Here is a 115,343-nt window from a genome sequence, read left to right as displayed (position 1 = left end):
TAAGTTTAAAATGTACAAGCTATATACATGTAATAAAATCATAAAAAATTTAGAAGAAAACTTGTTATATTATATAACAAAAATAGAGCATAAATTAGTTGTTGTTAATAATTTCAACGTGAAGTTGCTTTAAATTGTTAACCGTCCCTTAATTCTTAATTTACAAAATTTAGAAAAGAAGGTATTATCCAAAGCTTTAGCCCTGGATAATACCGCTTTATAGATATTTATTTTTAGGTATTATATTTAATTCCTTATTAATTACTGTTAAAAGCTCCTTAGGTATATTTAAACGTGAAATCTTAGACATTGAATTTATAGATGTCAGTGCCATCATGGATTTTAGCCATGGATTTTCTTTAGCGTCTCCAAAATATTTAATAAATACCGCTTTTGCTTCTTCATTTTTATAAAGATCTTCCAAGGTATCAAAGGTTGAATAGTAACCTTCCTTAAGTGTTACTTCCTGAACATTCGTTAAATCAAACTTTTCAAACCAGTTTATAACATGCCTTTTCTCTTCACCTTTTACCAATGTATAGCTCTTATCCGCTTCATTGACACGGTTAAGAACCATATAATCCTGATAGGCGTTTCCAGATTTATCATAGCCTTCTGCTTTTATATAGTTCTCTCCTAGAGGCAATCTCACCCCTTTAAAGGTCTTAATAGCTTCTTTGCTATGAGTTTCCCCAATAAGATCGTCGCCGACAAACAGTTTAATATGCTCTAAGTTGGATAATACCGATATATCATTTAATTCTTCATGCCTATTAACGAATTTTTTGCCTGCCAGGTGAATAAAGGGAACCTTTGACCAGTTAGCCTTGTATAAATAAAAGGCGTCCTTTTTAATTTTTCTGTCTATGGTTACCAAGCCCTTAAGATTTTTGCCCTTTTCTCCGCCTTCATCTCTGTTGTTGCTGCCGAAATCAAACATATTCCATTGATAGCCTCCTAAAACAAAAGGTCTTTCATTGATAGTTTTAATTGCATTATCATGGAATAATAATTGATATTCTTCTGTATAGTCCTTTACCGTTGGATTATAGGAATGAAATTTAGGGTTGGTATCCACCCCATATTCTGAGACCAGTACTGGTATATCTGGTCTTGCTTTATGAAATTCGTCAAGTCTCTTTCCTAAATCCTGCATTTCTTTATAGTACCAGCCATAATATAGGTTATACCCTACTAAATCTGTTATCAGATTTAATGGACTTTCATCGCCTACGGAATAAATATTTGCTTGAGCAGTAAATCTGCTTGGATCTAAAGCTTTAGCCATGGATTCAAGTTCCCTTACTTTCTCATATATACTTTCATTTTCCACAGCAATTGTAATCTCATTTTGAATACCCCAGCAGTATATGGAGCTGTGGTTATATGCTTGTTTAATTAATTTTTCCAATTGATCCTTGGCATTTTGATTACTTTCATCAACAGTTGTTGGCACACTTATAAAAGGAATCTCTGCCCATACTAGTAGACCTTCACGGTCACAAAGGGAATAGAAATAGTCATTATGTTGATAGTGCGAAAGTCTTACGCTGTTTGCTCCTATCTCTTTTATAAGAGACATATCCAAATCCATATGCTCTTTTCTTAAGGCATTGCCTACTCCTGCAAAGTCATGATGACGGCTGACTCCATTTATCTTAATAGGTTTACCATTCAAAAATACTCCTTTGTCGGGAGTTATTTTAATATTTCTAAAACCAATTTCAATGTTTCTTAAATCACAAACAACTCCGTTTTGAATAAGTTCTGCCTTCAGTGTATAAAGATAAGGATTTTCTATTCCCTGCCAAAGTACTACATCTGAAATTTTATCTGTTATGGAGAACTGAAACTTTCTGGAAACTTCAATATTAGTAGTTTTACTAAACACTATATTTTTTTCTCTATCAAAAAGGTTAAATTCTATTTTTCCTTCATTTACGCATGAATACTCATTAATAACTGTACCCTTTATATTTAACTCAAAGATGTTTTCGTCAATATATTTTTGAGTTAAGTATATTCCATCCCTTCCATTATCCAATAAATCAAAATGAAGAGCGTTAGCAATAATAAGTTTTACTTCACGGTATAATCCACCATAGAATGTGAAATCCGCCATCAATGGGTACACATCCTCATGTCGACTGTTATCCACCATTATAGATATAAGATTTTTACCTATCTTTAAGAAAGAGTTTAAAGAAACTCTATACATTGCATATCCGCATTTACTGCTGCCGGCTAACTGTCCATTTACATATATCTCTGAAACATTGCCTGCTGCACCAATTTCAAGAAATATAAATTTCTTGAAATCTTCCTCGCTGATATTTAATTTTCTTTGATACCAGCACTTACCTTTAAACATACTATTTTCATGTCCATCTTCTGCATTCCAGGAGTGAGGCAGTGTAACAATCTCTGCCTCACTCATTTCTTCCAGTACATAAGCTGGGTTATTTACCTTTGTAAAGTACCATTTATCATTTAAATCTATTATTTTCAATCTCTTTCACCTATTTCCTATACTTTTTACATATGTTTCTTTAACCAACTAGCTGCTAAGTCAAACCAAACTTGACAACTTGGGTTAACATGTTCATTCTTTGCTGCTGTGGTTTCATCAGCAAGTGATAAACCATGTACTCCTGATTCAAATATATGAAGTTCATAAGGAACTTTATATTTAGTTAACATAGTGGCAAATCTTAAGGAATTGGATACATAGACACTTTCGTCGTTAGCTGTATGCCATATAAATGTTGGAGGAGTTTTATCTGATACGTAATTTGCAGGACTTAATTTCATCAGTTCTTCCTCAGTAGGATTGCTTTTTCCAAATACCACTTTGTTTGAAAATTCTTGAAATGCAACTGCACCTGGGTTATCAGACAGAGCTTCTTTCTTCATCAAAATATAGTCTGTAAGCGGATATCCTAGAATAAGCGCCCTAGGTCTGAATAACTCACTATCCACATTGAACTTAGATGTTAACAGTTCATCCTGCCAATGCACCCCCATACTTGATACCAAATGTCCACCTGCTGAAAAGCCGCATAATATAATCTTACTGGTATCTATAAGCCAGTTTTCTGCTTTTTCTCTTATTGTAAGTATAGCTTGTGCTAAATCATACAAAGGCTGCGGATACGCAGTTTTCTCATTACCAGGAGGTGGCGGGTTTCTGCGATCAATTACTTTATCTCCATAATAAGTATTATATCTAAGAACAAAGGTGTTATAGCCAAGTGTTGCAAATCGTATAGCCACAGGTTCTGCTTCACGGTCTGTGGTTCTAAAGTAAGCTCCACCAGGGCAGATTATAATGGATGGACGCTTTTTGCCTGTGTTAAATTCTTTTGAGTCATGTAGAATATAGGTTTGTAAATAAGCTTCATTGTTATCCTTCCAAAGTTTAATTTTTTCACAAATCATAATGATATACTCCTTTATATATTATTGTTATTCAATAAGGACTTATTCTGAGCTAAGGCAGCCCACTGCTTCATCTCTACCGGATATTTACTAACCTTTAACTGCACCAACGGTAATTCCTTTTACAAAGAACTTCTGAAAAAATGGATACGCAATTAAAACCGGAACTACAGCTATAACTGCAATAGCCATTCTAACGGATGTACTAGGAAGAGGAGTGTTTGAAGCAGAAGTACTACCTAAATCAGTAGCTGCTAAAGCTTGAATATTCGTTATCATTTGATTTAATACAAGTTGTATACTATTTAATTTTGCATCTGTTATATAAATCAGTCCGTTATTCCAATCATTCCAATATGTTAGACCGCTCATTAGACCTACAGTAGCCATTATTGGAAGTGACAAAGGAAGAATAATTTTGAAAAATATACTATATTCTCCTGCACCATCAATTTTAGCTGATTCAATAAGGGCAGAAGGAATATTATTTGTGAAGTAGGATTTCATCAATAATATATTAAATCCATTTAAAAGTAGCCTAGGTATGATAAGTGCCCAAATAGTATTTTTTATATCCAAATATTTAGTGTACAAAAGATAGGTAGGCACAAGCCCTCCATTAAATAACATTGTAAATACAACTAAAAAAGTTAACACCTTTCTTCCTTTAAGATCTGTACGTGACAGAGGGTATGCTATCATAGATGTAATAACTAAACAAGCAGTTGTACCAATTATGGTTACTAAAATAGTAATACCATATGCTCGTCCAATAATCTCCGCCTTTTCAAATAAATATGAGTATGCTGCAAAACTCAATTTTTTCGGGAAGAAAGTATATCCACTTTTTATCAGAATATTTTCATCTGTAAAGGATGAGTTAAATAATAATATGAAGGGAATAAGACATAGGAATGATGCTACAGCAAGAATCGTATGTGCAATTCCTCTAAATAATCTATCTTGTTTTATTTTCAAAGCTGCCAACTCCTTTCTTAAAATAATGCATCCTCTGCGCTTAATTTTCTTACTGCATAGTTAGATAATAGAATACATATAAATCCAACAACTGACTGGTACATTCCTGCTGCTGATGACATACCTATATTCCCTAGTTGAAGTAAACCACGAAAAACATAAGTATCGATAACATCGGTGACAGGATACAATGCGCCACTATTCATGGGCACCTGGTAGAAAAGTCCAAAGTCTGAATAAAAAATTCTTCCTATTGCCAGCATTGTCATAATAATAATAGTTGGTTTTATGAGAGGTATGGTGATAAGTCTTACCTGCTGCCACTTTGTAGCTCCATCTAAACTTGCAGCTTCGTAATACTCATCACTAATGCCAACTACTGATGAAAAATATATTACACTTAAGAAACCAAAACCCTTCCAATTGCTTACAAAAGTAAGAATTACCGGCCAAAATTTAGTTTCTGTATACCAATTAATTTCTTTTAACCCTAACGCTGGCAGGACAGTTTTATTTAAAAAACCAGTATCAGTACTAAGCATTGCATATACGAGATAACTAACTACCACCATAGATATTAGGTGTGGCAGCAAAATTAGACTTTGATAAAGGCTTAATAATAGTTTATTTTTAATCTCATTAAGTAATATAGCAATTGCAACAGCAACCACTGTGTTAATTATAATGAATGAAACATTATAAAGAATAGTATTCCTAGTAATTATTAGAGCATCAGCAGACTTAAATAGAAATTCAAAATTTTTAAACCATATCCAGTCACTGGCAAGTATTCCTTTTGAAAAATTAACATTTTTAAATGCTATTATTAATCCAAACATTGGTATATAATTGTTGATAATTAAGTATATCAATCCCGGTAACATCATTACATAAAGGGCGCTGTTTCTAAATATATTAACTTTTTTTGATTTGGCTGTACTAACATTTTTAGTTTTTATATTTGTTTGCTGCATCACTGTTTCCTTCCTTTCCTTTAAAATAAGGCAACTCAACCAATTTCAAACTGGCTGTGTTGCCTTCCAGGTTTACTTATTAGTTTTGATCCATTCATCAAGTTGCTTTTGTTTTTCAGCAATCACTTTATCTATTCCTGCAGTTTTAAGTTTAGCAATAAACTCAGGTAATACCTTAACAGGATCCAAAGTTCCTGATTCTAATCCAACTTTATATTGATCTGTAACAGAATTTAATGCAGCTAACTCTGTTTGCACTGATGATGCAACAAAGCTAAAACCCATAGCTTTTGACTTTTTAGCTGCTTTATTAAATTCAGCTTCACGCTTATAAGCATCTACGGAACCACCCTTCCAAACATAGCTTATGAACTGATTTCCCAAAAGAAAAGGCATATTCGAATAAGTTTGAGTTTTGGCATTAATTCCTTCAGGATAATCTATTGTACCTTCAGCAGTTTTAACATAGTGTTTACCTTCTATACCATAATCCATAAGATTAACTACTTTAGAATCAGTATACATAAGGTTTAGGAATTGCATGGCTTTGTCCGGTGTTTTGGAATTTAAAGGAATTGCCCACTGAACCTGTTGAGCATTTGAGGATGTGGAAAAAGCATCTATTAATGGAATCTCAACCAATTCTACACCATTAGTTAAGCTCTCAGATGCCGCTGTATTGGCAGTAATTGCTCCAAAGTATGCTACACCTTTTCCAGCTTTTAATAAATTTGATATAGGTTGTGTATTTGTTGCTACATCCTTCATGATGTAACCTGAAGTGTACCAATTTCGTACTGTATTAAGCATTGCTGCATATTGAGGTGTCTCAAACCAATCAACTACCTTTAAATCCGCACCTCCATTTAACAGTACTCCAAATCCATCCCCAAGAAGATCCAGACCAGCTGCTCTGTCTACAATAGTAAGAGTTTTACCCGGCTGCATTAATAGTATAGTTGTATCAGGCTCTTTATCTTTGATAGTTTTAAAAATAGCTGTAAAATCCTCAAGAGAGTTTACCTTATTTGTACTTATATTGTATTTACTTGCGTAGTCCTTCCTAATTTTTAGTCCATATCCTGATGCCATTGATTTTACAGGAGGAACAGCATATTGCTTTCCATTAATTCTACCAGCCTTTAGATAATCTTGACCAACTGCCTCCTTTATACCCTGTCCATATTTATCTAGTAAATCATCTAATGCGATAATTTGTCCTTTTGATACAGAACTACTGAAGTTAGCCCCTTGCACAGGAAGTAAATCAAGCTTTTCTCCACTAGCTAGCATTAGATTTATTTTTTGTGTCCAAGATCCAACAGGAATAACCTGCCAATTGATCTTGGCATTTATTTTTTCTAATGTTATTTTATTTACTTCATCTTGCACTAATTGCAAATCTTTAGGAGTATCACTTAAAGTAAATGATGCAATAGTAAGCTCTGTTGGTGTCTCCTTTTGTGCTTGTACTTCTGAAGTGTTTTTGCTTTTTGTACTACATGCTGAAAATGAAAACATTGTAGCTACCAATAAAGCAATACAGCTAAGCCTTTTTCTAATCATAATATATTCCCCCCTAAACGTATTTTGGAATTGATTACAGTATACAATATACATGGCTACCTTCACCATCTTATAATTTGACTTGTTACTTTTGAAATTTCGACTTACTCTTCGTGGTTTAACTTTCTTTTTTATTTTTTCTATAGTCTGCCGGATTCATCCCAGTCATTCTTTTAAACATGCTTGAGAAATTAGAGGAGTTAGGATATCCGACGCTTATTGCAATTACATTAATTGGAAGATTTGTCTTGATAAGCAGGTCTTGAGCCTTAACTAAACGTTCCTGCATAATAAATCTTGCAACAGATAATCCAGTTTCTCTTTTAAATACCCTGTCAAAATAGTCAGGGTTTAAATAAACATGGCTTGCAATTTCCTCTCTTGTCAATTCCTTCTCTAAATGAAGTTTAATATAGTTTTTAGCTTTAATCACTGGGGATATTGATTTTTCATCAGGCTTTGTAAACCCAATAGTTCTTTCTATAATATATTCTACCCACTCAAGCATCTCTTGTAAGGAACCGGTGGCATTAGCATTCATTTCTATAGTCTTGCTGTCATTAAACAGCTCATGGGCTTGCATCCCTTTCTGAGCTAAGGCAGCAAAAATCATCTGGTTAAAATCCTGCTGAAACCCGTATAACACATTTGTATCCGGTGCTGAAGTTATATATAAGTCTTCTAGATATTTTTTTATTTCAAATATTAGATTATCTTTAGCACCATTCTTAAGCATAACTGACCAAAGGCTTGTATCCGTTGTATTTACAACAGAAGTTTTTATAGGCTTCACATTTATAGGAAATACCTTATTAAATATAGTAACATTATTTCTTTTAAGCTTGATTAGTTCATTTACCATAGATGCTAATTGATGAGCATAAATCATTTCTCCCACATAACAACATAAGTCACAATACATATACTGATTGCAGGTAAATATATATTTTTCACACTGTTCCTCCAATTTATCTCTGCTAAAATCTTCAACATTCCCTAAAAAAAGAATTCCTATGAGTTCAGTACTTTTTAATTGAAAAAACTTAACTGATTGACCTTCATTCGTAAGAATTTCTTCTGCAATGTTTTTCAATCCGTATTCTATAATTTTTTCGTCCTTCATACTCATCTTTCTATGAAAGCGCTGTATCCCTATTAAAACTGGTATGATTTTCATTTGGCTATTGAAAGGTATATCTCTATAATCTGCAGCTATTTTTATATCCTCTGGATTTGAAGGTATGGTTTCATTTATAATATCCATCCAAAACCGTTCAACCAAAATAGACTGATGCTTAAACCAAAACTGTCCAAACCTGCTGTACTCCTCCAGTTCGCTGTCTTTTTCTATCTTATTAATAGCTTTAGTAACGGAGGCTTCTAATTCTTCAGCTGGAACAGGCTTTAAAAGATAGTCCAAACTTCCCAAATGAATTGCTTCCTTTGCGTAGCTAAAATCTGCATGACAAGTTAAAAATATTAATTCTGTCTTTGGAGAATATTTCTTTACCCAGGCCAGCAGCTCTAAACCACTTCCCCTCGGCATTTCAATGTCACAAAGCATAACATTTATTCTATTACTTTCAAAAACTTCCTTTGCCTGCTTCATACTGTTAGCAGTAAAAACCTTTGATATTCCAAGTATGTTCCAGTCAATTTTAGATTTTATTTCTTCTACAATTAATTTTTCATCATCTACAATAAGTAAATTCCACATCCTAATCCTCCTTTTCCAAATTATTTAAAGGTAGAACTATTTCTACCAAAGCTCCTCCAGACTCAGAATTACCTATACAAAGCTTTGCACGCTCCTTATATAAGAGCGATAGTCTGCGTTGAATATTCCATATTCCAATATGCTCTCCATATTCGTCGGTTATTCGATTCCCAGCCTTTAGTTCTCTTATTACGTCTTCTTTGAACCCTTCGCCAGTATCTTTTATTACAATTCTAAAACACGGTTCTCCCTCTTTGCTATCTACAAGTTCAATGTTTACAGACAGCTGAACCTCTTCATCCATAGATACTGCATATTTAATTGAATTCTCTATAAAAGTGTGAATTATAAGTGGCGGCACTTTAGTCTCTAAAAGATAATCAGGAATCTCTATTTTAAAACTCAATAATTCAGAAAATCTTAATTCCTGAATGCGGATGTAGTTTTGAACATGCTGTATTTCATCCTTTAAAGATACAAAAGTAAGATTACTTCTAAACATGTACCTGAAATATTTAATTAAACAAAGTGTCATTTCTTGAATATGGTCATACTTCTTTGTACTTGCCAAAGCATAGATTATATTAAGTGAATTGAGAAAAAAATGAGGTTTGATTTGGAGCTGCAAGTGTTGCAGTTCAGCCTTTTGTGTGTTTATTTTCTCTTCATATACACTTATTTTAAGTTGTTGAATGTGTTCCATCATAGTGTTAAAGGTTTCATTAACAATTCTAAACTCTTCTGATGTAGCATAAGGTTCGATACGAACTTCCAGATTTCCATCTCTTATTTTCTTCATTGCAGACAACATTCTTCTTAAAGGAACAATCAGTATTTTTCTTAAAAAGAGTAGACATATAGGTAATACAAAAATAAATAAAATAGAAATAAAGTTAATTACTCTCTGAAAATATGGCAATTTTTCTAAAATCTTATTATCTGGTATTAATGCAATTAAGCTGAAGTTTCCTTTCAAAGACTTTTCTCCAACCACAAGATATTGATTTCTATCCCCTATAAGATGATATCGTTTAAAGTCTAGATTTAAATTCAAATTATTATCACGGACAACTTGTCCATTCATCATAGGTTCCCCATTATCTGTTGCAAGCAAGGAAGCACCATTTTCTCCAATATCTATCATTTTTAGAGGTATAAACAGATTTTTAACATCGGTCCAGCTTCCTAAATAAATTTCACCCATCTTCAGGATACGAAATAAGTAGTATTTATTTTCAATTTTCTGAACATGCCAGTCTGAAATTTGTGAGTTTCTTGATGACCGCAGCTCCAAACAGCTATTTGTTACATATTCTCTTAAAGCTTCCTGTTCAACAAAACTAGGTCTATTATTATGAATCTCAATAAAGTCCTGTCTTTGCAAAGAGTAGATAAACATAGTGTCAATAAATTTATACATGGTAATATCCTGGGTTATTTTATTTAATAATCTTATCTTTGATAAAAAGTATTCTTCTTCATATGGAGAATATAGCATCATTTGAATATCTGTGTTTGAAACTTGAAGATTGACAAAATATGAGTCTACTGCTTCAAGGTTATTATCTATCTGATTCATATATAAAGACATCATATTTTTATAAGATTCCGCAACCTGGTTATGAACAACCTTGATAGCGTATAAATTATTATATATAAGGAATGAAATTAAAGGCAGCATAAAGGCTATTAACCCAGCTACCAATTTGAATCGTATGGAATTTTTGGGTATATTAAAAGCACGAATTAACATTATTGTTCCTCCATTTTAATAGTGAGAGTTTTACTATAACTTGTTTTTAATTTGGATTATAATTAAGTGTAAAAATATTGTCAACATAAGAAACTAAAAGCTGTTAGATAAAAACAATCTTTGTTTAGTTTAAAATGTACAAGCTATATACATGCAATAAAATCATAAAAAATTTAGAAGAAAACTTGTAATATTATAATGAAAGTAGTATACAATTTATCTTTTATTAATTAGAAATTAAAAAAATCTATAAAATTGTTAACTGACCTTACCTCTTACCTGAGGTTGCTTTTAATTGTTAACCGTCCCTAATTTTACCTACCTAATTTTCTAATTTTAATTTAATTCCTGTAAATTGTTAACCGTCCCTAATTTCTATTTGAAATTCTATGAAAAATTTTAGTTTAGAAAGATTAAAGTAGGTAGAAATACTTAAAGTGTTTTAGTTACCTATAAATGTTAAAATAGACATTTTTCAGATGTTTATATAGTTTGATAATTATATAACAGATGTTATAATTAATAATATCATGTAAAAAGTTATTTATAACTATATTAAATTATAATATATAATATAAAATCTTTAAAACAATAGTTAAATTTAAGAAAATACATAACAAAAATGGATAGTTATGTTATACTGAAATAGGAAGGAGGTATTTTATGGAACAAGTGTATACTATTGTTTTTTGGGTAGGAGTTATATATACTGTAGTAACTTTTTTGTTAGGCGGGTTATTAGGATTATTTCATATGGATGGACATGTAGATACACATGTGGACACTAATTTTCATGCAAGCTTAGATTCACATATTGATACTCATGCTGACAGCGGAATATCGCCGACCTTTGCAGTTTTTCCACTAAAACCTATAACCATTGTTTCTTTTTTAACGGTTTTTGGAGGTATAGGCATAATAGGAACTCACTCTAAAATTAATCCAATCCTTTTATTTATTATAGCATTTATATCAGCACTGATAACAGCATTTATACTATATAGATTTATAGTTATACCTCTTTATAAAGCACAAAATACAAGTGCATTTTCCAAAAACAGCGTTGTAGGAATGAAAGCTAAGGTTATATCTCCAATTCTTGAAGGAAGTTTTGGAACTATATCCTATGTGGTAAATGGGAAAAGATATAATGGACCAGCACAACATGTTGGAAAGAAAGGAATTCCTCAGGGTGAAGAAGTTATTATTTATGAAATTAAAAATAATGTATTTTATGTTGAGCCTTTAAATTATGAAAAATAAATATATATATATAAAAGGAGAGATTTAAAAATGTTATTTAATTTATCAGCTCTAATTATTCCGGGGATTATAGTAGGGGTAATCATACTTTTAATCCTTAGTATTTTCTCAATGTGGAAGAGAGTTCCACAAGATAAAGCTTTAGTTGTTACAGGTCTTAGAAAAAGGGTTATTACCGGTGGTGGTGGTTTTGTAGTGCCGCTTCTTGAAAGAACAGATAAGATTTCTCTGGAAAATATGCAGATTGAAACACGTATTGACGGTGCTTTAACAAGTCAGGGGGTTGGAATTGTAGCAGATGGTGTGGCAGTTGTTAAGGTAAAATCTGATACAGAATCGATTTTGTCAGCTGCAGAACAATTTAATACTTCAAATGGATTGCAGCATACTATTCAAGTAATTGAACATACTACTAAAAATGTGCTTGAAGGTAAGCTTCGTGAAATAGTCTCAAAGATGACAGTAGAAGAAATTTATAAAGACAGAGAAAAATTTGCGTCCCATGTACAGGAAGTTGCAGCTCTTGATTTAGCTCAAATGGGTCTTGAACTTAAGGTTTTAACTATTAAAGATATATCAGACAGAAACGGATACTTAGAAGCTCTTGGTAAGCCAAGAATTGCAGCAGTAAAAAGAGATGCTCAGATAGCAGAAGCAGAAGCTGCTAAGGAAACAAAGATTAAAACGGCAGAAGCTGTAAGACTTGGAGAAGCTGCTAAGATTTTATCAGAAACTCAAATTGCTGAATCTATTAAGGATAAAGAACTAAAGGTTCAAGCTTACAGAAAAGAACAGGAAATTGCTAAGGCTACATCAGACCTTGCTTACGAAATTGAGTCTAATAAGGTAAAAAAAGAAGTTGCCGAAACACAGATGCAGGTTGAAATTACAAAAAAACTAAAGGAAAAAGAACTTGCAGATGCTGCTGTTCAGGTTGAAATTACTAAAAAGGAAAGAGAAATCGAACTTGCTGAAAAAGAAGCACTAAGAAAAGAAAGAGAACTTGAAGCTACAGTTAAAAAGCAGGCTGAAGCGGATAAATATAGACAAGTTCAGGTAGCAGATTCTATAAAATATAAGGAAATTGCTGATGCAGAGGCAAGAGCTAAGGCTATTGAGCTTGAAGGTAAGGCTAAATCAGAGGCTTTAAGACTTCAAGGTATGGCAGAAGTAGAAATTATAAGAGAAAAGGGTAAAGCAGAAGCAGAAGCTATGGCTAAAAAAGCAGAAGCCTTTAAGCTTTATAATGAGGCTGCTATGACCCAGATGATTATTGAAAAGCTTCCTGAAATAGCAAAAGCTGTTGCAGAGCCATTATCTAAAACTGAAAAGATTGTTATTGTTGACAGCGGAAGTGGTGAAGGCAAAGGTGCTGCCAAGGTTACGGGATATGTAACTGATATAATGTCTCAGCTGCCGCAGACAGTTGAAGCACTTACCGGTGTTAATATTATGGACTTGTTAAACAAGAAAATAGAAAATATGGAAAGTAAAAAAGAAGAAAAATAATCCATTATGATAGAAAGATAAATAGCTTAAGTTTTGAAGGATGTCTTATGAGGCATCCTTTTTATTACATTGAATATTTAATTGTCTAAATATATAATGAATTTATAAATTTATGACAAGGAGATTCAAAATATATGAAACTTCGCAAGTATTCTATACCTTGGAATTCGATAAGGTTTAAGCTTATATTAGGGTTGTTTGCCGTTATGATACCGTTAATTTCACTTCTTATATATGATAATTTTTATGCCATAAAGGTTATTCATAATCAGGTTGCTGAATCAAATAAAAATATGATATCTCTTTATATGAGTCAAATTGATAAAGAACTGGAAAATACTGATACTTATTTAAGCAGGCTTGCACTTACAGATGATAACTTTAAGTTAATGTCCTATACTAATAATGAAGACGATTATTATCTGGCTCAGTTCCGTCTTAGTAAAAGGATTTCAGAGGATGTTTTAATGAGTAAAAATACCGATTCAGTGTTTATATACAACGCAAAAAGGGATTCTCTTATAGAAGGATTTAATGAAGGGTCAACTTTTGCAGAAAGAGAGAAAGTAAGAGACTATATAAGAAATACATTAAAAAGTAACAGCGGTGCCCCCACAAAAGGATGGAGTGTAAAAAAAATAGATAAGGAATATTACTTATTCAGAATTTTAAAAGTGGATAATGTTTATGTAGGGGCTTGGATAAGTGCAAAAAAAATATTAATTCCGCTTAAGCTTATTAATTTAGGAGAAAATGGAGCATCCATGCTTATAACTGATTCTGGTGAGCCTATGATTACTTCAAAATTAATAAATGATGAAAAGATTGATTTAAATCATGATTTACAAAATTATTATCTTACAGGAAAAAATAATAATTATCTAACTGTTGGAGAGAAATCAGCCAAAGGAGATTTTAAACTGATTGCATTAATACCAAATGAGGAAATTCTGGAAAAGCTGCCTTTTCTTCAGAGAGTTGCCGCATTTATTGCTGTAGGAGCAGTTCTCTTACTTCCTATATGTCTTATATTTTTAAGAAATGTATTATTAGTACCATTAAAAAGGATTTTAAAAGCTATGAAAAGAATTCATGAGGGAAATTTGGATTTTCGAATTGAACGTTATAATACTTCAGATGAATTTATAATGGTTAATGAAACTTTCAATAAAATGATAGATCAAATTCATGATTTAAGAATAAGTGTTTATGAAGAACAGTTAAGCAAACAGAAAATGGAGCTTCAACATCTGCAGCTGCAGGTAAATCCTCACTTTTTCCTGAATTCTTTAAATATTATATACAGCCTAGCACAAACCAAGAAATATGAGTTAATTCAAGAGATGACACTTAGTTTGGTAAAATACTTCAGATATATGTTCAGAAGCAATATGGAGCTTGTCTTTCTAAAGGAGGAACTTCAGCATGTAAAGAATTATATTCATATACAAAAACTTAGATTCCCTAATTCTTTAACTTATGAAATTGAAGCGGAAGAAAATCTTTTAGAGGTTCAAGTACCGCCCCTTGTAGTACAAAATTTCGTGGAAAACTCAGTTAAATATGGTGTTACACTTGATGAGTCAATACACATCTCTGTAAAGGTTATAAACTATGTATATCAACAAAAGCAATTTATGAAAATAATTATCAGCGATACAGGAAGAGGATTTCCGGATGATATTTTGCAGGAGCTAAGAGCAGGTCATAGGCTTGCCTCAAATGAAGGAAAGCATATTGGGGTATGGAATGTTCAAAGGAGATTAGAATTATTATATGGACAAGAGGCAAGTATTAAATTTTTTAACAATGAAAACAGCAAGGGAGCTTTTGTTGAAATTTTGCTTCCTGTTAAACAAATAGATTAGATTTGGTGGTGAGCTTTTATGTTTAATATTATTGTAGTAGATGATGAAGTTTTTGCTGTTGAAGGTATAAAATCTGCCGTAAATTGGAGTAAACTTGGTATAGATGAGGTTTTTACAGCATTTAATATTAGACAAGCAAAAGAAGTGTTTGAAAATAATAGAGTGGATATTATGCTTTGCGATATAGAAATGCCTCAAGGGAATGGGATTGAGCTTTTATCATGGGTAAGAGCTAATCGTTCTAAAACAGAATGTATTTTTTTAACCTGTCATGCTGATTTTGGATATGCTAAGGAAGCTCTTAAGCTGGGAAGTCTGGATTATATCTTAAAACCGATTCCTTATGATGAGTTAGAGGAAGTAATAAAGAAAGCTATAGATAAAATTAAAAAGGATAGAAAGCTAACTGAAGAAAGTCAGCTTGGACAGTATTGGAATAAAAATCGAGCGATGATAGTGGAGACCTTTTGGAGAGATGTTATAAATCACTCTATAGCTTCTGATATAAAAGCAATAGAAGAAGCGGCTAAGGAAAAAAATATTCAGTTTAATGAGAGGGTGAAGCTGATACCTGTTTTAATTAAAGTTCATCAATGGGGAAAAAACCTTAATTCTCAGGAAGAAAATTTAATGGATTTTGCTCTTAAGAATATTGCTGCAGAAAAGTTTTTCGGGGATAGTGTAAAGGGTCAGTTTGTAAAATTAGAGCAGAAAAGATTTATAGTAATTATAAATTCGGATGTTTCAAAAGTTGTAAAAGAAAAGCTGAAAGAAGTTTGTGAGAAGTTTATAGAAGCCTGCAATCAATATATATCCTGTGATTTATGTTGTTATATTGGAGATGAAGTTTATATTAATGAATTATCATCAAATGTTAATCAGTTAGTCGTAATTGATGAAAATAACGTTGCTTTTAGCAATAAGGTATTCTTGTTAAATAACAGAAAAATACCAGCAAGTACTATAAAAATGCCGGATATGGCTCCATGGTCGGTGTTTCTTAATGAAGGTTCAAAAGATAAGGTTATTGAGGAAATACAAAGTTTTCTGCAAGGTCAGGTTAACAGCATAGGGCTTAATGCTAATATGCTTTATCAATTTCAGCAGGATTTTCTGCAGATGATATATACTTTATTAAAGCAGAAGGGGATACAGGCACATCAGCTTTTAGGCGATGAAAAAACAAAAGAGCTGTACTCTAAAGCTATAAGTTCAATTAAAGCTTTTATGCTGTGGGTTTCTCATGTAGTAGATAAATCTATGAAATATATTTATGATGTTGGAAGATCTCAATCTGTAGTCGATAGAGCTAAGAAATATATATCTGATCACATCTCAGAGGAAATAACCAGAGATGATATTGCAAGTTTTGTGTTTTTAAATCCCGATTATTTGAATCGTATATTTAAAAAAGAAACTAACATGTCAATATCAGAGTATTTGCAGCAGGAGCGGTTTAATATTGCCAGGGAACTTTTAGCAAAGACAGATTTCCCAGTAAGCAGCATTGCTGTTAAGGTAGGCTATACTAATTTTTCTCATTTCGCTAAAATGTTTAAGAAGTATACAGGAATGAATCCAATGGAATACAGGCAGAAAAACGGCAGTGTGTAGGAGGTAGAGATGAAGTATAAAAGAAATTCCTTTATAAATTTAACTATAGTAATTATTTTAATTCTTTTTACAGCATGTTCACGTGAACCTGAGAAAAGTACTGCACCTGAAGCTAACAAGCCTTATGAAGCTGTTATGGCTTATTCCATATTTGAAAACATGCCGAAAGATATACAAATAGTAGAAGATGAGATAAATAAGATTACTATACCTAAGATAAATGTAAAGGTTAAATTAATGCCTATAATTGCAGCAAATTACAGGCAGCAGATAAATCTGATGTTGTCTGAAGACGAAAAGATAGATTTGTTGGCTGTATATAGTGATAACTTTACTGAGTATGTATATAAAGGATATATTCTTCCGCTTAATAATTTAATAAATATTTATGGGAAGGATATAAAAAAAGTGGTTGATAATGATTACTTAAGAGCAGGAACAATAAATGGCAGGCTTTATGGAATAACTACTACAATGGATCCAAGAAGTTCTTTTGGAGTGATGGTTAGAAAGGATTTACTTGATAAATATAAAATAGATATTTCCAAGGTAAAGTCTTTGAATGATTTTGAACGAGTATTGAAATTAATGAAAGCTTATGAGCCTGACTTACCGCTTATAGTACCTGCTGCATCTTGGACATCAATGCTTGCTGGAGCCGCTGGGAATGCAGATGTTCTTGGGGACGGTATAGGTGTGCTTTTAAACTATGAAAAAGATTTAACTGTTACAAATTTTTATGAAACAAAGCAGTATGCTGACTTGCTGCATAAAATGAGACAATGGAATGAAGCAGGGTATATTATGAAGGATGCAGCTATAAACAGAGAGGGTAATACTGATTTATTTAAAGCAAATAAAGCTTTTGCTACAATGACTACTATATATCCAGGACTTTCTGAAACAAATTCAAGAACCGCAGGGATTGATCTTATTACTATAAGCTTTACTGAGTCTATTATTTCAACAAAGGATGTTCAGGAAATACAGTGGGGCATTGCTAAAAGTTCGCAAGATACTGAAAAAGCTATGCAACTTTTAAATTTATTGTACTCAAATCAGGATATCAATAATTTGTTAAGTTGGGGAGTTGAGGGCAAGCATTATGTTAAAACAAGTACAGAGGGTGTAATAGATTATCCAAAAGGAGTAGACATATCAAATACTGGTTATAGTCTTAATATTTATTGGCAGTTTCCAAATCCATATCCGCAATATGTTTGGAAAGGGTGGAATCCCAACTTTTATAATGAGAGAAAAGAAGCCAGCAAGAATGCTGTAAAATCTAAAGCATTAGGTTTTACCTTTAATCCTATACCAGTAAAAACTGAATTAGCCGCTGTAAGTAACATAATAAATCAGTATGTTATTCCGCTGGAGTCAGGCACTGTTAATCCAGACAAGGTGCTTCCTGAGTTTATTTTAAAGCTTAAAGAGGCTGGAATAGACAAGATTATAGCGGAAAAGCAGAGGCAGCTTAATCTATGGGCAAAAGCAAATTATATTAATTAATCTAAAAATCATCCAATGGAATTTTTTAATTCCTGGATGATTTTTTTATTGAAAAGTCGGAAAAGTGTTATAACTAGGTCGTATATGTTGCAGAGGTTATTATGTAAACAATTTATAATTAAAGCATATTAAGAGAGTCTTTATAAGGATTTTTCAATTACAAGGATAATTGAAAAGGAGGAGTTAGTATTGAACCCAGCAAATGAGAATTTAAATGAGCCAATATTTAAAGCAGTACAGATATGCAAGACTTTCGGAAGTACCGTGGCTTTAGATCATGTGGACATTTCCATATACAGAGGACAGATTACAGGTCTTATCGGTGAAAATGGTTCTGGTAAATCAACTATTACATCAATTGCCGCAGGAATGCAGCCTGCAACAAGTGGTGAAATGTATTTTAAAGGACAGAAACATAATCCTTCAAGCATGATTGAAGGTGCTAAGGCAGGAATTGGAATGATTGTTCAGGAAATGGGTACAGTTCCTGGAATTACAATAGCTCAAAATATCTTTCTAGGAAATGAAGAACAATTCAAAACTTTTGGATTTATAAATGCTGGCAAAATGAATAAAGCAGCAAAGGAAGCTTTAGATAATATCGGTTTTACCGGAGTAGATCCATCTAGGTATATTGATGAATTAAACATGCAGGATAGAAAGCTGGTTGAAATTGCAAAAGTAATGTACCAGAATCCAGAAATGCTGGTTGTAGACGAAACCACAACAGCTCTTTCTCAAACAGGCAGAGAGATAATATATGGAATAATGAAGCGTATGAAAGAAGAAAATAAAGCTGTTGTATTTATATCACACGATTTAGAAGAATTGATGGAAATCTGCGATACACTTACTGTGCTTCGTGATGGCAAGCTTATTACTACTATGACAAAGGAGCAGATGGTAGCTTCTGAAATAAAGAAGTACATGGTAGGAAGAAAGATGACAGACAAGTACTACCGTGATGACTATGAAGATGAAACCCGAGACGAAGTTGTACTTGAAATTGATAATATAACAAGCGGAAAAGGAATGCTGATTAACTTCTCAGAAAAGGTGTACAAGGGTGAAATATTAGGAATAGGAGGACTTTCACACTGTGGTATGCACGAGCTTGGTAAATGCATCTTTGGAGATGAAAAAATTCTGGCAGGAAGTGTAAAGCATGTTCCGTCAGGAGAGATAATAAAAAATCCAAAGCAGGCAGTAAGCTTAGGGTTTGGATATGTTTCAAAAGACAGAGATACAGAAGCACTTGTTCTAACTGCAAGTATAAAAGATAATATTGTTTCTGCAGGTTTTGATAAGATAAAAAATAAATTTGGAATGATAACTAATAAAGCAGAAAAGAATTATGTTAATAAGCAGGTAGAAGAATTAACAATCAAATGTGCATCTATAGATCAGAATGTGCAATATTTGTCTGGAGGAAATAAACAGAAGGTTGTATTTGGAAAATGGGTTGGAAGAGACTGCGATATTCTAATACTAGACTGCCCTACCCGTGGTGTTGATATCGGCGTAAAAGCAGCTATGTATCAGCTTATATACAATATGAAAAAGCAGGGCAAAACTATTATTATGATTTCTGAAGAACTACCAGAGCTTATTGGAATGAGCGACCGCTTAATAATATTAAGAGACGGTCAGAAATCTGGTGAATTCAAAAGAAGCAGAGAATTGTCTGAATACATGGTTATTGAGAGTATGATATAGATGTAAATGAATACCTAGTGGGGTGATGTACATGATAAATGTTAGTACGGAGAAAAGAACAAAGGCATCTAATAAAGATATTATAGTAAAAATGGCACCTATAGCCGGGTTACTGTTTATAGTTATAGTATTTACTATTTTAACAGGAGGAGATATTTTAGGAGCACGTAATCTTCAGTCTTTGACAAATCAGATAATGGTTACAGCGCTTGTTTCAATTGGAGCAGTATTTTTATTCGGTTCAGGAGTTTTCGATATGTCACTGGGGGCTTGTGTATGTATTGCAGCAGTGCTTGGTGCTAAGGCTGCTAAAGCAGGGGGAAGTGTAGCAGTTGTATTTCTGGTAATTCTAGGTGTATCTCTAGCACTTGCTTTAGCGAAAGGTATTATGTTTTCTACAATTAAGGTTCCAATTTTTATTATAACAATAGTTGGAGGAAGTGTTATTACAGCATGGGCACTAGCAGTACTAGGAAAAGAAACTACAATACTTCTAAATAATCTTCCTAAGCTGACAAGTACAGAAATGGCAATATTTAATGTAATACTGCTTGGTGCGTTTTTTCTGATTAGTTTATATTTTTTCAATTATACATCTTTAGGAAAAAGCGTTAAGCTGTTAGGAGGAAACCCAAGAGCTGCTGAACTTACAGGAATAAATTCTACAAAAATATTTATGTGGACATCCTTTATAGGCGGAATAGGCGTAGCACTTGCAGCCTTCGTAATCTTACTTAGAACCAATACAGCAAGTGCACTTACAGGCGGTACTATAGGAACAGATGTTATGGTTGCTCTTGTACTTGGAGGCATGCCTCTTTCTGGAGGCCCAAGAAGTAAAATAAGTGCAGCAATAGTTGGTGCATGTACCATATCAATATTAAACAACGGACTTACTATGATGGGATTGACAATTGGAACTATACAAATAGTTCGTGGTGTTATTTTCTTAGCAGTAGTTTTAATGACAAGTTTAAGCTATCGTACAAAACTGCTGCCAAGATAATATAAACAAAAATTTTAAATAAGGGGCATTAAGATTAATAATCTTTATGTGCAAAAAGGAATTGGAGGAGGAAAAGAAATGAAAAAAAGATTAGTTTCACTAGTATTAGCAGGATTAATGACTGTTGGTTTTGCTGGCTGTAAGAATTCTGAAGCAACATCAAATACTAACACTGGAAATGAAACAAAAAAAGTAGAGAAGTATGGGAAGGAAACAATTAAAATAGCAGTTGAAACTTATGACCCGACAGCATCACAGTTTATTACTATGCAGAAGTATTTTAAGTATCTGCAAAATTATCTCAATGTAGAATTTATATATTCTGAAAAGCTTAATTCTGCTGAAGATGAGTTGGCTTTTATTGAAAGTGCTGCATCTGCTGGAGCTAAAGGAGTTATAGGATACTACAATGTATCAGGTAAACAAGCTGTTCAAAAAGCTGTAGACCTTGGAATGTATTATTATGGAGCTGCCGAGAATACTGAAATCTATTCTGCATTTAAAACTAATAAGTATTACCTTGGCGGTGTTAACTTAGGAAAGTCAGACTACGAAGGTGGTTATGCAATGACTAAGGGTCTCATAGATGCAGGATGTAAAAATTTAATATTATCCAGCGGTGGTGCAAATTTTGGTGTTCCGATATTTGTAGAGCGTGTTAAAGGTGCTAAAGCTGCAATAGAAGAAGCAAATAAAGCAGGAAAAGATGTAAAAATAGTAAAAGAAGTACCAGGATTTCCAGATGAAGCTTTCTTTGCTGCACAGGCTGAAGCTTTAGGTGGAGATGTTGATGGTGTTATTGCTACTTTTGGTGGTTCAGATTTCTGGTTCCAGCCAATCGAAACTGCAGGAAAGAAAGACAAAGTTAAAATTGCTACTATTGCATCTATAGATGATGCGTATAAGACAGCTTTTGAAGAAGGCCGTATGGCATCACTTGTATCTGAACTTACTGAAAACTTTGCTATGGCTATACCTATGATTGTAAATGCTGTTGAAGGTAACAGCGATGTAATAAGACAAGCAGATGGATCAGCTGCTAACTTTGCAGGAAAAACAAATGTTATTAATGATAAAGATACATTTAATAAGTTTTATAAGGTTCAAAATGAAGGAATCTGGGCATATGGCGGAGAAGATATGCAAAAGCTTGTAAAAGGATTTAACAAAGATGTAAAATATGAAGATTATCAGAAATTAATATCTGCATCTGATATTAACTCAATCTTTGAAAGAAGAGGAGTTAAGTAAAATAGAAGGAGAAATAAAATGGGAGCAAAAACATTAAAGTTTACTAAAAATCTAATATTTTCACTGATTGCGCCGATAGCTGTATATGTATTGTTTGCCATAATTTGCAGAGCTAATGGGATACAAACCTTTGGTGTGGGATCAGACCTAGAGGTAATCTTTAGAAACACTATTTATTCAGGATTAATTTCCATGGCGGTATCTTATAATTTAACTTCTGGAAGGTTTGATTTTAGTGTAGGTGCTACCCTGATTTTATCAGTAATTCTGGCTGTTGATATAACTCAGCGTATGGGACTTGGACCAGTACCAATGCTAATAATCTGCATGGTAATAGGAGGAATTCTAGGTACTATCTCCGGTATCACATATGTTATGCTGCGCATACCTCCAATGGTAGTTTCATTAGGTATAACAATGATATATGAAGCAATAGCCTTTATTTATAAAAGCCAGGGAGTGAAATTAATTGGGCAAACTAAGATGTTAATTTTTGCTCGCCAGCCATATATTACAATATTAGCTCTTATTATTCTAGCTGTATTTGTATTCTTGCTGAATTTTACAAAGTTTGGCTATGATACAAATTCTTTAAGAAGTGGCCAGCAGATAGCAGTTAATGCTGGAATTAATGAAAAGAAAAATACAGTTATATGTTATTTGCTGTCTGGTATTTTAATGGCAGCAGCTGGGATTATAAATCTTTCAATATTAGGAACAGCTTCTCCTAAGACAGGACTTGGAAGTTCATCCTACATTATGAATGCTTTCCTGCCGTTATTTATTGGCGGTGCGCTAGCAAAGTACTCAGATAGAAATATTGGAATATTTATCGGTTCCTTTATGCAGGCGTGTATGATTTCTATACTGGCTAAATTTAATGTAAGCTCATCTATTCAAACAATAATTAGCGGTATGGTAGTATTTGTATTTTTAATATACACATCTAACAGTTATAAGTTTGCAGAAGCAAAGATGTTTAAAAATAAGCTTGCAAAAGCTAAGTCAATGCAGGTTGAGGCATAGAAATGGCAAATAGGGACGGTTAACAACAAATTTAAATGTTAACCGTCCCTATAACCCTATAACCTAACCTATAACTAAAAAGTCTTTTCAAAGGCTATTCTTTCATTTCCATCCTCTAGATAAATTATTCCACAATACTTAAAACCATTTTTCTGTAGTAGTTTTTGCATTGATAGATTTTCTTTATGGGTATCTATTTTAATGCTATGTACTCCTTTATTTATGCAAAGATCTTCTATGTTTTTAATGATTATAGAGGCTATCCCCTGACCTTTATAATTAGAATCGACAGCTATTCTATGTACAACTGCATATTCTTCATTGGTTATCCATGCACCATTGTAGATGTTTTCATAGGTCTTTTCTCCATCAAAGGAAACTGCAGCAGTACCAATTATTTTATCATTCTCATCAAGTACATAACTATAGCCATTATTAATATCATTTTCTATAGAATTGTAGTTTGGATAGCCATTTTGCCACTGATCAATTCCTTGTTCTTTAAAGTAAGTTTGTGCTGCATTTATAATCTTCATTATACTGATAATATCTTCTTCAACGGTTTTACGAAACTGCATTTTTGTCCTCCTTAGTGTTGGTATTTGCGTTGTATACAATCTTTCCTATATATTTACATAATTAATTTTGTTTCCATTCCACTCTATGAATTTTTCAAAATCCTTGTAAGAGACACTTATGGTTGCTGTGTTCACATTTGGATGAAAGTTTAATTTTTCAGCTCCTACTAACTCCTTATCTATTAGAACTATTACTTCTTTGTTAGAATCATTTATTAATCCAAAAGGAGTAACTGAACCAGGCTTAAGTCCAAGATACTTGAATAATCTTTCTTCTGAAGCAAAGGAAAGACTTGTGCTCCCTATTTGGTGAGATAAAAGTTTTAAATCTGCCTGCTTTTCTTCATGTAATATAACTAAATAATGGGTATCCCCTTTTCTATTTCGGAGAAACAAATTTTTGCATTGCTGCCCAGGAATGTTTATATCCAATTGATTAGCTTCTTCTATAGTGTACACAGCTTTGTGCTCGTATCTAATATACTCGATTTCTAATAAGTCTAATGTATTATATAATCTTTGTTCAATTTCTGTAATCATTATTTCACCTACTTCAAAAGAATTTTAATTATAAAAATTATACCATAATATAGAACAAAATAGGAAATAGGGACGGTTAACAACAAACTGAAAATAGGGACGGTTAACAACAAATTAAAATGTTAACCGTCCTTATAATAACTAATGGACTTACAGTTGTTCAAGACAACAGAATAAGAAAATCTTAAAGAGCAAAGTACTTTGAAGATATTGTAGTATCTGAAGAGGTTGAAGTATTAAAACTAGATCCTAGAATTTTTGAAATAGCTTTAAATAATTTAAAGCACACTGATAAAAGTAAAACACTTGTCGTGGGTGACAGTTTAACCTCTGATATACAAGGTTGAATAAACTTTGGAATAGATACCTGTTGGTATAACCCATTTTAAGCTTCTATTTCCTTTTTCATAAATATTACTATTGCAGAAACAACTGATATTACTGTGAATGCAACTGTTATTACCAATGGTTTAGTAGAAACCTCTGTTGAGAGCTTTGAAGCTTCTGATATTAGAGTAAATGGATTGAAAGAATATTTAAAGGTACTAAGCAGTGTTAATGCTATATTTAACCCCATTGATATCAAGGCTGCTTCCATAGATTTTTTTAATAAACTGCTAAATAGAAATATTATAGATATCATAAAAAGCAGATAAATATAAACATTCACAAAACACATCAAGACAGCTTTCACTTCTGGAAAATCCTGTTCAAATACAATAAAGGAATAATATATATTGGTAATTACAGATAATGCACTTATGAAGAACATTGTAATACCATAAAAACAGAATTTTGCTAGAACTATAGCAGCTTTATTGGCTCCTTTTGTGATAGGTAATATTATACTCCCCTTTGATATCTCATTACTCAAGATTCCACCAAGGGTAAGACATAAAACCAATATACATATTTGAGGAACATTGCTCCCTAGATAGTTTGCTACTGAATGAGTGGCAGAGGTTTTAAAAATACTAGACATATCTGTTCCATACTGCTTTTCTAAAAGTTTTGGAGTGAGTTTTAACATAGGAGGTGTTGCTAAGGCAAAGAAAAAGAACCCCATAAATAGTACTATTAACTTATGTTCTCTACTTGCTTCTGTGAATTCCTTTTTCATATAGGCTTTAAAGGTCATTTGAAGCACCTCCTTTAATAATGGTAAAAAAGATATCTTCTAAAGATATTTCTTTTTTCTCAAAAGACTTTATAGGAGTATTTAATGATAATAAGTAGGTAAATAAATCTCTTTCGTCCTTTAAGGTAGCATCAGTAAATATTAAAGCTATCTCTCCATTTTGGTTAACTTTTTTTATAAAGCTTGGATAGTTATTGATTTTTACATCTCCACCAAACTTAACTTCATAATAGTAAGTAGAATATTCATCTTTAAGTTTACCTATTGTAGTTGAAGTGAGTATCTCTCCCTTATGAATTATAGTTATATAATCACATATATTTTCAACATCGCTTAAAAGATGGGTTGAGAAAAATACTGTCATTCCCTTTTCTTTTAGGTTTTTGATTATATTCATAACTTCTCTTCTACCCTCTGGATCTAATGCAGAAGTTGGCTCGTCCAATATAACAAGCTTAGGATTATTACATATGGCAACAGCGATGCCCAGTCTTTGAAGCATACCTCCTGATAAAGTCCTTATAGTTTTATTGGAAGCATCTTTTAGTCCAACTATAGAAAGTAATTCATCCCTAGAAAAGATTATTCCTTTAGTTGAAGAAAGTGAAATTATAAAATCAACATATTCTTTAACCTTCATATAATTATAAAATTTAGGTTGTTGAGGAAGATAACCGATAGCTTTTCTCTCCTCATCATAATTAAGTTCTTTACCACAAAATATAACTTTACCTGATGAAGGCTTTTTTAAGCCACATATTATATTCATTGTGGTGGTTTTACCAGCTCCATTTTCACCAATAAATCCATAGATAACTCCTTGAGGTATCTTTAAGTTTATATCATTAAGCACTTTAGAATTTCCATAACTCTTATTTAAGCTTATAAGCTCTAAAGTAAGCTCTTCATCCTTTAGATTAACATTCATCACGCTTCATCCTTTCCTAATATCAAAAAGGCAACACACCCAAGGGTGTTTAAACATAATATACCCCACAGCCATTTAGGCATGAGTTTTACAGGGTTTTTAGCAATTATTATAATGCAGTAAATTGAGAAAATAGCTTGTAGAACCACTATAGGTATTAATAATTTATAATCGATATTCATAATATTAACTCCTTTTTTTCTTTTTAAAATATAATGTTTTAAATACTAAATAAATTATGGTTGAGCTTGGAATATTCATTAACCCTATTATTCCCCAAAGCCAAGGATAAGGGATATTTTTTTTCATAGCATCTCTAAAAATTAAAGTTCCTTGAATAATTACTAGTATAAGAGCGATGGCCACAATTAATGTTTTATATTTTATCATTTAACCTCACTCCTTACCTTTTTCTTTAAGAGAACATAATTTAATATAAGTAGTGTTATTAAAACTAAAAACTGTATCGCTACAATTACATATATTGAAACTTTAATATACACATAACCAATTAATGCAGATATTAAAATCGCTAAAATCAAAAATTTAAATGTGGACTTTCTAAGTTTATTATTAAATCTAATCTTTTCGCCTGCCTCTACTATATTACTTATGTCAATATTAATAGGAATATTTTCTTCTATAGCTTCAATAAGGTTCATCTTATCTAAAGCAGATTTTATCTCTAATTCATCAGAGGTAGCTCCATCTAATGAACCTTCGTAATATTTATCTATTTTTTTATCCAGATCATCAAAGGATTTCATGTTATCTACCTCCATTAAATTTTGAAATAATCTCTTTTATTCCATAATGCAGCCTTGAACGTACTGTACCTATTGGACAATTTACTATGGAGCTTATTTCTTCATAGCTGTAACCATAGTAATGCTTTAGTATAAAAATTGTACGTTTATCTTCCGGCATAGCTTTCAAAATCTTTAGAACTTCCTTGAGCTCTTCCTTCATAATTACCTCATCTTCTATATCATAGGAAGATGGAATAACATCTAATAATACATCTGTTTCATTTACTTTTCTTAAATAATCTCTATATTTATTAGTTGCTATTTTAATAAGCCATGTTGAAAACTTTGTTTTAGGAGTAAAGGAATCTATATGAATAACAGCAGACAATAGGGTTTCTTGAACAATATCTTCCGTTAATTCCTTATTACAGGTGAGTTTTAATACATATCCTTTTAATATTGAAAAATTATTGCTTATCAATATATTAAAGGCATATTTGTCACCTTCTTTGGCTCTTTTTATTAAATTTTCTTCATTATGATTTTCCAAAGTCATAAATGTTACCCCTTTTGCTGTTTTCATCTATTTAACGCAGAAATCAAAAAAAAGTTCAATAGAAAATAAAAAAATTTTTAAAATATAGATACCAAATTACAACTATTAATTTATTCATGCCGCTTCTTTGTTAAAGCGTCTAAGAATTCAACATGCATAAGGCAAGGCAAATAGGGACGGTTAACAACAAATTAAATTGTTAATCGTCCCTAAAAATTGATAACCGTCCCTAAAACCCATAAAAATTGATAACCGTCCCTAAAAATAAAACCCATTCCATCTTTTTGCATTATCAACATTTAAGTTCAATTGATCCAGTAGCTTCATGACTTGATGATTTACAATATCATCTATAGTGTCAGGTTTAGTATAGAAAGCGGGCATTGGAGGAACTATTCTAACACCAAGTCTTGAAAGTTTAAGCATATTTTCAAGATGTATAGAATTTAAAGGAGTTTCCCTTGGTGATAATATAAGTTTTCTTCCTTCTTTAATGGTTATATCTGCGGCTCTGGCTATAAGGCTGTCGCAGTAGCCATTTGCAATGGAGCTTAATGTTTTCATGCTGCAAGGCAGAATAATCATGGCATTTGTTAAAAAGGAACCACTTGATATTTTAGCTCCCATATTGGAATTATCATATACTTCATGTGCCAAGGATTTTACATAATCTAAGTTATAATTAGTTTCAGCAACAAGTGTATTTTGAGCCCACTGACTTATTATAAGATGTACATTTATATCAGTAAATTTTTTTAGAGTTTCAAGCAGCCTTACTGAGTAAATAGCACCTGTTGCTCCTGTCATACCAACTACTATTTCCATTTTGAATTCTCCTCACTATAATTTATATGTTGTTTACATGTTTAAGCTCTAGAATCATTTCTTTGCATAGAGAGATAACTTCAGTTATTTCTTCTTTTGAAATATTATCAAAGTGGATTCCACAGCATACTATTACATTTTTATCAAAGGATTCTGTTATAAGTGAGTAAACAAGCTTTGTAATATAATCTTCCTTGTGATGTGGAAAACAGAATGTATGCTCTTTTACTTGATTAGAACCTACAGTAACAGCTCCTAAGTGAGGTTTGTCCCCTCCTGTTAAAATAATACACAGGTCTTCTCCTAAATAAATAACATCAAGCTTTAAATTAATTCTTTCTTTTGTTCGTGTAATCTCTAGCATAAATTTGTCCTTTTATATAAAAATTAATATATTTAATCTTACAATGATTTTACCTGTTATATCAATTCATTGTTTGATATAATATATTCTATTAAGGAATAAATAGAGGTGGCTATGGAAATTCAGCAATTAAAGTATTTTTTAGGTGTTGTAAAGTATAAACATTTCACTACAGCGGCAGAAGAACTTTGTATTTCACAATCTTCCCTGTCAAAAAATATAAAGAGTCTGGAAGATGAACTTAAAGTAAAGCTTTTAGATAGGAGTACACGAAATGTAAAGCTTACTGAAGCAGGTATGGAGTTTTTTAATTATGCCAGGCAGATTGTAGATACTTATAGTCAAATGCAGACAAAAATGAATGAATATAGAGATAAAAATAAAAATTCTATTAAAATAGGAACAATTCCAGTGATGAGCCAGTATGGTATAACTTCTTTATTAGCAAGCTTTATTAAGCAAAATAAAGATATTGATATACATATTATAGAAGGCAGAAGTCCGGAAATATTATCTTTGCTTGATACATCACAAATAGACGCAGCCTTTATTCGTACGATTTCACTACCTGATAATAATTATAAAATCAGTCCTCTTATTGAGGACGAGCTTGTTATGATTGTTTCTAAAGGTCATTCCTTTGCTGAAAGTTCTTGTTTGAATTTATCTCAGGCATCTGAGGAAAATTTTATTTTTCTAGATTCAGGAAGAGGGATTTATGATCTTTGTATGGAAGCCTGCAAAAATTCTGGATTTGAACCTCATGTTTTACATAAGAACAGCAGGATAGAAACCATTATTGGTCTTGTTTCTGAGGGAGTAGGTATATCTTTGCTGATGAAAAGAGTAGTAGAATTTTTTAATAATAAGGATATAGCAATTGTTGAGCTTAGTGAAAGATTTGTTACTACTTTGGCTTTAGTTAGGTCGCCTCATAAAAAGTCATCAGAAGCAGTGAAAAAATTTAGTTTATATACTGAAGAATGGTTTAAGCAAAGCAGATAGTTACAGATTTATGAGAAAGAATATTTTCCAATCAGGAATATATTCTTTCTTTTTTTGAATTGTATTAGATTAAGAGCGTGAATTAAAATGAAATAATAAGCTGATTGTATTAGAAAGAGGTGGAATAAAATGAAGGCAGTTATTGCAGATGATGAAATAAAAGTTTGTAAGCTTATAAAAAAGCTACTTGATTGGGAAAAACTCGGAATTAAGCTTATAGGGGAAGTTGACAATGGCCTTCAGGCACTGGATTTAATAATAAATGAAAAGCCGGAAATTGTAATAACAGATATAAGAATGCCAGGATTGGATGGTTTAGAGTTAATAAAGAGGGTAAGAGAAGCAGGTTTAAAAACAAGCTTTGTTATAATCAGCGGACATAAACAATTTGAATATGCCCAAAGTGCTGTAAAGTATGGAGTTGAGGATTATCTTTTAAAACCCATTAATAGAGAAGAATTGCACAGTATAGTTGTTAAGCTAAGAAATCGTTATATAGAGGATGCTGAAAAAGCTGAGGATGAAATGAAACTTAAAATTCAATTGGCTAATAGTATTGATAAGCTGCGTAAACAGTTTATTGTGAATCTATTAAATAATCAAGATAAGTTTTCAGTAATGTCCTTGGGGCAGATTAACAAAGAATACCATTTTAACTTTGCTGATGGATATTTTCAGATTATAGCACTGAAGCTGGATAAGAAAAACGGAGAAAACATAAATGATAGTTATGAGGAACTAATGATTAATAAATTGTCAGGGCTAACTAAAAAGAGCTTTAAAAATAACTGTAGAGATATAGAGGCTTCAAGGATTGATAATAGGGTGATTTGTTTATTAAATTACAGCCTGGAGGATTTCCCCAAAATAGAAATAAGTTTTAAGAAAGTTTTTGAGCAGCTTAAGGATTATCTTGAAATTAGTGAAAATTTTTATTTAACCATGGGTATAGGTACTGTAGAAAATAATATCATTAGTATTGAAAAGTCAATAAGTTCTGCACTGAATTCTATTAATTGCAGAGTGGTATTGGGAGTAGATAAGATTATAAACTTATCTAAATATAATTTTACAAGTATAAATATTGAGAAAATTATTACACAGGAAAAAGAAAAGGAGCTTATACACTATATTGAAGTTTTTGATAAGGTATCACTGAAACAATGGATGAATAATTTATTCAGTAAAATAAGCGAAAAGCTACAGTTAGACCCTTTTATATTGTTTAAGGCTTGCAGCAAAATTGTAGATATATTTATTGTTTGTATGAAAACGTTAAATATGGAGAACGAAGAATTTACAAAGGATAACATATTAAAAAAGATAGATGAATGTAAAAGACCTATAGAGGTACAGAAATATATGGTTGAATTTATAAGTGAGTATTTAGATGTTTTTATTACTTCAAAAAAGATGCAGGAAAATAAACCCATAAGGATTGCAAAGCAGTATGTAGCAGAAAATTATATGAAATCTATAAGCCTTGAGGATATTGCAAATATCGTTCACTTAAATCCTGTGTATTTCAGTGTGATATTTAAAAAAGAAGTTGGAATTAATTTTATGGATTTTTTAATAAATTATAGACTAGAAATTGCCAAGGAACTACTCAAAGAAGACAAATATAATATATCACAGGTAGCATATATGGTAGGTTATAAGGACGCTAAGCATTTTAGCAAGCTTTTTGCTAAAGTTGTTGGAATAAAGCCTATGGAATTTAGGAAAATTTATTCCTAGCAGTGGAGGAATTAATAATGACCTATTATATGAAGATATTTATTAGCATAACTGTAATTACAGTTATAATATGGATAATTATTTTATTAATGAAGAAAATTTACATTCCTATATTAAAGTTAGAAAAGGCTTTAAAAATGCTCCAAAGCGGCAGTATAGATTTTCAAGATGATATTGATAAAAAAAGCGATATATTTTCACTGTCTCAAAATCTGAATAAAATGATCAATACTATAAAAGAATCTATAGATAGAGAGTATAGAGCAAATATAGCAATAAAACAGGCAGAAATCGATGCCTTGCAAAGTCAGATCAATCCTCATTTTTTATATAATACATTAGAATCAATTCGTGGTCAGGCACTTGTTGAAGGAGTAGATGAAATTGCAGATATGACCGAGGCTTTAGCAAATTTTTTCAGATATACTGTAAGCTTAAAGGGTGCTATCGTTTCTCTAGAACAGGAACTAAATAATATAGATAACTATTTTTTTATACAGCAGTATAGATTTAATAATAGATTTAAAATACAAAAGAAAATAGATGATTCTGACGAAGAAATATTTAGTTATAAAATGCCCAAGCTTATACTTCAGCCTATAATTGAAAATGCTATATATCATGGGTTAGAGCCTAAAATAGGTATGGGAAACATTACAATAAGAGGTTATTGTACTGAGGAACGTCTTGTAATAATAATATCTGACGATGGTGTTGGCATGGACAAAGAAAAGGTAGACAACATAAATTATAAGTTGAATAATGTTTTAATATCTTCTTCTGAAGTGAATTTACGTAAAAAGACTGGTATAGCGTTGATTAATGTAAATCAAAGAATAAAACTTAGTTATGGAGAAAAATATGGAGTAAGGGTAAGCAGTACATTGGGGCTTGGAACAGATGTGGAAGTTGTATTGCCAATTATTAGAAGTGATGCTAAAGAGCAATTAATGAGGTAAAAATATGAAGGCTGAAATTCTGAGGATAGATAATTTAAGGGTAAATTTTGGAAAAGAAAAAGTATATGATACTACTATTAATTTATTTAAAGGTGAAATTTTAGCATTAGTTGGATTAAATGATTCTGGGAGGTCAGCTGTAGTTAAGGTATTGGCAGGAATATATCCAGCAGATAGAGGTATGTTATATATTGAAAATAAAGAAATACCTTTGGATTCTATTAGCAGTTTAAACAAAAGAGAAATTTTTTGTATATTTGAAAAAACTCAACTAATACCTAATTTAACTATATCTGAAAATATGTTTGTAATTAAAAGAAACAGTCTTAGAAAAATTAAAATCAATGAGAAGGCATTAAATCTTCAAACAGTTGAAATGTTAAAACGTATAGGATGCAGTCTTAACCCAGAAACTCTTGCGGAAAACTTAACTAAAGCAGAAGAACATCTGGTGTTAATAGCAAAGGCACTTTCAATAAATGCAAAGATAATTGTAATTGATGGTATTATTGGTTCCTACACTAAGCAGGAAGTTGATACATTAAAAAAAGTACTGCTTAATTTAAGTGAAAAAGGCATATCTATAATTTTTGCCTGCAGCCAGTTTGAGAATATGATGGAGATTTGTCATAGAATGATGTTGTTCAGGGAGGGAACTATAGTTAAAACTTTGTATCAAGGAGAATATTCAAAGAAAAAAATTAGTGCCTATCTGGTAGGATATGCTTTTTTTGATACTTTTCAAAAGACCAAAATTAATAGCTGTGAAGAAATTCTAACTGTCAGGAGTCTCTTTACTGATGATGGTTTAGAGGATATTAACTTTCATCTCAATAAAGGGGAGGTATTAGGTTTTTTAGATTTAGAGGGTACAAACGGTAATGAGTTAATAGAGGCTTTATTTAGTACTCAGCGAAGATTTTTCGGAAGTATTAAATTTAAAGGCAAAGAAATCAATTTTAATAATTATAGAGAGGCATTAAAGTGCGGAATAGGATTAATCCCAGAGAATGGATTAATAGGCAGTGTTTTTTATAATATGAGTATTTCGGAAAATATAATATTTATGAAGTTTAAGAAAATCAGTAAATTTTCTATTATTAATTCTAAACTTGCAAAATTTGTCCTTAAGGAATTTGGTAATCTTTTAAATATGAAGATTAGTTCTTCGAAGGTTAAAATGAAAGATTTAAGCAAATATGATTTACAGAGAATTATTATGTATAGATGGCTGTTAATGAAGCCGGAGATACTAATAATGATTAAACCATCCAGAGATACAGATGTTGTTACAAGAAAAGAAATATATTCTGTAATTGACAATATGAGAAAAAAAGGAGTAGGTATTATCATTGTATCAACGGATGCTTCTGAAATATTAAGTATGAGCGATAGAATATTGGTACTGAGCAGCGGAAGTGTTATACATGAGTTTACCAATGGAGCATCAGCTCATGAAGAATTGAGAAAACTAATAGAATAAAACTTATACGTATAAAATGGTTACAATATATAAATATCACCCTCCAAATCTAAATCTCACCTCATTGTTCATAAAAATGCCGAATGATATACTAATGCCATACAAACGAGAAATCGTTTAATATAAAAATAGGGGGATGAAAAATGTTAAAGTTTAAAAAACTAGCCACTATTTTAGCTGGAATAATGTTGTTTTCAGCTGTAGGGTGCAGTAATCCTGCTGCAACTACATCAAATGACACAAAGACATCTGCAAACACAACATCAAAGAAAAGGATAGTTGGGTATTGTATGCCTGATACTTCAGAAGCATTTCTGGCGAGTCTTTCTAATAGTGTTAAGGAGTTATTTGCTAAAGATGGTGTAGAGGTTCAAATTGCTAATGCTGCAGGAGATGCAAACACACAAGTTAGCCAAATAGAGAACTTTGCTACCATGAAAGCGGACCTCATAATACTTATGCCAGTAGACCCAACTAGTGTTTCCGATGCAATAAAGAGAGCTCAGGCTGCAGGAACTAAGGTATTAGTTGCAGGAGCGGATCCAGGTATTTATGATGCTTTAATGTTTATAAATCAATATGATGATGGGAAAATGATTGCTGAGATGGCTGCAGATTTTATTCAAAAGAAATTTCCAAACGCAGCTCCTGGCAGTATAGAAGTGGCTATTTTTGAATCACGTGATACTCCGGAAGCAACTCAAAGATGTGAAGGTATGGCTGAAATTACAAAGTTCTCTCCAGCTGCTAAAGTTGTTAAAGTTGTTGGCGGAATAAAGAATACAGCTGAAGCTCAAGCTGCTGCAGAAAATCTATTCCAGACAAATCCTAATGTAAAGGTTATACTTACTTATAATTCCAGCGGTGCAATAGGTGTTAATGCCTATGCTATGATGGCTGGTTCCAAGGTTACTGACAAATCAAGTTTTGGAGTTTTCGCTTCAGATTTAAACCCAGAGGTTAAACAGGCATTAATAGATTCTGCAAGTGATAAAAGTGTTATACGTGGAATAATTAAATTTGGCTCAAATGATCTTGCAGGAGATACCTATAAACTTGCAAGCAAGATGATTAATGGAGAAAAGTACGAAGTGAAGAATCCTGATCCGCTAAGTAAAGTAACTCCAGAAAATGCCAGTCAATTTTAAAATATGTTAAATTGATGAATTTGTTTAATATGGAGGGAATAAATCCCTCCATAATACTTAACGGCGAGGTGAGTAATAATTGAGCAGTAATAATGTTATTCTATCACTAAGAAATATAACAAAGGAGTATCCTGGGGTAGTGGCACTTAATGATTTTTCATTGGATTTTTATGAAGGAGAAGTACATGCTCTATTAGGAGAAAATGGAGCAGGAAAATCTACATTAATAAAGATTATTTCAGGAGCTATTACTCCTGAGGCAGGAGAAATAGTGCTTGGAGATAAAGTTTTTACGAAAATGACACCTTATTTATCCAGGGAAAACGGAATTGAAGTAATATATCAGGAATTCAATCTGGTGGATTCTTTATCTGCTGCTGAAAATATTTATTTAGGAAAGAGAAATGGAAGATTTGTTAACTACAGTTTAATGGAAGAAGAAGCCAAAGAACTTTTTAAACAATTTAATATAGATTTAGATCCTTCTCAAGAGGTTGAAAGCATGACTACAGCTAAGCGTCAGATTGTTGAAATAACAAAGGCTGTATCTAAAAATGCCAGAATACTGATTATGGATGAACCAAGTGCTCCTCTTACTGTAGCGGAAGTTGAATGCATGTTTAATATAGTAAGAAAGCTTAAAGCAAAAGGAGTTACAATAATTTATATCTCTCATAGAATGGATGAAATATTTAAAATATCAGATAGAGTAACAGTAATGAGAGATGGATGTTATATAACAACCAAGGATACTAAGAAGACTAATAGAAATGAATTAATAAGTTTAATGGTAGGCAGAGAACTCAAGCAAACATATCCTAAAAAATCTATAATTCCAAAAGATATAGCTCTGGAGGTAAGGAATCTAATAGGAAATGGTAATGAAGATATATCCTTTAGTGTAAAAAAAGGAGAAATATTAGGGGTTTCAGGTCTTATTGGAGCAGGAAGAACGGAAATGGCAAGAGTAATTTTTGGAGTAGAAAAGCTTGAATCAGGAGAAATATTAATAGAGGGTAAACCAGTTATTATAAAATCCCCATCTGATGCTATAAATCATGGCATTGGTCTTATTCCAGAGGATAGAAAGACTCAAGGTTGTTTCTTAGAAATGAATATAAAGTGGAATATTTCCTTTACTAATATAAAGAACATCTCAAAAAATCTCATTGTTGACAGAAAGCTAGAGGATGAAGATGCAGAAAAATATAAAAATTTACTTAATATAAAAACTCCATCAGTATTGCAGATGGTAAAGAACTTAAGCGGGGGAAATCAACAGAAGGTTGTACTAGCAAAAACTCTGGCAGCTAACTCTAAAATAATAATATTTGATGAACCTACCAGAGGTATAGATGTGGGAGCGAAACAGGAAATTTATAACCTAATGTGTGATTTAGCTAATGAAGGCAAAGCAATAATAATGATTTCTTCTGATATGGAGGAACTTTTAGGAATGTCTGACAGGATAATTGTTCTTTCAGAAGGTCGCCTAACAGGAGAACTTCAAAAATCTGAATTCAGCCAGGATCGCATTTTAGACTTAGCATCCGCTAATTAAAGGAGAGAGGGTAAGAAGAATGAACATTAAATCTTTATTAAAAAAATATGCAATAATACTTGTATTAATTGGGTTAATATTATTGTTTGGTGCTATATCTCCGATTTTTCTATCAGTAAATAATTTAATTAATATACTAATTCAACAATCATATGTTATTATCGCTGCAATAGGTTTATCCTTTGTAATGATAAGCGGAGGAATGGATTTATCAGTAGGTTATCAGATGTCTCTTGTAAGCGTAATTACTACTATATCAATGATTTGGTTTAAGTTACCTATGGCAGCTGCAATAATAATAGGTTTACTAACAGGTATTTTGTTAGGACTGATAAACGGAATAGCATCTGTTAAGCTGAAGGTTCATACATTAATTGTAACATTAGGAACAATGACAATATTTCAAGGAGTTTCTTATATAATTTCGAAGTCAAATCCTATATTTGGACTTTCACCAGCCTTTAAATTTATTGGACAAGGATATATACTAGCAATACCGTTTCCTGTAATAATCATGATGATATGTGCATTAATTGCCAGCTTTATACTTAATAAGACTTACTTTGGAAGATATATTTATGCATTAGGTGGAAATGAAGAGGCTGCAAGACTGGCGGGAGTTAATGTAAACCAGATGAAACTTATTATTTTCGCAATGTGTGGATTATTTGTGGCACTTGCATCTATAGTTTTGGTGGCAAGAGCAGGTTCAGCTACATCAGCCACAGGAGTAGGAATAGAATTTACCTGTATGACTGCAGCAGTCCTCGGCGGAATAAGCTTTAAAGGCGGCAGCGGCAAGGTATGGGGAGTTATCACCGGTGTATTAATACTTGGAGTATTATCAAATGGTATGCAGATTGTTGGGCTTGGAACTTATCCTCAATATGTGGCAAAAGGTCTTGTCCTATTAGCAGCAGTTGGTTTTGATACATATCAAAAGTCAAAAAAGGTAGTAAAGAAGAGACGAATAAAAGAAACAAAACAATCTGTAACACAATAAATTGTGAATATATTTAAATAAGCCCTATGTTAAATTGGGCTTCAGACTGTTAAAAATCTTCAATTTTTAAAAATGTGAAAGTCTGAGGATATATTCTAATTAGGAATATATCCTTTCTTATTATGAATTGTTCCAGATGATAATACTAAACTATAATTTAATAAAAGGTTTATTATCAATAACACAGGAGGCAATTAATGAACAAGGAAAATAAAAAAATAAAAGTAATAGACTTACGCTCTGCAATAGAGCTTTTAAAGTCAATACCAGGGCAGCTCATTGAAACGGATGAGCCTGTAGAACCGCTGGCTGAACTGTCAGGAGTATATCGTCATATTGGTGCAGGCGGAACGGTAATGAGACCAACAAGTAAAGGACCTGCTATGATTTTTAATAATGTAAAGGGTCATGAAGATGCAAGAGTTCTTATTGGACTATTAGCAAGCCGTGAAAGAGTAGGGTTACTTCTTGATGAAAAACCAGAGCGCCTTGGATTTTTATTAAATGAGGCTGTTAAAAATCCAATACAGCCTGTTACAGTTTCAAAGGAAAAAGCTTTATGTCAGGAAGTTGTTCACTATGCAGATGAACCAGGTTTTGATGTAAGAAAGTTAGTTCCTGCTCCAACTAATACAGAGGAAGATGCAGGTCCTTACATAACTATGGGTATGTGCTATGCTTCAGATATAGAAACTGGAGAATCGGATGTTACAATTCATCGTCTTTGTCTTCAGGGCAAGGATGAGATTTCAATGTTTTTTACACCAGGTGCAAGGCATCTGGGTGTGTTCCGTGAAAAGGCAGAAAAGTTAGGCAAGCCATTACCGATTTCTATTAGTATAGGTGTTGACCCTGCTATTGAAATTGCATCTTGTTTTGAACCTCCAACAACACCTCTTGGTTTTAACGAATTAAGTATAGCAGGGGCAATTAGAAAGCAGCCTGTTGAGCTTACTCCATGTCTTACAATTAACGAAAAAGCAATTGCCAATGCTGAGTATGTTATAGAAGGGGAACTGCTTCCTGGAGTATATGTTAAAGAAGATAAGAACACAAATACTGGGAAGGCCATGCCTGAGTTTCCAGGCTACACAGGTGAAGCTAATCAAAGGGTACCAGTAATTAAAGTAAAAGCTGTAACTCATCGCAGAAATCCAATAATGCAGACAGTAATAGGTCCTAGTGAGGAACATGTTAGTATGGCTGGAATCCCAACTGAAGCAAGTATTCTTCAGATGGTTGAAAAAGCTATGCCGGGAAGACTTTTAAATGTTTATGCTCACTCATCTGGCGGGGGAAAATATATGGCTGTACTGCAGTTTAAAAAGAGTCAGCCAAGCGATGAAGGACGTCAAAGACAGGCTGCTATTTTAGCATTTGCAGCTTTTCCAGAGCTGAAGCATGTAATACTAGTGGATGAAGACGTGGATATATTTGATAGCGATGATGTGTTGTGGGCACTTAATACACGTTATCAGGGAGATGTTGATACAGTATTTATTCCAGGAGTTCGCTGTCATCCTTTAGATCCTTCACAAAGTCCGGAGTATAGTCCGTCAATTAGAGATAAAGGGATATCCTGTAAGACTATTTTTGACTGTACAGTGCCATATCATCTAAAGGATAAATTTGAAAGGTCCAAGTTTATGGATGTAGACCTAAGCAGGTTTGTTTCAGAATTATTTAATAACAAATAGTTATGGATAAATACGTTGGTTTACTAGAAAAAATAAATTTACTAATAAAGAAAGGAGATTAAACATGAAATTCAGTTTGGAATTTAATCCAAGTAATTATACTGTGCAAACTCTAACAATAGACAGTCAGACTATTACTTATCGAGCCTTTGAAAATAATGTGTATGTGGAGAATCCTGTTGATACTAAGTATCAGATTATGAATATTTACGTTCCAGAGGCTTACTATGAGGGAAAGACTATTGGCAGTTATACTGCCAGCACTGCTCCTATTTTTATGCCAAACACAGTAGGAGGCTATATGCCTGGAGCTCCAGAAAAACCTGGTAAACACCCTTGGCATGGAGGTGTAAATGCTGCTTTTGCGGCACTACTAAAGGGTTATGTGGTTGCAGCACCTGGCGTAAGAGGTCGCGTTACACAGGATGAAAAGGGAGTATATACTGGTAAAGCACCTGCTTGCATTGTAGATTTAAAGGCTGCAGTACGTTATCTTCGATATAACCGTAAGGCTATACCTGGAGACACTGAGAAGATTATATCAAATGGTACCAGTGCAGGAGGAGCGCTTTCCTCATTGCTTGGAGTTACAGGTAATAACGCGGATTATGAGCCTTATTTAAGAGAACTTGGAGCTGCTTATGAGCGAGATGATATTTTTGCTGCCTCCTGCTATTGCCCCATAACTAATTTAGATAATGCTGATATTGCTTATGAGTGGATGTATAACGGTTTAAATGATTATACAAAAGTAGTATTAGAAACTGTAACAGGTGAAAAATTTATCCCAGGTATAACACCGCCTGAGCAAATCAGACGTGTTTTTGTTTCAGATACAATGACAGAAGAACAAATAAAAGTATCGAACAAGCTAAAGGGGTTATTTCCTTCATATCTAAACTCTCTTGGACTTAAGAAGGCTGATGGTACAGAGTTAACATTAGATGCTAATGGTAACGGCAGCTTTAAGGATTATGTAAAGTCCTTTGTTATTGCATCAGCTCAAAAAGCTCTAGATAGCGATGCGGATTTGTATGAATTTGATTGGATAACAATAAAGGATGGAATAGTAAAGGATATTGACTTTGATAAATATGTACAATATGCTACGAGAATGAAGCCTGCAACTGCTTTTGATGGTTTAAATTTAGATACTCCTGAGAATGATTTATTCGGTACGAAAGATATCAAGGCTCAGCATTTTACACAATTTGCAAAGGAACATAGCACAGCTCAGGGTTCTTTAGCAGATGCTTCTATTGTAAAACTTTTAAATCCAATGAATTATATTGGAAGAGAAGGAACTAGCACTGCCCGTTATTGGAGAATCCGTCATGGAGCTATTGACAGAGATACCTCTCTTGCTATTCCGGTTATTTTAGCTGCAAAACTAGCAAATAATGGATTTGATGTTAATTTGGAAATGCCTTGGGGACAAGGACACGGCGGCGACTATGACTTAGAGGAGCTCTTTGCTTGGATAAAAAAAATCTGTATTTCATAAATACAGGCTGCTGAAAATCAAAAATAATTAGACACTTATCTTACAGAAGAGGGTAAATTAATTTATAGCAAATAATAAACAAGGTAACAGGATAGAATTTCATCTTGTTACCTTGTTTTAATATTCTCAAAAAGTCGTATTCACGTTATTCAAAAGTCGCAATAATAGTAGAACATAAATTTGCAGAAACATATAATAAAGTTAAATTGAATGGAGTGTGAGATTTATGAATAAAAAAGTAAGATCAAGAGAGAAATTTAATGATAATTGGTATTTTACAAGAAATGAAATAGGACCAATTCCTAAAAATCATCAAAAGTCTGCACTTATCGGAGGATATACAAATAGTGCAAAAGATGAGAATGGAAAGTTGTTTCTTAAAGGTTCAGCTATTGAACATCTTTTAAAAGTAATGCATAGACCAAAGGAGGAGTCAGAACACAATTATAAGGATTGGTTTGCTATGCCGTCTCCAGAGAGTGGAAAAGAGGGATGGGAGAAGGTTAAGCTTCCTCATGACGCTGTGCTTGACCAGGAATATGTAATGGATTTTAAAAATGCTATGTATGGATTTTTACCTCAGACAATAGGATATTATAGAAAAACTTTTACTATACCAAAGGAGGATGAAGGTAAGAAGATTTTTATTGAGTTTGACGGCGTTGGAAGAATATCTGACTACTGGCTCAATGGCTGTTATCTTGGAGAAAATTTCAGCGGTTATAACAGTTTTCAGTTTGATGTTACTGATGTGCTTAAATATGGAGATGAGGGAGAAAATGTTCTTCTTGTAAAAATTGACACAACCAGCGGTAATGAAGGCTGGTGGTATGAGGGAGGTGGAATCTATCGTAATGTTTGGCTTACAAAGCTTGATAAGCTTCATGTTGACAGATGGGGAACCTTTGTGCAGACCCCAGTAATAGAAAAGGACAAGGCTCTAGTTAAAATTGAAACAGTAGTAAGTAATGAAAACTTTGAAGAAGTGAAATATATTCTTAAGACTTCAATAATAAGTCCTGATGGAAAAATTGTTGCAGAAGATACTGTAGAAAGCTTTAATGAAGGAATGCAGAAAAACAAAATAATTCAGGAGATAACTGTGAGTAGTCCAAAGCTTTGGGATATAGATTCACCAAAGCTTTACAAAGCTTTAACTCAAATAATTTCTGAAAATCAGGTTAAGGATGATTATGAAACTGTATTTGGGATAAGAACTATTGAATATACAACAGAAGGTCTGTTTTTAAATGGAAAGCATACACCTATAAAGGGAATGTCAGTTCATCAGGATTTTGCTGGTGTGGGTGTAGCTCTTCCTGACGGACTGCATGAATACAAAATTCGAAAGCTTAAAGAAGCAGGAGCAAATGCTTATCGCTGTGCTCACAATCCGCCTGCTCCTGAGCTGCTTGATGCCTGCGACAGACTTGGAATGCTTGTTATGAATGAGGGGAGGCTTTTAGAAGCAACAGAGTTAAGAATTAATGAACTTAAAACACAGGTACTTCGTGATAGAAATCACCCAAGCGTATTTATGTGGAGCATAAGTAACGAAGAATTTATTGGTGGAAGCAGTTTATCTATACGTATGCATAAACGTATGAGAGATATAGTTAAATCTCTTGATCCTTCAAGACTTGTTACAAGTGCTGATATATTCGGTTCAAGTTCAGATAAACACAAAGATGTATTGGATGTTGTAGGGGTAAACTATATAGAAAGCGAAATAGCTCAGTCAAATGTGCTGCCTGTTCTTAAAGCTAACCCAGAAAAGCTGTTTATAAGTACTGAAAATGTTATGAAGGCTTCAACTCGCGGCTGTTATGAAGACAATGCTTCAAAGTGTTCTATATCAAATATAAATGCAAAAATTACTCAAATGAGTATTACTCCTGTTGAAACAGCAGGGGGAGCCGGCGGTTCCTGTCCTCCGGAAAAAGCATGGGAGTTCTATCTTGAACATCCTAGAATGGGAGGCATGTTTGTATGGACTGGCTTTGATTATCGCGGCGAACCATTCCCTTTCTTCTGGCCGGCTGTAATGAGTCAGAGCGGAATTTTTGATCTTTGCGGACTTCCAAAAGATAATTTTTATCTTTATCAGGCTATGTGGATTGAACATAAACCAGTAGTTCACCTTCTTCCTCATTGGACTCATCCAGGAAAAGAAGGGGAAAAAATAACAGTTAGAGCAATTACAAACTGCCAGGAGATAGAGCTTTTCTTAAATGGAAAGTTACTGGAAAGAAAAGTAAGAGTTGAGGGATATAACGTAGATTTTGATGTGGAATATGTACCTGGAGAGCTTGCAGCAAAAGCTTATAATAATGGCAATTTTATTGCAGAAGATGTAATAAAAACAGCAGGGTCACCAGCTGGTATAGTGCTATTACCTGATCGCTTTGTGATAGATGCAGACGGTGAGGATATAAGTGTTGTAAAGGCTGCTATTATTGATGAACATGGAATTGTTGTACCTGATGCACAAAATAAAGTAGAGTTTAAGGTTTCAGGAAATGGAAGTCTTATTGGTACAGGAAATGGAAATCCTATGGATCATGATTCTGATAAGAGAAACTTTAGAAATGCCTTTAATGGATACTGCATAGCTATAGTTCAGGCTTCAGAGAAAGAAGGTATCATTACTGTAGAAGCTTTTTCTGAAGGCTTGAAGGCAGCAAAAATTCAGTTAAATACAACTATCAAGTAATATATGGGATGAGCTATGTTAAAAATTAGTAAAAATAATTATAGATTAGAGAGGAATTTCTATGAAAACAAGCGAAATAAATATTAGAGATCCATATATCTTAGTCCATGAAGGAAAATATTATCTTTACGGCACAAGAAGTGCAACAACCTGGGGACTTGCGGATGGTTTTGACTGCTATGTAAGTGAGGATTTGGAGAATTGGGAAGGTCCAATAGAAATATTTCATAAAGATGAAGACTTTTGGGCGGATAGAAATTACTGGGCGCCAGAATGTTATTACTATGAAGGAGCCTTTTATTTAGTAACTACCTTTGGTTCAAAGGATAGAATGGGCATACAAATACTTAGGTCAGATTTTCCAACAGGTCCTTTTAAAGTGCACAGCGAAGGTCTTGTTACTTTAAAGGAATGGAAGTGTCTTGATGGAACTCTTTACTTTGATAAAAAAGGAACCCCCTATATGATTTTCGGGCATTCTTTTCAGGATGTTCCAAATGGAAATATGTGTGTTATTGAGCTTTCGAAGGATTTAAGTGCTGCAATTAGTGAGCCTAAGCTTCTCTTTGAAGCTTCAAAAGCGCCGTGGACTGTGCCTATACCTTTTGCAAAAAAGGCTTTTAATTTAGATGGTAATGTATATTTAGTAGACGGACCATGTATATATAGAACGGAATCAGGAAAACTTTTAATGCTTTGGTCAAGCTGGGGAGAAAAAGGCTATGCAGTAGGAATAGCTTATTCAGACAATGGAGAAATTGATGGGAAGTGGCATCATGTAGAGACACCACTTTATGGAGAAAACGGTGGTCATGGAATGTTGTTTAGAAATAAGGAAAATGAGCTTATGTATGTTCTTCATTACCCAAACGATTTATATAAGGAAAGACCGCAGTTTAAGAAAGTTAAAGAAATAGATGATACATTAATTTTAATATAAGGGAGGAAAAACAATGATTTCAGAAGTAATTAAATTTTATGAAGACCGTGAAGATGTAACTTTAACAACCTATGTGATTTCTGATTCACCAGAATTATTAAATGGGAAGAAAAGACCTGCAATTATTATTTGTCCTGGAGGAGCATACTTAGGCTGTTCTGACAGAGAAGGGGAGGCAGTAGCTTTAAGATTTGCTTCCATGGGATATCATGCCTTTGTGCTTAGGTATTCTACGTATTTTGAAGGAAAGATGGGTTTTCCTGAGCTTGGAGCAGAACTTAAGGTAAATGAAAAATGTGTGCATCCGACACCTATGAGAGAAATAGGAAAAGCTATTCTTATTCTAAGAGAGAATGCAGATAAGTGGCTTATTGATGTTGATAAAATAGCAATTTGTGGATTTTCAGCAGGTGCTCATAATTGTGCAATGTATTCTGTATACTGGGATAAGCCTATAATAAGCGGATATTTTAATGAAAGGCCAGAACTGTTTAGGCCTGCAGCTGCAATTCTTAGTTACACTTTGAGCGATTATGTGTTTATGCGTGATTTTCCAAAGGGGCCTATGGAAAAAGGACTTTTTGCTGCAGCTAACGTAGCCCTTGTAGGATGTGAAGAACCGGATGAAGAAAAGCTTATAGAAATAAGTCCTGCACTACAGGTATCAGAAAATACACCACCGATGTTTTTGTGGGCAACAGCTGAGGATACTTTAGTTCCAGTACAGCATACCTTAAGAATGGCTCATGCTCTTGCAGACAAGAAAATTCCTTTTGAGGTCCATGTTTTTGAAGAAGGGGCTCATGGTTTAAGTCTTTCAACTCAGGCCACGGCTAAAGCAAAGACACAAGTATTGCCAGATGCTTCAAAGTGGGTTTCTATGGCTGAAGCATGGCTTGAAAAGAGATTTGCTCTGCCTCTGGAAGAAATAGCGCCTTGGGAAGCTATGGAGCAGATAAATAAAGAGAAATACTAAAGAAACTTTCTTCAACAGGAGGAAAATTAAATGATTAACTTAAAAGCAAAACCATTTTATTTAAAAGATGAAGATATTAAATGGGTAGAGGAAACTCTTAGCTCAATGGATATAAAAGAAAAGGTAGGTCAATTATTTTGTCCTGTAGGTGTAACAGATAATAAAGAAGAGTTGAAAGGTTTCTTAGAAAACTTTAAGCCAGGCGGAATTATGTATAGACCAGGTGAAGGGAAGAAGATTCAGGAAATTCACAGATTCATTCAGGAAAATTCCAGGATTCCTCTTCTTATTTCAGCAAACCTTGAAGCTGGTGGAAATGGAATTGCAGCTGATGGTACTTACTTTGGAAAACAGATGCAGGTAGCTGCTACAGATGACGAGGAAATGGCTTATAAATTAGGTGTAGTTGCAGGAAGAGAAGGCAGTGCGGTTGGATGTAATTGGGCTTTTGCACCTGTTGTAGATATTGACATGAACTTTAGAAATCCTATAACTAATGTTAGAACCTATGGCTCCGATGCTGAAAGAGTTTTAAGAATGGCTAAGGAATATATGAAAGGAATAAGTGAAAATGGTATAGCAGTATCTATTAAACATTTTCCAGGTGATGGTGTAGATGAGAGAGACCAGCATCTTTTGACTTCTGTTAACACTTTGTCAGTTGAAGAGTGGGACAAAACTTTTGGGAAAGTTTACAAGGAATTAATAGAAAGCGGAGCTCAGACAGTTATGGCAGCACATATTATGCTTCCTGAATATTCAAAAAAACTTGCTCCAGGTATAAAAGATGAAGACATAAAGCCGGCTACTTTAGCACCAGAGCTATTAAATGGACTGTTAAGAGAAAAGCTTGGTTTTAATGGATTAATTGTAACTGATGCAACACCAATGATTGGTTTCACCGTTGCAGAAAAAAGGGAAATAGCAGTACCAAAGGCAATAGCATCAGGCTGCGATATGTTTTTATTTAACAAGAACCCTGAAGAAGATTTTGAATTCATGATGAAGGGTATAGAAAATGGAATACTTACTTTAGAAAGAGTTGATGAGGCAGTTACCCGTATACTTGCTCTTAAAGCTTCTTTAGGTCTTCATAGAAAGAAGGAACAGGGAAACATTGTGCCAGGGGAAGAAGCTTTAGCTGTGTTAAATTGTGAAGAGCACAAGGCGTGGGCAAGAGAGTGTGCAGATAAGTCTGTTACTTTAGTTAAGGATACTCAGAACCTTCTTCCAATTACACCAGAAAAATATAAAAGAATAAGACTGTATGTGCTTGGAGATAGTGAAGGCGGCTTTAAAGAAGGTGTTGCGGTAACTCAAAACATAAAAACTGCATTAGAAAAAGAGGGGTTTGAAGTTTATCTTTATGATGACAAAAATTTAAATTTCAGAGAAGTATTTGCAGGAAGTACTAAAGAGTTAAAGGAGAAATATGATTTAGCATTATATATTGCTAACTTAGAAACTGCAAGTAATCAGACTACTGTAAGAATAAACTGGGTACAGCCCATGGCTGCCAATGCTCCTTGGTTTGTTAAAGAACTTCCTACGGCATTTATTTCCTTTGCAAATCCTTATCACCTTTTGGATGTGCCCATGGTTAAGACCTTTATCAATGCTTACTCTTCAAGTGAATTTGTTGTAGAGGCTGTACTTAACAAGATAACTGGAAGATCAGAGTTTAAAGGTGTAAGTCCAGTTGATCCATTCTGTAATTTGTGGGAAGCTAGGTTATAAAATTATATAAAGTAATATAAAAAATTAAGTGAAAATATAGTATACAAGCTGTTTGTGTACTATATTTTTTTTGATTAATATATATTATATTCATTTATTTCTGCTATAAATAATGCATTAAAAATATGAATGTGATTGCAGGTTTCCAAGCAGAAAAACAAAAGATAATTTATGATATAATATATACAATAATAAAATACAGAAGGGATGTGTTAAGTTTGTGTGTAAATGAAACAAGAGTAATTGTCAGATATGTAGAAACAGACAAAATGGGTATAGTACATCATTCTAATTACTATGTTTATTTTGAAGAAGCAAGAACACAGTTTATTAAAAAGAGCGGCATTAGTTATTCAGAAATGGAGGAAAGCGGTATAATGCTTCCTTTAGTTGAAAGTAATTGCAGATATATACAGGGTGCAAAATATGAAGACGAACTAATAATAAAGACTTGGATTAAAGAATTAACACCAGTTAAAGCGGAATTTAACTATTCAATTATCAGGGAAAAAGATCAGAAGGAAATTGCAAAAGGAAGCACATTACATGCTTTTGTGGACAATAATTTTAAAATAGTTAATATAAAGAAAAAGTATCCTGAGATATTTGAAAAATTACAATCATTAATATAATAAAATAAGAAAAGTTAATACTTGTAAAAGTTATAGAACCGGTAATTGTTTACTGGTTTTATTTTTGCAATTAATTAGTGAAAAACAATAAATAATTATTGGATTTATATAAATTATATTGTATGATGAATATAAGTAAATTATGGAAAATAAGCAATGGAGGTATTTTATGAAGCTATTAATCAATATTAAATCAATGTTCATGGCACTTTACTTAAGCGTAAAAAGATTTCCATTTACAATTATATTTTCAGCTTGTGTTGCTGCAGTATTAATTATTATTTCTGAAAATCCAACAGATAAGGATAACCTAGGAAAAATAGCTATGGTGCTTGCCCTTGGAATACCTGTGTCGCTTTGTATAAGGCTTTTATTTGAAAGACTTAATAAGGAAAAAACTTATACTTTGATTATTAGTTATGCAGGTTCCTTATTACTATTATTTACTTATTACAGCCTTTTACTAAAGGATTTAAGAATGGTAAGTATTTCCAGATATGTAGCTGTAAGTCTTGCTTTATATCTTACCTTTATTTTTATCCCCTATTTTCCTAAAAAAGACCAATTTGAAATGTATGTCGTTAAAATTGCAGGGAATTTTTCTATAACTGTAATTTATTCTGTTGTACTTTTTGCAGGGCTTTCTGCAATACTGTTTACAATAGATAAGCTTTTAGGAATAAGGATAGATGAAAAAGTATACTACTACACTTGGCTTATAGTTGTATTCATATTTGCAGTAACTCACTTTTTAGCTAAAATACCTCTTAAAAATGAAAGTTTGGCTTCAAAGATGTATCCTAAACCTTTAAAAGTATTGCTGCTTTATATTGTAATGCCTCTTATAACAGTATATAACTCAATATTGTACATTTATTTTGCAAAAATAATTATAACTAGGCAGTGGCCCGTTGGATTAGTTGCAAATTTAGTACTCTGGTATTCAGTTGTAACTGTTATAGTATTATTTTTAATATCTCCCATTAAAGAAGAAAAAAAATGGTCTCAAATATTTGTAATATATTTTCCTAAAGTAATACTGCCTGTTTTAGCAATGATGTTTGTTTCAATATTTATAAGGATAAATGCCTATGGTATAACAGAAAACAGATACTATGTAATAGTTCTTGCCGTTTGGGTAACCTTTGTAATGATTTATTATTCAATAAGAAAGAAAGTTGTTAATATAATAATTCCATTAATTTTGACAGTACTTGCAATAGTATCAGTTTTTGGTCCTTTTAGCAGCTTTTCTGTATCAAAATTCAGTCAAAATAAAAGATTGAAAAACCTGCTTTTAAAAAATAATATGTTGTCAGACAGTAAAATACTGGCATCTTCAAATGTATCTAAGGAAGACAGAATTCAAATAAGCAGCATTATTGATTATTTCAATAGAAACCATAGTTTAACAGAAGTAAAGAATCTTCCAGCTGATTTCAAGATTGAAAATATGGATAAAGTGTTTGGTTTTAGTTTTGAAAATCAGTATGTTTTAGAAGGAAGTTATTTTAATTTTGTACTGAATAATTCTGAAGGACCTTTAGATATAAAAGGCTACGATTATATTTTTGATGCCAGAACTTTAAATTCTAAATCAGGAAATTTGCACGCTTTTTATGACTATGACTCTGCTGTAGTTAAAATAAGTTATGAAGGAAAAGAAGTTTATTTAAAAGATTTAAATACTTTTACAGATGAACTTATTAAGAAACATGTAACAAATAGTTCAGAGAAGTTGTTGCCAGTTAAGGAAATGACTTTTACTGATGAAAATGAAAAAATAGCAGTAAAATTTATATTTTTAAATATATCGGGAAATTTAAAAGAAGCTCGTCAGGCTAAAGGGTTTGAATTCTATATGGCAGTTAAGATTAAATAATTTTTATAAAAAATTAGACTGCACTATTTAGGGAACATCTTTTTATGTGTTTACAGTATAAAAATTGCAATTAATAGAAACGTAATTAAAACAACAAACCTCTATTTAGTTGTTAATACATACTAAATAGAGGTTTTCTTTAATTTATTTAATCATATGCAGGGATTTTTGCAAATTACTTTTAAGGTTCTTACATATTACATGGACTTAAAGAGTGGAAGGCTTAACAAAATATTGCGTATATTGCTTACTGCGTTTCTATAATTTCCATTTAGTTTGTTGTAATTACGTTCGTTTCTATAAAACTCATCACCTAGAGACAGCTGTTTTTCGTATAACTCATAATTTTTTAAATAGTCATAGTCTGAACTGAACATATATAAAACACCTCCAATAAAAGTTATAATATGTAAGTTCTATTGCATTTATTTAAAATATTGAAATTTTCCTTTCAATTATATGATAATACATGACGGAAGAAAAAGCAAGAGTTTTCAAAATAAAATTAATATTTTGAAGAAATATTTTATAAATAAATTTTAAGACTGAAAGTAATGTTTGTTTTTTGGTAAAAAAGGAAATAGATTGATAACTTAAGATTAATAATATTATAATAGAATTACATAAGTATCATCAGTATAAGGAATTCAAATATATTTTTGTCGACAGGTTAAATGAGAAGGAGGTTAATCATGGAAATAATGACTTTATCAGAAATTATGGACAAATCTATAGAAATATTAAAAAAATATATGCAGACTATAGTTGTCTTTACTTTAATTTATGGAATTATTATTTTTATAAGTATTTTCATACTCATTATTATAGGTGGAATTTCTATAGGACTTTCAGCAGTTTTTATTAAGAGTCCTGTGCTTATAGGAATGATTATAGCACTTCTTACAATTGTAATAATGACTATTTCTTTTACTCAATATATAGGAATGATTAAAATCTCCAGTCAGGAATATTTTAAGGAGAAAGTTCTTGTAGACGGTGCCCTTAAAGTTTCTTTTAAAAACTTTTTTAAGACAGCAGGAATAGTTATATGTGCCATAATTTTATTTATTCCAGGCATAGCCGCCTTTGGAGGAATAGGATATGTGCTTTTTAAAGCTCTTAATGCTGCCTTTTCTGTAAGTAATAGTATTGATATAAATGTAATTCTGCTTATGATTGCTGGGGCTGCAGTTTTCATTTTTGCAATATTTGTTGTATTTGGCTACATAACCTGGTTTTCCTTTGCCTTTCATGCAGCAGTAATAGAAAAAAAAGGAGTATTTGCTTCAATAAAAAGAAGCTTTTCATTAGTTCACAGTAACTTTTGGAAACTTTTTGGAACAACTCTTTTAATAACTATAACTCTTTATGCTGTAAGAATATCCATTAACAGCTTTTTCGCTCTTTTAGGAAGTGTAGTATTCTTAATATTAAGGCTTTTAAATTTTCAGCAGGATTTTCTTGCTGCAATAGGGGCAGCGGCAACTTATCTTCAATTTCCATTAAGCATAGTATACTGGCTCATAGTTTCGCCTTTAGGATACATTATGTTAACTTTTTTGTATTTTAACCAAAGATTTAAAAAGGAAGGCTTCGATTTAATATTAAAGTTAAAGGAAATACAGAAAAATGATGAAATTAATAGCAGCATCCCAAATAGAATTTAATAACACTATAGATGATATATTGCAAAGACCAGAATATAGGCATCTTAAGAATATATTAAGAGATTTAATAGAAAGAATAAAGGAAAGTCTTAAAAATTGGTTTATTGACTTTTTAAAAAGAACTTTTTCCAATATGAAGAATGTAACTTCTTTAGCGGATAGGCTTTCAACTATATTTATGATTATTGGAATACTTGTTATAGCAGGTATTATTATACTTATAGCATTAAAGATAAACAGAAGCTTAGAGAAAAAGTCCAGAATTAAAGAAATTTTAGGAGAGAAGATAGACAGCAGGACAACACCAGACAGCTTAAGAGAAAAGGCAGCAGAGTTTATAAAATCTGAGGATTACAGGCAAGGCGTAAGATATGAATTTATAGCACTTCTGCTTTTAATGCATGAGAAAAATATAGTTTATTTAGATGAAACTAAAACTAACGAAGAAATTTATAGTTATTTAAAAACACGAAAATTTCCTAATTTAAAAAGTTTTAAATATTTAGTGGATATATTCAATTCTTCCTGGTATGGACAAAAATCTGTTGAAAGTACCGATTACAGCAATTGGAATAGAATCGTAAGCCTTTTATGGAATGAGGTGATGAATTATGAAGAAAAAGCTTAGCAGAGATTTAATTTTATTTATAATTCTCATTCCACTGTTTCTTATTGGAGCATTTTATCTTTCAAGCAGGGTAGAAAATAATCTGCCGAGTTATATTGTGGATAATAAAGGACGGTTTGGTTATAGTATATTTTTTCAAACTTTAAAGGAACTGAAGCATCCCGTAGATAAAACTACAGCTCAGGTTCCTTCTCAGGATATTAACAGCGTTCAGATTGTAGCTGAAACAGGAGGTTTCAACGCAAATAGTGAAGAAGTTGAAGCTTGGATTAAAAATGGTGGTACTTTAGTTTATCTTACTCCTGTGAATATTCAGTTTTTAGCATATGGAGAAGTACCAGAGATTAAAGGCAGCTTAAAAATTTATAATCACGGAAAAGGCAAGATTATTGGTGCTGATATAGACTCTATAACTAATAAAACTTTAGCTTTAAGAAAGGATAAAGCTTACGAGCTTTATAGCGAGATAACAGTTTTAAACAAAAAAATATATTTTAATGAAAGTCATATGTATGTCCAAAAAGTTCAAAACACGCTGTGGGACTTTATACCTGTTCAAATAAAGTTTATTATATATCAATTAATATTTGTGCTTACAGCAGTTATTTACTATAAAAGCAAGCGTTTTGGAAAGCCTATACCCTTTTATGAGGAAACAGAGAGAACTGAAAATGAATATCTGTACTCTGCAGCTGCTCTTTATAAACAGGCTGAATGCTGGGACTTAATGTTTGATATATATTATAAAAGTCTTTTAAAGGAACTAAATTGTTCTAAGGAAGATTTTCTAAAGTATTGGGATAGAGAGAAACTTCCTTCCTTGAAAAAGGCTGAAAAGGTATATGAATTTGCAAAAAAGAACAATTCTAAAAAAAGCTCTAAGGAGTATATGCATATAATCAGTACAATAGAGAGTTTAAGAAAAATTTTAAGTAAGAGGAGAGAGTTATATTGGAATACTTTGAAAAAAATAAAGTAAACGAAATTATAGAAAAGATAAATACAGAATTAAAGAAGGTTATTATAGAACAGGAGGAGCTTATAGAGCAGTCTTTAATAAGTTTAATTGCTGGAGGACATGTGCTGCTTGAAGGAGTGCCGGGGCTTGCTAAGACACTTATGGTTAAGGCTCTTTCAAAAGTAATTTCCTTAGATTTTAAAAGAATTCAGTTTACTCCAGATTTAATGCCGGCAGATATAACAGGAACTAAAATCTTTAATATGCAGACTAGAGAGTTTGAACTTAAAAAAGGACCTATCTTCACTAACTTTATATTAGCAGATGAAATAAACAGAACTCCCCCAAAAACTCAGGCAGGGCTTTTAGAAGCTATGGCAGATGGAACGGTTTCAATTGAGGGGGAAAGTTTTACTCTGCCAGCTCCTTACATGGTGTTTGCTACACAAAATCCTCTTGAATATGAGGGAACTTATCCTCTTCCAGAGGCTCTTGTTGATAGATTTTTGATGAAGATTATCATTGATTATCCTTCAAATAAAGGAGAAATAGAAGTTTTAAAAAGACATCATGAAGGTTTTTCAAGTGTAGATTTAGATAAAGCTAACATTAAGGCGGTTTGCAGCGGTGAGGATATATTAAGATGCAAAGAGGTAGTTCAAAGAGTTAAAGTAGAGGAAGACCTTTTAAAATACATAGTAAATATTATTTCAGAAACCAGAAATAATGAAACTATTGATATAGGAAGCTCTCCAAGAGGTTCTATTGCACTCTTACAATGTGCAAAGGCTTGTGCAGCCTATAATGGACGTGATTACGTTATTCCAGAGGATATAAAGAAAATGGCTATCCCAACTTTAAGACATCGTATAGTTTTAAAGCCGGAGCTGGAGCTTGAAGGAGTTAAGAGTGAGCAGGTGCTTAACGATATACTTTCAAAAGTAAAAGTGCCAAGGTAAATTTCAAAGTAAATCTGCTATTTAAACTTTAGGAAAATTTTAAGAAATATGAGAATTTTCCAGCTTAAATACAGATTTATTAAATGAAATTAACTAAATAGAGAGTGAGTGATAGTTTTGAGTGTTACAAAACGTTTTGTGTATATATTGAGCCTTGGACTTATAATATTGACTCTTTCAGTATTTTTAGGAGTTTACCTTAGCTTTTTCATAATTTACAACCTGATTTGTGCTGTACTTCTTATAATAGATTACTTTATATCTCCTAAGGAAAATTCTATTGAAATTGAAAGGATTGGAGATGAAAAATTATCTATTTATGAAAATGAGGCTGTAAGTTTTAGTGTATATAATAAAAATGATTTTGAAATTTATGTAGAGCTTAAGGATGAAATGCCAGAGTTTCACTTTAAAGCTTCTGAAAAGATAATGAAAGGTAAAGTGCCTCCCCATGAAAAAAGAGAATTTTACTATATAGTGGTGCCAAAGAAAAGAGGTGCCTTTGTCTTTAAAAATGTTCATGTTAGATACGAAGGAAAACTAAAGTTATGCATGAAGATGTTCAAGGTAAAACTTGAAAGAGACTATAAAGTTTATCCTAATATTAAAAATTTGCGTAAGTATAGGCTTACAATAACGAATAACAGAAACCTCAGGGATGGTCAGAGAAATTTGAAAATGCTAGGGAAAGGGACTTCCTTTGAAAGTTTGAGAGAATATGTAACGGGAGATGAATACAGAAAGATTAACTGGAAGGCAACAGCAAGGGGACAAAGACCTATAGTAAATCAGTATGAGCCTGAGAAAAACCAGCATGTATATATATTTGTTGACTCAGGAAGACCTATGAGCTACACAGTAAGAGGAAATAGAAAGCTGGACTTAGCTATTAATACGGCTCTAGTGCTTTCAGAAGTGGTAAATCAAAATGGTGACAAATCTGCACTTTTATTATTTAACACTAAAGTAAACAGTATGATAATGCCTGGAAAGGGAGCAGGACACAGAAATACAATACTAGAGACTCTTTATCACATTGAGTCTACAAATCTAACGTCAAATTATGATGAAGCTTTTTATTATTTTAAGAGAAATGAAAGGCATAGAAGCATAATATTTCTATTTACAGATTTTGAAACAGTAGAAGAGGCAGAAAGTATGCTTAAAGTGCTGCCTATTATTTCTAAAAATAATTTAATTATTATAATAGTTATAAAAAATGAAAGTGTAGAAAGGATAGCATCTGATAAAATAAATAATACTGAAGATTTGTTTAATAAAGGTGTTGCTCTTGAGCTTTTGAATGAAAGAAAAAAAATAATAAGCCTTTTAAATAAAAGAGGAGTGCTTTGTATAGAATGTGAAGCGGAAAAACTTGAGTATACTGCAGTAAATAAATATATACAGGTTAAGAATAAAAGTTATATGTAATAGTGAAAAATAGATTTATAAAATAAAAAAGCCAGCAATACTATGCTGGTATTTTTTTAGATAATTATTTGTTAAGTTATACATAAACAATAGAATTCATAAGTTAATTAAAAATTAGTTTAATTTTTTCACATTGAATTTTGAAAAAATATGTATTAATTATATATGTTATATATATTAAAATATAATCAGATAGTATAGAGAGGAAGATGTAGATGGAATTAAGTCTGATTGATAGCAGACTACTGCAGATACTAGTAGCAGCTAATCAAAAAGAATATAATACCATAGATGATTTTGCTGAACTCCTTGGTGTAAGTACGCGAACAGTAAGAAATTATATTTCACAACTTAATGACTTATTAACTCCAAAAGTTTGTCAATTAGAAAATATAAGAGGATATGGATATAAGCTTGAAATTTATGATAATAAAAGTTTTGAGGAGAATATCTTGCCTTTATTATTAAAGAAAAATGAAAGGCAGTTATTAAATACACCAGAGGAGCGAATCAAATATATCATAAAAAGATTGGTAAATTCCATTGATGCTATTACAATAGATGAACTAGCAGAGGAAATTAATGTTGGCAGAACTACTATTATAAATGATTTAAAAAAGCTGACTAATGTATTAAATATATATGGTGTTGAGGTTAAAGGAAAGCAAAATGGTGGTATTGCTATTAAGGGAAATGAGCTTTGTTTAAGGCTATTTATTTTGCATTGGGCTTGTAAAGGTTTAAATAATGTAGGTGCAGCCGAATATTATTTTGGAAACATAGATAGCAGACTATATAAAAATATTGAAAGTTATATAAGGGAATTATTTGAACATAGTAATGTAAATCTAACTGATGAAACATTAAGAGGAATAATGACATATGTTACTGTAATGATAATAAGAAATAATGCAAATAAGTGTATAGAAAAAATAGAAAATAAATATGAGAAGATTAGTCTGACTGAGGAGTACATTTTAGCACAGAAAATAAAAGAGAAAATTGAAAAAGAATTTAAAATTAAAATTAATCATAATGAAATTATATTTTTAACTCTTCCTATTTTAGCAAGAAAGGCTCCAATTGAACACGATAAAATGGAAGATATTAGAGTAAACCCTTATGTAAAGCACTTAGTAGATAAAATATTGGAAGAGGTTTCTTCTGTTACAGGCATTCAAATTAAATATGATAGAGAGTTGATACTAAGTCTTGAGTATCATTTAAACTTTACTTTAAATAGACTGACTTTTAATATAAGTACTAATAATCCTCTCTTAAAGGAAATTAAAAGTTGTTATCCATTACCCTATGAAATGGCTAAAATAGCCGCAAAAACCATAGAAAGAGAATGTAATGTAAAAGTGAGTGAAGATGAGATAGGATATATAGCATTGCATTTTGGAAGTTATATTGAAAGGAGTAATCAGAAGTTTTCTAATATAGAAAAAGTGGCTTTAGTCTGCGGGACAGGGTTAGGAACAGCCAGGCTTCTCTACATAAAGCTTAGAAAGCTTTTAGGAGAAGGAAAGATTATAAATACTTTTTCAGATATAAATTTAACAAAGGAACTGTTAGACAGCTATGATGTTATATTTACAACAGTTAATATTGGAATAGATACAGAAGCACCAATAATTAAGGTATCTGCTTTATTTAATGAAAATGAACTTATAAAAGAGATAGAAAAGAAATATTACAATAAGAAATATAATTCTGAAATAACTGAACCAGGACTTTCACTAATGCAGATGACTATAAAGGAAAATATGTTCTTTTTACTTAATAAGACAACTTTTATTGACAATCTTTCAGATATGCTTGATAAAATTATTAATCTTGGGAATATAGATAAAAATTTCAAAGAGAGAGTTATCGAAAGAGAATTAAAGTCTCCAACTGCTTTTGGAAACTATGTGGCTATACCTCATGCGGTAAGTGAGCAATCAGATAAAATAACTTTATCTATGGGGATTTTGGATAAGCCTGTTAACTGGGGAGGAAACGAGGTTAAAATAATAATTCTTATGATAATACCTAAGGATAATATAGATCACGACTTGTTAATCAAAACTTATGAAGAATTACTTAAACTATGTCAAAACAAAAAGCTTATTGAAAGCATAAGCAAAGCTAGGACTTATATTGAATATAAAACTATACTTCAAAAGGAGATTATCTCATGAATCCAGTATTAAAATTGATTATTTTTGGAACTGCTATGTGGATACTTAACTTCCTTTTTGGACTTATGCAAATAAAAAATTTCAATAATAATTATATAGAAATGAGAAAGAGAGGCAGAGTTGCTATAGGAAGAAAAAAAGGAAATTTTCAAGCCGGAACAATTATAATGCTGCTTCTTGATGAAGAAGATAGAGTTGTAGAGGGAAGAAAGATGCAGGGTGTAACAGTATTTTCAAAAGTTAAAGAATTTTATGGACTTGAAAGTAAAAAGATAACGGAAATATCTGAAGAGGATATAAAAGGATACAACAAATTTATGAGGTTAGCAATTTTAGACGCTATAAAGAACTTCACTGCTTTTAAGGGAGGTGAATCTGGACAAAAGAGTGAAGCTGTTTAATCAAATTAATTCATATTTTTAAGGAGGTATTATAAAATGGGTGCATTTTTTCAATCACTAGCAAATGGTTCAGACTGGTTTATGAATCTATTTAGAGAGGGAGGAAAAACTTTTGTAAGCTTTGTAAATGGAATAGTTCCTTTATTAGTAGCATTACTTGTTGTGATGAATGCTTTAATCAAGTTTATAGGAACAGAAAGGATTGAAAAGCTTGCTAGAAAATGCGCTGCAAATCCAATTACAAGATACTTAGTGTTGCCAGTAATAGGTACATTCGTGTTTGCTAATCCAATGACATTATCATTAGGTAAGTTTTTACCTGAAAAATATAAGCCAAGCTATTACGCAGCAGGCAGTTTCTCTTGTCATTCTATGAATGGATTATTTCCTCATATAAATCCAGGTGAGTTATTCGTTTTTCTAGGAATAGCTAATGGAATAACTCAATTAGGATTATCTACTTCGGATTTAGCTGTTAGATATTTTTTAGTAGGTATGATTACAAACTTCTTTAGAGGATGGGTAACTGATTTCACTACTACCATGGTTGAAAAACAACAAGGTATTAAACTAAAGACAACAGTTGATATTACACATAGCAATAGTTTTGCAGGTTAATTTATGAAACTTAAAGTTTATGACAGGAAGGTGAATAAATATGAGCTATAAAAGAGTAAAAATTACCAGAGGTTCAGGTGGTTGGGGCGGACCTATAATTATACAACCAAATGAAACAAGAAATAAAATAGTTTATATAACAGGTGGAGCAAAACCAGAAGTAGCAGTAAAGTTAGCAGAATTAACCGGCTGTGAGCTTGTAGATGGATTTAAAAATGGCGTTAAGGATCATGAGATTGCTTGTGCAGTTATAAATTGTGGAGGAACTTTAAGATGTGGAATATATCCACAAAAGAAAATACCAACAGTTAATATAATGGCAACTGGAAAAAGCGGTCCGTTAGCAATGTTTATAAAAGAAGATATTTATGTTTCCGCTGTGAAAGTACAAAATTTAGAAGTATTAGATTAATAAAAATAGGGGGGTATTACAGATGGCTTATGATACAAATAAAAAAATAAGTGAACAGAGCCAAGGTTTAGTAGCAAAAATAGGTATTGGAATTGGTCATATTACGAGCATATTCTTCCAAGCTGGTAGAGATACAATTGATACAGTAATTCATACAATACTTCCATTTATGGCATTTGTTGCTACACTAATAGGAATTATAAATGCTTCAGGAGCAGGAAAGTGGTTTGCAAACCTATTAACTCCATTAGCAGGAAATATATTAGGATTAATCATAATATCATTAATCTGCTCATTCCCATTGCTTTCTCCATTCTTAGGGCCTGGTGCTGTTATAGCTCAAATAGTAGGTGTGCTTATAGGTGTTGAAATTGGTAAAGGAAATATTCCTCCTCACTTAGCACTTCCAGCATTATTTGCTATTAATGCACAAGCTGCTGCAGATTTTATTCCAGTAGGTCTTGGACTAGCTGAAGCAGAACCAGAAACAGTACAAGTTGGAGTGCCATCAGTTTTATATGGAAGATTTTTAACAGGGGCACCGACAGTTATTGTTGCTTGGCTTGCAAGCTTTGGACTATATAGATAAAAAGCATCCGCTTAAGGAAAGGATAATGACAATGGAGCTAATTTATAAGACAGTGGTGACTAACATAGGAAAATGTGCCAGTGAGTTTTTAAACCACAATATGTTCATAATTTTTAAAGAAAATGTTCCACAGGAGCTTCAAGATTATTGCTATATTCATTCTGATAATAATCTTGTGAAAGGTATAGAGGCTGACGATATTTTAATTATTGGAAATGAAAAATATAAGATTACAGCAGTTGGAGAGCTAGTTAATCAAAATTTGTTAGAGCTTGGACATATAACCTTTAAATTTAGCGGTGAAACTAATGCTGCTATTCCTGGAACATTATATTTAGAAAAAAAAGAAATTGTACCACCTGATAGCGGCACAATTTTGCAAATAATAAGAGCTTAATTAAATAACTATTAATTACTATTATATAGGATAATATGCTTTGAAGTCAAAGCATATTATCACGTTAGGGTAATATTCTAGATTACTAAGGGGGAACGGATATGAAGAAAGTTGCACTTGTAGTAGGAGGCGGCAGAAGTCTAGGAGAATATATTTCTAAGCATATGGCAGCAGAAGGATACGATGTAGCTGTTGCAGATATAAATTATGATAATGCAGTAAAGGTATCAAGGGAAATAGAAAATACAACAGAGGCTAGGAGTTTAGCTGTGGGTGTTGATGCTACTAACGAAGAACAAGTCAAATCTATGATTGATAAAGTAGTAGATAAGTTTGGAAGAGTGGACTTGCTAGTTTACAATGCTGGTGTAGCTAAAAGCAGTAAAATTACTGAATTTACATTAGATACTTTTAAGTGGTGTGTAGATATTAATCTAACAGGATATTTCTTATGTGCAAGAGAAGTATCTAAAGTAATGATTGAGAAAAATATAGAAGGATGTATAATTCAAATTAATTCAAAATCGGGTAAGGTTGGAAGCAAATTTAATTCTGGCTACTCTGCAGCAAAATTCGGAGGTGTAGGTTTAACTCAAAGTTTAGCATTAGATTTAGCAGACCATAAAATAAGAGTAATCTCTCTGATGCTAGGTAATCTCTTAGATTCAGATATGTTTGAGAGTTTAATTCCTCAGTATGCTATAAAGCTTGGCATAAAGGAATCTGAGGTTAAGCAATATTACATTGACAAAGTACCTTTAAAGAGAGGGTGTTCCTTTGAAGATGTTGCTAATGTATTAACTTTCTACGCATCAGAGAAAGCTAGTTATTTAACAGGTCAATCGATTAATATAACTGGCGGTCAAGTTATGTTTTAATATAATATTTTAAGCTAAGAGAACGACAAGTTTAATATTTGTCGTTCTTTATTTGTTAGGTTTTATTCCTATTGGTACTTTCGTGATTTTTTTAGTTCAATATTGGATATAATAAATGTTTTTATTTTCAAAATAATCTTCAGCAGCTTCATAACCTTGATTATATAAAAAGGTATAAGTTTCATCACCGGTATTTATATTAAAGTTCACAGGAGAAATTCCCATTGTGTCTATTTCTATAGATCTTTCAATGTCCTGAGCACTATTTCTATACATATCCTGTTGAATTTTTAAATAGCATAGAAAAAGGTTAGATATAAATTCAGGCATGCTGTTTATTGCTTCATAATTTATTTTGTTTTTAAATCTTAAACCTAAGGTTTGAGGATTTGCTTTATCAGTGTCAAAAATATTGATAGGATAGTTTCGCATAATACCGCCGTCAGAAAATACATGAGTTAGAAAATCTTTGTTTATATCATAGTTATTTATTTTGTTTGCTTCGAAAAACAGAGGAATAGACATGGATATTCTTACAGCTTCAGCAACTTCCATATCCGGAGTAGTTTCAAAGGAAAATATCTTAGTAGTTTTATAAGATAGGTCTGTACCAATTATATATAAATCTAGAAATGGGCGATTATTTTTATGGATGGTCGTATCTTTAAAGTCTTTAAAGGTATAGGGTGGAAGTTTTTTAGAGCTGTCAAACTGCAGAGCTATCTGTTCCTGAAGCCAGTTATAAAAGTATTTGGTGGAGTACCAGCCATACTTTTTAACTAGTCGATATACACATTCTAAGTCATCAAATATTTCATCCAGGTTTTTTCTGACAGCTGCCGGCATTCGAGTCAGCTCATTGATTTCCTCTTTTTGAGGTATTTTTTTATATTCTAAAGTATCCGTTATCTTTTTTATTTCATTAAAAGGCAGATTGAAGCTTAAAATGCAGGCTGTTATTGCACCGGCAGAAGTACCTGCTGTCCTTCTCACATCTTTTATAATATTATTTTTATACAAGTATTCTAATGCACCAAGATAAGAAATGCCTAATATTCCGCCGCCCTCAAAAACTAAATTGGTTATTTTTTTTGCCATAGCATCACCTCAATTAAATTTCAATTGCAGTATATGCAGTGAAAAGGATAAAGGTGAATAAAGGCAAATACTTAAAAATAGTTATTTCAAATATAAGGTAAATGAATTACAATAATATTATAACAAGCTTAAAGATAAGCTTTTAGGAAGACATTTTAATCTTTCTTTATAAAATATGGTATAGAAAAATAAGCTGTTAATATTATTGCCGTTATTCCTGCAAAAATAAGCTTTGAAATTTCGGAAATTTTTAGGGGAGTATAAAAGCCTTCAATAATACCTGCAATAATAAGCATAAGTACTATGCCCATAAGCAGTGAGGCTGCCTGTTTAGCTTCTTTTATGAGAGCATGTTTTCTTGTATGTTCTCCAGGAAGAAGCAAGCCTTTAGCTATCATAAGCCCTGCAGCTCCGGAGATAAATATAGCAGTAAGCTCAATAATTCCATGAGGAAGTATTAATGACCAAAAGTTTATCGGGTTTCCATATATATATACAAGAGCAGCTAATGAGCCAAGCATAGCTCCGTTGAAAAAAAGTACATATATAGTTCCAAGTCCTAGAGTTATACCATATACAAAAGCTTTTAAAGACACTATAATATTATTTACCATTATGTAACTGGACATAAGAGGATAGTTCCACTGTCCTTGACTATTTCCAGATGTTCCGCCTTTTATTCCTTCTGCATATTGCTGTGGGAGGAAAATCAGAGCATTATCGCTATTTATAGAAACTATTATAAGGCTTATAGCTGCACCAAGAACAAAAAAGCCAAAGGAGCTTAGTATAAACCATTTATAATCCTTTAAGAGTTTTGGAAAACCGTAGGATATGTATTGTATAAGTTCTTTTATTGAAAATCTTTTTACTCCGTAAACATAGCTTTGGCATTTTGAAAGCAGTGAGTTTAAGTAAGCAATTGTACTGCTTTGCGGGTAATGGGTTCTTGCGTAGGCTAAGTGATGGCTTGTTTGCCTGAATATGTTTAAAAATCTTTTTACTTCGCTTGAAGGCAGAGCTTTTATTCCTTTTTTATTTATAAGTGAAGTTATATTTTCAAGCTCTTTCCAAGTGATTGAGTTTGTTTTAATAAATTGTTCTTCTTTCAAAATTTTTCACCTCATACTTATTTTAGCAGAATAAAAAGATATTGTATATACAGGAGGTTTATATGAAAAAGATTAAAATTACCACCCCTGAGAATATAGAAGTTGAATACAGTCTGGCAGGCTTAGCTTCCAGAACTGCAGCAGCTGCTATTGATAGTTTAGTTCAATTTGCTGTTTTACTGTTATTAGGGATTGCCATAATTTTAATAGTACGATCCGCACCAGAATTCTGGGGGGAGTATTACGGCTGGATAATCGGAATATCACTAATTATTTTTGCTCTTATTAGTTATGGTTATTTTATAGCAATGGAGCTTAGCATGAATGGGCAAACCTTAGGTAAAAAGGTTCTAAAGCTGAGAGTTATAAGAAATAATGGTCAGCCTATTACTTTAAAACATTCTGCAATAAGAAACTTATTTAGAGTATTTATCGATAATTTTGGTGTAGGTATTGTGCTTCTGTTTTTTACAAAGGAAAATAAAAGACTAGGCGATTACGCAGCTTCAACTATTGTGGTGGCAGAACATAATAAAGAAGTGCCTGTAACCTTGGAGGCTCTTATGAGGGCTAATGAAAGGTATGAATATTATTTAACAAAAGAAGAACAGGAGCTTATTAGAGAGTACTACAGAAGAAAAAACCGTATGGATGATTATTCTCAGCTTAGAGAAGAACTTAAAAAGCATTTTACAAGAAAATTCGAAAGCATGCAGGTACTTAATGAGTTTGAAAATTTTATAAATGAATTATAAATTATAAACCTATTAGATAGTCAGTTTTCTAATAGGTTTAATTTTTTGCTTAGAAAAAATATTTATGGAAAGTATTGACATTGGTTTTTAAAAGTTATATAGTTAATTATATAAGTAATGAACTATACAACTAATTAATCATACTATATATTATAAATATTAAAAGTTTAAAAAAGTGAAGGTGGTGAGAAATATGCTTGATTTAAACTCAGACAAATCTATATATATACAAATAGCTGAGACTATAGAAAACGAAATTCTTACAGGTAATTTAAGAGAAGGGGAACAGGCCCCCTCTACTAATCAATTTGCTAAAGTATATAAGATAAATCCTGCTACTGCAGGTAAGGGATTAAATATATTGGTTGAAGAAGAAATTCTTTATAAAAAGAGGGGGATTGGGATGTTTGTTGCGGAAGGTGCAAGAAGTAAAATTTTAAAAAAAAGGCAGGCTGCTTTTTTTAAAGAGAAGGTGCCGAAGCTTATTAGAGAAGCTGATAGACTTGAACTTACGGTAGATGAAATAATAAAGGTTATTAAAGAATATAGCGGAGGGGAAAAATAATGGCTATTGTTTTGGAGTGTAATAATTTAAGCAAGACTTACGGTAAGGTAAAGGCAGTACAAGATATAAGTTTAAAATTAGAGGAAAACAAAATATATGGATTGCTAGGAAGAAACGGTGCAGGTAAAACTACACTTTTAAATCTTCTCTGCTCTCAAATTATTAGAGACAGCGGAGAGGTAAAGGTATTTAAAGAAGAAGTCTTTGAAAACGCATCAGCACTAGAGAAACTTTGTTTTGTAAAGGAAAGAGATTTGCCTATAGCTGATTATAAGGTAAACAGGATATTTAAAGCCGCAAGTATGCTTTATCCAAATTGGGATGAGGAATATAAAAAATATTTAATAAAAGAGTTTAAGATAGATATAAAGAAAAAATATAAGAATTTATCAAGAGGAAACAAAACACTAGTTAATGTAATAATCGGTCTTGCCTCAAGAGCAGCTATAACTATTTTTGATGAACCTTCTCTTGGACTAGATGCAGCAGTTAGAGAAAAGTTTTATAATCTGCTTCTTCAGGATTATGAAAATAACAAAAGGACTATTGTAATATCTACTCATTTAATTGATGAAGTGAGCAGTTTATTTGAAGAGATAATTATTTTAAACAATGGACAGCTTCAAGTTCAGGAAGAATTAGCTATACTTTTAGAAAAAGCTTATTTTTTAAGCGGCAGAGAAGAAAATATACTTCCTTTTTTAAAGGATAAGAAAATTATTCATAAAGAGTTTTTTGGAGCTACAGCTATAGTTGGAGTTTTTGGTAAATTAAGTGAAAGTGAAATCAGAGAGTTAAAACTAAAAAATATTGAAGTAAGTTCTATGCCGCTTCAGAAGTTATTTATTTATATTACAGAGAAAGCTTTAATTTAGGGGAGGGAGCAGCTATGAATGGATTAAAAAGACAATTAAAATTTCAAATTACAGACTGGAAAAAGGCTTTTACAATGTTTTGGTGTATTTTAATTGCTATAAATATTCTTTTATATATATTATCAATATATAAGAATGTGAGTTTTGGAGCTACAATTATTGAAGTGAAAAACAAGTATGATGAGATACCAACAAAAACAGTTTATATGAATGGTGCATTTGGAAACATTATTCCTATAGGGATTTTTATTATAGTGTACAGCATGGTTATGTACTACGAAACTTTTTCTACAGCTATAGGCTTCAGCTCAACAAGAAAAAACTTTTATTTAAGTAATATTATAAGCAGTTCTATGCTGTGTTTTGCTATGGCAATACTTGAAGGAACTTTGCTTAAGATAGATAAATATATTGTTAAAGCGATGGGGAAGCTACCTTTAAACCACATTATGTATTTTAATCTGGATAAGGATAATGTTATATTTGTAATATATATATTATTTTTACTTGCTATTGTATTTTGCTCGCTTTTTAACCTGATGGGAGCGTTGGTTTATAGATTTGGTTATAAAATCTGGATAGGTGCAGCACTTCTAGTTGTTCTACTTGGAAACATCAGTATAACGGGTGCTTTTCTAGGTAAGTTAGGTGTTTTTATTTTTACTTATGATAATTTTATTATGTTTTCACTAAGAATAATTATAACTACAGCTATACTATACGCAATAGCTTGGGGATTAGTAAGAAAAATGCCGGTTAAAAGTGAAAAATAAGAGTTTTGTATTTAGTTTAAAGAAAGAAGGGGTATGCTTCAGCGTAAACTGCAGCATACCCTTTATAGTTAGGCATATTCATAAATATTATTTTATTTTAACTGTATTTTTTGTGTTAACTTTAAAGGTTTCACCTTTTTTCATTTGTATGTGGCCAGAAGAATAAGGTTTGTTTTCAACGGTTATATAAACTTTAGTTACACCGTAGTATTCTCCAAGAGTGTTCACAATGGAATCCAAAATCATAGCTTCATAGCCGCTGCCAGCGTTCATTTCAGATACAAACTCCTTTGAAAAGTCTACGTAAACTACATCATTATTTAAATAAAGGCTCTTTATCTTAGCGTTTTTACTTAAAGGTGCGCCTAAGCCTTTTCCAGGTGATTCTTTTAAAATTTTTTCAAAGGTTATCTTTGTTATGTCATTAGTTTTAAAAGTCAATTTCTTTTCTGTATAGTATATTTTTTCATCATTAATGTTAGGGTAGTAAAATTTCACATTTTCAGTAAAAGAAGAATTTTCTGTAATTTTGCTTAAGCTGGATGTAACTTCCATGTCTCCAGAAATGTATACTGTTTTTATTAAACCAGTATTTTGGGCATAGTAATCTAGATTTTTATAGTCTTTTCCTTCCGTTGTTACCTCTATAGCTTTAAAGCTCCCAGCAGGTACAGTAACATCAACATCTACATTTGATATATATCTTTTTCTGCCGTCTGACAAAGTCCAGGATGTACCCTTTACAAGAGGTTCTTTTAAAATTATTTCATCTTTATTGCTCTGCTTTGAAGTAAAGTCTTCTCTGTAGTAAGCTTCTTCTTTTAAGAAAACTGTTTTAAGCTCTCCATCTTTAAGCTGAAGTACGCTTGCAACTACCGTTCCACCGTTATCTGTTCTTAATTGAATTTTATCATCTTTTATGTAGTCAACCCAAACTGTGTAGGAAGCATATTCGTTACCTTTTCCTTCATATTCATATTTTGTATTTGCTTTGAAAGGATAGATATCTTTTATACTGTAATTTGGAGTTTCGTTTTTTGTTGTTTCTGTAGAGTCAGTATTTTCTTTTTGATTAGTACTGTTCTCCTGTACACTGTTTTGATTAGCAGAAGATGAAATTTTGTCTTTAGTTTTATCGAGTATTTGATTTATTGTACTGCAGCCAAATAAAAAAGAAAAACAAATTGACAGTACAATAAAGGAAATAAGTTTTTTCATGTATCTTTCCTCCTTAACATGTTTTATTATTTATACAATGCATTTAGGGATATATGATTTTGTAAAAATTATCCATATACTAATATAACTTTAATATAATATACGCATAAAGTCAATAATTTGACAAAACAAAAACATGTGAAGAATTATCCTCACATGTTTTTGTTCTTTAAGCACTAATTTCTTTCATTACTTCTTCAAGAATTTTGAGAGCTTCGTCCATTTCCCTTAAAGTTACATTAAGAGGAGGAAGCAGTCTTATAACATCGCTGCCTGCTGTAACTACCAAAAGACCTTTTTCAAAGCATAGATTCATAAAATGTTTAGGATCCGTATTAAGGCTTATACCAATAAGCAGTCCCATGCCTTTTACTTCATTTATGATTCTGTATTTGTTTTTTAATTCTGTAAGCTTTTCTTTTAAATATAAGCTCTTTTCATCTATAGAAGCTATAACTCCTTCGTCAACAAGTTCTTTTAATACTGCAACACCAACTGCTGCAGCAAGAGGATTTCCTCCAAAGGTGCTTCCATGGTCGCCAGGTACTAAAGTAAGAGCTCTTTCATTAGCTATAAAAGCACCTATAGGAAGTCCGCCGCCTAAAGCTTTTGCTATGGCTATTACATCAGGAATAACTCCAAACTTTTTATAAGCAAAGAGACTTCCTAGTCTTCCCATACCACATTGAATTTCATCAAATATGAGAAGGGCATCGTATTTATCACAAAGTTTTCTGGCTTCTTCTAAAAATTCTTTGGTGGAAGAGTTAATTCCGCTTTCACCCTGAATTGGTTCGATAATCACTCCGCATACATTTTCATTAAAATTTCTTCTTAAATCATCTATATTATTAAACTTTACTTCTTTTACTCCGCCCAGCAGCGGCATAAAATCTTTTTGATACTTTGGCTGTCCTGTTACTGAAAGAGCACCCATTGACCTTCCATGGAAGGAATCAGACATATAAAGTATTATATTTTTATTTTCATTTCCCTTAAGCTTTCCATATTTTCTAGCTGTCTTTAAGCAGCCTTCTACTGCTTCTGTGCCGCTGTTGCAGAAGAATACTTTGCTGTGATCGCAGTTTTCGATTAACTTTTCCGCAAGAAGAGTATGCTGTGTATTCCAGTAATAGTTTGATATGTGAATTAGTTTATTGCTCTGCTTATTTATAGCATTAATTATTGCAGGATGGCTGTGCCCTAAGCAGTTTACCGCAACTCCAGATACAAAATCTATATATTCTTTTCCATTTACATCGTAAATTTTAGGTCCAAAACCTTTTTCAAAAGTAACATTAAATCTTCCGTATGTATTCATTACACTGTCTCTTGACATTAACTAACACCTCTCCTTGCTATTTTTCTACTTTTTATCATATATTATGTAGGAATAATTATACCCCTATGTTTATAATTATTCAATATTTTATTGATTTATTTTTTGTTTTGTAGCATAATTGTGTTAGTGATTAAAGATTATGAGGTGATTTTGTGATTAAAGCTGGTATAGTAGGAGCAACTGGATATGCAGGAGAACAATTAGTTTGGATATTGCATAATCATGCAGAAGTTAGTATAGAATTTTATGGTTCTCATAATTATGCAAATACTAAATTTAATGAAATATATAACAATTACTTAGGTTTTATAGAGGATAAATGCATTGATATGGAGGAAGCTATGAACAGACTTCATAAAATAGATGTGTTATTTATTGCTCTTCCTCACGGCAAAGCCTTTGATATAACAGAAAAGGCTTTAAGTTTAGGGGTAAAGGTTATAGATTTAGGTGCAGACTTCAGGATTGATTCAAAAGAAACTTACGAAGCCTGGTATAATGTTAAGCATGAATCGGCTTCTCTTTTAGAACAGGCAGTTTACGGACTATGTGAGATAAATCGAGAAAAAATTAAGGAGTGCAGTTTGTTAGCTAATCCTGGCTGCTATCCAACAGCTACGATATTAGGTTTAGCACCTCTTTTAAAAAATAAGCTTATAAAGCTAAATACAATAATAATTGACGCCAAGTCAGGAGTTTCAGGTGCAGGAAGGGCTGCCAATATTCCTACTCTTTTCACTGAGTGTAATGAATCAATAAAGGCTTATGGTGTTGCAAGCCATAGACATACACCGGAAATTGAGCAGGAGCTTAGTAAATTAGCAGAAGAGGAATTAATAGTTTCTTTTACTCCACATTTAGTTCCGATGAATAGAGGAATTTTATCTACTTGTTATGCTCAGTTAAAAAAAGAAACAACAACAGAAGAAGTGCTTGCTTTATATAAAGAGTTTTATAAAGAAGACTACTTTGTAAAGATAACTGACGGACTTCCTGAAACAAGATGGGTAAGAGGTTCAAATCTTTGCCATATCGGAGTAAGAGTTGATAAACGCACAAATAGAATTATAGTTGTATCGGCTATAGATAATCTTATAAAGGGAGCAGCTGGTCAGGCGGTTCAGAATATGAATATTATGTTCGGTTTTGAAGAAACTAAAGGATTAGAATTTATAGCAATGGCTCCGTAAAAAAATAAAATTAAATTTAGTAAATGTATTGTATTTTTATTAAAATAGCAGTATAATTATTCGCAGACAAGAGATTTTATGCAAAGCCGCATGTGGCGGCTGTATAAAATCAAATGACTTTCATTAATATTTCAGCCTTTTGAAAGTTATAGAACTTGTCTTTTTTTATTGCAAAAAATATTGAATTGGGGGTAGATCGATGGACAAAATGACCTTTGTGGTTAGACGTGCTGTAGAGGAAGATATTCCTCAAATAAAAGAAGTGGCAAAGGAAGCTTTTAGCTTGTATGCAGAGAATGCAGGAATAGCATCAATTGTTGGTACACTTGAAGAAACGTATGAAGGGTTAAAAACTGAAATTGAAACTAAATTAGTGTTGGTAGCTGTTTTAGATGATACAGTTGTTGGAAGCGTAAGAGTTGAAATTAAGCCTGATAAGACTGCTTACTTAAGCAGATTTGGTGTTAAGAAAGACTATCAAAATAATGGTATAGGAAAAATATTAATGAATGCAGTAGATAATGCAATGGAAGAATTGGGTGTTACAAATTTATACCTGCATACCGCATCTAGAATGTTGTCACTAGTTAAATTTTATTATGGACGAGGATTTTATATTGAATCAACCACTAAGGATCGAGGGTATATTAGAGCCTTGTTATGTAAGGAATATAAAACCGAGATTGCTCATGAAACATTAAATAACTGCTATGAAAATCTTGCAGTAGTTTAATGATTATAAATAGATTAATGTAATTACTTTAGGTATGAGACTTAAAGGAGTGAATTTTTATTTTAATAACAGATATGTATTAGAGAGTCTATAAGCTTACTATAAAAAGCGGCTTATAGATTCTTTTTTAGTTTATGAAAAAAACTTTTTTGTTGTGGTTATGTTTTCCTCAAAATTAGAAGTATGAGAGGTATTTATAAATTCCACTCATAACGCATTTTTTCAAGATAATTATAGTATAAAGCTGCTAAATATTTAAAGTTGGGGTATCCTGTTATATCCATGAGAAAAGCTGAAGTTACTGAGTCTTTTTTTCTATGCTTATTTAAGGTTTTAATCATATCTTCAGCGCTCTTTATGCCTATACCATGTCCGTAGTAGGTACCATCTCCCAAATCTATAACATTCTCACCACGCCATTCAGGTGTTTCAGGGTTGAAATCAGGGTTTGAAAAGTATCTGTAATCCCCAGGCAAATAGTCCGCCTTGTTTTTATAAACTAAAATATCAAGGTCATCGTCAAGATAGTGCCAGCTTATAAGAAAAATTTTCTGGAAGGTCTCATTAAAAAGTTCATCTGGATAAATTTCCAGAATAGCTTTATAGTAAATGATAACCATGGCGGTAGCACATTCAGTTCCATATTTTGAGCTGTTTTTAAAAATATCATTTATTGCATCAGAAGTTTTTACGCTTTCTTTTTGCAAAAATCCTCCGTTTTCTGTACGTTCCCAATACTCATTATTGCAGAAAGAATCCTCAAAAGTTTTAAATTTAAAATCACTTTTATAGAGAGTTTTAGCTGTATTAATAATATTAATTCTCATATTAATTTCAAATTTTAGTTCATTAAGGGAACTATATTTATAAATCTCACTGCTGGAAGATAATATATTTATTATTTTAACTTCAATACTGTCTTTTGGAAATTCATTTGCTATAGTGCTGCCATCAATAACCTTACCTAAAATTTTAATCACTAATACTCCTCCTGATAGAGTAATTAAAAGTATATAATACTTATAATATTATTAAATTATTTTAAGTGTTACTATTTAACAATGTTAAAAATTGTAAAAAAATTAATACATAAGATTTGTTTTTAATTACAATAATATAAATACAATGCTATATACAAAGGAGGTCTTTATATGGAAAATAGAAGTAAAGGTTTTGGTATAGGACATATGATTGTAAGAATAGTTGTTTCAGCAGTAGTGCTTGCTATAGTGGCTTTTTTAACACCGGGTTTTACAATTAGTGGTATTTGGCCGCTTCTTTTAGCTGCTATAGTTATAGGTGTGATAGATTATTTAATAGAAAAAATTACAGGTTTTGATGCTAGTCCTTTTGGAAGAGGTATTATAGGTTTTATAGTATCAGCAGCTATTATTTATTTTACTGGTTATATAGTTTCAGGATTTAGTATAAGTATAGGAAGCGCAATAATAGCTGCAGTAATAATTGGAGTAATTAATATAATTCTTCCAGGAAGAGCAGTACTTTAATAAAAGATTTAAATATAATAAGTATTTAAGAGGAAATAGCCTTATAAAGCATGGATAAGGCTGTTTCTTTTTTTATTTTCATTTATATAAACATAGGATAAAGAATTGAGATATATCCTTATAATATTATTTTCTAATTGTGTGATATAATGGAGTAAACATTAAAAGTGTAAAGGGATATTTTCCATATCATATTTTTTAATTTTAAGCTGTTAATACAAAGGAGGCATTTATGTTGAAAAAAAGAATAAAAGTAGTAGGTGCTATAATACAGAATGAAAATAATGAGGTGCTTTGTGCTCTTCGTTCACCCAATATGAGTATTCCTAATATGTGGGAGTTTCCAGGCGGAAAAGTTGAGGAAGGAGAAGAACTTTCAGAGGCTGTAGTTAGGGAGATAAAAGAAGAACTTAATTGTGATGTAGAATGTTTAGATGTGTTTAATGATAATACTCATGAATATGATAATTTTATTGTAAACTTAATTACCATAAAGTGCAGGATAATAAAAGGTACTCCAATATCTAGCGAACATTCTAAGCTTATCTGGCTTAGAAAAGACTGCTTAGAATCATTAGTATGGGCTCCAGCAGATATTCCAGCAGTCAGGCAGCTAGTTAATGAGTAAAAATAATGGATATGTCCAAGTAATAGGGAAAAAATAAATATAAAAAAGAATATAATTGGAGTTGAGAAAATGTACGTATTATTTGGAAATAATGTTGTAGATAGCAATGAAATGAAAGTAAAAATAGAGGCAAACTCAGAGTTCAAAGTAGTGAAGGATATGAGCAAGGGATCCAAAAGAGAGGATATTTTAGCTTATAATTTAAGTATAGGTATAGATATATTAAAGGATATTTTGGAAGATGGCGACGACATAAATGAGTTAGGTGATGCCGAACTTACAGAAGATGACCTTTTTGATGAGTACTTAACATTAGCAGAAGAATTAGCAACAGAGCTTGAGGAAGTTGTCCCAGAAGGTGCTATGATTGATATAAGAGCTTATAAATGGGATAAATCAGATAATGATATAAAGCTGGTTGTAGCTATAGCTCACGAAGAATTAGGAGAAAGCAAACTTAAAAATGTTATGAAAACACTATTAAAGCAAGTTGAATAATTTAGTATTTTAATTGATTATATAGAAGGTAAACCTATTATACCAGGTATTGTAACAAAATAAATTCTATGGTATTATAAATACAAAAATATAATAATATGCACAGGGGAGCTGGTTGTTCTAGCTGAGAGTAAGAAAGAAATTCTTTGACCCTTAACCTGATCTGGGTAATGCCAGCGTAGGTAGTTGTTTATGAAGATGTCATTATTAAACACAAGTCTACGGATTTGTGTTTTTTGTTTCAATTCATAAAAGTCTATTGCTTTGCTTTTATTTGCTAGTCCAATCCTTGTCTCCTGAAAGAAGGAGGTAAATCATGAAAACAAAAAAACTTATTTATTCTGCTCTTACTATAGCTGGTTCAGACAGCTGCGGTGGTGCTGGTATTCAGGCAGATTTGAAAAGCTTCAGTGCTCATGGGGTATATGGTATGAGTGTTATAACTGCTGTAACTGCACAGAATACTCAAGGTGTTTTTGCTGTACAAGATATTACACCTGAATTAATAGCACAGCAGATTGACGCAATATTTAGTGATATAGAAGTACATGCAGTTAAAATAGGAATGGTTTCAAAGATTGCTTCAATTGAAGCCATCAGTAAAAAACTGCAGCAATATAGTCCTAAGAATGTAGTACTAGACCCTGTTATGATTTCAAAGAGCGGATATTCTCTGCTTCAGCCTGAAGCAAAAACTGCACTAATAGAAAAACTGCTTCCACTTGCAGATGTGTTGACTCCTAATATTCCAGAAGCCGAAGCTATACTTGAAGAAAAGTATAAGAAGAAATTTAATATTACAAACGTAGATGAAATGGTTCTAGCAGCAAAAGAGATACATAAGCTTGGAGCAAAATATGTTTTAATAAAAGGCGGGCATCTTGAAGGAAAAGCTGTAGATGTATTATATGATGGAAAAAGTACAAGTTTTTTAGAAACTGAAAGAATAAATACTAAGAATACTCATGGTACAGGATGTACCTTGTCCTCTTCTATAGCAGCTAATCTTGCTCTTGGTTTTTCTGTTGTTGAAAGTGTTAAAAGATCAAAAGAATATATAACAACAGCTATAGAACAATCTCTTGAAATAGGAAAAGGTGTTGGCCCTACAAATCATTTTTACACATTATATAAAAAGGCAGGATTGAATTTTGATTAACGTGGAAAATAAAATTTAATATAATTTCATATAATTACTTGGAGGTTTGCAAAAATGGAAATTAAAGAAAAATACAGAGAACTTATATGCAGAGTAAGGGATAGAAAACCGCTCATTCACCATATAACAAATTATGTAACAGTAAATGATTGTGCCAATATAGTTCTTGCTTTAGGAGGGTCTCCAGTAATGGCTGATGCTTCTGAAGAAGTAGAAGATATGGTTTCTATAGCAGCTGCACTTGTTATAAATATTGGAACATTAAATAGTACTAAAGTGGAAGCTATGATAAAAGCTGGGAAAAAGGCAAATGAGCTGGGAGTACCTGTGATTTTGGACCCTGTAGGAGTTGGAGCTACTCCTTACAGGAAAGAAACTGCTTTAAAGCTTTTAAAAGAGGTTAAATTTTCAGTCATAAGAGGAAACTTAGCAGAAATTAAAACTCTTTGCGGAATGAATGCTCTTTCAAAGGGAGTGGATTCTGAAGAAGCTATATCAGAAGATGCTAAGATAATTGCAAAAGACCTTGCAGCAAAGCTGAACTCCGTAATTGTAATATCAGGTGCAGTAGATTATATATCTGACGGTATAAAAATAATAAGTGTAAGAAATGGACACAGAATGCTTACAGACGTAACAGGAACAGGCTGTATGAGTACATCTTTAATCGGTACTTACTGCGGAGTTACTAAGGATTATTTTGCTGCAGCATCTGCAGGTATTATTACAATGGGCATAGCTGGAGAAATGGCATTTGAAAGGCTCAGTGATATTCAAGGAAGCGGCAGTTTTAAAGTAAATATAATAGATGCAATTTACAAAATTTCTTACAGTGATTTAAATGAGAGAGGTAATTATGCAGAAGAATGTTGATTACAGCCTCTATCTTGTAACAGATAGAGAGGTTTTAAAAGGAAGAGATTTATGTCATGCAGTTGAGCAGGCTATACAAGGCGGAGTTACAATAGTACAGCTTAGGGAAAAATATGTATCTTCCCTTGAGTTTTATAAAACAGCTTTAGAGGTAAAAAACATTACAGATAAATATAATGTACCTTTAATAATAAACGACAGGCTTGATATAGCAATTGCTGTAGATGCTCACGGAGTACACCTTGGACAATCTGATATTCCTTGCAAGGTTGCAAGAAAAATATTAGGAGACAGAAAAATAGTAGGTATATCAACAGCAACTGTTGAGGAAGCAATAGCTGCTGAGAAAGAAGGAGCAGATTATATTGGTGTAGGTGCAATGTATTCAACCCAAACTAAAACGGATACCCGCTTTGTAACTATTGAAACTCTCGCTAAGATAAAGCAAAATATAAATATACCTGTAGTAGCAATAGGGGGTATAAATGAAAATAATTTTAAGCCACTAAAAAATACAGGAATAGATGGATTGGCTATAGTATCTGCTATACTCGGCAGGGAGAATATAAAAGAAGCAGCACAAAGTTTTAGATAAGGTATAAGGTGACGTTTTCTTTGGCACATGGAATGTGTCAGATGAAACGTCGTTTTTTTATAAGAAAGAGTTATAATAAATATTATAATGAAACAGAATTTATTTTATCAATTTGCATAAATTTGTGGTAATATTAAATTAAACAGAAAATTAGGCTGGTGAGTGAGTTGAAGAGAAAAAAGTTTAAAGTTAGAAGGCTTTCAATTATTAGAATAATATTTTCCGTTGCTTTTTTGATGCTTTTAGGCAGGCTAGCATACATATCAATCGCTAAAGGTGCTGAATATAAGCAAATGGCAATAAATCAGTGGAAAAAAACTATAGAAATAGCTCCAAAGAGAGGGAGTATTTTAGATAGAAACGGTTCAGAGCTTGCAGTAAGTGTACAAGTTTATAGAGTTGATGCTGATTTAATGGTATTAAAAAAATATTTAGCAACTAAGAAAATTTCTGAGGATCAGGCTACTTATGAGCTGGCAAAGGCTCTTAATATGGATAAAAGCAAGGTTGAAAAAATATTAGACAGTAAGGATGAAGAAGGAAAGCCTCTTCAATTTGTTTCATTAAAAAGACAAGTTGAGAAGAAGTTTGCAGATGCTGTTAAAGAATTAAAATATAATGGTTTAATTATTTCACAGGATGAAACTAGAATATATCCAAATGGTAGTTTTCTTGCTCATGTTATTGGACATGCTAACTGGGAGGGAAATGGAATTAACGGAGTAGAGCAGGTTTATAATGAGGAGCTGAAAGGTACTCCTGGCCTGAAGGTGCTTGAAACAGACAGAGCAAATAATGAACTGCCTACTACTGATTCTCTTTTAGTTCAGCCTGTTAATGGAAAGAATTTAGTTTTAACAATTGATACACGAATTCAAATGCTGGCTGAGAGAGTAGCTAATGAAACCTTGAAAGAAAACAATGCAAAATCAGTAAGTATTACAATTATGGATCCAAATAGCGGTGAGATTTTGGCTATGGTTAATACCCCAGCTTATGATCTTAATAAGCCTAATGGAGCTGGTAAAACAAATGAAGAAATACAGGAAGCTTGGAAGAATGGAGCGGTAAGTGATGTATTTGAACCTGGTTCTATTTTTAAGGTAATAACTGCTGCAGCAGGTCTTCAAACTAATTCTGTTACTTCTGAGGACCGCTTTAACAGCACAGGAAGCATTAAGGTTGCCAATGAAACTTTAAAAAACGACAAAATGGAAGCTAATGGTATTTTAGATTTAGCAGGAATAATAAAGCATTCAGATAATGTTGGCTTTATTCAGCTTGGGCAGAAGATAGGCAAGGAAAAACTCTATGAATTTGTAACTAATGTTGGTTTTGGTAAGAAAACCGGAATTGATTTGCCTGGAGAAAGTATTGGGATTATAAGGGCATTAAAAGATATTGGACCTGTTGAGTTTGCTACAATGTCTTACGGACAAGGTGTTGCAGTTACTCAAGTTCAGTATCTTGCAGCTTTTAATGCAGTTGCTAATGGTGGTACTTGGATAAGACCTCATGTTATGAAAGAAATTTTTCATACTGAGGATGATAAAAAAATAATTGATAGAAAGTATGAAAGTTTAGATGAGAAAAATATAATGAGCAAAGAAAAGGCAGCAGAACTAAGAGGTTATTTAGAAGAAGTTGTTAAAAAAGGAACTGCAACAGCTACTTATATGGAAGGTTATCACATAGCTGGAAAAACTGGAACTGCAAACAAGGTTAATACTGAAACCGGCAAATATGAAAAGGGAAAGTATGTATCATCTTTTGCAGGCATGGCTCCAGTTAATAATCCTAAAGTAACTTTAATAGTTACAGTTAAAGAACCCAGCCCTGATAAATACTATGCTTCTCAAACAGCAGTTCCAGCGGCACAAAAGCTGTTTTCGGAATTATTTACAATACTAAATATAGAACCAGATACTGTTTCTGAAAGTAAAAGCAGTAATTAAAAAAATGCTGTGAAGCTTAAAAGCTTCACAGCATTTTTTTATTTTAATTGTTTTAATATTTAATATTGCAACATAAAATTAAGTGTGGGTTTTAAATAAGCAATAGAGAGATAAAAAAACAACTTTTAAGTCTAATATTTGTTTAATTTAAAGGGGTGGGTATTACGGAAAAGTTTAGTAAAAAACAACTGAAAGAGTTAATGGAGAAACTGAAAGAAAAGCTGAATCAACATAAGAAAATAACTATAGGTATAACAAGTTTTCTTAGCATTCTGCTTGTTATATACTTTGGAATGTCAGCATATTTTATAAACCATTTTTATTTCGGTTCAGAAATAAATGGTATAAATGTTTCGGGTAAATCTGTGGAGAAAGTTAATGAACTAATGGCTGAAAAGCTGCAGGCCTATACTTTAAACTTAAAGGAACGAGGAGGCAAGAATGAACAGATAAGGGCAGATGAAATTGGTTTAAAGTATAATACAGGTGGTGATTTTAGAATTTTTAAAGATAGACAGAAACCTTTTAAGTGGATTTCAGCAATTTTAAATCCGGATGAATATAAAATGATGGAAGGTGTTGACTATGATAAGGAATTATTAGCACAAAGAATAGATAAGCTGGATTGTTTTGACATAAGGAATATAGTTGAACCTGAAAATGCGGGATTTGAGTATTCTAAAGGCAGCTATGTCATTGTAGATGAAGTGCAGGGAAACAAGGTCGATAAAAATATTTTGTATAAGCATGTATCCGATGCAATACTTAATGAAGAAACTACATTAGATTTGGAAGGAATAGATTGTTATATTAAACCTCAATATACTTCTAAATCTCAAAAAATAATAGATGTTAAAGATACGCTTAATAAATATGTATCTTCAAAAATTACTTATAACTTTGGTGAGCGAAAGGAAATATTAGATGCTTCAATTATAAATATGTGGCTTTCAGTTGATGAGAATTATGTAATCACTTTTGATGAGAAGAAAGTAAGGGAATATGTAGATACACTTTCAAATAACTATAATACAGTTGGTAAGAAAAGAAACTTTAATACAACATCAGGAAAGATAATAAGTATTGGCGGGGGCGATTATGGCTTTATAATTAATAAAGATAAAGAAACGCAGGCTATCATCTCAGCAGTAAAAGAGGGGCAAACTTTAACAAAGGAACCAGCCTATATTCAAACTGCATTATGTCAAAACAGCAATGATATTGGAAATACTTATGTAGAAATTAATCTATCAAGCCAGCATTTGTGGTTTTATAAAAATGGTTCCTTAGTAGTACAGGGGGATATAGTTTCAGGCAATGTAAGTGCTGGACATACAACACCTTCAGGGGTTTATAGGCTGAAATATAAACAAAGAAATGCGATTTTAAAGGGACCAGATTATGAAGCAGCTGTATCTTATTGGATGCCTTTTAATGGAGGTATAGGTATTCATGACGCCAGTTGGAGAAGCAGGTTTGGAGGAAATATATATAGAACTAATGGTTCTCATGGCTGCATAAATTCACCAAACTATCTGGCAAAGACAATATTTCAAAATATTGATCCCGGTACTCCTGTTGTTTGTTATTATTGAAGTTATTATTGTTATTATAGAAGGCTCCTAGAAAAAGAGCCTTCTAATGTTTTTTATATTAAAAAGTATTAAGATTATGATGCTATATAAGTTTTTATACGGCCTTAACTATGTTAATTAAGCTTCCTATTCCCTCAACATAACATTCAACTATATCTCCATCTTTTAAAAACTTTGATGGATTAAAGCCAAAGCCGACACCGCTTGGAGTTCCTGTAGCAATTATATCTCCTGGTTTTAGAGTAAAGCCTTTTGATAGGTCACTTATCATATAAGGTATATCAAAAATAAATTTGCTTGTGTTTGAATTTTGTCTTACCTCTCCGTTTACGCTGCATTTAATGTCTAACTCAATAGGGAAAGGAAGCTTGCTTTTATGAACTATGCAGGGTCCCATAGGGCAAAATGTATCAAGACTTTTAGCTTTGAACCATTGTTTATGTCTAAGCTGAAGATCTCTGGCAGATACATCATTTATAATAGTGTATCCAAAGATATAGTGTTCAGCTTCATCAGGCTTTATATTAACTCCTTCTTTTCCTATAATAACAGCCAGCTCAACCTCGTAGTCCACTTGGTTTGTTACCTCGGGAAAAAACTTAATATAGTCATTAGTTCCTATAACAGCATCTGCTGATTTAGTAAAATATATTGGGTCATCTGGAATAAATTTATCAGAAATTTTAGTTGCCCCAAGCTCTTTTGCATGGTCTTCGTAGTTTTTACCAAGGCATAATATATTTCTTCTTGGACGTGGAATAGGTGCAAGAAGTTTTACTTCATTTAAGGGAATATAACCTAAAAAGTTTTCTTTAAAAACATCCTCACTAAAATTCTCAATTAAGTCAATCATTGAAGTAAACTCAGTTAAGGGCATAACGCCCTGTTCAGTTAAAATTCCAACGCATTCTTTGTTTTCATAAGAATATGTAATAAATTTCACAATACAGCCCGCCTTTTTATAATAAATTTTAAAAGTTAAAATATTAACATTCATCCATATATTTTAATATTTTACACAATTTCTTCCTGAAGATTTTGCCTCATACATCATCATATCTGCTTTATTGACTATTGTATCAACTGTATCTCCTTTGCAGTAAGTACTTATTCCAAAACTTGCTGTTACTTTATCAACACCAGGAACATTCATGTTGCTTATACTTTCTCTAAGTTTCTCTGCTAAAAAAACGGCATTTTTAGTATTTGTATCTAAAAGTAAAATTACAAACTCTTCTCCGCCCCAACGTGCTAAAATATCTATTTTCCTGATTCTGTTTTTAATAACATTTACCAAGCTTTTTAAAACTAAATCTCCAGTATTATGGCCATATCTGTCATTAATACTTTTAAAATGATCTATATCAAGCATTATAATAGAAAATTTACTTCCATTTCTTTCAGCTCTTTCTATTTCCTCTTCAACCTTTTGTGTAAAATATCTTCTATTGTAACTTTGTGTAAGGGAATCAGTTACAGATAAATTTCTTAATTCTTCTTCCATTTTTTTCTTTTCACTTATATCATCTATAATTAGCTGTGCACCACTAATAATATGTTTTTCAACTAAAGGTTTAACATGAACTCTAAGCCACACTTTTTTTTTCCATATAGTTTCATATTTCATTTCATAAATGTCAATTTTATTTTCTTTTAAACAAGTTTTAAGTTTTTCAGAAAAACCATAAGCAACTAATGAGGGAGCTTTAAGCAGATTTACCTTTTTTGTTTCTAAAGCACTTGGTGAACCAAGTATTTGCAATGCTTTTTCATTAACATATATAATATTTCCTTCTGCATCACATTTTAAAATACCAATAGGGGCTTCCTCTGCTAATTCTAAATACTGCTTACGGCTGTTTTCCAATTCTTCCTGCGCCTGTTTACGTTCGCTTATATCTCTTATAATTCCAACAGCATACCAGCTGTTTCTTGTTTTTAATTCTGAAAGGGAAATTTCTATATCAAATTCATACCCTTTTTTATTTATTCCCTTCATTTCAATTGTTTTTCCTAAATTATTTTGCTGCTGATTTATTTCAAAATTATTAAAAGCTTTAGTATAAACTTCATAAAGACGGTCATCTGGAAAAAGTAATTTACTCAAATCTTTACCTAATATTTCTTCTTTTTTGTAACCAAAAATTTTTTCTGCAGCAGGATTCCAAAAAGTTAATTTTCCCTGGGCATCAAACATAATTATACCGTCTTGAACTGAATCCATTAAAGCACTTAAAGTCATTTCTTTTTCTTCAAGTTCATTTCTTATCTTTAAAGATTCAGTCAGGTCAACAACAAAAGCCATACATAGCTTTTCACCTTCATAATCAAAAAGATAAAGATTTACTTCAACTGGATAAGTAGTTCCATCTTTTCTTCTGAATAATGTGTTATAAATAATCTGTTCTTGTTCTCCATTTAATAAAGATAAAATTATTTTATTAAAACTTTCCAGATTAAATCTAGCACAAATATCAAGAAAAGTGTTATTTTTTAGTTCATGAGATGAGTATCCCAGATTTTTTCTTGCAACTTTATTAACTGCAACAAATTTTAATGAATGTGGGTGAAAAACATAATACTCATCAAGTGAATTTTCAAAAAGCTTTTGAAACATTTTTGAGTAAATATTAGCTTCATGAAGTTTTATTGCCATATTTACTGTAGATAATATTGCTGCATTATCTGTTCCTTTTATTATAAAGCCGTAAGCATTTACTTCTTTAATTTGCTGAATAATCTTATCTGATGTATTAGCAGTAAGAAATACTACGGGTATGTCACGCATTTTTATTATTTTTCTTGCAGCTTCAATGCCGTTCATTTCTCCAGCCAGTTCAATATCCATTAAAATTAAATCCAAGGGCACACCTTTGTGTACTTTTTGCACTGCTTCTTCACCTTTAGTGACACTTTCAGTTTGATAACCATTTTCAGCGAGAAGTTCTGTAAGCACAACAGAAGTGAATTTACTATCTTCCACAATCAAAATTCTTTTTTTAAAGAATAAGTTCTCCATACTTATCACCTAAAAACCCTTTTACATAAGTAATATAAACTAATATATATTATACATGATTACATATCAACAGTATATACACCTTAACATAATAGTAAAAATATTTTTAAAAAAGCAATTTAAAAGATGATTTGAACTATACACAGAAAATTTCGGTTTTCATTTAAATTTTTATTGAGGTATAAGCTTTCCGTGTTTTTCATAATCAGCTATCTGATTTATTGAATTATCTTCATTAACAAATACTACTGTTGGTTTGTGCTCCTTAGCTTCCTGTGGAGTCATTTCACAGTATGCCATTATTATTATTAAATCTTCTTTTTGAGCACAGCGGGCTGCAGCACCATTAAGACATATTACTCCGCTTCCTGCTTCACCTGCTATAGCGTAGGTTTCAAATCTTTCTCCATTATTTATATTCACTATGGCTACTTTTTCATATTCCATAATACCAGAGGCATCAAGTAATTTTTTATCTATAGTAATGCTTCCAACATAATTAAGTTCTGCCTGAGTTACTTTAGCTCTGTGTATTTTCGACTTAAGCATTGTAATTACCATGAATAAACCTCCTTGTTAAACAGTAAAAGTAAAATTATCTATAAGTCTTGTTTTGCCTATAAATACAGCAATAGCTACTAAAATATCAGTATTAATATTAGAAACAGGTTTTAAAGATAAACTGTCAACTATTTCTACATAATCAATTTTTGCCATTGGTTCACTAGTTAATTTATTTATTATTATTTCTTTTATTTTTAAGGCATCTCGTTCACCATTATTAAGTGCAGCCTTAGCTTCTTGAAGGCTTTTAGATAAAATAAGAGCAGCCTTTCTTTCTTCAGGGTTTAAATAAGTATTTCTGGAACTTTTAGCAAGGCCGTCATTTTCTCTAATAATAGGGCAGGCGATAACTTCAACAGGCATATCTAAATCTCGTACCATCCTTTTAATAACAGCTAGTTGCTGAGCATCTTTTTCGCCAAAGTAAGCTTTATCCGGCTGAACAATATTAAAAAGTTTTGTAACTACTGTACATACACCTTTAAAGTGACCTGGTCTTTTAGAACCGCAAAGTCCTTCAGTTAAGCCATCTACATCTACATATGAAGAAAAATTAACAGGGTACATTTCTTCATGAGAAGGATTGAAAATTAAATGTCCTCCATATTGCTTAACCATTTTACTGTCTCTTTCCATATCTCTTGGATATTTTTCAAAATCTTCATTTGGTCCAAATTGAATAGGATTAACAAAAATACTAACTACTACTTTATCATTTTCTTCTCTGGCTTTTTTAATAAGAGAACCATGACCTTCATGAAGATAGCCCATTGTAGGAACAAAGCCTATTGAAAAACCTTGGTTTCTCCATTTTTTAATTTCTGCTCTTAAATCCTTTATGTTATAAATAATATTCATAATTACAAATGCCTCCTTAATAAAGCTTATTTAAAGTAGTTTCATCTATTTTAAATTCATATTCTTCTGAGGGAAATATGCTTTTTTGTACTTCGCTTATATAATTTTTAATAGCATTTTTAATTATACTATCTGTATCAGCGTACTGTTTAACAAACTTTGGCTTAAAATCAGAGAACATTCCAAGCATGTCCTGATAAACTAATATTTGTCCGTCGCAATATTTTCCAGCTCCAATACCTATTGTAGGAATACTTATTTCAGAAGTAATTATTTCTGACAGCTTTGCTGGTATACATTCTAATACTATTGCAAAAGCTCCAGCAGCTTCGATTATTTTAGCATCCTCAATTAGCTTTTTAGCGGCATCAGCATCTCTTCCCTGAACTTTAAAACCGCCAAATGTATTAATTGATTGAGGAGTCAATCCAAGATGTCCCATTACAGGAATTGAGCAATTTACAATTGCTCTTATTTGCTCAGCAACCTGAGCACCGCCTTCAAGTTTTACAGCATGGGCTCTTCCTTCTTTTATTAGTCTTCCAGCATTAAATACTGCATCATATACAGATGTCTGATAGGACATAAAAGGCATATCAGCTACTATTAGAGCATTTTTTACTCCTCTTGAGACAGCTTTAGTATGGTGTATCATGTCTTCCATAGTTACACTTAATGTATCTTCATAACCTAAACAAACCATTCCAAGAGAATCACCTACTAATATTGCATTAACGCCGGCTTCGTCAATAAGTTTTGCCATAGAGTAATCATAGGCTGTAAGCATAGTTAATTTTTTACCGCTGTTTTTCCATTCTTTAAATGTTACAATTGTATTTTTCATTTATTTTCCTCCCAGCTTCCATATAAAAAATTATTTAATTTGATAATTTCCCAAAAAATTTTCAATGTTAAAATAGCATTTATTTTTATTTTTTTCTCTGGCAATTGAAATAAGTTCCTTAGAAAGCTCTGAATATACTATTTCATGCTCATTAGGCATTGAGAGAATATGTTTTTGTATAGTTGTTATATCACCACGTTCAATAGGGCCTGTTAAAGCATTTGTTATACCAAATTTAACAGCATTTTCTATGTTATTTTTAATTAGTGGATATAATGCATTAAGAGCCTCATTTTCACTAAAACCATAATTTTTTAAATAATTACAGCTTCTATTTAAAAGTGCAAGAAATAAATTGCTTACAGTAACTGATGCAAGATGATACAAACTTTTATCTTTGCTTTCTATTTGTATTATTTTAATTCCAATAGAAGAAAATAAATTAGTCATATAATTTAGAAATTTACTATGACCTTCAATTGTAAAAAAAGCATCCTCCAAGTATTTATAACTTTCTTTTTTTTGGGAAATTGGAAACATTGGATGGAATGAATAAGAATATGCACCTAAATCATCTATGTCAGAAAAAATATGAGAAGAAAGACATCCGCTTGTGTGGCAGATAATTTTATCTTTTAATGAATAGCATTTTAACTTAGAATATACATTTAAAATTTCATCGTCAGGTACAGTAATAAAAATAATAGAACTTTCTGTTATTAAATCCTCAATTCTCTCAAAATGCTTTGTTTTTGTGAAAACTGAAGCTTCTTTAGAGGAAGATAAATTTCTGCTATAATAACCACATACATCTAATCCTTTCTCTTTGAAAAATTTCCCAAGAGAAAAGCCTGCTTTACCAGCACCAATAAAACTAATTTTTATAAAAATCACCCCCATATGGAAGTGTACCAGCAATGAAATGTTAAATTGACATAAATAATATGGTGCAGCTCAAAATGATGCCACCCATAAAAAAATTATCATAAATATGGAATAAAATCAAATAAAGTTTATTAAAAAGACTGGCATTAATAAAGCCAGTCTTTTTAGAACCATTTACATATAAAACTATCGATATCACGCAATTGTAACTCACTTGAATACCATTTTACTCCATTCCATATCCAGCAGATAATAGCAGTTTGCTTTATTGCAACTGGTTTTGCCCAAAAGGATGCTTTGTTATTTAACCATATATAAGTAAAACTATATAGGCAAGGCATAACAGTAGCGGGCAGCACCAAGTTGATCCCTGGTGTTTTTTCAAATCCCAGAGCATGAGCTTTATCTTTGTCAGGTATAAGATTAGGAGGGGGGCTTTTAGGCATATCTGGAGTATTATCATTGTATCCGTCTACAGGCGGAGGCATACAGTCTCACCTATTATAAAAATTATATATATACATAACACATCTCCTAATTAAGTGCTTTATAATATGATATGATCTGCAGCGAATTTATGCTCAAGAATTTTATAGAATTACTATAAATTTATTTAAAAAAATGAACTATTTTTAATATTGCTGCATAGTATAGAATTATGAGTTCTGTTTAAGAGGTGACTTTTAAGTGGCGTATGATAACAGAGAGTTACTAGCAAGAATAATTAAATGTGAAGCAGGCGGAGAAGGCGAAAATGGTATGAAGGCCGTTGCCTCTGTAATTATGAATAGAGTAAATGCCCCTGCTGGTGAATATCAAAGAGTGTGTCAGGGAGACATAAGAAAGGTTATTTTTCAAAAAGGGCAGTTTGACTGTGTACGATCTATACTGAGGGGACAACCGAATCCGCAGACTATATGGGCTAACCCGCCTGAACAAATACACTATGATATAGCAGATTGGGCATTAGCTGGCAATAGATTATTTACTGTAGGAGCATCCCTTTGGTATTTTAATCCGTTTAGACCAGTTTGTCCTTATAACTTTCCATACAATGGTACAGGAAGTTTTCAAGTCAGGGTAGTGCAGCACTGTTTTTACAATCCAACAGCATTATATTTTAAAACTTAAAAAATTGTTTTATATAAAAAAGGAGGAATTTTAATAATGTATGAATTTTATGGAGATTGTCCTTTTAGACAAATGAATGATGAGGCATTTATGCCCGGCTATATACCAATGCCAGTAGCAGCTCAACCAATGTTTCAGCAAGAAATTCCAGATATAACAGCTGGTATGCCTGCTGAAGCCCCAGGAGGAACTACTGCTGTACCACCATTTCCAACTCCGCAGACTTTGAAGGGAATGGATTCTGCAAGTTTTGAAATGGCGCCAGGATCACCTGTTCAGCAGGATATAAATTATACCCAAGGATATTTAAGAACACAAATTGGAAAGAGAATGCTTGTAAGTTTTTTGATTGGAACTAATACTTATCAAGATAGAACAGGAGTTCTAGAAAAAGTTGGTATAAGCTACATCATATTAAAAGAACAAGAAGGAACACAATTACTTTGTGATATTTATTCAATTAAATTTGTAAGAATTTTTTCTGATAGAGAATAAAATAAAATGGCAGAGGAGAAATTCCTTTGCCATTTTTTTAAAATTATAAAAATACATTAAGAATATATGTCAGAAAACTCAACGCTGATTTTTTCTATGATATTATCATTTATATATTTTTTATCTACAAAATCTTCACTGCAAACCCTTACTGGAAGATTTATAATAAATTCACTGCCTTTATATAGCTGGCTGTTTACCTTAATTGTGCCTTCATGCATTTCAACAAAAGTCTTAACAAGTGAAAGCCCTATTCCTGAGCCTTCATGATTTCTGGATAAAGTCTTATCTACCTGTCTGAATCTTTCAAAAATTATATCAAGTTTATCTTCAGGTATGCCTATACCATCATCTTTTATTGAAATCTCTATATAGTCTCCTTTATCTAACATAGTTACTAATATATGACCATCACAGTCTGTAAACTTTAGAGCGTTTGAAAGCAGGTTTAGAATAATTCTTTCAATTTTATCCGGGTCAACAGCCATCATTTTTTCTTCACAGTCTGTATCAAAAATAAGATTTATACCTTTGCTCTCTGCGAAATCTGCAACAGACATTGTTATATCTTCAACTAAGCTTATAATATTGCAGTTTTTCATATAAGGTTTTAAAAAACCTGAGTCTGCTCTTGTTATGTCAAGCAGATTATTTATAAGTCTCATAAGTCTGTAGCAGTTTTGTTTCATTATTCCAAGATACTTGTCCTTGTTTTCAATAAATTTAGTATTGTCCTCACTGTACAAACTTAATAGCTGTATAGAAGAAAATAATATGTTCAAAGGCGTTTTAAGCTCATGTGATATATTGGAGAAGAAATCAGTTATCAGTTTGTTAAACTCTCGGCTTTCATTTAGTAATTCTAAATTTTTCTGCACATCCATTTTCAGGCTCTGAACTTGTTTTTCAGGGCTGATATCTCGAAGTATCGTAAGTATTGTAGGTTTACCTTCGTAGATAAAATAACTGGATGTATTTAAAACATTGATTTTAATTCCATTTAAGCCTACTAATATCTGCTCAAAGGTTATAGTACCTGTTTTATGTTCATAAACGCTTAAATACATATCTTCTACAGATTTCTTTTCCTCAGGAATTATAAAATCTAGAATAGATTTGTCTATTAATGCTTCCAAAGGAATACCTAATAATTTTGCTGCACTTTCATTAGAAAAAATCAATTTATTACACCTGTGAATAAGTATTGCATTATTGGTGTTATTGATTAATAGATTGTAGCAGGCTTCGTTTTTTAAAATTATATTTTCTATATATATTTTTCGCTTTTCATGTTCAGTTAACTTATCATTTAAAAGATTAAGCTGTATATCTTTTTTTGAAATATTTTCTTTTTGAAGTTCAACATATCTGCCTAAAGACCAGGCTACTAGTATAAGTGCGGCTACAAGAATTAAATCGCTTTGAAAATATATATTAACAGCTGAGTCTGGTGCAGATATTAAATCTATAGATAAAATTATCAAAGAAGATACTGCAGCAACTGCCATTCCAAATTTAGCACCTAGTTCAATAACGGAAGAAATAATAACAAATAGAAATAAAAATTTATATTGGCTTTCATATAAATCTGACAGAAAAATCAGTGTTGAAAAAAATAACATATAAATAATATTTTCTGCAATAATTATATTTTTAGAACGCTTTGTAAAATATTTATTTGTATAAAAATAAGACCAAAGTAAAAGTACTATTATGAGCAGCGGTATAAAAATTTTTACAAAAATCAATAATAATGATGTTTTAAAATCACAAAAATCTATAACGCTGTCAGATAAAGCTTCATAAGAGTATATAACTACACAAAATAATAAAGAAATTAATTTTACTATTGCCAAAATGCTATTAATATTCTTTTCGACATTGTTTTCTGAATAATCCATAATATCACCTAAGTATACTTATTTTAATAAAATATTTACAGTTTGTTAAAAAAACGATTATAACATAATTATAACATTATTTGCTATAAATATAAATAATAAATGGCGATGGAGAAATAAACCTTAAGCAAAAAATGATAAAAATGTTTAAAATTTGTGGTATAATATGGGTATTGTTTGAAAAAGCAATATTTTGTTTTTATGTATGGTTAAAGTAAAATTTTATAGAACTAGAAGAGGTGATTAGGTTGAAAATAAAAGAAAGAATTGAAAAATTAAGAAACTTAATGAGAGAAAGAGGAATAGATGCCTATATAGTACCTAATTCTGATCCACATCAAAGTGAATATGTAGCTGAGCATTATGCTGCAAGAGCTTTTATAACTGGTTTTACCGGTTCTGCAGGAACTGCAGTTATAACACTTAATGAGTCAGGATTATGGACTGACGGAAGATATTTTATACAGGCAGAAAATCAGCTTAAAGATACTGGAGTTACCCTTTATAAAATGGGAGAAAGAGAAGTTCCTTCTATTGAGGAATTTTTAAAGAATGTACTTTTTAAGGGGGCAAAGCTAGCTTTTGACGGAAGGGTTATTTCAGCAGAGTATTTTAAAAGTTTAAAGAAAGCTTTAGAAAGTAAGGAGTTTTTCTTTGAAGTTAACGAAGATTTAATAGATAAGGTATGGACAGCGAGACCGCAAAAGCCAGCTACTGAAGTTGTAATTCATGATATTAAGTATACAGGCAAGGCAAGGGAAGAAAAGCTTGCTGAAGTTTTAAAAGGAATGAAATCTTATGGAGCAGATTATTATGTAATATCAAGCCTTGATGATATAGCATGGCTTTTAAATATTAGAGGAAGGGATATAGAGTGCAATCCTGTTACAATATGCTATTTTGTAGTTTCACAGGAAAAATACTATTTATTCATTGATGAAAACAAGCTTAGTTTGGCAGTAAAATCAGAACTTGAAAAAGCTAAAGTTGAAATAAAACCTTATGATAGCATTGCAGAGTTTTTAAGAAATATATCTGAAGGTACTATACTGCTTGATCCATCTAAAACAAATATTTGGGTGTATAATTCAATAAAGATAAAGATTTTAGAAGCTATGGATATTACTACAAAGTTAAAAGCAGTAAAAAACGAAACAGAGCTTGAAAATGTAAGAAAAGCAATGGTAAGAGACGGCGTAGCTATGGTTAAATTTATAAATTGGATAAAGAAAACCGTAAAAACTGAAAAAATTACTGAACTAGAAGCAGCACATAAGCTTGAAGAACTAAGAAGAGAAGGAAACAATTTTTATGACTTAAGTTTCGAGTCTATTTCAGCTTATAAAGCTAATGCTTCCATGCCGCACTATCATGCCACAGAAGAAAATCAAGCTTTTATAAAGCCAGAGAGTTTTTATTTAATAGACTCAGGTGCTCAATATCTGGATGGAACTACAGATATAACAAGAACTTTAGCTATGGGCTTTTTAACAGAGGAAGAAAAACTTGACTTTACACTAGTATTAAAAGGTATGATTGATTTGACAATGCAGAGATTTTTATATGGAGTTACAGGTTCAAACTTAGATATTATAGCAAGAATTCCATTATGGAATGCAGGAATGGATTATAAACATGGAACAGGACATGGAATAGGTTTTTTCCTGAATGTTCATGAAGGACCGCACAGAATATCCATGCTTCCTAATAGTATAAAGCTTGAAAAAGGCATGATTGTATCTAACGAGCCAGGAGTGTATAAACAAGGAAAGCATGGTATAAGAATAGAAAATTTAGTTGTTGTTCAAGAGGATGAAAAAACAGAGTATGGGGGTCAGTTCATGAAGTTTGAGACTTTGACCTTGTGTCCTATAGATTTAGAAGCTGTTGAAGTTTCTCTATTAACAGCTGAAGAAAAGGCATGGCTTAATAACTATCATAAAACTGTATTTGAGAAACTGTCTCCATACTTAAATGAAGAGGAATTAGAGTATTTAAAAAATGCTACAAGAGAAATATAATAGAAAAGGCTGAGGAAATTTTTCTCAGCCTTTTCTATTATATTATAAACTATCTGTTATCAATTTTCTCAGGATACATATCGTGATAGCATAGCCTTTTTTCTGCAACATCTGCCCACTTAGTTCCAGGTTTTCCATAATTGCAATATGGATCTATAGAAATACCTCCTCTTGGAGTGAACTTGCCCCACACCTCTATATATCTAGGATCCATAAGTTTTATTAAATCTTTCATGATTATATTTATACAGTCTTCATGAAAGTCGCCGTGATTTCTGAAGCTTAAAAGATAAAGTTTTAAAGATTTGCTCTCTACCATAAGTTTATCAGGAACATAAGATATATATATAGTAGCAAAATCAGGCTGACCTGTTTTAGGACAAAGACTTGTAAATTCAGGACAGTTGAATTTTACAAAATAATCATTTTCCTGATGTTTATTTATAAAAGTTTCCAGTACAGATGGGTCATAATCATAGTTATACTTAGTACCTTGATTACCTAGCAGGGTAACTCCTTCAAGTTCTTTTTCATTTCTGCCTGACATATAAAATCCTCCTATGGTTTGGAACTGTCTTATATAATTCTCAATATATCCTAACATGTCTCTATAAGTAATACAAGTGTAAAATGTTAAAAAAATGAATTGAGCACATTTTTAAAGCTCTTAAAGTTATTTATTGAATTAATTAAATAAGTAATTATATAATTATTGAAGGAGAAGATATTTTGAAAAAGGATAGGTTTTAGTAGTTATAGAGAAAGGAGCATAGAAGATGAAAAACTTTATAAGCTGGGATGAATATTTTATGGGAATAGCATTATTATCAGGCCTTAGGAGTAAAGATCCAAATACGAAGGTTGGAGCATGTATAGTAAATAATAAAAATAAAATTGTGGGTATAGGATATAATGGTTTTCCTGTAGGCTGCTCGGATGAAAGTCTTTCCTGGGAAAGAGAAGGGGAGTTTTTAGAAACTAAGTATCCATATGTATGTCATGCAGAGCTGAATGCTATATTAAACAGCAATATTAGAGATTTAGAAGGATGCAGAATTTATGTGGGACTGTTTCCCTGTAATGAATGTGCAAAAGCTATAATTCAGTCTGGAATAAGAGAGGTTATTTATTTAAGCGATAAATATTCAAATAAAGATATTTTTGTAGCATCTAAAAGAATGTTCGATATGGTTGGAATAAAATATAAAAAGCTGGAGCTTGATATAGACAGCATAACTTTAGATTTCAGTAAAATGGCAAAAAAGCAATAAGCAGTAATTATTAGGCCGAAGTAGAAAACTGCATCGGCCTAATAATCAAAGCTATTTCTATTTTCTTTAATAACTTCAATAAATTTATGAGCAATTACAGGGTCAAATTGAGTGCCGCTGCATTTTTTTAGTTCAGCAATGGCTTCATCATAGGTTTTTCTTTTATTATAAGGTCTGTTTGAAGTCATGGCATCAAAACTATCTACAACAGTTAATACTCTTGCTAAGTATGGTATATTTTCTCCTCTAAGATTGTCAGGGTAGCCTTTACCGTCATATCTTTCATGGTGATAAAGAATTAAAGGTATGATATTGTTAAGAGAGTCAACAGGTTTTATAATATCTACACCATTAACAGGGTGCTGCTTAAGCATTTCCCATTCTTTTTGTGTCAGAGGCATTTTTTTAATTAATACATCTTTAGCAATGTTTATTTTTCCTATATCATGCATGTAAGCTCCATATATTAATGTTTGTTTGTCCTGTTTGCTTAAGCCAAGCTTATCTGCTAGCATTCTGCAGTAAGTAACTACTCTTTCAACATGACCGTAGGTATATTTGTCTTTTGCATTGATTACACTTATTAAGGTTTTTACAGAGGTAACTAAATCAATATGTTCTTCAGCTATATCTTTTTTCAATTCATCAAGTATAGAAGTATAGGTTTCTACTCTGTTTTTATTAAAAAATTTTGCTCTATAGAGAGCATCGTCAGCACTTTTAATAAGGTCAATATCATTTTTTGCTTTATCAGGATAAACAGAAACACCTATGGAAACAGTTAGTCTGCCGTTAGGCTGATATTCTTCTCCTTCAAAATAGGTTTCCTCAACTTTTTTTCTAATAGTTTCCGCTAAAAAGAAGGCTTCTTTCTCAGAGGCATCTGGCATGATTATAGCAAATTCCTCACCGCCATACCGTGCAACTATATCATTTTTTCTCACAGAATTTTTTAAAAGAGAACCAATAGTTGAAAGAATTTCGTCTCCTTTCTGATGTCCATAAAGGTCGTTATAGTGCTTAAAGTAATCTATATCTATAAATACCACGGAAATAGGTGCATTTTCCTTTTCGCAGGCTTTTATTTTCTCTCTTAAAGCATCATGAAAGTATCTATGATTGTATACACCGGTTAAACCATCTTTGTTAACAAGGCTTTTAAGTTCTTCAATATAATCATTTGCAGTTTTTACATAAAAGCCTAGGGACCAGGCAGTAAGCAGAAAGACCCCAGCCATGGTTAAGTCGTTTTGAAAATACTGATTTACTGCAGTACCAGGTGAACAAACAAGATCCATAGTAAGCATTAAAAATGAAGAAATAGAAGCTATAAATATACCTTGCTTCATTCCTGATTGTATAGTAGTAGTTATTATTATAAATAAAAATAAAAATTTAAACTCGCTTTTATGAACACCAGAAAGTAGAATGACCATAAAAAATATTAATAAAATAGCAAAGTTTTCTATAGTTTGAACTAAATGAATATATCTGTTGAATTTTTTAACTGCAGAAAATGTCCATATAAAATATATTGAGGTTAGTATTAAAATTCCTAATATCCAAAATAAAGTATAAGCTGAATTACTATAATTTAATATAGGATTATCACTACCTAAAAAATATTCTAAAAAAATTAATCCGGAAAATAATAGTGATGATAATTTTACTACAGAAAGAATATTACTTATTTGTTTTGATTTATCAGAGTCAATTTTTATCATCTGTGTGTACCTCATTTCAATATGAAAGCGTTTAAGGTCGGATAAACCGACCTTAAACATTTTTTGAAAGTTTATTCTTCTCTTAAGCATGCAGGTTCTTCAGGTTGATATACTGTCCATACACAAGCGGATGAAGCAACTGTAGCTGCAAGAATAGTTGTTAGTGCAGCAAATAAAGTAAATAATCTCTTTTTCATGATTTTTTTCCCCTCCTTAGTAAAGTTATTAATTGATTTAAAAAAGAATCTAATTTTTTTAGGGCAGTATGTCCTTGGGTTGTAAGAGTAAAAGCCTGCCATACTGTACCGCTATATATACATAAAGAAAAAATTAAAAATCTTTTCTCTTTAGTGTACATATAAAGATAAATATTAAGCAGCACAATTACTGCATAGACAGCCAGAATAAATATAGATCCTTTTTTCATCCTTTCTCTTTTTTTCTGTGTTTTTATAGGCTTGGCTGGGCTATCTACTGGAGCTAATTTTATTATTATGTAGTAAGACCAGAAAAAACATATTAAGCCTGATGCAAAAATTAAATTTAAACTGATATATGAATTAAGCCCGAAGCATATAAATACAGCCAGTATTAAAGTTATAACAGTACCTACTGAAGCACAAATTCCTGGAGAGCTGGCGTGAACTCCTCCTGAGTATTTTCTGAGAATACTTATGGCAAAGGATATAATAAGTGCCTCAACCATAACATTCAGTACAGCTCCAAAAATTATTACAAGTATTATAGAAAGCAGTGTATGAAGGAGAGCAAAAGTACCGTAGGCAATTACTTCTTTGCGGTCACTGTCAAGTTTTAATTCTAAACTTATTTTTTTTGCAATATTATCTGCTAATTTTTCCATAGTTCATTACCTTAACTTGTTTTGTTTTAATAAAATAATATAATAGATTATTGTAAAAATTCCAAACAAAATTAATGATGGAAGGCCAGTTAAAACCTTTGAAACAGGATTTGTCATTACCTCATTAATATCCTTTTTCAATACCGACTGTATAAAATAAAAATTTGCTCCTTCAAGTAAAAAAGTAAAAATAAAAGCAATAAGTCCTGAGCTGGTAGATTTAATAATATCTACCTTATTTATAAGCACCGTTAAAACTATAAGAACTATTAAATTCAATATAGAATGTACTCCTAGCTGAATAGGCAAAAGCCTTATTAAATAAACCATAACAGAGAAAATTGATGACGATAACAAATATTTTTTAAAATTAATTTTCATCCTGGATAATGCGTGCACAATTAATACCATTAAAAAGGTTTCAGGAATAGCTCTTAAAAAAAATTCTAATAAAGATATTTTTAGCATAACTAATTCCTCCCAGGCAGATGTATTTTTTTGCTTAAAGTCTTGTAAATAATATAAATATGCTATTTAAATTTTTAAAATATTCAGTTGAAACTATATAATTTTATATTTTTTTCATTTATATGTTTTATGGAACTAAAAATTATAATAAAAACAAATAATCTTATAAATATATCGCCTACACTCAAAATACTGTATCCTAAATCAATGTAATCTGTTAAAAATTTAAGTTTTGTAGATCCACTGCCTAAAACATGTATATCATTAACTTTTGTAAATGAATCAGCTTTAACGTAGCCGGTTATGTAAGATAAAGTGGGAAACACAGGCATTTTGCCGCCATTTGCAGCTATAGCTAGCTTGTTTAAGCTTGTCCCTATAAAAATGCAAAACGAACCTAAAAAAGCACTTTTATATAGATTATATTTAAAAACTAAAGTAAGGAAGGTTAAAAGATAAATCTTTTCTAATATACTTGAGTATTTTATAAGGCTATAATCACCGAAAAATATAGATATATTCCAGATTACATAGAATAATGTAAATGCAATGGATGGATAAAAAGCAAAAGATTTGAATATTGGTTTTAGTTTATAGTCTTTTATTTTTGCAATAAGTAATGCGAATAAAATAGTCTCAAGCATATGTATCCTCACAGCTAAATCGTTTAATTACAGATTAAAATATGACAGTATTTTTACAATTTAACAGAAATATTGCAGTTGCTGCACTATTTCGAAATTCTTTTACATAATTTATTTTAACAGAATCAGTAAAAACAAACAATAGTTATGAGAAAAAATAAAATGGAAAATTGATTAAAAACTATATGCTAAAGGCACAAATTTTTCTTTATTTAAATATGATGATAATATGAATTAAATAATATTATTATGGAGGCTTTTATATGATTCTTGATAAAAGAAGAAGCATAGCCAGGCTTATTCTTTCAATAATTCTGATAATAGTTTTGGCTATCATTTCCGTATTCATGAATTACGTTTCACATAAGAATGTTGAACTTGGGAATATATACTTAAAAAATAAAAATTATGAAGCTGCAGATGAGTGTTTTAATAAAGCTGTAAAATTTAATAAGAAAAATGTGGATGCTTATATATGTTTAGGGAGAATAAAGCTTGTCTTGGGTATATATGAAGAGGCAGATAAACAATTTCAGAAAGCAATCTTAGTGAATAAAAAAAATAAGAGTACTTATATTAAAATAAAAGATATTTATTTAGGTGAGGGAAAGGTTAATGAGGCTATTAAAATTTTACAGTCAGCTAAAACCAATGGCATTTATGATGAGGAGATTGATAAGTTAATTAATGAAATAGAAAAGCAAAATAAAGGACTGGAAAAATCCAGCCTTTATTTTGTTTTGAAATTGTTAACTTCTTTTTCCAGTTTATTTGAAAGATTATTAAGCTCTTCAGCATATTTTGTCAGTTCATCCATAGTTGCATTGACTTCTTCTGCAGAAGCTGAAACCTCTTCAGAAGCGGAGGCAGTTTCCTGTGCAACAGCAGATATATTTTGTGTCTGTTGAACTACATTTTCTTTACTTGAATTTATATCGATTATAGAATTTTTTATAATGTTTATCTTTCCAGTAAGTATGGATACACTGTTTATAATTTCATTAAATACCTTTCTTGTTTCAACCATTGTGTGTTCCTGTTCTTTTATAGTTATCTCTGTGCTTTCCATTGCCTTAACTGCTTTATTAGACTGCATTTGAATTGTCTCAATAATTTTCTTTATTTCTTCTGTAGAATTTCTTGATTCTTCTGCAAGTTTTCTGATTTCCTCAGCAACTACAGCAAAACCTCTTCCTGCTTCTCCTGCTCTTGCAGCTTCTATTGAGGCATTTAATGCTAACAGATTTGTTTGCTCAGTAATACTAGAAATTGCTTCAGATATTGTAGTTATTTTGCTCATACTGTTATTTACTTCCTGAACAACCTGGCCTACACGAGAGGAGGATTCTTTAGTTTCCAAAGATTTTTGAGATAAGGTTTCAACCATAGTCAATCCTTTATCACTTAAAGCCTGAGTGTCGTTAGATATTTGTCCAGCTTCTTTAGCTGCTGCTGTAATATCATCAATTTTTAAAGAAAGTTCATCTATATTTGAAACACTTTCCTGAGCATTATGAGCCTGAACGGTAGCACCTTGAGAAATTTCTTCAATAGCCCTTGACACTTCGTTTATGGATGCTGTTGTTTCTTCAGACATACTTGCAATTTGGGAGGAAGCCTCTAATATAGTTTTTGTTGAAGTTTCAACATTTTTCATAAGCGAGGAAATGTTGCGTATCATTTCATTAAAGTCGCTGCCCAGTTTACCTAACTCATCTTCAGAGTTTATTATAACTTCAGTTGTCAAATCACCTTTTGAAGCACTTTCAAAGGCTGTTTTGAGTTTGGCAATATTGACAGCTATACCTTTACTTAATATTAATGCTAAAAGTGAAGCTAATAAGGAAACAATTCCTAAAGAAACTATTATTAGATTTTTTATTGAGTTTAGGTCATCTATAAGTTCGCTTTCATTTATTGCAGCAATAAGTTTAAAGCCTGTTAGTTTATTTGTATCATAATTTGCAAATTTTTTCTGACCTTCAAAGGTGTAAGTTGTAAATCCCATTTCGTTAGTCTTAGCTTCATTCCAGAAACTAAGCTTTGCAGGCGTATCTGTACCTATAAGGGTTTTGTCAGGATGGGAAATAAGGATACCATCAGAATCACAAATAAATACATAGCCAGTTTCCCCTGTTTTTGACTTTGATAAAGAATCTGATAGCGCATCTAGGGATAAATCAATTCCTACTACTCCTACAATATTGTTTTCATATTCAACGGTTTTTGCTAATGTAACTACAATCTTTCCTGTTGCAACATCTTTATAAGGTGGTGTAACTACGATTTTTCCTTTATTGTTTACAGCCAGCTTATACCATGGTCTTTCCTTATGGTTAAAATTATCAGGAATATCAGCTTCTGGATATATTTGAAATTTTCCGGATTCAGTTCCATAAAAGGTGTTCATAATATTTGTACTGCTGCTTTGCATTTCTTTAAGATAATTTTTTGCATACTGTATTTTTTCCTCTGATGTATATGCTTGAGTAAAGTTAACGTTGCTTGAAGCCATGTTAAGTAGAATAGACGTACCTTTAAAGTAATTATCTAGAGACAGATTTATTTCAGAAAGAGTCTGTCTGCTGGTAACTTCAAGCTTTTTAGCTAAAATATCTTTTGCTTTTAAATAAGTAATACTTTCCGCAGTTAATAACGGTATTAAGCAAAGTGCAATCATACCTGTTATAAGTTTAGCTCTTATACTTTTAAATTTCAGCTTTTGAAGATTCATAATCAATTCTCCTTACGTTCTTTAATGAATTAATAATCTGTTTATGAACTACGCCTTTTTATATAAATTATCGTCGTATTTTGTAGAAACTTAAGAAGCAATTTATTACAGTAATGATGTATAAATTTATGTGTTATAAATAAAATTTTGAAAAATTATAATGAATTTAGAGGGATAAAGATTTTTATATGATATAATAAAATATCGAAAGGGTGATACAATTTGAATAGTGTAACTGTAATAGAACAAGTAATTTCATTGTTTTTAATAATACTTGTAGGAGTTTATGCCAGCAAGAGAGAAATAATAACGGACAAGGTAAATAAAGCATTATCGGAAATGCTATTAAGAGTTACCCTGCCGCTGCTTATCGTGTCTTCTTTTAACTTAAATTACAGTAAGGAAATTGCAGATAATATTTTAAAATGCTTTCTATACAGCTTTATAGTGTTTATAATTACACCTATATTATCTTATATTTTTCTGCTTCCAGTGAAAAGCAGGAGAAAAAACATACTTCAGTTTGCTAATGTTTTCTCTAACTGCGGATTTATGGGTTTTGCTGTGATGAATAGTATATACGGTGCTGAAGGTGTAGCGTATGCTGCAATATTCAATATGTTTTTTAATGTGCTTGTATGGACGTACGGAGTTGCTCTTTTTTCGGACAGATTATCTTTAAAGGGAATAAAAAAAGTACTGTTAAATCCGTGTCTTATAGCAGTTTATATAGGAATTTCTATTATGATTTTTAATATAAAGCTTCATCCTATAATAACCAGCAGTTTAAAGAGTGTAGGCTCTATGACCACTCCTTTATCTATGATAATGATTGGAGTAATTTTATCGAAAGCAGACCTTAAAATAATATTCAAAGATTGGACAATATATTATGGTTCCTTTATTAAATTAATAATAATTCCATCTTTTTTTTATGCAGCAGCACTTTTAATGAAGGACAGCTCAAATGTTATGAATACAATGATAATACTTCAAGCTATGCCAGCTGCAGCTACTACATCAATTTTTGCAGAAAGCTTTGACAAAGAAAAGGAGTTTTCAGCAGGAATAGTTTTTCTCACTACTTTGTTATGTACTATAACTTTTCCTTTAATATTAAAATTCGTATTATAAAAAGGAGCTTAGAAAGATGTGTGAAGAATATTTTGATATATACAATGAAAGAATGGAACATATAGGAACAGAGCTTAGAAGTGTAGTGCACAAGAAGGGCTATTGGCACAAATCTTTTCAGTGCTGGTTTGTTTTTAAAGAAAATAATAAAGATTATATTTTACTTCAAAGAAGGCATCCTGAAAAAGATACTTATCCTAATCATTTAGATATAACTTCCGCAGGACACTTAAGTGCTGGAGAAGAGGTTAAGGAGGGGATCAGAGAGCTTAAAGAAGAGTTAGGTGTTCATGTAAGCTTCGAGAACCTTATACCTTTAGGAGTTATTAAAGAACAGAAGTCTGAAGAGAGTTTTATAGACAACGAATTTGCAAATGTGTTTTTATTTAATTGTAATATACCTATGGAAAGTTTCAAGATTCAGGCTGAAGAAGTAACAGGTATGTTTAAAATTTCTCTTAAACATATTATAGAGTTATTTGAAGGCAGTGCTGATTATGTAAGAGCTGAAGGCTATGAAGTAAATGATGAAGGATGTAAAATACCATTAAGTTTTGATGCAGCAATTAAGGATTTTGTTCCTCATGATTTAAAATATTATAAAAAGATTTTTCATGAAGCCAGGGAGTTTTTATCTAAGGAATTATAAAAAGCAGCTGGAAGGTAGGACAACCAGCTGTTTTAAAATAATTTCTCACCAAGCAGTGCAAAGCTTTGTAATATTGTCCATACTTTTATATCCATTTTTATATCTTTTTTAAGCATTTCTTTAGCCTCTTCTTGAGAAACTAAAACTGCTTCTATGTCCTCATCATCTTCCAAGTATTTGTTAGATACAATGCCTTTGCAGCTGCAATAAACCATAGCCACAGATTCATCCGTCATACCTGCAGAAATATAAACCTTATTTTTAGTCTTTTCGTAGTTTATCTTTATAAGAGATAAACCTGTTTCTTCTTTTAGCTCTCTGTTAACAGCCTTTTCTATACTTTCATCTTCATCTAAAAGTCCCGCTGGAAGCTCATAAACATAATCGTTTAAAGGTGTTCTAAACTGTTTTATAAGCACAAGGCTTTTGCGTTCTTCATGAAAAGCAGCAATTACAACTGCATCAATGTTTTCTTCTTTTTCTCCTGAAAATTGTGCATTTAAGGTATTAAAATCTTTTCTGGAAGCAATAATCCAGTGCTTTAAAGCCCCTTTCTTATTTTCGTATTCTGCATCATAAAGGCTTAAAAATTTTGTTTCTGCAAGCGGGGTTAGTTTTTTTATTTTATTAGTTTTCATAATAATTTTCCTCCTGTATTTTTTATACTTAAGGCTAAGATTAATAATCTTTGTCTTCCAAGTACTTTATAAAGACTCCGTTTTTAAGCTTTAAAGTAAGATATTTATTATTATACAAATTAATATATTAAATAAGCAAATAAATATTTATAGTAACTTAGGGACGGTTATCAAATTTATAACTTAGGGACGGTTATCAAATTTAAGCATTTTTAAAAAAAAGCTAATTATTAATAACCGTCCCTTAAGCCATATTGACAAAAATGAATATGTTCCATATAATGATATTGATATTTGTTCTCAATTAAAAAATAATTTCATTAAGGGAGGTTCAACATGAACAGAAAAATCAAATTACTTTCAATAACATCAGCACTTTTATTGTCAGCTTCAATATTTGCAGGTTGTGCAAAAACAGCTGGAGAAAAAACATCAACGCAACAAAATCAACAAGTTGTTAATGTATATTCAGACAGACATTATGATACAGACAAAAAACTTTATGAAGAATTTTTCCAAAAGACAGGTATTAAGGTTAATGTAGTTGAAGGTAAATCAGATGAGCTTATAGAAAGACTTACAAGAGAAGGCCAAGATACACAGGCAGATATCCTAATTACAGCCGATGCAGGAAGGATACATAAGGCAAAAGAACAAGGACTTTTACAATCATTTAATTCAGATACAGTAAATAAAAACATTCCTCAAAATTTAAAAGATAAGGATAATACTTGGGCTGCACTTACAGTTAGAGCTAGAGTTATTGTTTATTCAAAAGACAGAGTAAAACCAAGCGAACTTTCAACATACGAAGCACTAACTGATGCTAAATTGAAGGGAAAAGTTTTAACAAGATCATCAACAAATATATATAGCCAATCATTACTTGCTTCAATGATAGAGATAAATGGTAAGGATAAGGCTAAGGAATGGGCAAAGGGTCTAGTTCAAAATTTTGCAAGAGAGCCACAAGGAAATGATAGAGACCAAGTAAAAGCTGTTGCAGCAGGTGTAGGGGATATAGCAATTGTAAACACATACTACATTGGAAAAATGTTAAATTCACAAGACCAAGAAGAAGTAAATGCAGCTAAAAAGGTAGGAGTATTCTTTCCAAATCAAGACACTACGGGAACACACATAAATATAAGTGGTGCTGGTTTAACAAAGGCTTCAAAGAATAAGGAAAATGCAATTAAGTTAATCGAATTTTTAACTTCAGAAGAAGCGCAAAAACTATTTGCTGAAGCAAACTTTGAATATCCTGCAAACCCAAAGGTTGAAGCAGCAGAACTTCTAAAGTCTTGGGGAGATTTTAAGAAACAAAATATTGAAATGTCAAGGCTTGGTGAACATAATAAACATGCTGTAGAAATATTTAATGAAATTGGTTGGAAGTAAAATAAAAAGGCCCTAATAATGGGCCTTGATTATTTAAAAGGGTGTTGAATATGAATAAAATTAGCTTAAAAAGGAACTTAAATGGATGGTCTATTATAAGTTTTGTAATTGTAATATTAATTCTATTACCTAGTGTTGAAATTGTTTTGAATTTAATAAATCCAGTTAATGAAAACTGGGCACATATTAAGCAGTATATGCTAAAGGTATACATTGCAGATAGTATAAAACTAACAATAGCAGTAGTTTTATTTACTGTGATAATAGGAGTTTTAACGGCATATTTTGTTACATTTTATGATTTTCCATTTAGAAGATTTTTTAAATGGATATTAGTTCTCCCAATGGCTATACCACCATATATAGGAGCTTACACATATAATGGACTTTTAAGTTATACAGGCATAATACAGTCTCTTCTTCGAAATAAATTTAATGTTGTAGTTGATCAGAGGTATTTTAACATAATGTCTCTTAAAGGGGCTGTGTTTATATTAACTATATTTTTGTTTCCCTATGTATATTTAATAACAAAATCATTTTTAGAAAAACAGTCAGCAACACTTGTTGAAAGTGCAAGACTTCTAGGTAAGGGAAATGTAGCTATATTTTTCAAAGTTATAGTTCCAATTTCAAGGGTTGCCATCGTAAGTGGGGCAACACTTGTGGCACTTGAGGTTTTAAGTGATTATGGTGTTGTTTCGTATTTTGGTGTTCAAACATTTACAACAGCAATATTTAAAACTTGGTTTTCACTTGGAGATGTCGAGTCTTCGGTTAGAATTGCTGCAATACTTATGGTTGGTGTTGTATCTGTAATTTTATTTGAAAAATTCATGAGGGGAAGAAGAAAATATAGTTATAGTAATACTAAAATTAAACCTGTTTCAAGAAAAAGATTAACAGGTATTAAAAAGAATTTAGTTGTAGGCTTTTTTACTATAATATTTCTACTATCATTTTTAATACCAACATTACAACTACTGTATTTTGCATCTTTAACATATAAACGTGTTTTGAATAGTTCGTTTATAATGATGTCTTTAAATACACTGACTTTATCAATTACGGCAGCACTTGTTATTACAATAATATCTCTAGTTATAGGGAACTATTGCAGCATTCATGAAGGAATTCTATCAAAAATAATTTCGAAAACAACAATGGTTGGATATTCAGTCCCAGCAGCTGTAATTGCAATTTCTGTAATATTATTGTTTGTTAATATAGATAGAAATCTAAAATGGCTTTATTTAATGATAAATGAAAACTCCAAAACGCTTATTCTTTCCACTAGCATATTTATGCTTTTCTTTGCCTATGTTATAAGGTTTTTAGGAGTTTCATATCAAGCAATAGAGTCGGGATATGAAAAGATGGGAAAAAAGTTCTTTGAAGCATCTAGATTGCTTGGACAAAGTACATTCAAGACATTTATAAAAATAGATATTCCTATGTTAAAACCAGCCATAATAAGTAGTCTTGTACTAGTTTTTATAGACATTATAAGAGAACTTCCTTTAACTCTTTTATTAAGGCCATTTAATTTTAATACCCTAGCAACAAGAACATTTGATTACGCTGCAGATGAAATGCTTCAAGAGGCATCTGTTCCAGCAATTGTAATTATATTAATTAGTATAATTGCAATAAGTTTTATAAATAGGGTTGATAAGGAGTAGGTAGTATGTATTTTGTTATAAAAAATTTGAGTTTTAAATATAAAAATGCTAAGGATTATCAAATAAAAAACTTTAATTTAGAGATTGAAAAGGGAGAGATAGTTGCACTTCTAGGGCCAAGCGGAAGTGGGAAAAGCACTATACTTAGATTAATATCAGGGCTCGAAGTGCCAAGTATGGGTGAGATAATAGTTGAAAATAGTACACTATATAATAAAGATATATTTATTGAGCCAGAAAAAAGAGGTATAGGTATGGTATTTCAAGACTATGCGCTTTTTCCTCATATGACTGTTGAGAAGAATGTTTTGTTTGGGGTTGGTAATGTAGATAAAAAGGAAAAGCAAAGAATATTAGATGAAGTATTAGAACTAGTAGACATGAAAGACTTTAAAAAAAGATATCCCCATGAACTAAGTGGAGGACAACAACAAAGAGTAGCAATAGCAAGGGCACTCGCCCCAAAACCTTCACTTATACTGCTAGACGAACCATTTAGCAACCTAGACGCAAACCTTAGAAAAAAGATAAGAAATGAAATCAAAGACATACTAAAAAAATCTCATACAACATCAATATTTGTTACACATGATATAGAGGATGCCAAGGACGTGGCAGATAGGATAGCTAATATATAACTAGTGCCAAATAGGTTAATTGAAAATTTGAAAATAAAATTAGTATTTCGTTTTCTCCTATTTGGTACTCAAAAAAGTGTTGCAATGCACAATTTACCATGATATAATGATAAAGATGAATGAGTTCTTTAAATCAGTCCCGTGAGGCTGGTAAGAGAGTGGATGGATATCTATATGTATATTTGTGCGTCTATAACTTCTTACCAGCAGGGTGAGAAGTTTTTTTAATGTCTAAAAACTTTTAAATCAGTCCTGAGAGGCTGAAAAAGGAGGAGGAATTATAATGGCACAAGAGGTTTTATCAAAGGAATTATCAGTTCAAGAAGTTTCTACTTGGGAAAAGGTAAAAAGAGTTATACTAGCAATTCAACATTTAATTGCAATGTTTGGAGCAACAGTTTTGGTTCCAATTCTAACAGGTCTTGATCCATCAGTTTCAATCTTTTCAGCAGGTCTTGGAACAATGATTTTCCACTTCTGCACAAAGAAAAAAGTACCTGTTTTCTTAGGTTCATCATTTGCATTTATCCCTGGTATACTAGCAGTAAAACAAGTATATAACGGAGATTTAAGATATGCACAAGGTGGAATAGTTGTAGCAGGTCTAATCTATGTAATAGTTTCATTCTTGGTTGAAAAGATAGGAGTAGAAAAGATAAGAAAGGTACTTCCTTCACAAGTTGTAGGACCAATGATAATGGTTATAGGACTTAATCTAGTTCCAGTTGCATATGGAAGTGCAAAGACAAATTTCACAGTATCAATATTTACACTTCTTACAGCAGTATCAGTTACAGTTTTAGGAAAAGGACTTATAAAGCAATTATCAATAATAATAGGGGTAACTGTTGGGTATATCCTATCAGCAGGTATGGGAATTGTAGATACAGCGGCAGTTAAGACATCACCAATTTTCGCAGTGCCAAATTTCACTCTTCCAAAGTTCGATATAGCGGCAATAGCAATAATAGCACCAGTTGTTCTAGCAGTTTTCATGGAGCATATAGGTGATATTACTACAAATGGAGAAGTTGTAGGTAAAGATTTTATAAAGGATCCAGGATTAAATAGAACACTACTTGGAGATGGACTTGCAACAATGGTGGCAGGACTAATTGGTGGACCTGCAAATACAACATACGGTGAAAATACAGGAGTTCTTGCAATAACTAAAAACTATGACCCATCAATCCTAAGAATGACAGCAGCATTTGCAATGATTCTAGGGTTTGTAGGAAAGGTTGGAGGATTCTTAAAGACAATACCAGTACCAGTTATGGGTGGAATAAGCTTTATGCTATACTCAATGATAGCTCTAATAGGTGTTCAAACAATAAAGAACAGCAAAGTTGAATTTAATATAAAGAATATAATAATAATGGCAACAGTTTTAATACTAGGACTTATGCCAACATATGCAGGAGTTAATATAGGAATACCTGTAACAAAAACAGTAAGTATATCAGGATTAAGCTTTGCGGCAATAGTAGGTGTTGCTGTAAATGCAGTGTTAAATAGAAAGTAAAAAGTTAAACAGAGGATAGAAATAAAAAAAGCCTTAGGAAAAAATAAGCTCCTACGGCTTTGATATTTTTTTACTCTATAGGAAACTATAAAAATTAAAATCTGTGGATAACTTGTGGTAATATTAATATTATGGATACGAAAAAGATAACTATTAAAGAAATATTAATTGATAGATATGATGACTTTAAAAACAAATATTGGTATAGGGTTTCTGAGAATATGCGACAGCATATAGATTTTTTAGTAAATAAGGCTATTAATTGTAGTGATATCAAGAATGGATTTGCTGAATATATTTGCGGAGCATGTGGAGATATAACTAAAGTACCTTTTACATGTAAAAGTAAGTTTTGTAATAGATGTGGTAGGCTTTATACACTAAAATGGGCAGAAAAACAACAAGAAAACATGTTGAGAGTTGTTCATCGACATAGTGTATTTACAATGCCTGAAGAGCTAAGAAATTTCTTTTATAGCAGGAGGGAATTATTAAAAGAACTACAGGATGGCGTATATAATGTTATTTCTCATTGGTATAAAAAGAAAAAGAAGTGTGATTACGAGGTAGGAGTAATTGCGGTAATACATACATTTGGTAGAGATTTGAAATGGAATCTACATGTACATGCTTTAGTTACTGAGGGAGCTATAGATAAAAAAATAAATGGTGGAAAAGTGTAGAGTATATACCATATCCGTTTTTAAAGAAAGCATGGCAAAAGATATTGTTAGATATAATTTAAGAAACATTTTAATTGTTATAAGACAAGACAATTGATTAGCAGTATGTATAAAAAGTATCCTAAAGGATTTTATGTAAATGCAAAAAGAAGACTAGATGATACTAGACAAGCAGTTAAGTATATAGGTATATACCTTGCTAGGGCTGCGATAGCTCCCCATGAAAAATTATTTTCACCACAAGATGATGAAAACTTCTTAGCTTGGCAATAATCCTAAATATCGGTAGATAATCGGATGGCATTGATACTGCGAGTTCGCGCGATAGCTTGATTTGGCTTCTTTTATGGATCGAAGATTGTCGCTTCCAGTAACCGGGAAAGCACGCGGAATAGATTATTCTATTTTAAAGAAGCTTACCGATAATATATTTTTTAAGGAGTATTGTTATGCAAGTTGTATACAAAAAGTGTTGTGGATTAGATGTTCATAAAAAAGTGGTTGTTGCCTGTTTTATTAATGGTAAAAATAAAGAAACCCTAACATTTGGAACAATGACCGAAGACTTAATTGAACTAGTTGAGTATATTAAAAAAAGTAGTTCTGAAGCTGTTGCCATGGAGAGTACAGGTGTGTTTTGGAAACCAATTTATAACCTACTAGAAGCAGAAAATATTAAAACACTAGTAGTAAATGCAAAACACATGAAAGCAGTTCCAGGAAGAAAGACTGATGTTAAAGATGCTGAATGGATAGCAGATCTCTTAAAGCATGGACTTCTTAGAGCAAGTTATATTCCATCACGTGACCAGAGAGAACTAAGAGAGCTTATAAGATATCGAAAAAGTATTACTGAAGAACGAACACGTGAAGTTACTAGAGTGCAAAAAATTTTAGAAGGTGCAAATATTAAAGTATCCTCTGTAGCATCAAATATTATGGGTGTATCTGTAAGAAAAATGTTAGATTCTATTATTGATGGCAACTTAAATCCTGAAGCTTTATCATTGTTAGCTAAAGGTACATTAAAGAATAAAATACCAGAACTACAAAAATCTTTAACTGGGCTAATTGGTGAGCACCAGAAGAAGTTACTTTCAGTTCAGCTTCAACATATTGATTTTATTAATAAACAAATTGAAGATTTATCAAAAGAAATTGAAAGTAGAATGCAAGATGATAGAGAATTAATAGAATTGATAGATAGTATACCAGGTATTGGACAAAGAGCAGCAGAACTTATTATTGCAGAAATTGGTACTGATATGAGCAGGTTTCCTACGGCAAATCATTTAGCTTCATGGGCTGGTTTATGCCCTGGTAATAATGAAAGTGCTGGTAAAAAAAAAAGCGGACAAATTCGTGAGGGTAATAAACATTTAAGAGCTATTCTAGTTGAAGCTGCTTGGGTTAGTGCTCGTATGAAAAATACATATTTTTACTCACAGTATCATAGAATTGCTGCTCGTAGAGGTAAACTTCGAGCTGCTGTTGCCGTTGCTCATTCAATTCTAATAGTAATTTATCAAATTCTATCTAAAAAAATACCATACCACGAGCTTGGTTCAGACTATTTTAACTCATTAAATAAGGACACAAAAGTAAAGAAATTAACAAAACAATTAGAGGCACTTGGATATACGGTTACTATGCAAGAAGCTTCAGCTGCTAAGAGCTAATATATATTCTTAGTTTTTTGAAATCTTCGATTTCAAAATAGGGGGACTTTTTTTGTCTTTTTTCAAACACTTTTTGTTGCAGATATTGAAGTTTTCGGAATAGCAGAATATAGAATTAGTAACTTAGGGACGGTTATCAAATTTAAGCATTTTTAAAAAGCTAATTATTGATAACCGTCCCTTATTCTTCTTATTCCCTTGTTTATTTTTTGCTATTGTATATAATTAAATTAAACATATCATTAAAAGTGAGCGTAAAGAGGATTTGTATGACAATAATAATTTTTCTAATAGGATTACTCATTGGTTTTTTACTAAACTTAGCTTCAAATAGAATTTATTACCATATTTCGGGAGAAAAAATAAAATCAATAAACTTTTTTATTGTTACAGTTAGTGCAGTATTGTTTTTAATACTTTTTATAAAGTTTGGTTTAGATAAGTTATTTATTAAAGGTGTTGTAATGTCTGCAATTCTTATTGTTGTTTCATTTGTAGACTTAAGATATGAAATCATACCAGACAGGCTTTGTATTATTGCATTAATATGCGGTTTATTTTTTGTATTTTCAGGAGATATATCTTTTATAAAGAGTTTATCTGGTATGCTTACAGGAGGAATTATCCTGTTTCTCTTAGCCCTTATCCCAGGGGCTTTAGGCGGTGGGGATATTAAATTAATGTTTGGTATTGGAGCTTTTTTGGGCACATATAAGGTTTTATGGGCAATTTTTATAGCTTTTGCCTTATCCGCAGTTATTAGTATTTTTTTATTACTTTTTAAAGTAAAAGGGGCTAAAGATTATATTCCCTTCGGACCATTTCTAGCTTTAGGCAGTTTTCTTTCCTTTTTGATATTTACATAAATTTATCGCCATATATGAAGGGGATGTTAAGATGAATAATGTTGAATTAGATATTGATGCTATTAATAAAATAATCAAAAAAGTAATAGAAGAAATAGGCCTTAGCAGAGGACAAATACTTGAAATAGTTGATAGTATAAGAATTGAGCAGGAAGGCTTAAAAACGCAGCTGGTTCAAATAAAGAAGGATATTGCACAGGTAATCGATGAAGTAGATAATCTTGAAAAGCAAGATAAAGTAATGAGAAAAAGACTGGCAGAGGTATCTGCAGACTTTCATAAATATACGGAAAAGGATATTAAAGAAGCTTACGAAAAAGCTTCTGATATTAGAGTTAAATTCTTTACTAAGAAAAATGAAGAAAAGGCGCTAAGAGAGAGAAGAACACAATTAGAGCTGGCGCTTAAAAGGTCAGCTGAAAATATAGAAAGTGCTGAAAAAGTAATCAATCAGATAAGTATTGCACTAGGATATTTAGAAGGTGATATATCTTCAGCTTTAGGAGAAACAGATAAAAATTCTGAGATGTTTCTTGGTATAAAAATACTGGAAGCTCAAGAAAATGAAAGGCGCAGGATAGCAAGAGATATTCATGATGGACCAGCACAGCATATGGCTAATGCTGTAATGAAGGTAGATATTTGCAATATAGTTCTTCGAAAAGATTTAGAAGAAGGGCTTAAGGAACTCTCTAGTTTAAAAGAAAGCGTGAAGATAGCACTAAAGGAAGTTAGAAATATTATTTTTGATTTAAGACCAATGTCTTTAGATGATTTAGGACTTAATGAAACTGTGCAGCAAATGATAAAAGCAATTACTCAAGAAGCTGATATTGATATAAAATTAAAGTTAAAACCTATAAAGGAAGAAATAGAACCTATAATACAGGTAGCTGTGTATCGTATAATTCAAGAGGTATTTAATAATATTAAAAAACATTCCAAGGCAAAACATGCAGAAATAAAGCTGGATTTTGGAACAAAGTATTTGATGGTTGTTATATCAGATGATGGAATTGGTTTTGATGTGGAAGAAACTTTAAAGTCTGTGAAAACTAAAGGAGCTTCTTATGGTCTTATAGGCATACTTGATAGAGTTAATCAGCTTCAGGGAGAAATTGAAATAAAGTCTTTGCCAGGTTCAGGAACCACATACAGCGTTAAGCTTCCTATTAATCGTGAGGTGATCAGGGATGAAAAAAGAGGTAATTAAGGTATTGATTGCGGATGATCATGATATTATCAGGCAGGGACTTAAAAGAATTATTGATTTTGAAGAGGATATAAGTATTATTGGAGAAGCGGAGAATGGTGAAAGGGCTTTAAAGCTTTTGGAAGAATGCAGTCCCGATGTAGTACTTCTTGATTGTAATATGCCTCTTAAAAATGGTATAGAAGTGCTGGAAATTATAAAGAAACAAAATGAGAACATTAAGGTTATTATGCTTACTATTGAAAATGACAGAAGAACTATACATACTGCTATTAATATTGGAGCAGATGGTTATATGTTAAAGGATTCTGCTGGCACGGAAATTGTAAGTGCTATAAAATCGGTTTATAATGGGGAAAAGTATATTGACAAGTCCTTAGTTTCTTTGCTTTTTCTTGATATAAGAAGCAAGGATAAAAAAGAGGGCAATATTTTAGATAAGCTTTCAAAAAGAGAAGTTGAAGTACTTATTAGAATTTCTGATGGTCTAAGCAATAAGGAAATTGGAAAGCAGCTTTATTTATCAGAAAAAACAGTAAAAAATTATGCTACTAACTTATTTAAGAAGATAAATGCAGATGATCGTGTTAAAGCAACAATTATTGCAATTCAAAATAATATTAGAGAGTATTATAAGATAAAGTATGGAGATAACTAGGGACTTTGGTCCCTATTTTTTTATGACTTTTTAACTTAGCATAATGTGACGCTTGTAATCTGCAATATCAAGAAAATAAGTAATATAATAATATCAAGAAGGAAAGAAAAGATAAAATAAAAGGAGGAACGGATATGCTGCAAATATTTAAGTCTTATGCATTTTCAAAGCTAAGAAATAAAAAGGGACAAGGCATGGTTGAATATGCATTAATAATAGGACTTGTGGCCATAGTAGTTATTGCAGTTTTAGTATTATTAGGGCCAGCAATAAGTGCTAAGTTTCAGGAAATAATAGACGCACTTTAATAAAAGGCAATAATTAAGAAATTATAAAAATTAATCCACACACCAAAAATAATAAAATCACATCCACGTTTTTAAATGCTCTAATCAGGAAGAATTTGATTAGGGCATTTAAAGTATATGGATATCTTTTGTAAATTGGGAGAGGTTATGTTGAAAAATTTAAAAAATAAAAAAGGGCAGGCATTAGTAGAATTTGCAATTATACTTCCTCTGTTACTCTTATTAATAATGGGTATTGTTCAATTTAGCATGATTATAAATTCTTATCTTTCCATACAAAATGCAGCAAGAGAAGGAGCAAGAGCAGGAATACTAGGAAGTTCTGATATTGAAATTAAAAATATAATTAAAGCAGTCTCTCCAAGCTTAGAGGCTTCTAATTTAACAGTAACTATAACGCCTACAGAAAGCAGCAGAAAATCTGGTGATACTTTAACTGTAAAGATAGATTATAACTATCCTCTTATAGTACCTATAATAAGCAGTATTTTTAATGATGTTGTAACTTTAAGTACACATATTTCTATGAGAATAGAATAGGAGGAGCTTAAATGAAAAGGCTTAATAATAAAGGTAATGCTGCTATTTTATTATGTTTATTAGTTGCTGCAATATTTGGATTTGCAGCTTTTGCCATAGATATAGGATTGGCATATGTAGAAAAAGCAAAATTAATTAATGCTATGGATTCAGCGGCTTTAGCAGGAGCACTTGAACTGCCTGATAATACTGATAAAGCAAAGAAAGCTGCTGCAGAATATCTTGAAAAAAATGAATTAAAATTAGAAGATGCAATAATAACAGTTGGTGAAGATAAAAGAAACATTCAAATAAAAGGGACTAAAAATGTAAAACATTTCTTTGCTCCTGTAATAGGTATAGAAAACAGCAAAGTAAGTGCATCAGCTAAAGCTGTTATTGGTTATGCAAAGTCAATAACAGGAGGAATAAGACCTTTTGCAGTTCAGATTTTCGACTTTTCTTATGGAGATATAGTAACTCTTAAGCAAGATGCAGGTGATGGCTACAACGGTAATTATGGGGCTGTAGCACTTGGTGGACAAGGTTCCAGCGTTTTTAAGGCAAATGCTCTTTATGGGTACAACGGTAAAATATCAGTAGGAGATTACATAGATACAGAGACAGGTAACATGGCGGGAGCAACTAATGAAATTAAAAATTATATAAATTCAGAAATAAGTACTTTTAATAACTTTCCCAGGTATTCTATAAGATTATGGACGCTGCCTTTAGTTGACAGCTTTGAGGTTAATGGAAAAGGGCAAATTAAGGTTACAGGTTTTGGTAAGTTTTATGTTGAAGATATACAAAATAAATCAGGTAAGATAGAAATAACGGGTCGATTTGTTAAGTTTGTTACTAATGCTGAAATAGATATGAATTTAAAAGATACAGGTTTATATGGAGTAAAATTATCTAAATAGATATGTTTTAACAAGTTAAGTCTATGCAAAGGTGCGTAAAGATTAATAATTTTTACGTGTTTTTGAAAAATATTGGAGGTAAAAATGAAAAATACTGGTCAAAGACTCATATTGTTATCTTTCGTTTTAGCACTTTTGGCAAGTTTAGCCGTTTTTATGTACCTAAAATCCTTGAAAAAGCCAAAGGAAACTGTTAAAAGTACTGCAATTTTAGTTGCAGCAGAAACTATACCTGCAAGAACGCTGATAGATAAAAATATGATTAAGTCTATTGAAGTTACTGACAATGCGATTTTCAGTGATTATATAAAGGATTCATCTGAAATTGTTGGAAAGTACACTAAGGAAACTATTGTAAAAAATGAAGGTTTTCATAAGGATAAGCTTATAAGTGAAGGAGAAGAAGAGCTTAGCTTAAAGATTGAGAAAAACCACAGAGCAATAACTATTAATGTTACAGGGGATTCTGGAGTTGCCTTTTTAATAAAACCTGGAGATTTTGTGGATATTGTTGCTTATTTATCAGAAAAAACTGATGGTGCAAAGGTAATTAGAGAAGAAACAGCAAAGATAATCCTGCAAAATATTGAGATACTTGCTGTAAACAAACAGTTAAATAGAGAAGAGAAAAAAACAGATAAAGAGTCTGAACAAGCAGTAAATACTTATTTAGTAACTTTATCAGTAAAAACTTCAGAGATTGAGAAGCTGGTATTAGCGCAAAACATTGGAAGTTTAAAACTGGCACTTAGACCAATAAAAGATGATAGTACTAACGAAACATATGGAATAACATGGAAAAAGCTCATTATGAAGGCAGAAGAAAATAAAGAACAGTATAAAAGCTATACAGTAAAGCGAGGAGACACTTTAAAAAAAATAAGTAAAGAGTTTTTTGGTGATGAAGATAAATATAAGTTAATACAAGAAGTAAATAATATAAATGATGAAGATATTATTGTAACAGGAGAAATAATTAAAATTCCTATTCTGGAGCCGTAGGAGGCATAAAGATTAATAATCTTTATGGTAAAAGGTCTAGACTTTTATGGGCAATCTAGCTTTAAGCAGGTGGTGAGTTTAGGTTGCCTGGAGTAGAGGTAATACAGGAGGAGTACCATGAAGAAAATTAAAATATTAGTTGCAGATGATATTGGAGAAACAAGAAGTGTAATAAAAAAGATTTTAAGTCTTGAAGACAATCTTTTTGAGATTGTAGGAGAAGCAGATAATGGAGAGGAAGTTTTAAGACTTATTCCTAAGGTAAAGCCAGATGTAGTTTTAATGGATATTAATATGCCTGTATTAAATGGTTTGGAGGCTACAGAAAGAATAACTGACGAGTATCCTTCTGTTATTGTAATTATAATGTCTGTTCAGGCAGAAAATGAATATTTAAAAAAAGCTATGTTTCATGGTGCCAAGGAATATATAATTAAGCCTTTTAATTATGACAGTTTAACACAAACAATTAAAGTTACTTATGATAAATATAAGGATAGACAGATAAGGGCTTTGGGCAGTAGAGAAGAAATTAGAGAAGGAAAAGTCATAGCTTTTTTCAGCTCAAAGGGGGGAGTCGGCAAGTCAGTTCTGGCTTTAAATTCGGGATTAGTTTACAGCAAGGAGAAAAACAAAAAAGTATTATTGTTAGATATGGACTTGCAGTTTGGAGATATTTCCATGCTAGTTAATGAATATAATGAAAAGACAATTCTTGATGCAATTGATGAAGGACAATTAGATTCCTATGAAAGTGTAATGCCCTGCCTTTATAAATACAATGAAAATTTAGATATTCTATTTGCACCAGGGAAACCTGAGGCAGCAGAGTATATAACAAAGAATAGTGTTGAAAAACTTATGAATTTATTTAAGAAAAAGTATGACTATATACTCATAGATACAGGTGTTAATTTCAGCGACATTACTCTTTATGTTTTAGACTATGCAGAAAA

107 protein-coding genes, 3 pseudogenes and 1 riboswitch (1 of these 111 only partly in view) are annotated in these 115,343 nt (G+C 31.7%); of the genes and pseudogenes, 72 read left to right on the top strand and 38 right to left on the bottom strand.

Going from position 1 to position 115,343, the window contains the following annotated elements:
* Nucleotides 1–217: 217 nt before the first annotated feature.
* The 7 genes from M2651_RS04795 to M2651_RS04765 all read right to left on the bottom strand — a co-directional run bounded on the left by M2651_RS04795 (nucleotide 218) and on the right by M2651_RS04765 (nucleotide 10,426).
* Nucleotides 218–2,509, bottom strand: coding sequence for a glycoside hydrolase family 2 protein (locus tag M2651_RS04795; protein ID WP_252131201.1), 2,292 nt, complete (start codon nucleotides 2,507–2,509; stop codon nucleotides 218–220).
* 26 nt (nucleotides 2,510–2,535) lie between these two features.
* On the bottom strand, nucleotides 2,536–3,438 hold the full coding sequence (locus tag M2651_RS04790) for an alpha/beta hydrolase (RefSeq protein ID WP_252131200.1): 903 nt from the start codon (nucleotides 3,436–3,438) through the stop codon (nucleotides 2,536–2,538).
* Nucleotides 3,439–3,528: 90 nt separating this feature from the next.
* Complete coding sequence (locus tag M2651_RS04785; protein WP_252131199.1) at nucleotides 3,529–4,416, bottom strand: carbohydrate ABC transporter permease; 888 nt, start codon at nucleotides 4,414–4,416, stop codon at nucleotides 3,529–3,531.
* 17 nt (nucleotides 4,417–4,433) lie between these two features.
* Nucleotides 4,434–5,390: an ABC transporter permease gene (locus M2651_RS04780; protein ID WP_350338290.1), complete on the bottom strand. Its 957-nt coding sequence runs from the start codon at nucleotides 5,388–5,390 to the stop codon at nucleotides 4,434–4,436.
* 72 nt (nucleotides 5,391–5,462) lie between these two features.
* On the bottom strand, nucleotides 5,463–6,956 hold the full coding sequence (locus tag M2651_RS04775; protein ID WP_252131198.1) for an ABC transporter substrate-binding protein: 1,494 nt from the start codon (nucleotides 6,954–6,956) through the stop codon (nucleotides 5,463–5,465).
* Nucleotides 6,957–7,074: 118 nt separating this feature from the next.
* Nucleotides 7,075–8,673, bottom strand: coding sequence for a response regulator transcription factor (locus tag M2651_RS04770; protein ID WP_252131197.1), 1,599 nt, complete (start codon nucleotides 8,671–8,673; stop codon nucleotides 7,075–7,077).
* A gap of 1 nt (nucleotide 8,674) precedes the next feature.
* Nucleotides 8,675–10,426, bottom strand: coding sequence for a sensor histidine kinase (locus tag M2651_RS04765; protein WP_252131196.1), 1,752 nt, complete (start codon nucleotides 10,424–10,426; stop codon nucleotides 8,675–8,677).
* A gap of 663 nt (nucleotides 10,427–11,089) precedes the next feature.
* Here M2651_RS04765 and M2651_RS04760 point away from each other — a divergent pair.
* From M2651_RS04760 to M2651_RS04720, 9 genes are all read left to right on the top strand, one after another.
* Nucleotides 11,090–11,689, top strand: a complete 600-nt coding sequence (locus M2651_RS04760) for an NfeD family protein (RefSeq protein ID WP_252131195.1) — start codon at nucleotides 11,090–11,092, stop codon at nucleotides 11,687–11,689.
* Nucleotides 11,690–11,719: 30 nt separating this feature from the next.
* Nucleotides 11,720–13,198 (top strand): flotillin family protein, encoded by a 1,479-nt coding sequence (locus M2651_RS04755; protein ID WP_252131194.1) that lies wholly within the window; start codon nucleotides 11,720–11,722, stop codon nucleotides 13,196–13,198.
* A 134-nt stretch (nucleotides 13,199–13,332) separates the two neighbouring features.
* The gene (locus M2651_RS04750) at nucleotides 13,333–15,066 is read left to right on the top strand and encodes a cache domain-containing sensor histidine kinase (RefSeq protein ID WP_252131193.1); all 1,734 of its coding nucleotides are present in this window, start codon (nucleotides 13,333–13,335) and stop codon (nucleotides 15,064–15,066) included.
* A gap of 18 nt (nucleotides 15,067–15,084) precedes the next feature.
* On the top strand, nucleotides 15,085–16,680 hold the full coding sequence (locus M2651_RS04745) for a response regulator transcription factor (RefSeq protein ID WP_252131192.1): 1,596 nt from the start codon (nucleotides 15,085–15,087) through the stop codon (nucleotides 16,678–16,680).
* 9 nt (nucleotides 16,681–16,689) lie between these two features.
* Complete coding sequence (locus M2651_RS04740; protein ID WP_252131191.1) at nucleotides 16,690–18,192, top strand: ABC transporter substrate-binding protein; 1,503 nt, start codon at nucleotides 16,690–16,692, stop codon at nucleotides 18,190–18,192.
* A gap of 189 nt (nucleotides 18,193–18,381) precedes the next feature.
* Complete coding sequence (locus M2651_RS04735) at nucleotides 18,382–19,908, top strand: sugar ABC transporter ATP-binding protein (protein WP_252131190.1); 1,527 nt, start codon at nucleotides 18,382–18,384, stop codon at nucleotides 19,906–19,908.
* A gap of 31 nt (nucleotides 19,909–19,939) precedes the next feature.
* Entirely contained in the window at nucleotides 19,940–20,914 is a 975-nt protein-coding gene (locus M2651_RS04730) for an ABC transporter permease (protein ID WP_252131189.1), read from the top strand.
* A 78-nt stretch (nucleotides 20,915–20,992) separates the two neighbouring features.
* Nucleotides 20,993–22,165: a sugar ABC transporter substrate-binding protein gene (locus tag M2651_RS04725; protein ID WP_252131188.1), complete on the top strand. Its 1,173-nt coding sequence runs from the start codon at nucleotides 20,993–20,995 to the stop codon at nucleotides 22,163–22,165.
* 18 nt (nucleotides 22,166–22,183) lie between these two features.
* Nucleotides 22,184–23,191, top strand: coding sequence for an ABC transporter permease (locus M2651_RS04720; RefSeq protein WP_252131187.1), 1,008 nt, complete (start codon nucleotides 22,184–22,186; stop codon nucleotides 23,189–23,191).
* Nucleotides 23,192–23,265: 74 nt separating this feature from the next.
* Here the strand turns inward: M2651_RS04720 and M2651_RS04715 are convergent, their stop codons facing one another.
* Complete coding sequence (locus M2651_RS04715) at nucleotides 23,266–23,769, bottom strand: GNAT family N-acetyltransferase (RefSeq protein WP_252131186.1); 504 nt, start codon at nucleotides 23,767–23,769, stop codon at nucleotides 23,266–23,268.
* Between the two features lie 45 nt (nucleotides 23,770–23,814).
* Nucleotides 23,815–24,306: a prolyl-tRNA synthetase associated domain-containing protein gene (locus M2651_RS04710; protein WP_252131207.1), complete on the bottom strand. Its 492-nt coding sequence runs from the start codon at nucleotides 24,304–24,306 to the stop codon at nucleotides 23,815–23,817.
* A gap of 137 nt (nucleotides 24,307–24,443) precedes the next feature.
* On the opposite strand from M2651_RS04710, the pseudogene M2651_RS04705 reads away from it, so the two are divergent.
* Nucleotides 24,444–24,653: pseudogene (locus M2651_RS04705) on the top strand (HAD-IA family hydrolase); the annotation flags it as partial.
* A 41-nt stretch (nucleotides 24,654–24,694) separates the two neighbouring features.
* Here the strand turns inward: M2651_RS04705 and M2651_RS04700 are convergent.
* The 7 genes from M2651_RS04700 to lpdD all read right to left on the bottom strand — a co-directional run bounded on the left by M2651_RS04700 (nucleotide 24,695) and on the right by lpdD (nucleotide 28,869).
* On the bottom strand, nucleotides 24,695–25,447 hold the full coding sequence (locus tag M2651_RS04700; RefSeq protein ID WP_252131185.1) for an ABC transporter permease: 753 nt from the start codon (nucleotides 25,445–25,447) through the stop codon (nucleotides 24,695–24,697).
* The gene (locus M2651_RS04695) at nucleotides 25,437–26,375 is read right to left on the bottom strand and encodes an ABC transporter ATP-binding protein (RefSeq protein WP_252131184.1); all 939 of its coding nucleotides are present in this window, start codon (nucleotides 26,373–26,375) and stop codon (nucleotides 25,437–25,439) included. The genes M2651_RS04700 and M2651_RS04695 overlap by 11 nt, the downstream gene beginning before the upstream one ends.
* A 186-nt stretch (nucleotides 26,376–26,561) precedes the next feature.
* The gene (locus M2651_RS04690) at nucleotides 26,562–26,765 is read right to left on the bottom strand and encodes a hypothetical protein (RefSeq protein ID WP_252131183.1); all 204 of its coding nucleotides are present in this window, start codon (nucleotides 26,763–26,765) and stop codon (nucleotides 26,562–26,564) included.
* Nucleotides 26,762–27,142 carry a hypothetical protein gene (locus M2651_RS04685; protein WP_252131182.1) on the bottom strand — a complete coding sequence of 127 codons (381 nt, stop codon included), beginning with the start codon at nucleotides 27,140–27,142 and terminating at the stop codon, nucleotides 26,762–26,764. The genes M2651_RS04690 and M2651_RS04685 overlap by 4 nt, the downstream gene beginning before the upstream one ends.
* Nucleotide 27,143: 1 nt before the next feature.
* Nucleotides 27,144–27,680 carry an RNA polymerase sigma factor SigY gene (gene sigY / locus M2651_RS04680; protein ID WP_252131181.1) on the bottom strand — a complete coding sequence of 179 codons (537 nt, stop codon included), beginning with the start codon at nucleotides 27,678–27,680 and terminating at the stop codon, nucleotides 27,144–27,146.
* Between the two features lie 258 nt (nucleotides 27,681–27,938).
* The gene (locus M2651_RS04675) at nucleotides 27,939–28,505 is read right to left on the bottom strand and encodes a UbiX family flavin prenyltransferase (RefSeq protein WP_252131180.1); all 567 of its coding nucleotides are present in this window, start codon (nucleotides 28,503–28,505) and stop codon (nucleotides 27,939–27,941) included.
* A 22-nt stretch (nucleotides 28,506–28,527) separates the two neighbouring features.
* Nucleotides 28,528–28,869 (bottom strand): prenylated flavin chaperone LpdD, encoded by a 342-nt coding sequence (gene lpdD / locus M2651_RS04670; protein WP_252131179.1) that lies wholly within the window; start codon nucleotides 28,867–28,869, stop codon nucleotides 28,528–28,530.
* 114 nt (nucleotides 28,870–28,983) lie between these two features.
* Between lpdD and M2651_RS04665 the strand changes: the two genes are divergently transcribed.
* From M2651_RS04665 to M2651_RS04595, 15 genes are all read left to right on the top strand, one after another.
* Complete coding sequence (locus tag M2651_RS04665; protein ID WP_252131178.1) at nucleotides 28,984–29,874, top strand: LysR family transcriptional regulator; 891 nt, start codon at nucleotides 28,984–28,986, stop codon at nucleotides 29,872–29,874.
* 129 nt (nucleotides 29,875–30,003) lie between these two features.
* Nucleotides 30,004–31,614: a response regulator transcription factor gene (locus M2651_RS04660; RefSeq protein ID WP_252131177.1), complete on the top strand. Its 1,611-nt coding sequence runs from the start codon at nucleotides 30,004–30,006 to the stop codon at nucleotides 31,612–31,614.
* Between the two features lie 17 nt (nucleotides 31,615–31,631).
* A complete protein-coding gene (locus M2651_RS04655) occupies nucleotides 31,632–32,573 on the top strand; it encodes a sensor histidine kinase (protein ID WP_252131176.1) in 942 nt (313 codons plus the stop codon).
* 4 nt (nucleotides 32,574–32,577) lie between these two features.
* Nucleotides 32,578–34,056 (top strand): ATP-binding cassette domain-containing protein, encoded by a 1,479-nt coding sequence (locus M2651_RS04650; RefSeq protein WP_252131175.1) that lies wholly within the window; start codon nucleotides 32,578–32,580, stop codon nucleotides 34,054–34,056.
* A gap of 143 nt (nucleotides 34,057–34,199) precedes the next feature.
* Nucleotides 34,200–35,204 carry a sugar ABC transporter substrate-binding protein gene (locus M2651_RS04645; RefSeq protein WP_252131174.1) on the top strand — a complete coding sequence of 335 codons (1,005 nt, stop codon included), beginning with the start codon at nucleotides 34,200–34,202 and terminating at the stop codon, nucleotides 35,202–35,204.
* 79 nt (nucleotides 35,205–35,283) lie between these two features.
* Complete coding sequence (locus tag M2651_RS04640; protein WP_252131173.1) at nucleotides 35,284–36,765, top strand: sugar ABC transporter ATP-binding protein; 1,482 nt, start codon at nucleotides 35,284–35,286, stop codon at nucleotides 36,763–36,765.
* A gap of 19 nt (nucleotides 36,766–36,784) precedes the next feature.
* Nucleotides 36,785–37,768: an ABC transporter permease gene (locus M2651_RS04635; protein WP_252131172.1), complete on the top strand. Its 984-nt coding sequence runs from the start codon at nucleotides 36,785–36,787 to the stop codon at nucleotides 37,766–37,768.
* 197 nt (nucleotides 37,769–37,965) lie between these two features.
* Nucleotides 37,966–39,465: a UbiD family decarboxylase gene (locus tag M2651_RS04630; protein WP_252131171.1), complete on the top strand. Its 1,500-nt coding sequence runs from the start codon at nucleotides 37,966–37,968 to the stop codon at nucleotides 39,463–39,465.
* A gap of 64 nt (nucleotides 39,466–39,529) precedes the next feature.
* Nucleotides 39,530–40,969 (top strand): subtype B tannase, encoded by a 1,440-nt coding sequence (locus tag M2651_RS04625; protein ID WP_252131170.1) that lies wholly within the window; start codon nucleotides 39,530–39,532, stop codon nucleotides 40,967–40,969.
* A 226-nt stretch (nucleotides 40,970–41,195) separates the two neighbouring features.
* Nucleotides 41,196–43,682 (top strand): glycoside hydrolase family 2 TIM barrel-domain containing protein, encoded by a 2,487-nt coding sequence (locus M2651_RS04620; RefSeq protein WP_252131169.1) that lies wholly within the window; start codon nucleotides 41,196–41,198, stop codon nucleotides 43,680–43,682.
* A 61-nt stretch (nucleotides 43,683–43,743) separates the two neighbouring features.
* Nucleotides 43,744–44,622, top strand: coding sequence for a glycoside hydrolase family 43 protein (locus tag M2651_RS04615; RefSeq protein WP_252131168.1), 879 nt, complete (start codon nucleotides 43,744–43,746; stop codon nucleotides 44,620–44,622).
* Between the two features lie 13 nt (nucleotides 44,623–44,635).
* The gene (locus M2651_RS04610; protein ID WP_252131167.1) at nucleotides 44,636–45,598 is read left to right on the top strand and encodes an alpha/beta hydrolase; all 963 of its coding nucleotides are present in this window, start codon (nucleotides 44,636–44,638) and stop codon (nucleotides 45,596–45,598) included.
* Nucleotides 45,599–45,628: 30 nt separating this feature from the next.
* Nucleotides 45,629–47,335, top strand: a complete 1,707-nt coding sequence (locus M2651_RS04605; protein ID WP_252131166.1) for a glycoside hydrolase family 3 protein — start codon at nucleotides 45,629–45,631, stop codon at nucleotides 47,333–47,335.
* A 218-nt stretch (nucleotides 47,336–47,553) separates the two neighbouring features.
* The gene (locus M2651_RS04600) at nucleotides 47,554–47,967 is read left to right on the top strand and encodes an acyl-CoA thioesterase (protein WP_252131165.1); all 414 of its coding nucleotides are present in this window, start codon (nucleotides 47,554–47,556) and stop codon (nucleotides 47,965–47,967) included.
* 169 nt (nucleotides 47,968–48,136) lie between these two features.
* Complete coding sequence (locus tag M2651_RS04595) at nucleotides 48,137–49,849, top strand: DUF4153 domain-containing protein (protein WP_252131164.1); 1,713 nt, start codon at nucleotides 48,137–48,139, stop codon at nucleotides 49,847–49,849.
* Between the two features lie 197 nt (nucleotides 49,850–50,046).
* Here the strand turns inward: M2651_RS04595 and M2651_RS04590 are convergent, their stop codons facing one another.
* A complete protein-coding gene (locus tag M2651_RS04590) occupies nucleotides 50,047–50,226 on the bottom strand; it encodes a hypothetical protein (RefSeq protein ID WP_252131163.1) in 180 nt (59 codons plus the stop codon).
* A 315-nt stretch (nucleotides 50,227–50,541) separates the two neighbouring features.
* On the opposite strand from M2651_RS04590, the gene M2651_RS04585 reads away from it, so the two are divergent.
* From M2651_RS04585 to srlD, 11 genes and pseudogenes are all read left to right on the top strand, one after another.
* Nucleotides 50,542–51,516: a hypothetical protein gene (locus M2651_RS04585; RefSeq protein WP_252131162.1), complete on the top strand. Its 975-nt coding sequence runs from the start codon at nucleotides 50,542–50,544 to the stop codon at nucleotides 51,514–51,516.
* Complete coding sequence (locus M2651_RS04580) at nucleotides 51,479–52,144, top strand: hypothetical protein (RefSeq protein ID WP_252131161.1); 666 nt, start codon at nucleotides 51,479–51,481, stop codon at nucleotides 52,142–52,144. Before M2651_RS04585 ends, M2651_RS04580 begins: the two co-directional genes overlap by 38 nt.
* Nucleotides 52,128–53,123: a hypothetical protein gene (locus tag M2651_RS04575; protein ID WP_252131160.1), complete on the top strand. Its 996-nt coding sequence runs from the start codon at nucleotides 52,128–52,130 to the stop codon at nucleotides 53,121–53,123. Before M2651_RS04580 ends, M2651_RS04575 begins: the two co-directional genes overlap by 17 nt.
* Nucleotides 53,096–54,061: an AAA family ATPase gene (locus M2651_RS04570; protein WP_252131159.1), complete on the top strand. Its 966-nt coding sequence runs from the start codon at nucleotides 53,096–53,098 to the stop codon at nucleotides 54,059–54,061. The genes M2651_RS04575 and M2651_RS04570 overlap by 28 nt, the downstream gene beginning before the upstream one ends.
* 117 nt (nucleotides 54,062–54,178) lie before the next feature.
* On the top strand, nucleotides 54,179–55,492 hold the full coding sequence (locus M2651_RS04565; protein ID WP_252131158.1) for a DUF58 domain-containing protein: 1,314 nt from the start codon (nucleotides 54,179–54,181) through the stop codon (nucleotides 55,490–55,492).
* A 215-nt stretch (nucleotides 55,493–55,707) separates the two neighbouring features.
* Complete coding sequence (locus tag M2651_RS04560; protein ID WP_252131157.1) at nucleotides 55,708–57,678, top strand: BglG family transcription antiterminator; 1,971 nt, start codon at nucleotides 55,708–55,710, stop codon at nucleotides 57,676–57,678.
* Entirely contained in the window at nucleotides 57,675–58,079 is a 405-nt protein-coding gene (locus M2651_RS04555) for a transcriptional regulator GutM (protein WP_252131156.1), read from the top strand. Before M2651_RS04560 ends, M2651_RS04555 begins: the two co-directional genes overlap by 4 nt.
* 36 nt (nucleotides 58,080–58,115) lie before the next feature.
* Nucleotides 58,116–58,697, top strand: coding sequence for a PTS glucitol/sorbitol transporter subunit IIC (gene srlA, locus M2651_RS04550; protein ID WP_252131155.1), 582 nt, complete (start codon nucleotides 58,116–58,118; stop codon nucleotides 58,695–58,697).
* Nucleotides 58,698–58,737: 40 nt separating this feature from the next.
* Nucleotides 58,738–59,698 (top strand): annotated as a pseudogene (gene srlE / locus M2651_RS04545) (PTS glucitol/sorbitol transporter subunit IIB).
* Complete coding sequence (locus tag M2651_RS04540; protein WP_252131154.1) at nucleotides 59,682–60,095, top strand: PTS glucitol/sorbitol transporter subunit IIA; 414 nt, start codon at nucleotides 59,682–59,684, stop codon at nucleotides 60,093–60,095. The pseudogene srlE and the gene M2651_RS04540 overlap by 17 nt, the downstream one beginning before the upstream one ends.
* Before the next feature lie 101 nt (nucleotides 60,096–60,196).
* Nucleotides 60,197–60,973 (top strand): sorbitol-6-phosphate dehydrogenase, encoded by a 777-nt coding sequence (srlD, locus tag M2651_RS04535; protein ID WP_252131153.1) that lies wholly within the window; start codon nucleotides 60,197–60,199, stop codon nucleotides 60,971–60,973.
* A gap of 96 nt (nucleotides 60,974–61,069) precedes the next feature.
* Here the strand turns inward: srlD and M2651_RS04530 are convergent, their stop codons facing one another.
* Together M2651_RS04530 and M2651_RS04525 are read right to left on the bottom strand one after the other, a co-directional pair.
* The gene (locus M2651_RS04530; RefSeq protein WP_252131152.1) at nucleotides 61,070–62,071 is read right to left on the bottom strand and encodes a patatin-like phospholipase family protein; all 1,002 of its coding nucleotides are present in this window, start codon (nucleotides 62,069–62,071) and stop codon (nucleotides 61,070–61,072) included.
* A gap of 155 nt (nucleotides 62,072–62,226) precedes the next feature.
* On the bottom strand, nucleotides 62,227–63,183 hold the full coding sequence (locus M2651_RS04525; RefSeq protein WP_252131151.1) for a stage II sporulation protein M: 957 nt from the start codon (nucleotides 63,181–63,183) through the stop codon (nucleotides 62,227–62,229).
* A 62-nt stretch (nucleotides 63,184–63,245) separates the two neighbouring features.
* Here M2651_RS04525 and M2651_RS04520 point away from each other — a divergent pair, with 62 nt between their 5' ends.
* The 4 genes from M2651_RS04520 to M2651_RS04505 all read left to right on the top strand — a co-directional run bounded on the left by M2651_RS04520 (nucleotide 63,246) and on the right by M2651_RS04505 (nucleotide 66,151).
* A complete protein-coding gene (locus M2651_RS04520; RefSeq protein WP_252131150.1) occupies nucleotides 63,246–63,938 on the top strand; it encodes an RDD family protein in 693 nt (230 codons plus the stop codon).
* A 193-nt stretch (nucleotides 63,939–64,131) separates the two neighbouring features.
* Nucleotides 64,132–64,503, top strand: a complete 372-nt coding sequence (locus tag M2651_RS04515) for a GntR family transcriptional regulator (RefSeq protein ID WP_252131149.1) — start codon at nucleotides 64,132–64,134, stop codon at nucleotides 64,501–64,503.
* The gene (locus tag M2651_RS04510) at nucleotides 64,503–65,378 is read left to right on the top strand and encodes an ATP-binding cassette domain-containing protein (RefSeq protein ID WP_252131148.1); all 876 of its coding nucleotides are present in this window, start codon (nucleotides 64,503–64,505) and stop codon (nucleotides 65,376–65,378) included. The genes M2651_RS04515 and M2651_RS04510 overlap by 1 nt, the downstream gene beginning before the upstream one ends.
* 14 nt (nucleotides 65,379–65,392) lie before the next feature.
* On the top strand, nucleotides 65,393–66,151 hold the full coding sequence (locus tag M2651_RS04505) for a hypothetical protein (protein WP_252131147.1): 759 nt from the start codon (nucleotides 65,393–65,395) through the stop codon (nucleotides 66,149–66,151).
* A gap of 87 nt (nucleotides 66,152–66,238) precedes the next feature.
* On the opposite strand, the gene M2651_RS04500 is transcribed toward M2651_RS04505, so the two are convergent.
* Together M2651_RS04500 and M2651_RS04495 are read right to left on the bottom strand one after the other, a co-directional pair.
* Entirely contained in the window at nucleotides 66,239–67,369 is a 1,131-nt protein-coding gene (locus M2651_RS04500) for a GerMN domain-containing protein (protein ID WP_252131146.1), read from the bottom strand.
* Between the two features lie 169 nt (nucleotides 67,370–67,538).
* Nucleotides 67,539–68,708 (bottom strand): aspartate aminotransferase family protein, encoded by a 1,170-nt coding sequence (locus M2651_RS04495; RefSeq protein WP_252131145.1) that lies wholly within the window; start codon nucleotides 68,706–68,708, stop codon nucleotides 67,539–67,541.
* A gap of 155 nt (nucleotides 68,709–68,863) precedes the next feature.
* Here M2651_RS04495 and argC point away from each other — a divergent pair, with 155 nt between their 5' ends.
* Nucleotides 68,864–69,901, top strand: a complete 1,038-nt coding sequence (gene argC / locus M2651_RS04490; RefSeq protein ID WP_252131144.1) for an N-acetyl-gamma-glutamyl-phosphate reductase — start codon at nucleotides 68,864–68,866, stop codon at nucleotides 69,899–69,901.
* A 199-nt stretch (nucleotides 69,902–70,100) separates the two neighbouring features.
* On the top strand, nucleotides 70,101–70,634 hold the full coding sequence (locus M2651_RS04485; protein ID WP_252131143.1) for a GNAT family N-acetyltransferase: 534 nt from the start codon (nucleotides 70,101–70,103) through the stop codon (nucleotides 70,632–70,634).
* A 194-nt stretch (nucleotides 70,635–70,828) separates the two neighbouring features.
* Here the strand turns inward: M2651_RS04485 and M2651_RS04480 are convergent, their stop codons facing one another.
* Nucleotides 70,829–71,614: a protein-glutamine gamma-glutamyltransferase gene (locus M2651_RS04480; protein WP_252131142.1), complete on the bottom strand. Its 786-nt coding sequence runs from the start codon at nucleotides 71,612–71,614 to the stop codon at nucleotides 70,829–70,831.
* A 171-nt stretch (nucleotides 71,615–71,785) separates the two neighbouring features.
* Between M2651_RS04480 and M2651_RS04475 the strand changes: the two genes are divergently transcribed.
* From M2651_RS04475 to M2651_RS04440, 8 genes are all read left to right on the top strand, one after another.
* Nucleotides 71,786–72,142 (top strand): phage holin family protein, encoded by a 357-nt coding sequence (locus tag M2651_RS04475; protein WP_252131141.1) that lies wholly within the window; start codon nucleotides 71,786–71,788, stop codon nucleotides 72,140–72,142.
* A gap of 235 nt (nucleotides 72,143–72,377) precedes the next feature.
* On the top strand, nucleotides 72,378–72,770 hold the full coding sequence (locus M2651_RS04470) for a (deoxy)nucleoside triphosphate pyrophosphohydrolase (protein WP_252131206.1): 393 nt from the start codon (nucleotides 72,378–72,380) through the stop codon (nucleotides 72,768–72,770).
* A 69-nt stretch (nucleotides 72,771–72,839) separates the two neighbouring features.
* Complete coding sequence (locus M2651_RS04465) at nucleotides 72,840–73,268, top strand: hypothetical protein (protein WP_252131140.1); 429 nt, start codon at nucleotides 72,840–72,842, stop codon at nucleotides 73,266–73,268.
* A gap of 94 nt (nucleotides 73,269–73,362) precedes the next feature.
* Nucleotides 73,363–73,470, top strand: a riboswitch (TPP riboswitch).
* A gap of 114 nt (nucleotides 73,471–73,584) precedes the next feature.
* On the top strand, nucleotides 73,585–74,427 hold the full coding sequence (thiD, locus tag M2651_RS04460) for a bifunctional hydroxymethylpyrimidine kinase/phosphomethylpyrimidine kinase (protein WP_286207934.1): 843 nt from the start codon (nucleotides 73,585–73,587) through the stop codon (nucleotides 74,425–74,427).
* A gap of 54 nt (nucleotides 74,428–74,481) precedes the next feature.
* Nucleotides 74,482–75,300: a hydroxyethylthiazole kinase gene (gene thiM, locus M2651_RS04455; protein ID WP_252131139.1), complete on the top strand. Its 819-nt coding sequence runs from the start codon at nucleotides 74,482–74,484 to the stop codon at nucleotides 75,298–75,300.
* Nucleotides 75,284–75,895, top strand: coding sequence for a thiamine phosphate synthase (thiE, locus tag M2651_RS04450; protein ID WP_252131138.1), 612 nt, complete (start codon nucleotides 75,284–75,286; stop codon nucleotides 75,893–75,895). The genes thiM and thiE overlap by 17 nt, the downstream gene beginning before the upstream one ends.
* A 167-nt stretch (nucleotides 75,896–76,062) precedes the next feature.
* A complete protein-coding gene (locus tag M2651_RS04445) occupies nucleotides 76,063–77,850 on the top strand; it encodes a penicillin-binding transpeptidase domain-containing protein (RefSeq protein WP_252131137.1) in 1,788 nt (595 codons plus the stop codon).
* Nucleotides 77,851–78,050: 200 nt separating this feature from the next.
* Nucleotides 78,051–79,445, top strand: coding sequence for a L,D-transpeptidase family protein (locus M2651_RS04440; protein WP_252131136.1), 1,395 nt, complete (start codon nucleotides 78,051–78,053; stop codon nucleotides 79,443–79,445).
* Nucleotides 79,446–79,539: 94 nt separating this feature from the next.
* Here the strand turns inward: M2651_RS04440 and M2651_RS04435 are convergent, their stop codons facing one another.
* The 7 genes from M2651_RS04435 to M2651_RS04405 all read right to left on the bottom strand — a co-directional run bounded on the left by M2651_RS04435 (nucleotide 79,540) and on the right by M2651_RS04405 (nucleotide 86,103).
* Complete coding sequence (locus M2651_RS04435; protein WP_252131135.1) at nucleotides 79,540–80,388, bottom strand: fumarylacetoacetate hydrolase family protein; 849 nt, start codon at nucleotides 80,386–80,388, stop codon at nucleotides 79,540–79,542.
* Nucleotides 80,389–80,451: 63 nt separating this feature from the next.
* Nucleotides 80,452–82,464 carry a PAS domain S-box protein gene (locus M2651_RS04430; RefSeq protein ID WP_252131134.1) on the bottom strand — a complete coding sequence of 671 codons (2,013 nt, stop codon included), beginning with the start codon at nucleotides 82,462–82,464 and terminating at the stop codon, nucleotides 80,452–80,454.
* A 171-nt stretch (nucleotides 82,465–82,635) separates the two neighbouring features.
* Nucleotides 82,636–83,025 (bottom strand): aspartate 1-decarboxylase, encoded by a 390-nt coding sequence (panD, locus tag M2651_RS04425; protein WP_252131133.1) that lies wholly within the window; start codon nucleotides 83,023–83,025, stop codon nucleotides 82,636–82,638.
* A 15-nt stretch (nucleotides 83,026–83,040) separates the two neighbouring features.
* Entirely contained in the window at nucleotides 83,041–83,886 is an 846-nt protein-coding gene (gene panC, locus M2651_RS04420; protein ID WP_252131132.1) for a pantoate--beta-alanine ligase, read from the bottom strand.
* A gap of 16 nt (nucleotides 83,887–83,902) precedes the next feature.
* Entirely contained in the window at nucleotides 83,903–84,730 is an 828-nt protein-coding gene (gene panB, locus M2651_RS04415; RefSeq protein WP_252131131.1) for a 3-methyl-2-oxobutanoate hydroxymethyltransferase, read from the bottom strand.
* A 30-nt stretch (nucleotides 84,731–84,760) separates the two neighbouring features.
* Nucleotides 84,761–85,630: a Rossmann-like and DUF2520 domain-containing protein gene (locus M2651_RS04410; protein WP_252131130.1), complete on the bottom strand. Its 870-nt coding sequence runs from the start codon at nucleotides 85,628–85,630 to the stop codon at nucleotides 84,761–84,763.
* 149 nt (nucleotides 85,631–85,779) lie between these two features.
* Nucleotides 85,780–86,103, bottom strand: a complete 324-nt coding sequence (locus M2651_RS04405) for a hypothetical protein (RefSeq protein ID WP_252131129.1) — start codon at nucleotides 86,101–86,103, stop codon at nucleotides 85,780–85,782.
* A 199-nt stretch (nucleotides 86,104–86,302) separates the two neighbouring features.
* On the opposite strand from M2651_RS04405, the gene M2651_RS04400 reads away from it, so the two are divergent.
* Complete coding sequence (locus M2651_RS04400; protein WP_252131128.1) at nucleotides 86,303–86,746, top strand: cell wall hydrolase; 444 nt, start codon at nucleotides 86,303–86,305, stop codon at nucleotides 86,744–86,746.
* 36 nt (nucleotides 86,747–86,782) lie between these two features.
* Nucleotides 86,783–87,241: a hypothetical protein gene (locus M2651_RS04395; RefSeq protein WP_252131127.1), complete on the top strand. Its 459-nt coding sequence runs from the start codon at nucleotides 86,783–86,785 to the stop codon at nucleotides 87,239–87,241.
* A 56-nt stretch (nucleotides 87,242–87,297) separates the two neighbouring features.
* Here the strand turns inward: M2651_RS04395 and M2651_RS04390 are convergent, their stop codons facing one another.
* Nucleotides 87,298–89,142, bottom strand: a complete 1,845-nt coding sequence (locus tag M2651_RS04390) for a sensor histidine kinase (RefSeq protein ID WP_252131126.1) — start codon at nucleotides 89,140–89,142, stop codon at nucleotides 87,298–87,300.
* A gap of 248 nt (nucleotides 89,143–89,390) precedes the next feature.
* Between M2651_RS04390 and M2651_RS04385 the strand changes: the two genes are divergently transcribed.
* Complete coding sequence (locus M2651_RS04385; protein ID WP_252131125.1) at nucleotides 89,391–91,163, top strand: aminopeptidase P family protein; 1,773 nt, start codon at nucleotides 89,391–89,393, stop codon at nucleotides 91,161–91,163.
* Nucleotides 91,164–91,212: 49 nt separating this feature from the next.
* Here M2651_RS04385 and queF read toward each other — a convergent pair whose 3' ends face one another.
* Entirely contained in the window at nucleotides 91,213–91,710 is a 498-nt protein-coding gene (queF, locus tag M2651_RS04380; RefSeq protein WP_252131124.1) for a preQ(1) synthase, read from the bottom strand.
* Between the two features lie 229 nt (nucleotides 91,711–91,939).
* Between queF and M2651_RS04375 the strand changes: the two genes are divergently transcribed.
* Complete coding sequence (locus tag M2651_RS04375; protein ID WP_252131123.1) at nucleotides 91,940–92,434, top strand: deoxycytidylate deaminase; 495 nt, start codon at nucleotides 91,940–91,942, stop codon at nucleotides 92,432–92,434.
* Between the two features lie 38 nt (nucleotides 92,435–92,472).
* Here the strand turns inward: M2651_RS04375 and M2651_RS04370 are convergent, their stop codons facing one another.
* The 5 genes from M2651_RS04370 to M2651_RS04350 form a co-directional block, all read right to left on the bottom strand.
* Entirely contained in the window at nucleotides 92,473–94,158 is a 1,686-nt protein-coding gene (locus tag M2651_RS04370; protein ID WP_252131122.1) for a diguanylate cyclase, read from the bottom strand.
* Between the two features lie 71 nt (nucleotides 94,159–94,229).
* Nucleotides 94,230–94,355: a cyclic lactone autoinducer peptide gene (locus tag M2651_RS04365; RefSeq protein ID WP_252131121.1), complete on the bottom strand. Its 126-nt coding sequence runs from the start codon at nucleotides 94,353–94,355 to the stop codon at nucleotides 94,230–94,232.
* A complete protein-coding gene (locus tag M2651_RS04360; RefSeq protein WP_252131120.1) occupies nucleotides 94,352–95,020 on the bottom strand; it encodes an accessory gene regulator ArgB-like protein in 669 nt (222 codons plus the stop codon). Before M2651_RS04360 ends, M2651_RS04365 begins: the two co-directional genes overlap by 4 nt.
* Nucleotides 95,021–95,026: 6 nt before the next feature.
* The gene (locus M2651_RS04355; RefSeq protein ID WP_252131119.1) at nucleotides 95,027–95,488 is read right to left on the bottom strand and encodes a hypothetical protein; all 462 of its coding nucleotides are present in this window, start codon (nucleotides 95,486–95,488) and stop codon (nucleotides 95,027–95,029) included.
* 83 nt (nucleotides 95,489–95,571) lie between these two features.
* The gene (locus M2651_RS04350; RefSeq protein WP_252131118.1) at nucleotides 95,572–96,132 is read right to left on the bottom strand and encodes a DUF5317 family protein; all 561 of its coding nucleotides are present in this window, start codon (nucleotides 96,130–96,132) and stop codon (nucleotides 95,572–95,574) included.
* Between the two features lie 263 nt (nucleotides 96,133–96,395).
* On the opposite strand from M2651_RS04350, the pseudogene M2651_RS14425 reads away from it, so the two are divergent.
* A pseudogene (locus M2651_RS14425) lies at nucleotides 96,396–96,608 on the top strand (tetratricopeptide repeat protein); the annotation flags it as partial.
* Between the two features lie 254 nt (nucleotides 96,609–96,862).
* Here the strand turns inward: M2651_RS14425 and M2651_RS04340 are convergent.
* Nucleotides 96,863–98,866: a methyl-accepting chemotaxis protein gene (locus M2651_RS04340; protein ID WP_252131117.1), complete on the bottom strand. Its 2,004-nt coding sequence runs from the start codon at nucleotides 98,864–98,866 to the stop codon at nucleotides 96,863–96,865.
* 222 nt (nucleotides 98,867–99,088) lie between these two features.
* Here M2651_RS04340 and M2651_RS04335 point away from each other — a divergent pair, with 222 nt between their 5' ends.
* The gene (locus tag M2651_RS04335) at nucleotides 99,089–100,000 is read left to right on the top strand and encodes an AEC family transporter (RefSeq protein WP_252131116.1); all 912 of its coding nucleotides are present in this window, start codon (nucleotides 99,089–99,091) and stop codon (nucleotides 99,998–100,000) included.
* A 16-nt stretch (nucleotides 100,001–100,016) separates the two neighbouring features.
* Entirely contained in the window at nucleotides 100,017–100,649 is a 633-nt protein-coding gene (locus M2651_RS04330) for an NUDIX hydrolase (RefSeq protein WP_252131115.1), read from the top strand.
* Between the two features lie 32 nt (nucleotides 100,650–100,681).
* Here M2651_RS04330 and M2651_RS04325 read toward each other — a convergent pair whose 3' ends face one another.
* The gene (locus M2651_RS04325; RefSeq protein ID WP_252131114.1) at nucleotides 100,682–101,287 is read right to left on the bottom strand and encodes an NUDIX hydrolase; all 606 of its coding nucleotides are present in this window, start codon (nucleotides 101,285–101,287) and stop codon (nucleotides 100,682–100,684) included.
* A 336-nt stretch (nucleotides 101,288–101,623) separates the two neighbouring features.
* Between M2651_RS04325 and M2651_RS04320 the strand changes: the two genes are divergently transcribed.
* The 15 genes from M2651_RS04320 to M2651_RS04255 all read left to right on the top strand — a co-directional run.
* On the top strand, nucleotides 101,624–102,688 hold the full coding sequence (locus tag M2651_RS04320) for a Fe(3+) ABC transporter substrate-binding protein (RefSeq protein WP_252131113.1): 1,065 nt from the start codon (nucleotides 101,624–101,626) through the stop codon (nucleotides 102,686–102,688).
* Nucleotides 102,689–102,738: 50 nt separating this feature from the next.
* On the top strand, nucleotides 102,739–104,370 hold the full coding sequence (locus M2651_RS04315; protein WP_252131112.1) for an ABC transporter permease: 1,632 nt from the start codon (nucleotides 102,739–102,741) through the stop codon (nucleotides 104,368–104,370).
* Between the two features lie 5 nt (nucleotides 104,371–104,375).
* On the top strand, nucleotides 104,376–105,008 hold the full coding sequence (locus tag M2651_RS04310; RefSeq protein ID WP_252131111.1) for an ABC transporter ATP-binding protein: 633 nt from the start codon (nucleotides 104,376–104,378) through the stop codon (nucleotides 105,006–105,008).
* A 283-nt stretch (nucleotides 105,009–105,291) separates the two neighbouring features.
* Complete coding sequence (locus M2651_RS04305; protein ID WP_252131110.1) at nucleotides 105,292–106,533, top strand: uracil-xanthine permease family protein; 1,242 nt, start codon at nucleotides 105,292–105,294, stop codon at nucleotides 106,531–106,533.
* A 131-nt stretch (nucleotides 106,534–106,664) separates the two neighbouring features.
* On the top strand, nucleotides 106,665–107,216 hold the full coding sequence (locus M2651_RS04300) for an IS91 family transposase (protein ID WP_434062135.1): 552 nt from the start codon (nucleotides 106,665–106,667) through the stop codon (nucleotides 107,214–107,216).
* 93 nt (nucleotides 107,217–107,309) lie between these two features.
* Nucleotides 107,310–107,489, top strand: a complete 180-nt coding sequence (locus M2651_RS14485) for a hypothetical protein (protein ID WP_434062134.1) — start codon at nucleotides 107,310–107,312, stop codon at nucleotides 107,487–107,489.
* A gap of 176 nt (nucleotides 107,490–107,665) precedes the next feature.
* Entirely contained in the window at nucleotides 107,666–108,895 is a 1,230-nt protein-coding gene (locus tag M2651_RS04295; protein WP_252131109.1) for an IS110 family RNA-guided transposase, read from the top strand.
* A 269-nt stretch (nucleotides 108,896–109,164) separates the two neighbouring features.
* On the top strand, nucleotides 109,165–109,761 hold the full coding sequence (locus M2651_RS04290) for a prepilin peptidase (protein ID WP_252131108.1): 597 nt from the start codon (nucleotides 109,165–109,167) through the stop codon (nucleotides 109,759–109,761).
* Between the two features lie 31 nt (nucleotides 109,762–109,792).
* Nucleotides 109,793–110,974: a sensor histidine kinase gene (locus tag M2651_RS04285; RefSeq protein ID WP_252131107.1), complete on the top strand. Its 1,182-nt coding sequence runs from the start codon at nucleotides 109,793–109,795 to the stop codon at nucleotides 110,972–110,974.
* Entirely contained in the window at nucleotides 110,955–111,632 is a 678-nt protein-coding gene (locus M2651_RS04280; RefSeq protein WP_252131106.1) for a response regulator, read from the top strand. The genes M2651_RS04285 and M2651_RS04280 overlap by 20 nt, the downstream gene beginning before the upstream one ends.
* 134 nt (nucleotides 111,633–111,766) lie before the next feature.
* Complete coding sequence (locus tag M2651_RS04275) at nucleotides 111,767–111,940, top strand: Flp family type IVb pilin (protein WP_252131105.1); 174 nt, start codon at nucleotides 111,767–111,769, stop codon at nucleotides 111,938–111,940.
* Nucleotides 111,941–112,087: 147 nt separating this feature from the next.
* A complete protein-coding gene (locus M2651_RS04270) occupies nucleotides 112,088–112,480 on the top strand; it encodes a TadE/TadG family type IV pilus assembly protein (protein ID WP_252131104.1) in 393 nt (130 codons plus the stop codon).
* Between the two features lie 11 nt (nucleotides 112,481–112,491).
* A complete protein-coding gene (locus M2651_RS04265) occupies nucleotides 112,492–113,385 on the top strand; it encodes a pilus assembly protein TadG-related protein (protein ID WP_252131103.1) in 894 nt (297 codons plus the stop codon).
* 84 nt (nucleotides 113,386–113,469) lie between these two features.
* Nucleotides 113,470–114,387, top strand: a complete 918-nt coding sequence (cpaB, locus tag M2651_RS04260; RefSeq protein WP_252131102.1) for a Flp pilus assembly protein CpaB — start codon at nucleotides 113,470–113,472, stop codon at nucleotides 114,385–114,387.
* Between the two features lie 117 nt (nucleotides 114,388–114,504).
* Nucleotides 114,505–115,343, top strand: partial view of a CpaE/TadZ family protein gene (locus M2651_RS04255; protein ID WP_252131101.1) — the 5' portion only. It continues 313 nt past the right edge of the window; the window shows 839 of its 1,152 coding nt (coding positions 1–839); it begins with the start codon at nucleotides 114,505–114,507; the stop codon falls past the right edge of the window.

It is taken from the genome of Clostridium caldaquaticum, assembly GCF_023806125.1.
In the GTDB taxonomy this organism is placed as follows: domain Bacteria; phylum Bacillota; class Clostridia; order Clostridiales; family Clostridiaceae; genus Clostridium_AT; species Clostridium_AT caldaquaticum.
Note: the sequence above shows the minus strand (reverse complement) of the source record. Positions and strands in the feature narration are given on the sequence as shown.

Excerpts from the sequence above, each read along its gene's own strand:
- M2651_RS04300 (WP_434062135.1), top strand. The coding sequence starts at position 106,665 with ATGGATACGAAAAAGATAACTATTAAAGAAATATTAATTGATAGATAT.
- cpaB (WP_252131102.1), top strand. The coding sequence starts at position 113,470 with ATGAAAAATACTGGTCAAAGACTCATATTGTTATCTTTCGTTTTAGCA.
- M2651_RS04655 (WP_252131176.1), top strand. The coding sequence starts at position 31,632 with ATGACCTATTATATGAAGATATTTATTAGCATAACTGTAATTACAGTT.
- M2651_RS04755 (WP_252131194.1), top strand. The coding sequence starts at position 11,720 with ATGTTATTTAATTTATCAGCTCTAATTATTCCGGGGATTATAGTAGGG.
- M2651_RS04665 (WP_252131178.1), top strand. The coding sequence starts at position 28,984 with ATGGAAATTCAGCAATTAAAGTATTTTTTAGGTGTTGTAAAGTATAAA.
- M2651_RS04500 (WP_252131146.1), bottom strand. The coding sequence starts at position 67,369 with ATGAAAAAACTTATTTCCTTTATTGTACTGTCAATTTGTTTTTCTTTT.
- M2651_RS04690 (WP_252131183.1), bottom strand. The coding sequence starts at position 26,765 with ATGATAAAATATAAAACATTAATTGTGGCCATCGCTCTTATACTAGTA.
- M2651_RS04675 (WP_252131180.1), bottom strand. The coding sequence starts at position 28,505 with ATGGAAATAGTAGTTGGTATGACAGGAGCAACAGGTGCTATTTACTCA.
- M2651_RS04615 (WP_252131168.1), top strand. The coding sequence starts at position 43,744 with ATGAAAACAAGCGAAATAAATATTAGAGATCCATATATCTTAGTCCAT.
- M2651_RS04430 (WP_252131134.1), bottom strand. The coding sequence starts at position 82,464 with ATGGAGAACTTATTCTTTAAAAAAAGAATTTTGATTGTGGAAGATAGT.
- panC (WP_252131132.1), bottom strand. The coding sequence starts at position 83,886 with ATGAATATTATTTATAACATAAAGGATTTAAGAGCAGAAATTAAAAAA.
- M2651_RS04660 (WP_252131177.1), top strand. The coding sequence starts at position 30,004 with ATGAAGGCAGTTATTGCAGATGATGAAATAAAAGTTTGTAAGCTTATA.
- M2651_RS04510 (WP_252131148.1), top strand. The coding sequence starts at position 64,503 with ATGGCTATTGTTTTGGAGTGTAATAATTTAAGCAAGACTTACGGTAAG.
- M2651_RS04270 (WP_252131104.1), top strand. The coding sequence starts at position 112,088 with ATGTTGAAAAATTTAAAAAATAAAAAAGGGCAGGCATTAGTAGAATTT.
- M2651_RS04650 (WP_252131175.1), top strand. The coding sequence starts at position 32,578 with ATGAAGGCTGAAATTCTGAGGATAGATAATTTAAGGGTAAATTTTGGA.
- lpdD (WP_252131179.1), bottom strand. The coding sequence starts at position 28,869 with ATGCTAGAGATTACACGAACAAAAGAAAGAATTAATTTAAAGCTTGAT.
- M2651_RS04780 (WP_350338290.1), bottom strand. The coding sequence starts at position 5,390 with ATGCAGCAAACAAATATAAAAACTAAAAATGTTAGTACAGCCAAATCA.
- M2651_RS04280 (WP_252131106.1), top strand. The coding sequence starts at position 110,955 with ATGAAAAAAGAGGTAATTAAGGTATTGATTGCGGATGATCATGATATT.
- M2651_RS04620 (WP_252131169.1), top strand. The coding sequence starts at position 41,196 with ATGAATAAAAAAGTAAGATCAAGAGAGAAATTTAATGATAATTGGTAT.
- M2651_RS04530 (WP_252131152.1), bottom strand. The coding sequence starts at position 62,071 with ATGGCAAAAAAAATAACCAATTTAGTTTTTGAGGGCGGCGGAATATTA.
- M2651_RS04610 (WP_252131167.1), top strand. The coding sequence starts at position 44,636 with ATGATTTCAGAAGTAATTAAATTTTATGAAGACCGTGAAGATGTAACT.
- M2651_RS04625 (WP_252131170.1), top strand. The coding sequence starts at position 39,530 with ATGAAATTCAGTTTGGAATTTAATCCAAGTAATTATACTGTGCAAACT.
- sigY (WP_252131181.1), bottom strand. The coding sequence starts at position 27,680 with ATGACTTTGGAAAATCATAATGAAGAAAATTTAATAAAAAGAGCCAAA.
- M2651_RS04730 (WP_252131189.1), top strand. The coding sequence starts at position 19,940 with ATGATAAATGTTAGTACGGAGAAAAGAACAAAGGCATCTAATAAAGAT.
- queF (WP_252131124.1), bottom strand. The coding sequence starts at position 91,710 with ATGTCAGGCAGAAATGAAAAAGAACTTGAAGGAGTTACCCTGCTAGGT.
- thiE (WP_252131138.1), top strand. The coding sequence starts at position 75,284 with ATGCAGAAGAATGTTGATTACAGCCTCTATCTTGTAACAGATAGAGAG.
- thiD (WP_286207934.1), top strand. The coding sequence starts at position 73,585 with ATGAAAACAAAAAAACTTATTTATTCTGCTCTTACTATAGCTGGTTCA.
- M2651_RS04685 (WP_252131182.1), bottom strand. The coding sequence starts at position 27,142 with ATGAAATCCTTTGATGATCTGGATAAAAAAATAGATAAATATTACGAA.
- srlD (WP_252131153.1), top strand. The coding sequence starts at position 60,197 with ATGAAGAAAGTTGCACTTGTAGTAGGAGGCGGCAGAAGTCTAGGAGAA.
- M2651_RS04695 (WP_252131184.1), bottom strand. The coding sequence starts at position 26,375 with ATGAATGTTAATCTAAAGGATGAAGAGCTTACTTTAGAGCTTATAAGC.
- M2651_RS04485 (WP_252131143.1), top strand. The coding sequence starts at position 70,101 with ATGGACAAAATGACCTTTGTGGTTAGACGTGCTGTAGAGGAAGATATT.
- M2651_RS04770 (WP_252131197.1), bottom strand. The coding sequence starts at position 8,673 with ATGTGGAATTTACTTATTGTAGATGATGAAAAATTAATTGTAGAAGAA.
- M2651_RS04285 (WP_252131107.1), top strand. The coding sequence starts at position 109,793 with ATGAATAATGTTGAATTAGATATTGATGCTATTAATAAAATAATCAAA.
- M2651_RS04440 (WP_252131136.1), top strand. The coding sequence starts at position 78,051 with ATGGAGAAACTGAAAGAAAAGCTGAATCAACATAAGAAAATAACTATA.
- M2651_RS04715 (WP_252131186.1), bottom strand. The coding sequence starts at position 23,769 with ATGCAGTTTCGTAAAACCGTTGAAGAAGATATTATCAGTATAATGAAG.
- M2651_RS04295 (WP_252131109.1), top strand. The coding sequence starts at position 107,666 with ATGCAAGTTGTATACAAAAAGTGTTGTGGATTAGATGTTCATAAAAAA.
- M2651_RS04580 (WP_252131161.1), top strand. The coding sequence starts at position 51,479 with ATGATGAAATTAATAGCAGCATCCCAAATAGAATTTAATAACACTATA.
- M2651_RS04320 (WP_252131113.1), top strand. The coding sequence starts at position 101,624 with ATGAACAGAAAAATCAAATTACTTTCAATAACATCAGCACTTTTATTG.
- M2651_RS04505 (WP_252131147.1), top strand. The coding sequence starts at position 65,393 with ATGAATGGATTAAAAAGACAATTAAAATTTCAAATTACAGACTGGAAA.
- M2651_RS04790 (WP_252131200.1), bottom strand. The coding sequence starts at position 3,438 with ATGATTTGTGAAAAAATTAAACTTTGGAAGGATAACAATGAAGCTTAT.
- M2651_RS04355 (WP_252131119.1), bottom strand. The coding sequence starts at position 95,488 with ATGCTAAAAATATCTTTATTAGAATTTTTTTTAAGAGCTATTCCTGAA.
- M2651_RS04750 (WP_252131193.1), top strand. The coding sequence starts at position 13,333 with ATGAAACTTCGCAAGTATTCTATACCTTGGAATTCGATAAGGTTTAAG.
- panB (WP_252131131.1), bottom strand. The coding sequence starts at position 84,730 with ATGAAAAATACAATTGTAACATTTAAAGAATGGAAAAACAGCGGTAAA.
- M2651_RS04575 (WP_252131160.1), top strand. The coding sequence starts at position 52,128 with ATGAAGAAAAAGCTTAGCAGAGATTTAATTTTATTTATAATTCTCATT.
- M2651_RS04605 (WP_252131166.1), top strand. The coding sequence starts at position 45,629 with ATGATTAACTTAAAAGCAAAACCATTTTATTTAAAAGATGAAGATATT.
- M2651_RS04700 (WP_252131185.1), bottom strand. The coding sequence starts at position 25,447 with ATGACCTTTAAAGCCTATATGAAAAAGGAATTCACAGAAGCAAGTAGA.
- M2651_RS04720 (WP_252131187.1), top strand. The coding sequence starts at position 22,184 with ATGGGAGCAAAAACATTAAAGTTTACTAAAAATCTAATATTTTCACTG.
- M2651_RS04745 (WP_252131192.1), top strand. The coding sequence starts at position 15,085 with ATGTTTAATATTATTGTAGTAGATGATGAAGTTTTTGCTGTTGAAGGT.
- M2651_RS04305 (WP_252131110.1), top strand. The coding sequence starts at position 105,292 with ATGGCACAAGAGGTTTTATCAAAGGAATTATCAGTTCAAGAAGTTTCT.
- M2651_RS04495 (WP_252131145.1), bottom strand. The coding sequence starts at position 68,708 with ATGTCAAGAGACAGTGTAATGAATACATACGGAAGATTTAATGTTACT.
- M2651_RS04590 (WP_252131163.1), bottom strand. The coding sequence starts at position 50,226 with ATGTTCAGTTCAGACTATGACTATTTAAAAAATTATGAGTTATACGAA.
- panD (WP_252131133.1), bottom strand. The coding sequence starts at position 83,025 with ATGGTAATTACAATGCTTAAGTCGAAAATACACAGAGCTAAAGTAACT.
- M2651_RS04390 (WP_252131126.1), bottom strand. The coding sequence starts at position 89,142 with ATGGATTATTCAGAAAACAATGTCGAAAAGAATATTAATAGCATTTTG.
- M2651_RS04350 (WP_252131118.1), bottom strand. The coding sequence starts at position 96,132 with ATGCTTGAGACTATTTTATTCGCATTACTTATTGCAAAAATAAAAGAC.
- M2651_RS04635 (WP_252131172.1), top strand. The coding sequence starts at position 36,785 with ATGAACATTAAATCTTTATTAAAAAAATATGCAATAATACTTGTATTA.
- M2651_RS04290 (WP_252131108.1), top strand. The coding sequence starts at position 109,165 with ATGACAATAATAATTTTTCTAATAGGATTACTCATTGGTTTTTTACTA.
- M2651_RS04275 (WP_252131105.1), top strand. The coding sequence starts at position 111,767 with ATGCTGCAAATATTTAAGTCTTATGCATTTTCAAAGCTAAGAAATAAA.
- M2651_RS04365 (WP_252131121.1), bottom strand. The coding sequence starts at position 94,355 with ATGAAAAAGAGATTATTTACTTTATTTGCTGCACTAACAACTATTCTT.
- M2651_RS04765 (WP_252131196.1), bottom strand. The coding sequence starts at position 10,426 with ATGTTAATTCGTGCTTTTAATATACCCAAAAATTCCATACGATTCAAA.
- M2651_RS04560 (WP_252131157.1), top strand. The coding sequence starts at position 55,708 with ATGGAATTAAGTCTGATTGATAGCAGACTACTGCAGATACTAGTAGCA.
- M2651_RS04330 (WP_252131115.1), top strand. The coding sequence starts at position 100,017 with ATGTGTGAAGAATATTTTGATATATACAATGAAAGAATGGAACATATA.
- M2651_RS04360 (WP_252131120.1), bottom strand. The coding sequence starts at position 95,020 with ATGGAAAAATTAGCAGATAATATTGCAAAAAAAATAAGTTTAGAATTA.
- M2651_RS04310 (WP_252131111.1), top strand. The coding sequence starts at position 104,376 with ATGTATTTTGTTATAAAAAATTTGAGTTTTAAATATAAAAATGCTAAG.
- M2651_RS04340 (WP_252131117.1), bottom strand. The coding sequence starts at position 98,866 with ATGAATCTTCAAAAGCTGAAATTTAAAAGTATAAGAGCTAAACTTATA.
- M2651_RS04555 (WP_252131156.1), top strand. The coding sequence starts at position 57,675 with ATGAATCCAGTATTAAAATTGATTATTTTTGGAACTGCTATGTGGATA.
- M2651_RS04520 (WP_252131150.1), top strand. The coding sequence starts at position 63,246 with ATGAAAAAGATTAAAATTACCACCCCTGAGAATATAGAAGTTGAATAC.
- M2651_RS04315 (WP_252131112.1), top strand. The coding sequence starts at position 102,739 with ATGAATAAAATTAGCTTAAAAAGGAACTTAAATGGATGGTCTATTATA.
- M2651_RS04775 (WP_252131198.1), bottom strand. The coding sequence starts at position 6,956 with ATGATTAGAAAAAGGCTTAGCTGTATTGCTTTATTGGTAGCTACAATG.
- M2651_RS04265 (WP_252131103.1), top strand. The coding sequence starts at position 112,492 with ATGAAAAGGCTTAATAATAAAGGTAATGCTGCTATTTTATTATGTTTA.
- M2651_RS04465 (WP_252131140.1), top strand. The coding sequence starts at position 72,840 with ATGTACGTATTATTTGGAAATAATGTTGTAGATAGCAATGAAATGAAA.
- M2651_RS04475 (WP_252131141.1), top strand. The coding sequence starts at position 71,786 with ATGGAAAATAGAAGTAAAGGTTTTGGTATAGGACATATGATTGTAAGA.
- M2651_RS04515 (WP_252131149.1), top strand. The coding sequence starts at position 64,132 with ATGCTTGATTTAAACTCAGACAAATCTATATATATACAAATAGCTGAG.
- M2651_RS04740 (WP_252131191.1), top strand. The coding sequence starts at position 16,690 with ATGAAGTATAAAAGAAATTCCTTTATAAATTTAACTATAGTAATTATT.
- thiM (WP_252131139.1), top strand. The coding sequence starts at position 74,482 with ATGGAAATTAAAGAAAAATACAGAGAACTTATATGCAGAGTAAGGGAT.
- M2651_RS04760 (WP_252131195.1), top strand. The coding sequence starts at position 11,090 with ATGGAACAAGTGTATACTATTGTTTTTTGGGTAGGAGTTATATATACT.
- M2651_RS04645 (WP_252131174.1), top strand. The coding sequence starts at position 34,200 with ATGTTAAAGTTTAAAAAACTAGCCACTATTTTAGCTGGAATAATGTTG.
- M2651_RS04370 (WP_252131122.1), bottom strand. The coding sequence starts at position 94,158 with ATGATAAAAATTGACTCTGATAAATCAAAACAAATAAGTAATATTCTT.
- M2651_RS04410 (WP_252131130.1), bottom strand. The coding sequence starts at position 85,630 with ATGGGGGTGATTTTTATAAAAATTAGTTTTATTGGTGCTGGTAAAGCA.
- M2651_RS04595 (WP_252131164.1), top strand. The coding sequence starts at position 48,137 with ATGAAGCTATTAATCAATATTAAATCAATGTTCATGGCACTTTACTTA.
- M2651_RS04725 (WP_252131188.1), top strand. The coding sequence starts at position 20,993 with ATGAAAAAAAGATTAGTTTCACTAGTATTAGCAGGATTAATGACTGTT.
- M2651_RS04630 (WP_252131171.1), top strand. The coding sequence starts at position 37,966 with ATGAACAAGGAAAATAAAAAAATAAAAGTAATAGACTTACGCTCTGCA.
- srlA (WP_252131155.1), top strand. The coding sequence starts at position 58,116 with ATGGGTGCATTTTTTCAATCACTAGCAAATGGTTCAGACTGGTTTATG.
- M2651_RS04405 (WP_252131129.1), bottom strand. The coding sequence starts at position 86,103 with ATGCCTCCGCCTGTAGACGGATACAATGATAATACTCCAGATATGCCT.
- M2651_RS04325 (WP_252131114.1), bottom strand. The coding sequence starts at position 101,287 with ATGAAAACTAATAAAATAAAAAAACTAACCCCGCTTGCAGAAACAAAA.
- M2651_RS04585 (WP_252131162.1), top strand. The coding sequence starts at position 50,542 with ATGGAAATAATGACTTTATCAGAAATTATGGACAAATCTATAGAAATA.
- M2651_RS04375 (WP_252131123.1), top strand. The coding sequence starts at position 91,940 with ATGAAAAACTTTATAAGCTGGGATGAATATTTTATGGGAATAGCATTA.
- M2651_RS04395 (WP_252131127.1), top strand. The coding sequence starts at position 86,783 with ATGTATGAATTTTATGGAGATTGTCCTTTTAGACAAATGAATGATGAG.